Below are 97,644 nucleotides of genomic sequence, written 5' to 3'. Positions count from 1 at the left end.
TGCTTCTGATTCGCCAAACGCTGCGTGCGATACAGATTCACCGCACCGGCCTGCGGGTGAAACGCCGCCACCTCCAACGCATCACCAAACTGGGCGGAGAGAAACTCCGCACCCGTCATGGTGGTGCCATCAGTCATGGCCAACAGCACATCATCACCATTGCCGTCCAGGATGCGTACGTAATCCGGCAGCGGCACCAACACCGTCGGACGAGGCGCTGCAGTAGCCACCTTGCCCTCGCCGAAGAAGATCCCAATCAAATTCTCGGCAATCTGGGGTGCAGCCGGACGGTCCTGATCAATACCTAACCGCCCGGCGTGTTCCATGTCGGAGATCTCGCGCTCGTCGTAGGTTAAGTGCAGGGTGCGTTTGCCGTTTCGCGACGGGCCAAATTTCGCCGCATCCACCGCCGGTGTCTTATCCGCCGGCACCAACGTACGGGCTGCAGCCTCAATCGCCCGGTAGCCACCTTCGACCTCAAGCAAGGCCAGGCGCAGCGCCCACCGCTGGGAGGCATCCTTGACCGGTGCGATGCGACGCTCGATCAGCGCCAGCTCGTCGAGGGAGAAACCTCGCGCTAAAGAACTTGCTGTCTTCTGTTTGCGCGTGAATTTGGTGCGCCCGAAGTACACATCGCGCAGCCGCGCCCAGGCTCGCGCACGATCGGGTGCAAAGCCCGAGGCGAGTGCAACCTCAAGGTTGAAGTCAGCCAGCGTCTCTAACGCTGCGGCCGACATCGCCTGCACTAACACCTCGAACGAATTCATACCCAAAACGCTAAACGCCCGGCGCAGAAATTGCACCTGGCCTGTGGATAACTGGGCGTGGGGTCGTCGAAAAGCAGTCGAAAAGCAATGGCTTATCCACAGGCAATTTGACCTCGCGGCGAAACCCGCTAAGATACCCACCGAAGTTTGAGCGATCCGTAAGGGTCGCGCTCAAGTTTCACCGAAGACCGTCGGTCACTTCCGTAAGGGAGTCGAAGGTATCCCATTCCAGGGATCGACCCACGCAGGAGAAACGAGGCTGGACTTGCGTCTGCCCCGTGCCTTCTGCACGGGGCATTTTTCATTGGTGCTCCGGGCGGATTGAAGGACATGAAGTATCGGAAGGAGGCGTGTGTCATGGCAAACCCGAAGAATGTTGCGGAACTTGCAGCTCTGAAGGAGAAGTTCGCTGAGGCGGACTCCATCGTGCTGACTGAGTACCGTGGCCTGACCGTCGGCCAGCTCCAGCAGCTGCGCGGCGATATGGGCTTTGATGTCGAGTACCACGTCGCCAAGAACACTCTCATCAAGATCGCTGCTAATGAGCAGGGCATTGAGGGTCTCGACGATCTTCTCACCGGCCCGACCGCTGTTGCGTTCATCAAGGGCGACGCGGCTGTTGATGCTGCGAAGGTGATGAAGAAGTTCAACAAGGACCACGACGCGTTCGTGATCAAGGGCGGCTTCATGGACGGTAACGTCCTGGACGCTTCCCAGATCGACGCTCTGGCTGAGATGGACAACCGCGAGACCACCCTTGCGAAGCTCGCTGGTGCGTTCGAGGGTTCTCTGGCAAAGGCTGCCGGCCTGTTCCAGGCTCCGGCCTCCAAGACGGCTCGTCTTGTCGCTGCGCTGCAGGACAAGCAGGAAGCCGCGTAAGCAAACTTTTACATCTGGGCTGCAGACGCCCACCTAAAGAAAGGAAGCCATCATGGCTAAGCTCACCAAGGACGAGCTCATTGAGCAGTTCAAGGAAATGACCCTCATCGAACTTTCCGAGTTCCTGAAGGAATTCGAGGAGGTCTTCGACGTGACCGCTGCTGCTCCGGTTGCAGTTGCTGCTGCTCCGGGCGCTGCTGGCGATGCTCCGGCTGCTGAGGAGAAGGACGAGTTCGACGTTGTTCTCGAGGACGCTGGCGACAAGAAGATCGGTGTCATTAAGGCTGTCCGCGAGCTCGTTCCGGGCCTGGGCCTGAAGGACGCTAAGGAAATGGTTGAGGGCACCCCGAAGGCCATCCTGGAAGGCGCTTCCAAGGACGACGCTGAGGCCGCTAAGGCTAAGCTCGAGGAGGCTGGCGCAAAGGTCACCCTCAAGTAAGAGCCTTTCGCTTTTCGACGACACCCCCGCCCACCGGTACGTTTACCGGCTGGCGGGGGTTTCGCTTGTCCTGCGCTAAGATTTCGGACCATGCTGCGTTTTTCCCGTTCCTTGGCCGCGTTGGTTGCTGGTGTGGGTATTGCGCTGGTGGTTGCTGGGATGTTGGCGCCGCGGGTGTTGTTGTCAGGGGAGCGGTTGCCGTTGGCGTTGGGGGATGCGACGTGGACGATTACGGATCCGGATGGCATGCGTGCGGGGGAGTCGGCGCCGGTGACGCGTCAGTTGCATTTGGAGGTGATGGAGCCTTCGGGGGATGAGCGGGCGGCTATTCGTGTGGGGGATTCGGTGCGAGCGGGTGAGGCTCCGGGGGATTTTGAGAATTTGGTGTCTGCGACGACGTGGTCGTATGAGTTGGATCGGGTGTCGGGTGAGGCGTTGTCGCCGGCGCAGGCGCAGGTAATTTTTGCGATGCCTGCTGCCGAAGTGCCGGTCGACGGCGCTTGGCTGAAATTCCCGTCGCCCGCGCCTGCGTCGGACGTGGACGTGTTTGATCCGGTGTTGCGTGGTTCGGCGGTGGCGCGGTTCGTCGATACGCAAGAGATCGGCGGACGCACCGTCAACCGCTACCAGCAGACGGTCGCGCCGACGAATATCGCGCAGCGCTACGCCGATCCGCGTAACACGCTCACGATCGACGGTGAACGTACGTTCTTTACTCATGCGGCGGAGCGCGAGTTGCTTGTCGACGAGCAAACGGGCGTTGTTGTGGGCATCAACGAGCGTGTCGACGACTACTATGCCGACGCCGAGGGTAACGGCGTGCAGAACGTGCTGACCTATGACGGACGTATGGACGAGGCGCAGGTCACGGAACTTGTGCAGCGGGTTGGTCAGGCGCAGCCGAAGGCGGCCAATCCGTTGTTGTGGTGGATTGTCACCGGTGTCGGTGCGGTGTTGGCCCTGGTGGGGCTGATTGGTTCGGTTGTTTCGGCGCGTCGCAATTGACGAGTCGCGCGGGTGGGGTGGTAGGCTGCCCTCCAGCAACTTGGACAACGGCACCAGACGGCACGGGTGCGTGAGGGTTGTAACGCGGGGGGTTGAGTGCCCGATAGGGCCCTTTACAATTTGTTAGCTTTTGTATAAGCTTGCTCGTTGCGCTGGAAGCCGTCTCCAGTACGTCATTGAAGCCTTGTGCATACGGATGAGAATTTCCTATTTGACAAGGTGATTTTGTTGTCTCTGGGGGCGGGTCTTCCGAAGCAGACCAAATGCTAACTTATCCTGCGGAAATGCCGCTGGACCGCGAAGCCAGACGCGGGCCGGTGAGCATCCGCCAGAGGTGCTGGAAGGACCCAACTTGGCAGTCTCAGACCAGACCATGAATATGGCTGAAATCCCGGGGGCTCCGGAACGTTATTCGTTCGCGAAGATTAACGAGCCCATTACCGTCCCGGGCTTGCTCGATGTGCAGCTCGAATCGTTCGCGTGGCTCGTCGGTACGTCGGAGTGGCGTGAGAATGAGCAGGCGAGCCGTGGCGACGATGCACGCGTCACCTCGGGCCTTGAGGACATTCTTGAGGAGATCTCCCCGATCGAGGACTACTCGGGCAACATGAGCCTGACGTTGTCCGAGCCGCGCTTCGAAGACGTGAAGTACACGATCGACGAGTGCAAGGACAAGGACATCAACTACTCCGCGCCGCTCTATGTGACCGCGGAGTTCATTAACAACGACACGCAGGAGATTAAGTCCCAGACCGTGTTCATTGGCGATTTTCCGCTGATGACCGACAAGGGCACCTTCATTGTCAACGGCACCGAGCGTGTCGTTGTCTCCCAGCTGGTGCGCTCCCCAGGCGTGTACTTCGACGAGTCGATTGATAAGTCCACGGAGCGCCCGCTGCACTCCGTGAAGGTTATCCCGTCTCGCGGCGCTTGGCTCGAGTTCGACGTGGACAAGCGTGACACCGTTGGTGTGCGTATTGACCGTAAGCGTCGCCAGCCGGTTACCGTCCTGCTGAAGGCTCTGGGTTGGACCACGGAACAGATCACGGAGCGCTTCGGCTTCTCCGAGATCATGATGTCCACCCTGGAAAACGACGGTGTGAACAACACCGACGAGGCTCTGCTGGAGATTTACCGCAAGCAGCGTCCGGGCGAGCAGCCGACGCGTGACCTTGCGCAGTCCCTGCTGGAGAACTCGTTCTTCAAGGCGAAGCGTTACGACCTGGCTCGCGTGGGCCGTTACAAGGTCAACCGCAAGCTTGGTCTCGGCGGCGATCACGACGGTTTGATGACGCTGACCGAAGAGGACATTGCTACCACCCTCGAGTACTTGGTGCGTCTGCACGCAGGTGAGTCGGAGATGACCTCCCCGTCCGGTGAGATCATCCCGATCAACACCGACGACATCGACCACTTCGGTAATCGTCGTCTGCGCACCGTGGGTGAGCTGATCCAGAACCAGGTACGCGTTGGCCTGTCCCGTATGGAGCGCGTCGTGCGTGAACGCATGACCACCCAGGATGCGGAGTCGATTACCCCGACGTCGCTGATTAACGTGCGTCCGGTCTCCGCTGCGATCCGCGAGTTCTTCGGTACCTCGCAGCTGTCGCAGTTCATGGACCAGAACAACTCTCTGTCTGGCCTGACCCACAAGCGTCGTCTGTCTGCGCTTGGTCCGGGTGGTCTGTCGCGTGAGCGCGCCGGCATCGAGGTGCGAGACGTGCACCCGTCGCACTACGGCCGTATGTGCCCGATTGAGACCCCGGAAGGCCCGAACATTGGTCTGATTGGTGCGCTGTCCTCGTACGCGCGCGTCAACCCGTTCGGTTTCATTGAGACGCCGTACCAGAAGGTCGAAGACGGCAAGCTGACCGATCAGATTGATTACCTCACCGCCGACGAGGAGGACCGCTACGCCATTGCGCAGGCGGCCACCCCGATGGATAAGGACGGCAACCTCACCGGTGAGCGTATTGAGGTCCGCCTGAAGGAAGGCGACATCGGCGTCGTCGGCCCGAAGGGCGTTGACTACCTGGATATTTCCCCGCGTCAGATGGTGTCCGTGGCTACGGCGATGATTCCGTTCCTCGAGCACGACGATGCGAACCGTGCCCTCATGGGTGCGAACATGCAGAAGCAGGCTGTGCCGCTGCTGCGCGCCGAGTCCGCATACGTGGCTACCGGTATGGAGCAGCGTGCTGCGTACGACGCTGGCGATACCGTCATTTCCAAGAAGGCCGGCGTGATTGAGAACGTCACGGGCGACTACATCACCGTCATGGATGATGAGGGTGGCCGCGACACCTACATGCTGCGCACCTTCGAGCGTACGAACCAGGGCACCTGCTACAACCAGACCCCGATCGTGAGCGCGGGCGACCGCGTTGAGGCCGGTCAGGTTATCGCTGACGGCCCGGGCACCAAGGACGGCGAGATGGCTCTCGGCCGTAACCTGCTGGTTGCGTTCATGCCGTGGGAAGGCCACAACTACGAGGACGCCATCATCCTCAACCAGCGCGTGGTGGAGGAGGACATCCTCACCTCCGTGCACATCGAGGAGCACGAGATTGATGCCCGCGACACCAAGCTCGGTGCCGAGGAGATCACTCGTGAGATCCCGAACGTGTCCGAGGATGTGCTGAAGGATCTGGACGAGCGCGGCATCATCCGTATCGGTGCGGACGTGCGTGACGGCGACATCCTTGTCGGTAAAGTCACCCCGAAGGGCGAGACCGAGCTGACCCCGGAGGAGCGCCTGCTGCGCGCCATCTTCGGCGAGAAGGCCCGCGAGGTCCGCGACACCTCCCTGAAGGTGCCCCACGGTGAGCAGGGCAAGGTCATTGCTGTGCGTCGCTTCTCCCGTGAGGACGACGACGATCTGTCCCCGGGCGTGAACGAGATGATCCGCGTGTACGTGGCTCAGAAGCGCAAGATCCAGGACGGCGACAAGATGGCTGGCCGCCACGGCAACAAGGGTGTCGTGGGCAAGATCCTGCCTCAGGAAGACATGCCGTTCATGGCTGACGGCACCCCGGTGGACATCATTCTGAACACCCACGGTGTGCCGCGTCGTATGAACATCGGCCAGGTGCTCGAGGTTCACTTGGGCTGGCTGGCGAAGGCCGGCTGGACGGTGAACCCGGACGATCCGGCGAACGCCAAGTTGCTGGAGACCCTGCCGGAGCACCTGTATGACGTCCCGCCGGAGTCGCTGACCGCAACCCCGGTGTTCGACGGTGCGACCAACGACGAGATCGCTGGCCTGCTTGCTAACTCCAAGCCGAACCGCGACGGTGACGTCATGGTGGACGGCGACGGCAAGACTGTCCTGTTCGACGGCCGTTCCGGTGAGCCGTACAAGTACCCGATTTCGGTCGGTTACATGTACATGCTGAAGCTGCACCACCTGGTGGACGAGAAGATTCACGCTCGTTCCACTGGTCCGTACTCGATGATTACGCAGCAGCCGCTGGGCGGTAAGGCTCAGTTCGGTGGCCAGCGTTTCGGCGAGATGGAGGTGTGGGCAATGCAGGCTTACGGCGCTGCCTACACGCTGCAGGAGCTGCTGACCATTAAGTCGGATGACGTGGTCGGCCGTGTGAAGGTTTACGAGGCGATTGTCAAGGGCGACAACATCCCGGATCCGGGTATTCCGGAGTCTTTCAAGGTGTTGCTCAAGGAGTTGCAGTCCCTGTGCTTGAACGTGGAGGTTCTCTCTACTGATGGCACGCCGATGGAGCTCGACGGCGATGACGACGAGTTTGATCAGGCTGGCTCCTCGCTCGGCATTAACCTGTCCCGCGATGAGGGTGCAGCGGCGGATACCGCTTAGGCGCCAGGTGGTCGTCGTAAAGCAATTGCTTGTCGACGACCAAACGAACGCAATAGCCAACCACTTAAAAGAAAAGGAATTTTTACGTGTTTGACGTAAACCTCTTCGATGAGCTTCGCATCGGCCTGGCCACCGCCGACGACATTCGCCGTTGGTCCCACGGCGAGGTGAAGAAGCCTGAAACCATTAACTACCGCACGCTCAAGCCGGAAAAGGACGGCCTGTTCTGCGAGCGCATCTTCGGTCCGACCCGCGACTGGGAGTGTGCCTGCGGTAAGTACAAGCGTGTCCGCTACAAGGGCATCATCTGCGAGCGCTGCGGCGTCGAGGTGACCAAGTCCAAGGTGCGCCGTGAGCGGATGGGCCACATTGAGCTGGCTGCTCCGGTGACGCACATCTGGTACTTCAAGGGTGTGCCGTCGCGTCTGGGCTACCTGCTCGACCTGGCGCCGAAGGATCTTGAGCGCATCATTTACTTCGCGGCGAACATCATCACCTCTGTTGATGACGAGGCTCGACACAACGACATGTCCACCCTCGAGGCGGAGATGTTGATGGAGAAGAAGGATGTCGAGGACGACACCAACTCCGAGATCGCCGACCGTGCGCAGAAGTTGGAGGAGGACCTCGCTGAGCTCGAGGCTTCCGGCGCAACTGCTGCTGCCCGCAAGAAGGTGCAGAACGCTGCCGATAAGGAGATGCAGCACCTGCGCGAGGCTGGCGAGCGCGAGGTTGAGCGCCTCGACGAGATCTGGACCACCTTCCAGAAGCTCGCTCCGAAGCAGATGATTATCGACGAAAACCTCTACGAGGAACTCGTCGACCGTTACGAGGATTACTTCACCGGCGGTATGGGCGCCGAGGCAATCCAGACGCTGATCCGCAACTTCGACCTCGATGCTGAGGCCGAGGAGCTGCGCGGCATCATCGCCGAGGGCAAGGGCCAGAAGAAGGTCCGCGCTCTGAAGCGTCTGCGCGTTGTCGCTGCGTTCCAGCGCTCGGGCAACGACCCGGCAGGCATGATCCTCGACGCCATCCCGGTGATCCCGCCGGAGCTGCGTCCGATGGTCCAGCTCGACGGTGGCCGTTTTGCCACCTCCGACCTGAACGACCTGTACCGCCGCGTGATCAACCGCAACAACCGTTTGAAGCGCATGATCGACCTGGGCGCACCAGAGATCATCGTGAACAACGAGAAGCGCATGCTGCAGGAGTCCGTTGACGCCCTGTTCGACAACGGTCGTCGTGGCCGTCCGGTCACCGGCCCGGGCACCCGTCCGCTGAAGTCCCTGTCTGACCTGCTCAAGGGCAAGCAGGGTCGCTTCCGCCAGAACCTGCTGGGTAAGCGTGTGGACTACTCCGGCCGTTCCGTGATTATCGTCGGCCCGCAGCTGAAGCTGCACGAGTGTGGTCTGCCGAAGCGTATGGCGCTCGAGCTGTTTAAGCCGTTCGTGATGAAGCGCCTCGTCGATAATGACTACGCGCAGAACATCAAGTCCGCCAAGCGCATGGTGGAGCGTCAGCGCCCTGAGGTGTGGGACGTGCTCGAAGAGGCGATTTCCGAGCACCCAGTGCTGCTGAACCGTGCACCGACCCTGCACCGTCTGGGTATTCAGGCGTTCGAGCCGAAGCTGGTTGAGGGTAAGGCAATTCAGCTGCACCCGCTGGCCTGTGAAGCATTCAACGCCGACTTCGACGGTGACCAGATGGCAGTCCACCTGCCGCTGTCCGCAGAGGCGCAGGCTGAGGCCCGCATCCTGATGCTGTCCTCCAACAACATCCTGTCCCCGGCGTCCGGCAAGCCGCTGGCAATGCCGCGCCTGGACATGGTGACTGGCCTGTACTTCCTGACCATGCTCAAGGGCCCGCAGGAGATCGGCGGCGAGGGCGCATATGCACCTGCCGACGAAAACGGCCCGGAGCGCGGCGTCTACTCGTCCTACCGTGAGGCCATCATGGCTTACGACCTGGGCGTGCTTGGCCTGCAGGCACCGATCAAGGTGCGCATCGATCACCTGCGTCCGACGGAGGAGATCGAGGCAGAGCAGTTCCCGGATGGTTGGACGAAGGGTCAGCCGTGGATGATGGAGACCACCCTTGGTCGCATCATGTTCAACGAGCTCATGCCGTTTAACTTCCCGTACCAGGAAGGCGCCATGGTCCGTAAGGGCGGTGGCGGCGGCAAGGTGCTGCTCGGCGACATCATCCAGTCCATGGTTGAGCAGTACCCGATGATCACCGTCGCTCAGGTGCTGGACAAGATGAAGGACGCTGGCTTCTACTGGTCCACCCGTTCCGGCGTCACCATCTCCATGTCCGACGTGCTGATTCTCCCGAACAAGAACGAAGTTCTCGAGCAGTACGAGAAGGAAGCCGAGGCCATCGAGCGCAAGTTCTGGGAGAAGGGTGCGCTTACCGAGGAGAACCGTTACGACCGTCTGGTCGAGCTGTGGCAGGATGCCACCAACAAGGTTGGTCAGGCCGTCGAGGACCTGTACCCGGACGACAACCCGATTCCGATGATCGTGAAGTCCGGTGCTGCAGGTAACATGCGTCAGATCTGGACCCTGGCCGGCATGAAGGGCATGGTCGTGAACTCGCGTGGTGAGTACATCACGCGCCCGATCAAGACCTCTTTCCGCGAAGGCCTGTCCGTGATGGAGTACTTCAACAACTCCCACGGTTCCCGTAAGGGTCTTGCCGATACCGCTCTGCGTACCGCTGACTCGGGCTACCTCACCCGTCGTCTGGTGGACGTGGCGCAGGACGTCATCGTCCGCGAGGAGGACTGTGGCACCCGTCAGGGCGTCAAGGTTCCTGTTGCCGTTGCCCTCGCAGGCTCGGACAACGAGAAGAAGTACGCCCGCCACGACCTGGTCGAGACCTCTGTCTCCGGCCGTGTTCTGGCTGCGGATGCCACCGACGCTGATGGCAAGGTCATCGCCGAGGCTGGTACCGAGTTGAGCGAGCAGCGTATCGACGACCTCGTGGCCGCCGGCATCACCGAGGTCAAGGTTCGCTCCGTGCTGACCTGCCAGACCCCGACCGGTGTCTGCGCGAAGTGCTACGGCAAGTCCATGGCCTCCGGTCACCTCGTCGACATCGGCGAAGCCGTCGGCATCGTGGCTGCACAGTCCATTGGTGAGCCGGGTACCCAGCTGACCATGCGTACCTTCCACCAGGGTGGTGTCGGTGGCGACATTACCGGTGGTCTGCCGCGTGTCCAGGAGCTCTTCGAGGCCCGCGTTCCGAAGAACCGTGCCCCGATCGCTTCCGTGGCCGGCACGATCACTCTCGAGGACGAGGGCAACTTCTGGACCCTGACCATCCACCCGGATGACGGTTCCGACGTGGTGGTCTACGAGAAGCTGTCCAAGCGCCAGGGCCTGGCCCAGGTTCGCCGCCCGATGGAGTCCAACCCGGACGCCATGATCGAGCGTGGCCTGCGCGAGGGTGACCACGTCGAGGTGGGCGAGCGCCTGCTTCGCGGTGCTGCTGACCCGCACGACGTGCTCGAGGTTCTCGGCCGTCGCGGTGTGGAGAAGCACCTTATCGACGAGGTCCAGGCCGTGTACCGCACCCAGGGTGTGTCCATCCACGACAAGCACATCGAGATCATCATCCGCCAGATGCTGCGTCGCGGCACCGTGATCGACTCGGGTACCACCGAGTTCCTCCCGGGCACGCTCGTGGACCTGTCGGAGGCACGCCAGGTCAACGCCGCTGCTGTGGCAGACGGTGGCGAGCCGGCCGAGATGCGCTCCGAGATCATGGGCATCACCAAGGCATCGCTGGCTACCGAGTCCTGGCTGTCGGCCGCGTCCTTCCAGGAGACCACCCGTGTGCTCACGGACGCTGCGATTAACAAGCGTTCCGACAAGCTCATCGGCCTGAAGGAGAACGTGATCATCGGTAAGTTGATCCCGGCTGGTACCGGTATCTCCCGCTACCGCAACATCCAGGTCAAGCCGACCGAGGCGGCACGCTCCGCGGCGTACGCCATCCCGACCTTCGGCGATTCCATCTACGGCGACGAAGGCTACGGCGAATTCACCGGCGCTTCGGTGCCGATGGAAGAGTTCGGCTACGAGGAGCTCTAAAGGCAGCCCCAGCATTCTGGCTTAGCTAGGTCTGCTTCAAAGCCCGGCATCCCCGCTGAGGGGAGGCCGGGCTTTTTGTTGTGCTGATACTAAATGTGAGCACCACGGGCTGCGCGCACGATTCCTACGCCACCCATGAGTGCGAGCCCGCGAACATGGATGACCGGAGCATCGGCGGGAATCTCAGCGAGAGAAAACCTGCACGACGAGTGGGTTTCCACCCCGAAACCACCCATGATTCCAATTCCTGCATCGACGACTCGGACATCGTCTGGCACGATGATCTCGATGCCACCCATGATGGCGAATGCGTTGATCTCGGTCTCGTGAGAACTCAACCTCGCCTCGCGCAGATCGATTGAGCTTCCGCCCATCACGGTGAAGGAGGTGTGCGTCGGAGCTACCAACCAGTCGCCGCCTCGCTCGCTGCCTCCCATGACTGCAAGGCTGAAGCCGGAGCCGCCGGATTCGCCGGTGACGTAGTTCCTCACTCCTGAAGGGCGCTGGGCCGGAGGATGGGGTTGGGCGGTGACGGGGGAGAGATCGTCGATAAGCGCAGGAAGCTCATCGACAAAGGTTGCCTCGTAGAGCATGCGAGAGCGCTCGTCGAACTCGTTGACGGAGAGCTGTCCATCGACGAATGCATCGTGAAGGAAGGCGGCGGCACGGTCGCGTTCCGCGCTGCTCAGTCGCTTACGGGGGAGGTTCGCATCGCTCATGCCACGAAAGCTAGCACGGATTTGCCGTCATGCCTTGGCGTGTTGTAAATTATCTGAGGTTTCGCCCGTGTGAATCGGTGCGAAGTTAAACGAACTCCATGCGACTCGTTCACTAGGTAGTTCATGCAAACGGCAGGGCCCCGGAAGAAGAGCCCCTATTTTTGCATGTATGGCCATGTGTGAGCGGGACGCGCGAACAGAAAGGGCTTGAATGCCTACTATTCAGCAGCTGGTCCGCAAGGGCCGCCACTCCAAGAGCGCGAAGGTGGCTACTGCTGCGCTGAAGGGCTCTCCGCAGCGCCGCGGCGTGTGCACCCGCGTGTACACCACCACCCCGAAGAAGCCGAACTCTGCACTTCGTAAGGTCGCCCGTGTGCGCCTGACCTCCGGTGTTGAGGTTTCCGCTTACATTCCGGGCGAGGGCCACAACCTGCAGGAGCACTCCATGGTGCTCGTGCGCGGCGGCCGTGTGAAGGACCTCCCGGGTGTGCGCTACAAGATCGTTCGTGGCGCCCTCGATACCCAGGCAGTGAAGGACCGTAAGCAGGCACGTTCCCGCTACGGCGCGAAGAAGGGACAGTAATCAATGCGTAAGCAGCAAGCACCGAAGCGTCCCATCGTTAAGGATCCGGTATACGAGTCCGAGCTGGTCACCCAGCTTGTGAACAAGATCCTGCAGGACGGCAAGAAGTCCACCGCCGAGCGCATCGTCTACGGCGCACTCGAGATCTGCCGCGAGAAGACCGGCACCGATCCGGTGGGCACCCTGGAAAAGGCTATCGGCAACGTTCGCCCGGACCTCGAGGTTCGCTCCCGCCGTGTTGGTGGCGCAACCTACCAGGTCCCGGTTGACGTCAAGCCGGAGCGCTCCACCACTCTCGCCCTGCGTTGGCTGGTCCCCTTTACCCGCCAGCGTCGTGAGAACTCGATGATCGAGCGTCTCGCCAACGAGATCCTGGATGCTTCCAACGGTCTCGGCGCATCCGTGAAGCGTCGCGAGGATGTCCACAAGATGGCAGAGGCCAACCGCGCCTTCGCCCACTACCGCTGGTAAGAGCTGGAAGCGAGATGATCGTCGGCAAACCCCGAAACTGCATATGTGTCCCCTCGTGGGGCCCGCGTTTTCGGGGTTTTCGTCGATAAGCACAAGCTCGCGCTGCCATTTGAGCAACAAAGTGGCAGAATTGACTAACGACAACTAACCGACAAAGACGCTTCACCGCGTCGACGACATTAAGTTGGGGTAACAAACGTGGCACAAGAAGTGCTTAAGGACCTGCACAAGGTCCGCAACATCGGCATCATGGCCCACATTGACGCCGGTAAGACCACCACCACCGAGCGCATCCTGTTCTACACGGGCATCAACCGCAAGGTCGGCGAAACCCACGACGGTGGCGCAACCACCGACTGGATGGATCAGGAGAAAGAGCGCGGCATCACCATTACGTCCGCAGCTGTGACCTGTTTCTGGAACAACAACCAGATCAACATCATTGACACCCCGGGTCACGTGGACTTCACCGTTGAGGTGGAGCGCTCCCTGCGCGTGCTCGATGGTGCTGTCGCCGTGTTCGACGGCAAGGAAGGCGTTGAGCCGCAGTCCGAGCAGGTGTGGCGTCAGGCTGCGAAGTACGACGTCCCGCGTATCTGCTTCGTCAACAAGATGGACAAGCTGGGTGCAGACTTCTTCTACACCGTCGGCACCATTGTCGACCGCCTCGGCGCTAAGCCGTTGGTAATGCAGATTCCGATCGGCGCTGAGGACGACTTCGACGGCGTCGTCGATCTGCTCGAGATGAAGGCTCTGCAGTGGCCGGGCAAGGTCGAGACCGGCACGCCGCCTCAGATCACCGAGATCCCGGAGGACCTCAAGGAGCTCGCAGAAGAGTACCGCGAGAAGCTTCTCGAGACCGTTGCCGAGTCCGACGAAGAGCTCATGGAGAAGTACTTCGGTGGCGAAGAACTCACCATCGAGGAAATCAAGGGCGCCATCCGCAAGCTCACCGTGAACTCCGAGATCTACCCGGTGTTCTGCGGTACCGCATACCGCAACAAGGGCATCGAGCCGATCCTCGACGCTGTTGTTGACTACCTGCCGAGCCCGCTGGACATCGGCGAGGTGCGTGGCACCTCCGTCGACGGCTCCGAGGAACTCTTCCGTAAGCCGTCCGTCGAAGAGCCGTTCTCCGCACTGGCCTTCAAGATCGCCGTGCACCCGTTCTTCGGCAAGCTCACCTACGTGCGCGTCTACTCCGGCCAGGCTATTCCGGGCGAGCAGATGCTCAACTCCACGAAGTCCAAGAAGGAGCGCGTGGGCAAGCTCTTCCAGATGCACGCGAACAAGGAGAACCCGGTCGAGCACGCAGACGCCGGCAACATCTACGCGTTCATCGGCCTGAAGGAAACTACGACCGGCGACACCCTGTGCAACCCGGATCACCCGATCATCCTCGAGTCCATGGACTTCCCGGACCCGGTTATCCAGGTGGCCATCGAGCCGAAGACCAAAGCTGACCAGGAGAAGCTCGGTACCGCTATTCAGAAGCTTGCTGAAGAGGACCCGACCTTCACCGTCCAGCTCGACGAAGAGACCGGCCAGACCGTCATCGGCGGCATGGGCGAGCTCCACCTCGACGTGCTGGTGGACCGCATGAAGCGCGAGTTCAAGGTTGAGGCAAACATCGGTTCCCCGCAGGTTGCTTACCGCGAGACCATTCGCAAGAAGGTCGAGTCCCTCGACTTCACCCACAAGAAGCAGACCGGTGGTTCGGGCCAGTTCGCAAAGGTCATCGTCACCATCGAGCCGTACAACCCGGATCCGGAGACCCTGGAAGAGGGCGAGTCCGCAACCTACAAGTTCGAGAACGCCGTCACCGGTGGTCGCGTGCCGAAGGAATACATCCCGTCCGTCGACGCTGGTATCCAGGACGCAATGCAGTACGGCTACCTCGCTGGCTACCCGCTGGTGAACATCAAGGCCACCCTCGAGGACGGCGCTTACCACGACGTCGACTCTTCGGAAATGGCGTTTAAGATCGCTGGCTCCCAGGTCCTCAAGGAAGCTGTTGCTAAGGCGAAGCCGGTTCTGCTTGAGCCGGTCATGGCTGTTGAGGTCGTGACCCCGGAGGAGTACATGGGCACCGTTAACGGTGACATCAGCTCCCGCCGTGGCCAGGTCTACGCCATGGAAGATCGCTCCGGCGCAAAGGTCGTCCGTGCGAAGGTGCCGCTGTCCGAGATGTTCGGCTACATCGGCGACCTGCGTTCCTCGACCGCTGGCCGTGCGAACTTCACCATGGTGTTCGACTCCTACGCTGAGGTTCCGCAGAGCGTCGCGCAGGAGATCATCGAGAAGCGCAACGGCAACTAAGCCGCCCTCTCCCGCCAGCTGCGTGCCAGCAGCTGGCGTATAAGGGAGAACCCCTAGCGGGGTAGCGGTCGCGCTGAGGCAACGCAACAACGGGCGTTGTCTGAGCCGGCCGTTACCCTCTAGGTTGGTCCGGGGAATCGGATCGGCCAGTTTGAAAAACGGCCTTTTTGAACCTAGGATCTTGTAACTGGCACATTGTGAAATGGCTCCCGTCGCTATATCCGTTTTGGGCTGTAGCGGTTGGGCGTAAGCAAACCACGTGGCTGCGAAGGTCGTAGCCACCATGAAGTCCAGGAGGACAATCAGTGGCAAAGGAAAAGTTCGAGCGCACTAAGCCGCACGTGAACATCGGCACCATTGGTCACGTCGACCACGGCAAGACCACCACCACCGCTGCGATCACCAAGGTACTGGCAGACCAGTACCCGGAGGAGAACAAGGCCTTCGACTACGCGATGATCGATAAGGCTCCGGAGGAGCGCGAGCGCGGCATTACCATCAACATCTCCCACGTGGAGTACAACACCCCGAAGCGTCACTACGCACACGTCGACGCCCCGGGCCACGCCGACTACATCAAGAACATGATTACCGGCGCTGCTCAGATGGACGGCGCAATCCTCGTGGTTGCTGCTACCGACGGCCCGATGCCGCAGACCCGTGAGCACGTTCTGCTCGCTCGCCAGGTTGGCGTTCCGTACATCCTCGTTGCACTGAACAAGTGCGACATGGTCGACGACGAAGAGATCATCGAGCTCGTCGAGATGGAGGTCCGCGAGCTGCTGGCTGAGCAGGACTACGACGAGGAAGCACCGATCGTCCACATCTCCGCTCTCAAGGCTCTCGAGGGCGATGAGAAGTGGGTTCAGTCCATCGTCGACCTCATGCAGGCTTGCGATGACTCCATCCCGGATCCGGAGCGCGAGACCGACAAGCCGTTCCTGATGCCGATCGAGGACATCTTCACCATTTCCGGCCGCGGCACCGTGGTTACCGGTCGTGTGGAGCGTGGCGTCCTCAACCTCAACGACGAGGTCGAGATCATCGGTATCCGCGAGAAGTCCCAGAAGACCACCGTCACCTCCATCGAGATGTTCAACAAGCTTCTCGACACCGCTGAGGCTGGCGACAACGCTGCACTGCTGCTGCGTGGTCTGAAGCGCGAGGACGTCGAGCGCGGCCAGGTCATCATCAAGCCGGGCGCTTACACCCCGCACACCAAGTTCGAGGGCTCCGTCTACGTGCTGTCCAAGGACGAGGGCGGCCGTCACACCCCGTTCTTCGACAACTACCGTCCGCAGTTCTACTTCCGCACCACCGACGTGACCGGTGTTGTGAAGCTGCCGGAGGGCACCGAGATGGTTATGCCGGGCGACAACGTCGACATGACCGTCGAGCTCATCCAGCCGGTCGCTATGGACGAGGGTCTGCGCTTCGCTATCCGCGAGGGCTCCCGCACCGTCGGCGCTGGCCGCGTTACCAAGATCCTCGACTAATTCGAGTCGATCTGACGTAACCGTCGGATAAACGCCAAGGCCGCCTCTCCCGTTTGGGAGAGGCGGCCTTTTGCATGCCCTGAGGGTGGTTTATGGTCTGAGGCGTGCAGGACCCAACACGTATCCCGAAGATTCTGGCCGCGCTTCAAGAGGTTTGGGAGGGGCAACCAGATTTGAGCCTCGGCCAATTATTTGGGGTACTGGGCAATCGTGGGCTGGGGTGGGACTCAACTGACGCAGAGGCGCTCGCAGTTCTTCAGCAGCTCTCTCAGGAGCATCCTTCGCTTGTCGACAACACCTCCGCCCCCATTACCTTCACCACCGTCGAACCGCACCTGCAGGTTACCTTGGTGGACGGAAATGTGGTGGTGCGAAGCGCGGCGCACCCAGGGCGAATGCCGTCGGTGTGGCGGTATGCGTCGATGCGACGTACCGGTCCGGGGTTACCGCTCGTGTTAACTGATGTGGAGGGGGTGGAACATCGGCTGGGGATTGTCCGTCATTTGAAGCTTTTTACGCCGGGGGAGAGTCGCTCGTTGGCGGGATTGCTGCAAGATAGCGTAGGAGCGAACCGGTGGTTGGTGGCGCTGGAAGATGGAGCAAGGGCTGTGGTCGGCAGCCGGATCCGTCGTTGGGTACAGGCGCGTCGTGATGTTGACGTGGATACCTTCGCCTGGGCACGCATTCTTCAATGCGAGGCGGGGGCGGACATGACAATCGCCCCAGCCTGCGGCGGGGAGCCGGTGGTGCTGGGGCGAGTTACCGCGGTGTTGCCGCTGGAAGTTCAGGAGGAAGCCTAGACAGCCGCGAAGCCGCGTTTAGGCGGAGATCCTATCGAATTGCAGCTTCCATACGGTATCGATGTCCATGGTGTGGCTTGCGAGCCGGAAATCGTCGTCTGCGGCCTCGATAGCGCGGATGGCGCTTTCCAACGGGTAGTTCGGGTTCGCGGTGACGGTGAACGTGACGGTCGGGCGTTGGCCGACCATAGCGACGCGGCTGTCGGCGCGTTGGACTTCGTCGAGACGCTGGATGGTGTTGCAGGCTGCCTCGGCGACGCGCTGAACGTTGATTACCGTGTCACCGTGCGCGGCATCGGCTGGCACGATGTTGCCGTTGGAGAACGCGCGGGAGCGTAGATTTGCAAGCAAGATCCACAATCCCAACACGGCCAGGACAATAGCGGCGGCGATAAGCGCCTTGGTATACCAGTCCTCGTAGGCGAGGTACGTCACGCGGCTGCGGTCGATGTCGCGGAGGAAATCGCTCAGGTACGGGATTTCCCAGTACTCCGCAATGGGGAATAGGGCCACAACGACCATCAACAGGCCGAGCAGGAACGTGACCAGACGGTTGAAGAAGCTCAATGTTTTGGTCATCGGTGCACCTCCGGGGGACGGACGTCGGACACTTCGGGCGTCGACTGCGCCGTGGTGGTGACTTGTGCCTGAGGCGTTTCCTTAGGCAACACCTTCACGGACACCGCAGGAGGCGCGGCGAGGCTCTTGAGCTCGCTGTTGAGCGATTGCGTGATGCGTTCTTGCATTGCGGGGCCGGAGCCGTCGTCGACAACCTGTACCTTGACCGACTTGCGGGTCGCCTTGGAGCGTACTTGCTCGCCACCGAGGTCGCTGTGAACCGTGTTGGTGGACTTTCGTGCCACATCGACGGGACGGGTCCAGATAGACACTGGGGAGTTCACTCGGACAAACCGGTGCGGGCGGGGTTTGAGCGCAACCACGATGAGCACAAGGCCGACCAAGGCCAGCAGGCACGCAATGATGACGGCGGGGATCTCTGTGGTGAACGAGCCGAGGAACTCAAACGCGCGACCAAACCAGGACTGCTCGGGTGATTCCGACTCGTAGGTGTAGTACCAGAGGTCACGCGCGCCGACACCCGCTAAAGCGATGAGGAGCAGGCTGATGAGGACTGCGATCCAGCGCGATGCAGGGGTGCCTAGCGGTTCGTCGCCGGGGTGTGGCCCGACTGGGCGGGCGCTAGTTGGTTCGGTCATAGTACTTCACCACCGGTTCTATCGTGATCTGCTGAAGTGGCTTCGGCTGTGGGGCCTGTGGGATGACCACGGGCTTCGGAGCCGGGCCGCGCGGGCTTGTTGGGCGCGCACTGGGCTGGATTGTCACCGGCTTGAGCGGCTGCCTATCTACGGTGATATCGCGCAACGGTCGCTGCCACGGCACCTCAACCGGCCGCATGTGCCCGAACGCCTTGACAGCGATCGGGGCGAGGGGCTGCAACGCTGGCAGCGACGGGGCGCGCAGAGCCACGGGCATGGGCGTCTCTGGGGCGAACGGCTCGAGTGGCTCGGGCACGTCAACGCCAGAAACGGTGACCGGTTTGGGCGGTTTCGGGGTTCGCACGCTTGGGGGAGTTGGTGTGGTGACGGCACGCATGTCGTCGACAAGCGATCGCGCTTCGATCGGCGCCAGTTCCTCGCGCTCGTTGGTCACGGGGTGCGTGATCTCGGTGGGAGAAACCTGGATGGGCTCTGGGATGATGAAAGCATCGTGGGTCGCAACATCGTCCCAGGTCACGCGGGAACCATCGTCGAGCGATTCGACGTTGGCAACGGTGACGTTGACGCGGGAGACATCCATCCCTGCGAGGGTGCGGATGTGGGCGATGATGGTGGCGCGCACAGCGTCCGTAATCGCCGCGACGGGCGCGGGGTAGGACGTGGCAATCTCGGCATCGATGGCGACAAGGCCCGTCGTGCGGTCGATGTGTGCCTCGATGCGCGGAAGGCTGCGGCCCGCCAGGCCCGCCAATTTCGCGTCGATGTTGCGGGATCCCGGCACTGTTGAGGCCGCCACTTCCGCCACGCGCTCGATGGTGCGTTCGCTGACGTGGTAGAAGGAAGTGTCCATCAGCTATTGCTCCGGCCGGTTCCGTTGCCGATGATGCTGGCTAGGTCGAGGCGGCCGTCGAGTTGGGCGCCTACTACGCCGCCGAGGATGGTAAACAGCAGCAGCCAGAGTAGGCCGGCCCAGCCACCGAATGTGACGAAGAAGGCAACGATGACGCCGATGATGACGCCGGTCAGTGCCTTGTTGGCAAAGAGATTCATTGTTAAACCACGTTTCGGGTTGTTGTGTGAGGTGCGGGGGCGTAGCCCGTGTTGCTGCTATTGCGCATCGCCGGCGATGACGTCCACGAACTCGGCGTCCGAAGCGCTCAGTGCTGCGGCGCGTACGTCTTCGGCGACCTCGTGGACGTTGCGTCCTGAGGCGACGTCGAAGGTGAAGTGGACTTCGAGGCCTGCTTTGCCGTTGCGTGAGACAGATCGGATGCCTTCGATGCGTTGGTGCGGCAAGTAGGTTGCGATTTCGCCGAGTCGGCCGCCGTAGAGTTTTGCTACTCCGTTGACGGCGAGTGTGGCGTCGCGGACGCCCTCCGCAACCTCTCGGGTAACGGGGGTGTTGGCCATGATTACTGGATCTGCTGGTTTACAGACTGGTTGACTGCCTGGTAGTTGCCGTCGTCGTAGTTCTCACCTGCGGTCTCCTGCTCCGGCAGGTTGACGTCGTGGACGGTGACATCGACGCGGTCGACGATCAGGCCGGTCATGCGGGTGATGGCGACGGTGATGTTTTCGCGAATGGCGTTTGCAAGCTCGTGGATGGCGACACCGTACTCGGCGATGATGGCAACTGCGACGGATGCGTGGCCGTCCTCGACTGCCACGTTGACGCCCTGCTGGACGTTGGTGGAGGAAGTCAGGGACTCGCGGACTGCGCCCCACATGCGGGCTGCGCCGCCGCCGAGGTTGTGGACGCCGGAGACTTCGCGTGCTGCGATGCCGGCGATCTTGCCAACAACGTTGTCGTCGATAACAGTGCTGCCGTGCTCGGTTTCGAGGTTTTCGTTGCGCGGGCGCTGCTTCTCGGTCTCGGTTGCGGTCGAGGTGGTTGCTGGGGTGTTCTTTGCAGTGTTGTTTGCGTTCTGGTCGGCCATGACGGTCCTTTCAACTGTGATGTTCATGTTCCGAGTGCGCCTATATAGATGACGCGCACGGTATGGGAACAAGGGTACACAGGTTGTCGTCGTCAAGCGGGCTTGCGTTGGTAGCGACCTTGTGTTTTAATACGCAGGTTGCCTTGACATGGGTTGACGGAAGTCGGCCGGTGGCTCGGCAAACATGACACCTTCCAGTCGGAAGACCGGTGAAGGGGCCATGGCAAATAAACAGCGGCAGTACGCGAGGGTCACGCACCCTTCCGTGTCTGATACCCGGGCATATTGCTTGTCGACGATGACGTGTCGGCCAACAACGTGCCTTGGCGGAAGCACTGAGCGTCGGCGCGTTTATTGCGCAGGTCTCAACTTCCGGATGTGTCATGACAGTCAGAAAAGACACTGGCGTTGAGCCAAGGGCCCAGCCCGGACAACGTTATAGAGAAACTAGAAGCTACAAACCCCACCGCTTCTCTCTCGTTTCACTTCGTTCAACTTCGAGCGAAGCGAGAGTTGAACGTGGGGATGCGAGGAAGAGGTAAGCGTGGCGGGACAGAAGATCCGCATCAGGCTGAAGGCCTACGATCACGAGGCGATCGACGCATCCGCGAAGAAGATCGTCGAGACGGTCACCCGTACGGGTGCCCGCGTCGTCGGCCCGGTGCCGTTGCCAACCCAGAAGAACGTGTACGCCGTGATTCGTTCTCCCCACAAGTACAAGGATTCTCGCGAGCACTTCGAGATGCGCACTCACAAGCGCCTCATCGACATTCTCGACCCGACGCCGAAGACGGTAGACGCGCTTATGCGCATTGATCTGCCGGCCAGCGTCGACGTGAACATCCAGTAGAGCAATCCCCAACGTAAGTAGTGGAGAACTAACACATGTCTGACAACCAGATCAAGGGCATTCTGGGCAAGAAGCTCGGCATGACCCAGATCTTCGACGAGGAGAACCGCGTTATCCCGGTTACCGTCGTCGAGGCTGGGCCGTGCGTTGTCACCCAGATCCGTACCCCTGAGACCGATGGCTACTCCGCCATCCAGATCGCTTACGGCGACATCGATCCCCGTAAGGCTAAGAAGCCGCAGGCTGGCCACTTCAAGAAGGCTGGCGTCAACCCGCGTCGCTACGTTGCTGAGATCCGCATGGACGACACCTCGGGCTACGAGCTCGGCCAGGAGTTCAATGCAACGATCTTCGAAGGCGACACCTTCGTCGACGTCGCAGGCACCACCAAGGGCCACGGCTACGCCGGTGCCATGAAGCGCCACGGCTTTGCCGGCCAGGGTGCTTCCCACGGTAACCAGGCTGCCCACCGTCGTGTGGGTTCCATCGGCGCCTGCGCGACCCCGGGTCGCGTGTTCAAGGGCACCCGTATGGCTGGCCGCATGGGCGGTAACCGCGTTACCACCCAGAACCTGAAGATTCAACGCATCGACGGCGACAACAACCTCATCCTGATCAAGGGCGCCATCCCTGGCGCAAAGGGTTCCGTTGTTACCGTCAAGACCGCAGTGAAGGGCGGTGCTCACGCATGACGAAGCTGACGCTTGACGTCCACACCGCAGACGGAGCTACCAAGGGTTCCGTCGACCTGCCGGCCGAGTACTTCGACCGCGAGGTATCCGTGGCACTCATGCACCAGGTTGTGAATGCACAGCTTGCTGCTAAGCGCCAGGGCACCCACGCAACGAAGACCCGCGGCATGGTTTCCGGCGGCGGCAAGAAGCCGTTCCGCCAGAAGGGCACCGGTCGCGCCCGTCAGGGTTCGATCCGTGCTCCGCACTACACCGGTGGTGGCATTGTGCATGGTCCGCAGCCGCGTTCCTACGCACAGCGCACCCCAAAGAAGATGATCAAGGCTGCCCTCGCTGGCGCTTTGACCAACCGTGCGCAGAACGAGCGCATCCACATCGTGGAGGATCTCGTCCCGGGCCAGACCCCGTCGACGAAGTCCGCTCGTGCATTCATCGAGCGCCTCACCGACCGCAAGTCGGTCCTGCTGGTGATCGGCCGTGATGATCAGAATTCCCGTCTCTCCGCAAGGAACCTGCCGGGCGTCCAGATCATTGAGCCGGCTCAGCTGAACACCTACGACGTCCTCAACGCTGATGACGTTGTGTTCTCGGTCGAGGCACTCCACACCTTCATCAACCGCGGCGCAGCTGTTGCCGCCGCTGCGGAGGAGGAGAAGTAAATGGCAAAGATCGCTAACCCGCGCGACATCATCATCGCCCCGGTGCTCTCTGAGAAGAGCTACGGCCTGATGGAGCAGAACACGTACACCTTCTACGTGTCCCCGTCCGCGAACAAGACCCAGATCAAGATTGCCGTGGAAGAGATTTTCGGCGTCGACGTCGCTTCGGTGAACACCGTCAACCGTGAGGGCAAGCGCAAGCGCTCCCGCACCGGTTTCGGTAAGCGTAAGGACACCAAGCGCGCCTACGTCACTCTCCGCGAGGGCAGCGACTCCATCGACATCTTCGGCGGTGCGACCGCGTAACCCGCGGCTCGCTGAAGAGACGATAGAAAAGGAACCACTATGGCTATTCGTAAGTACAAGCCGACAACTCCGGGTCGCCGTGCCAGCTCCGTGTCCGCGTTCGACGAGATCACTCGTTCGACCCCGGAAAAGACGCTGCTGCGCCCGCTCCCGAAGAAGGGTGGCCGTAACACCCACGGCCACATCACCACTCGTCACCGCGGCGGCGGCCACAAGCGTCGCTACCGTGTGATCGACTTCCGCCGCTCCGACAAGGACGGCGTGCTGGCAAAGGTTGCTCACATCGAGTACGACCCGAACCGCACCGCGAACATCGCACTGCTGCACTACTACGACGGTGAGAAGCGCTACATCATCGCCCCGAAGGGCCTGAAGCAGGGCACCATCGTCGAGGCTGGTCCGAACGCGGACATCAAGGTTGGCAACAACCTGCCGCTGCGCAACATCCCGACCGGTACGACCATCCACGCTGTGGAGCTCAAGCCGGGCGCAGGCGCAAAGCTGGCTCGTTCCGCTGGCGCGTCCATCCAGCTGCTGGGTAAGGAAGGCAACTACGCAGTTTTGCGTATGCCGTCTTCCGAAATCCGCCGCGTGGACATCCGCTGCCGTGCAACTGTTGGTGAGGTCGGCAACGCTGACCAGATCAACATCCGTTGGGGCAAGGCTGGTCGTATGCGCTGGAAGGGCTGGCGCCCGACCGTGCGTGGTGTGGTTATGAACCCGGTCGACCACCCGCACGGTGGTGGCGAGGGCAAGACCTCCGGTGGTCGTCACCCGGTCTCGCCGTGGGGCCAGAAGGAAGGCCGCACCCGCAACCCGAACCGCTATTCCAACAACATGATCGTGCGACGTCGTCGCTCGAAGAAGCGCTAAGAGGAGGTAAACAGACATGCCACGTAGCCTTAAGAAGGGCCCGTTCGTCGACGAGCACCTCCTCAACAAGGTGGATGCTCAGAACGAGGCAGGCACCAAGCAGGTCATCAAGACCTGGTCGCGCCGTTCGACCATTCTCCCCGATTTCATCGGTCACACTTTCGCCGTCCACGACGGTCGTAAGCACGTGCCGGTGTTCGTGGACGAGTCCATGGTTGGCCACAAGCTCGGCGAGTTTGCACCGACCAAGACCTTTAAGGGTCACGTCAAGGAACAGAAGGGACGTCGATAAGCAATGGCTGACACCATCACCACTGCATCCGCGACTGCCAAGTTCGTTCGCGTCTCTCCGATGAAGGCACGCCGCGTGCTTGCTCTCATCCGCAACAAGTCGGTTGCTGAGGCACTCGCCATCCTGAAGTACGCCCGCAGGGTGCGTCCAAGGACGTTGCAAAGGTTGTTGCTTCCGCAGCAGCCAACGCGGAGAACAACTTCGGCCTGGATCCGCGCACGCTCGTCATTGCCGAGTGCTACGCAAACGAGGGCCCGACCATGCGTCGTTTCCAGCCGCGTGCACAGGGTCGCGCATTCCAGATCCGGAAGCGCACCTCTCACATCACCGTTGTTGTCGAGTCCAAGGAAGGGGCCAAGTAATGGGCCAGAAGATTCACCCACACGGCCTGCGCCTGGGTATCACTTCCGACTGGAAGTCCCACTGGTACGCCGACAAGAACTACGCCGAGTACGTCGCTGAGGACATCAAGGTCCGCGAGTGGCTCGAGAAGAACCTCGAGCGCGCTGGCATCTCCGATGTTGTCATCGAGCGCACCCGCGACCGCGTCCGTGTGGACATCCACACCGCACGTCCGGGCATTGTCATCGGCCGTCGCGGCGCTGAGGCTGACCGTATTCGCCGTGAGCTGGAGAAGCTGACCGGCAAGATGGTTGCACTGAACATCCTCGAGGTGAAGAACGTCGATGCAGACGCCACCCTGGTTGCTCAGTCCATCGCCGAGCAGCTGGTCAACCGTGTCGCGTTCCGTCGCGCCATGCGTAAGGCCATCCAGTCCGCTATGCGTAACCCGCAGGTCAAGGGCATCAAGGTTATGACGTCCGGCCGTCTCGGCGGCGCGGAAATGTCCCGTGTCGAGCGCTACCACGAGGGTCGCGTTCCGCTGCACACGCTGCGCGCGGAGATCGACTACGGCACTGCAGAAGCACACACCACCTTCGGCGTCATTGGCGTCAAGGTGTGGATCTACAAGGGCGACGTCGTCGGTGGCGTCCGCGAGTCTGAGCTCAATGCACCGAGCAACGATCGTCGTGGACGTGGCGACCGTCGCCCGCGCCGCGGCGGCCAGCGTCGCCGGGCGGCAGAGCAGAAGAAGGAGGGCTAATTCATGCTCATCCCTAAGCGCGTGAAATACCGCCGCCAGCACCGCCCGACCCGTTCTGGCGTGTCCAAGGGTGGCAACCAGATCAACTTCGGCGACTACGGCCTGCAGGCCCTCGAGCCGGCGTACATCACGAACCGCCAGATCGAGTCTGCCCGTATTGCTATCAACCGCCACGTCAAGCGTGGTGGCAAGGTCTGGATCAACATCTTCCCGGATCGTCCGCTGACCCAGAAGCCGCTCGGCGTGCGTATGGGTTCCGGTAAGGGCCCGGTGGAGAAGTGGGTGGCCAACGTCAAGCCTGGCCGCATCCTGTTCGAAATGTCCTACCCCAACGAGGAAACTGCCATTGAGGCGCTGCGCCGTGCAGGCGCGAAGCTGCCGTGCAAGGTCCGCGTCATCAAGAAGGAGGACCAGTTCTAATGGCTAACGGTACCCCCGCATCTGAGTTCCGCGAGCTCAACGACGACGAGCTGAAGGGCCGCCTCAACGAGGCGAAGGAAGAGCTGTTCAACCTGCGCTTCCAGCTTGCAACCGGCCAGCTGACCAACAACCGCCGCATCTCCACCGTGAAGCGCGACATCGCTCGCATCTACACGGTGCTGCGCGAGCGTGAGCTTGGTCTGTCCGTCGTCCCGGAGTCCACGGGAGCTGAGGCATAACCATGAGTGAGGCAAACGTGACTGAGAACACCAAGGACAAGGCCGTGCAGAAGCGCCGCCGTGGCTACGTCGTGTCCGACAAGATGGACAAGACGATCGTCGTCGAGGTTGAGGACCGCAAGTCCCACGCCCTCTACGGCAAGATCGTGCGTACCACGAAGCGCGTCAAGGCTCACGACGAGAACAACACCGCTGGTGTTGGCGATCTCGTCCACATCGAGGAGACGCGTCCGCTGTCGAAGGACAAGCACTTCCGTCTCGTCGACATCATCGAGAAGGCTCGCTAAAAGCTAGTCGCTTCTCGACGACTCCACCGCCCCGGGTTGGCTACCAACCCGGGGCGGTTTTTGCGTTTTCAACTTTTTCTGCGCCCTTACACAAGGGTACGATTTCCCGCATGTGTGGAATCGTTGGATATGTAGGCGCAAACGCGACAACGCGTGACGCGAAAGACGTAATCATCGATGGTCTTCGCCGCCTCGAATACCGCGGGTACGACTCCGCAGGTGTTGCGGTGGTGAACGACCAGTCGATCGAATGCCGGAAGAAGGCCGGCAAGGTAGCGGATCTCGAAGCGGAGATTGCTAACAACCCCATCGCAGCATCGAACCTGGGCATCGGGCATACCCGGTGGGCGACCCACGGCGGTCCGACGGATGCGAATGCTCACCCGCATGTGGTGGGAGATGGCCGTATGGCAGTGGTGCACAACGGCATCATCGAAAACTTTTCGCATTTGAAGGCTGAGCTCGCAGAGAAGGGCTACACCTTCAAGTCTGAAACCGATACTGAGGTTGCTGGCACGCTGCTGCTGGATATCTACAACACGGAAGCGGACGGGGATCTGACCCGTGCGATGCAGTTGGCAGCGAACCGTCTGGAGGGCGCGTTCACCCTGCTCGCCATCCACCCGGACCATCCAGACCGCATTGTTGCGGCGCGTTGGAACTCCCCGCTGGTGATCGGTGTAGGCGAGGGCGAGAACTTCCTGAGCTCCGACGTCGCTGGCTTCATTGAGTTCACCCGTGACGCGGTGGAGATGGACAACGGCCAGATTGTGACGTTGACGGCTGATGGCTACGACGTGATTGACTTCGACGGCACCCCCGCCGAGGCGAAGCCGTTCAAGGTTGAGTGGGATGTCACCGCTGCGGAGAAGGGTGGCTACAACTCCTTCATGGAAAAGGAGATCCATGATCAGCCGGGTGCTGTCCGCGACACGCTTTACGGTCGCTTCGACGAAGACGGCAAGTTGATGTTGGACGAGTTGCGTATCGACGAATCCGTGCTGCGCTCCATCAACAAAATCATCATCGTCGCTTGCGGTACTGCGTCGTACGCGGGCCAGGTGGCGCGTTACGCCATCGAACACTGGTGCCGTATCCCGACGGAAGTGGAGCTCGCCCACGAGTTCCGCTACCGCGACCCGATTGTCAACGAGCAGACTCTCGTCGTTGCCGTTTCCCAGTCCGGAGAGACCATGGACACGCTGATGGCTGTCCGTCACGCACGTGAGCAGGGCGCGAAGGTCGTCGCTATCTGCAACACCGTGGGCTCCTCGATCCCGCGTGAGGCGGATGCGTCGCTGTACACCTACGCAGGCCCGGAGATCGCTGTGGCGTCGACGAAGGCGTTCATCTCCCAGATTGTCGCGGCGTACCTGCTGGCGCTGTACCTGGCGCAGGTGCGTGGCAACAAGTACGCCGATGAGATCCGTCAGATCATCGGCGAGCTGGAGCTGATGCCGGAGAAGATCCAGCGCGTGCTGGACAACGAAAACCAGGTCAAGCAGTTGGGCCAGGATATGGCGGATGCAAAGTCCGTGCTCTTCCTTGGCCGTCACGTCGGCTTCCCGGTCGCCCTCGAGGGCGCGCTGAAGCTCAAGGAGGTTGCTTATTTGCACTCCGAGGGCTTCGCTGCAGGCGAGTTGAAGCACGGCCCGATCGCGCTGGTCGAGGAAGGCCAGCCGGTGTTCGTCATCGTGCCGTCGAAGAAGTCGCGCCACAACCTGCACGCCAAGGTCGTCTCCAACATCCAAGAGGTGCGCGCCCGTGGTGCCGTGACCATCGTGATCGCGGAAGAAGGCGACACGGATGTGGAGCAGTTTGCCAACCACATCATCCGCATCCCGGAGTCCCCGGGCCTGCTGCAGCCACTCTTGGCGACGATCCCGTTGCAGATCTTCGCCTGCGCCGTCGCAGAAGCACGCGGCCTGAACGTGGACCAGCCGCGTAACCTGGCCAAGTCCGTCACGGTGGAGTAGAAGCTACCGACCGCGCCAGGGCGCCCCGGGATTGGCGCTGCGGTATTTCATCATCTGGTGGAAGATCTCCGCAGCACCAGCCCGCTGCCCCTGTGTCGCGCTGAGCGTACCCGTGTTGTCAGGCAATGCGTCAAGCGCGAATACTCCCGGGGTGAGAACCTCTGCTAGAAATGAGGGGCAGCCGTCGCTGCGCCGACGTAGCGGGCGGCGTGGGCTTCTGCGGCGTCGATGCGTGTCCAGTCGACTGCCCAACCGGAGGTGCGCAGCATCTGATCGAAGAAAAAGCGTTGGGTCCGCGAATTACCGTCCCGGAACGGATGCACGATTGTCAATTCGCTCCAGTGATCCGCGACGGTGTTTACCGCAGCAGACTTGTCATCGGAGGAGACCGGCAGTTTCGCGATCCGGCCCATCACTCGGTCGAGTTCAGCCTCAACGTATCGCGCTCGACACATCGCCATGCCCATCGCACCAACTTCCTCGGTGCGGATCTGGCCCGCCCAGGGGTAAATGTCCTACATGAGGTAATGGTGTGTGGACTGCAGAGATTCACGTGTGAATTCGGTCAGCAGTGGACCGTTTTCGAGCTCGCCGAGTCGTTGAGGCGCGAGGTTGCCAGCGATGCGGTCCAGCACAACCGGGTCTGTTAGCCCGAATAGGTTTTCCGGGGCCTCGTTGCTTCGTCGTGCCATGGTGTTTAGGCAGCTCCGGTGATACGTTGCCGCAGTTCACGTGCACGAGGCGTGTTTCCCAGGCCTTCCCTTTCGAGCACCTGTAGCACGGCCTCGTCGGCCGAGATATCTCCTCGCAGCTGTCGTCGCAGAAGCGCCTCGTCCTCTGCGGACATGGGTTGGCCCGCCATGATCATCGAGGCATTCACGGCGGCGACCTTCTGATCTTCGTTGCGCGGGTCAGTCATGCAGGTGATTCTAGCGGTTCGGCGAGGCGGTAGAGCTGGTGGAAGTGGTGCACCGGCCCGTGGCCCTGGCCCACCTCGAGGTCGTCGGCGTGGGCGATGGCTTCGTGGAGCCAGGCGGAAGCCCACTCGACGGCGGCGGGGGCGTCGTCGAGAACAAGCCGGGTTGCAAGGGCTGCGGAGAGAGAACAGCCGGTGCCGTGGGTGTTTTTTGTGCGCACGCGGGGCACGTCCGCGATGTGGGTGTCGCCGTCGGGGGTGATCAGCGCGTTGGAGGCGTGGTCGCCGGTGAGGTGCCCGCCTTTGACCAGGACGGACACGTTCGCATCTGCTGCGTATCGACGACCCTGGGAAACCGCTTCGTCGAATGTGGTGGCGGGGGTGTCGTCGCAAAGCACTGCGAGCTCGGGGATGTTCGGGGTGACCACGGTGGCGTGCTCACGAACGAGGGTGCGCAGGGCGTCTTCGGCATCCTCGGTGAGGAGGCGATCGCCGGAGGTGGCGACCATGACGGGATCGACAACAACGACGGGGACCGGGTGCTGAGCGAGGAATGCGGAGACAGTGCGGGTTGTGGCTGCGTCGCCGAGCATGCCGATCTTGACGGCGTCCACGGTGACGTCGTCGAACACCGAATCCAACTGCGCGCGCAAGAACGACTGGGGTGGGGTGTGGATCTCGCGCACACCTTGTGTGTTCTGGGCGACCAGCGCGGTGACCACGCACATGCCGTAGCCACCTGCGGCGGCGATGGACTTCAGATCAGCTTGAATGCCGGCACCGCCTGTGGGGTCGGTGCCGGCAATGGAGAGAACTCTTGGGATGCGTGCCATAGGCACTGACGCTACCCGGAACTACCCAGCGGCGAGGGCGATGCGCTCGGCAAAACGGGAATAGTCCTCGCGGATGGCCAACAGCGGCTGGGACACAGCAGTTTCGGAGGCTGCGGCCACCTCTTTTTGGATGGCGTTGCGGGTGCGTCGCTTCACCCCAGAGCCCAGCACGCCGCCGAAGGCCGCGGATATCAATCCGATGATTACACCGGTGAGTAAGCCAGCCATGATCAGCAGGGTAGGAATCGGCCAGCCTTCCACATCCGGCACCAGGTCGGTGCCCAGCAGCGGTGTGAGCACGCCCGGGACGAAGGCGACCAGCAGGTACCACAGCACACCAACCAGGGCGGCGAGCAGCGCAAACCACTGGAAGATGGTCAGCACTGCCCACCCCTTGGACGGCTCCGCGGGCAGTTTCGCACGGGCCACAGCGCGATCCAGTTCGGCGGGAAGGCCGGTGGAGATCTCCTCGGAACGATCCGCCACGGCAGCAGCCCACTCGTGGGGCAGGCCAGCGCCGACGGCGGTGGCGTAGTTGCGCAGGCCGGAGTTGGCCACGGCTTTCGAGGCGGCGTCGAGTTCCGGCATGGAGGTGCGGTGCACGCCCAGTTCGTCGGCATCCTCGCGCAGCCCTAAGCGACGAAGCGGGTCGGGTTTGAAGCGGGTGATCCAGGAAGTGAGCAGCCAGCCGGTGCGTTGGCGCAGGCGTTTGCGGTAGGCGGCAGCGGTGATGCCCGCGATGCGTTCTGCACCCGCGGCCTTGGTCAGTGCGGTGTCGAGGTCGCGTTTGGCGTGCTTGTCCACACCACCGGCACCCTTCGTTCCGGCGTATGGGGCGGCAACGGAGGCGATGTCGGCCTCGATGCGGGCAGTCTGCGCATTGTGGGCCTTTGCCACGCGCGCGATCGCGCCGCGCAGGTCTTCGATACCAGCGCCGGTCAGGGTGGAGGTGGGGATGACGTGGACGTTGGTCAGGCCGTCGTCGCGAAGCAAGCCCGCATAAGAGCCAGCTACGGTGTCCACGTCGCGCTCCGCCAAAAGGTCGGCTTTGTTCAGCACTGCCAGTGTGACCGCGGAGTGGTTCGCGTGCGGGCGGATGAACTGGTCATGGATGACACTGTCGGCGTACTTCTCGGGGTCGGACACCCACACGAGCACGTCGACCTGGCCGGCGAGGCGTTCGGCGATGACGCGGTTGGAGGCCTCTACCGAGTCGAAGTCGGGAAGATCCAGCAGGATCAGCGGGCCAGCATTTTTGGCAAACTCGCCTTGGCGCTCGCGGCGGTCTTCCACGCCGAGCCAGCCCAGGAGTTCCTCAGAGCCTTCCGGCTGCCAGATTGCGGCCAGGGGAGAGGACGTGGTTGGGCGGCGCGCCGCTGCTTTGCCCAGGTCCTCGCCGACAACGGCGTTGAACAGCGAGGTTTTACCGGAACCGGTCGCGCCGAAAAAGCCCACGACGGTGTGCTCGGCGGACAGGGCGCGACGCTCGGCGCCAGCCTTGGCCACGCGTTCTAGGCGTTCGCGTTGCTCGCCGGACAGGTACGGTGCACCAATTTCGGCAGCGTCCTCGAGCGCGCTCAGCCGTTTGCTCAGCCCAATCTTTTTGCTAAACAGCGCCATTGTCGGACCCCTTTCGGAAGTTGCCGCGAAGCTGGTCAAACAGGCCACGCAGGGCGCTGTTGTTCAGGTCGTCGTTGGGGGTGTCGTCGATACGCGCAGGCACTTGCTTGTCGACGACCCCCAGCAGCTTCGCATCCACCGCCCGGCGAGCCTGCTGGGAGGCATCGCGGATCTGCTCGGCCGTTGCGCCCTCGAGCAACGGGTCGGTGAACACGTGGTAGCGGTCGCGCTCGGCAGCAAAGAGTCCACCAAGGCGCTCGTTGAGGTCGTTGCGGGCCTGAGTGACCATGCGGCGCACCGTGTCTTCGCCGAAGATGGTCTCCAAAAGTTTCTGGCCAAGTACCGCAGAACCGCCCGCGATGGCCACCTCGCCGCCAGTCAAACCTGCGGTGGAGGCGAACACTGTAAGCATGAGTGCCACGGTGACCACGTTGAGCCCAAAGGACATGAGACGGGCGCGCTGACGCTTATCGCCAGCAGTGTCCTGGATGTGTCCGACGAGTTCTTGCTGCCAGTCTCGCACCAGTTTCGCCGCCTGTTCGGAAATGTCGGCGCTGGCGCGTGCGAGAGCCGGATCGGCGTCGGTGCGCAGCTCAGGAGCGACCGCGCCGGTATGCGCCCAGGCGCGCGATGCTGCGGATTCGGCAGCATCGACGATGACTGCGTGCAGACCGGACTCGATCTCGGTCTCCACCTCACGCAGGGGAGCGGGCTGACCGGTGAAGAAACTGCCCACCTTATCTATTGCGCTGCTGAACCAGCGCTCGAATCCACGGAACACGTCAGAGGTACCGATGACGTCCTGCCAGCGGTCCATGACCTCGGAGCGCAGCAACTGTCCGTCGGAAGTCGCGTCGATGACCTGACGGTTGGCGGTGGTGTAAAACTCGTGGATCGATGCGTCGAGCTGGTTGGCAAACGCCTCCTGACGCTCACGGCGGCCGACCAAGGTATCCACTCGATCAAGCGCAGTCTGAACCGCGCCGGCCACAGTCTTGCCAGCCACGTCGCGCCGGGCGACGGTGTCCTCGGCGAGTGTGGTCAGGTAATCGCGCAGTGAAGCGACAAGGTCTTCGGCGAGAAACTCCCCGGACTCTCCAGACTTCTCCGCGCCAAGGTCCGCGACGAACGGCACAGTAAAGACTGTTGCGTCGTGCAAGCCAGCCTCATTCATCATGCGGCGCAGATCGTCCGGCACGGTTTCGGCTGCCTTCTCGTCCAGACGGTTGAGTACCACCACAACTTCGATGCCGCGGCCAGCGGCGTCGTGGAGGAAGTTCCACACAAGTTGATCGGCGTAGCGCGCCGGGGTGGTGACGAACACCCACAGATCCGCAGCCGCAAGGAGCTGACTTGCCAGGGCGCGGTTTTTGTCGTCGATGGAGTCGAAATCGGGGGCGTCGAGAAGCGCAAGGCCCTCGGGCACGCTTTGCGTATCCACGACTCGAAGTGTCGTCGATTGCTCGTTGCCCGCGCCGTGCGAGCGCGTCAGGCCGGGGAGAACCTGTGGGGAGTTAAACCAATCAGCATCCGCGGGGTTTGCCACAAGCACAGGTTGCCGGGTGGTGGGGCGGATAACACCTGGGTTGGAAACCCGCTCGCGCAGCAATGCATTGACAAGCGTGGACTTACCAGAGCCGGTGGAGCCGCCGATCACGGCGAGCAGCGGCGCGTCCAGGTTGGCGAGGCGGGGCAGGACATAGTCGTCGAGCTGGTTGACAATTGCGCGGGCCTCTGGGGCTGCATCAATAGGTAAGGCAGTGTCCGCGAGGGCATCGCGAACACTGCGAACAGCTTCGAGGACGTCAGGTGTCTGGGTACTCACCCGTCTCATTTTGGCAGAGACACCCAGGGTGAGGGGAGTTAGTCCTTGTTGGTTAGTCCTTGTAACCGGTCTTGGTCAGGTTCAGCCATCCGTAGAGGCCGCCCATGATGAACCCGCCGCCGACGAAGTTGCCCAGCCAGACGACCACCCAGTTGCGGATGACGTTCCAGTTGGTGAAGCCCTCGATCGTCTCCGGGCCGAGCGTAAACCCGCCCAGGCTGGTGAGGATGAAGTTCGCGATGGAGTGCTCGTAGCTCATGGTGGCAAACGACGGGATGATCAGGATGACCCCCCACAGCTTCGCGCTGAAGTCCTTGCCGGCCTGGGTGGCCAGCATGAAGGCGATGTTGACCACGACGTTTGCCAGGATCGCTTCAACGAACAGGGTGGAACTGGATTTTTGCAGCTTGGCGACGAGCAAATCGTGGAGGAATCCGTCCACCTCGACCATCTGGCCCATGGTGGTCCGGGAAATCAGCCATGAAATCGCCACTGCACCAATGAGGTTGAACACGGTGACAAAGAAGACGAGGAGGAACCCGCGGGTGATGGTGTTGAGCCTATGGATGGCGCCATAGGTCATGAACATCATGTCACCTGTGGCGAGTTCGCCTTGCAAGACGATGATGATGTACAGCGTTGACGCGAAGATGGCACCGAAGGCGTATTTGCCCCAGCCGGGGGCGTAGCCGTCGAGTAGTTGTGCCGTGGATGCGGCGAATGCCGTCATGATGCCCAGGTACACGCCCGCGAGTACGGAACGCGTGGCAAATCGGGCAGGTTCTGTCGAGAACAGATCGACCTTATTCTTGATTGCCTCGGGGGCGGCTTCGTAGAAACTCACGCCCTCCAATGTACAAGAGGTACTACCTTAAACGGAAATGTGGTAATACCTATTCGGCGATTGGAAAGCTTTGGAAAATCGTGAAAGAAAATGAGAATTCTGCCAAAAACTGTAAAACGTCACGGTAATGTTCGGTGGGCAAGGTCGTTCAAGCTGCGGCCGATGCCTACCGTTTATTAAGAAAATTGGAGATTCACATGAAGCTTCGTCGTCTTGTTGCTGCGGCGGCCGTTGCAACCACCGTTGCTGTTGCTGCTCCGGCTGCTACCGCTCAGCCTGCTCCGGAACCGCTGAACCGTGTTCTGTACGAGATTTACAAGGTCGGTGGCTGGGAAGCCCAGAACATCATTCTGCTGCCGGCAGCGCTTTCTTCGCTGAACGTTGTCATCTCGATCATTCAGTCCATCGTCACTGCTGCTAAGTAAGCCGCGACACGTACACACCTCTCCTGAAAGGAAACGAACATGAAGTTCCGTCGTCTCGCCGCTGTTGCTCTTGCGGCATCTGTTGCAATCGGTGCTGGTGCTCCTGTCGCTGAGGCTGCTACCTACCCGGAGCCGCTCAACCAGGTCATCAATGAGATGCGCGCTCTCGGTGGCCCGCTGGCCCCGAACCTGCTGCTGGTTCCAGCTGCCCTGTCCTCCGTGGGCTGGATCATCACCATCCTGTCGCTCACTGGTGTGCTCGGCCTCGGCGCTGTTGCTGCCAGCGCCGCTTAACATTGCGCTAACGCTGCGGCACACTCATCGTCTCACCCCTAACTTTCGGGGTGGGGCGATTTTTGTTTCTTCAGACGACACGATTTAGCGGCAATTTGGGGGATCGGCGCTGCTCATGGTTAAATACTCCAGTTGTCTACTGCTGGTCGGGCGTGACACGCGTTTCCGAGTGAAGCGTCCGAGACCCTTCGACCAGACTGCGCTCTCCTCGTGTGCGAGGGACGAGCGCACGAGGTTCGTCGATAAGCAATAGGCCGCAAGAACATTGACCACGTGCGTTCAGGACGGAAATCTGGCGCACATTGACCCAGGTCAGGAGACCAACTGTGATTCAGAAGGAATCGCGTCTGAAGGTCGCCGACAACACGGGTGCACGCGAACTGCTGTGCATCCGCGTTCTCGGCGGTTCCGTTCGACGCTTCGCCGGCATCGGCGACACGATCGTCGCCACCGTGAAGGAAGCTGCCCCGGGCGGCAACGTCAAGGAAGGCGAGGTCGTTAAGGCTGTCATCGTCCGTGCGAAGAAGGAGACCCGTCGTCCGGACGGCTCCTACATCTCGTTCGACGAGAACGCTGCTGTCGTCATCAAGAACGACACCGAGCCGCGCGGTACCCGCATCTTCGGCCCGGTTGCTCGTGAGCTCCGCGACAAGCGCTTCATGAAGATTGTGTCTCTCGCACCGGAGGTGATCTAAGTATGAAGATCAAGAAGGGCGATATGGTGCAGGTCATCGCCGGCAAGGATAAGGGTGCTCAGGGTCGCGTCATTGAGGCGTACCCGCAGCGCGACAAGGTCCTCGTCGAGGGTGTTAACCGCATCAAGAAGCACGTCGCAAACTCCTACAACGAGCGCGGCGCCGAGTCCGGCGGCATCGTCAGCCAGGAAGCTCCGATCCACGTGTCCAATGTGATGATCCTGGACTCCGACGGCAAGCCGACCCGCGTGGGCTACCGCTTCGACGAGAACGGCAAGAAGGTCCGCGTGGCTAAGTCGAACGGGAAGGACATCTAATGGCTGAGAACATTCAGAACTACACCCCGCGCCTGAAGTCCCGCTACCAGGACGAGATCCGCACCAAGCTGAACGAGCAGTTCAACTACGACAACGTCATGCAGATCCCGGGCCTGACCAAGATTGTTGTGAACATGGGTGTGGGCGACGCTGCCCGCGACTCCAAGGTGATCAACGGCGCACTCGAGGACCTCACCGCGATCACCGGCCAGAAGCCGCAGCTGCGTCGCGCGAAGAAGTCCATCGCTAACTTCAAGCTCCGTGAGGGCATGCCGATCGGCGCAAAGGTCACCCTGCGCGGCGACCGTATGTGGGAGTTCCTCGACCGTATGCTGACGGTTGCTCTCCCGCGTATTCGCGACTTCCGTGGCCTGAACGACAAGCAGTTCGACGGCAACGGTAACTACACCTTCGGCCTGTCCGAGCAGACCATGTTCTACGAAATCGACATCGACAAGATCGATCGCGTTCGCGGCATGGACATCACGCTCGTGACCACCGCTGGTAGCGACGACGAGGGTCGCGCACTGCTGACGCACCTCGGCTTCCCGTTCGCTGACAAGGACGGCAAGATGAAGCGCGCATAAGCGTTCACTTGACGACGATACCCCTGCACCCGGTTTTTATACCGCGGTCGCAGGGGTTTTGTCGTATTGGAAAAGCATGAAAGAAAGCTTGCGTGAAGCTGGCTATGGGTGGTTATGATGTCCGCTGTATTAAATACATTGTTTGGCATCCATAATAGGGGAACCCCCATGAGTTACTTCTCCCGAAGCGCAATTATCGCGCCTAAGGAATTCAATCGCTGGCTAATTGTCCCTGCGGCACTCGCCATCCACCTCTCTATCGGCCAGGTCTACGGGTTCTCCGTGTTCAAGAAGCCAATGATGGAGCACTTCGGTGTCGGCGAAGTTGCTGTGGGCTGGATCTTCTCGTTGGCAATCGGCATGCTCGGCATCTCGTCCGCGCTGTTCGGTTCCTGGGTCGAGCGAGTCGGCCCACGCGCGTCCATGGCAGTTTCCGGCGTGCTGTGGGTGACAGGCTTCCTCGTTGCCACCCTGGGTGTCACCACCGGAAACTTGTGGCTGGTGTACTTCGGCTACGGCTTTATCGGCGGCATCGGTTTGGGCATCGGATACATCTCGCCGGTGTCCACGCTGATGAAGTGGTTCCCGGATCGCCCCGGTCTGGCTACGGGCCTTGCGATCATGGGCTTCGGCGGCGGCGCACTGATTGCCTCGCCGGCGTCGAACCGCCTCATGGAGTTCTACGGCGGCGGTGCGGACATCGCCAACCGCGCCGCGGGCATCCAACCCACCTTTGTCACCCTTGGCGTCGTGTACCTCGTCGTCATCGCTATGGGCGCGTACTGCATCCGCATGCCGCACCCGGATTGGACCCCGTCGGGCGAAGCGAAGCAGGGGCGCAAACCTTCCAAGGTTGCCATCGTCGGTGCAAATGTTAGCGCCAACAACGCGATTCGAACCCCGCAGTTCTGGTGCCTGTGGGTGATCCTGTTCTGCAACATCACCGCGGGTATCGGCGTGCTGGAGAATGCGGCACCGATGATTCAGGACTACTTCCCGGCACTGACTGCGGCGGCCGCCGCAGGCTTTGTTGGCTTGCTGTCGCTGGCGAACATGGCTGGCCGTTTCGTCTGGTCGTCGGTTTCTGACGTCATTGGCCGCAAGAACATCTACATGGTGTACCTGGGTATCGGGTTGGCTTTCTACTTCATCTTCGCCAGGTTCGGCCACGCCAACATCGCGCTGTTTGTGATCTGCGCGCTGGTGTTGCTGTCCTTCTACGGGGGTGGCTTTGCCAGTATCCCGGCCTACCTGCGCGACCTATTCGGTGTTTACCAGGTCGGCGCTATTCACGGCCGTCTGCTTACCGCATGGTCGGCTGCAGGTGTAGCTGGCCCGCTGATCATCAACATGGTCGTGGAGCGCCAGGCAGCCAACGGCGGCGAAGGCCCGGACCTTTACCGCCTGTCGCTGTACGTCATGTGCTGCCTGCTTGCTGTTGGCCTGATCGCCAACATCCTTGTACGCCCGGTGGCGTCGAAGTGGTTCGAAGACCAAGACACCGTTCAGGCGAAGATCGAGGCAGATCGCGCCTCCGCGCTTGAAGGTGCTGGTGCCGGTCAGGCGCGTGGGGCTTCCGCGGGCCAGGCCCACAAGATTGTCGCGATCATTCTGGCGGCAATCATCGCTGGACTGCTTATCTACGGTCTGTGGGCCACTGCCGCGAAGGCTGCTGGCATGTTCATTGGCTAAGCGCCCGAGTACACGCTGAAGCGCTCGTCGGTAATTGCGGCGACGAGCGCTGTATTTGTTTCGCGGGCCAATTCCACCGCCATCGACGTGACGTCGCGTGTGGTGGCGACAATGCTGAAGCCGGCCGCTGCTGCAGCACGCATCATTTCAAACGTCACGCGCGTATCCACTGCGAGGGTGAGGTTGTGGGCGGGCAGGGTGTCGTCGAGAAGCAAACGCCCAGCGATCTTCTGTACCGCGTTGACGGCGTCGATATCTTGACGCGCGGTCTCGCCAGCGAGCGCGGTGGGTAGGTCGCGACGACGCGCCTGGTTGAGACGTTCTGGCAAGGCGAAGATCGCATCCTGATCAATAGGGGCGAACTCGCTGCGCACGTTCAGGCGGACCGCCAACTCCCGTACGCGCTGCTCGGCGGAAATACCACAGGACTGGGATGGGATTGGGTCGATGAACTGCGGTGCAGCAGGGTAGGAAAGCTCGATATCGAGCAGGTTGTAGGTGTTTTCGCCGCCGATGGCACCTTCGCAGTAGCGGGCGGTAATGACGTCTTTAGGGGTGGTAATGAGGCCCTGCGTCAGGAGCACACCGTGGGCGAGTTCGATGTCGTGGCCCGGGGTGCGAAACAACTGAGCGACCTCTCGGCCACCGGCGCGCACCTCGAGTGGTTCTTCCACTTCCACTTGGCCCGCGCGCGTGTCGCGGGTGCCGCTAGCGGAAATCTTTGTGACGGCGAAACTGCGCTTGGTCCTGCTCATTGCAACGATGCTAGCGCTTAGGGTGCAAGCGGGACGGAGGGGTGTCGTCGCAGCGCTACAACCTGCGCAAAGAGAAGTTATCCACAGGGCGGAAATTGCAAATTCCACAAGCTGAAACGGACATGTCGTGCGAGTTCGTTATAACTACAGGCACACATCCAAACAGCAATGGGGAAGGGGTGGGTGCGTCAGATGCGTACCGAGGAAAAGATCAAACAACGAGTACAAAAACTACTCAATCAAGCCAACGACAGGGAAGGGACACCGGAGGGTGACGCGTTCTATGCCCGAGCATTCGAGCTGATGGCACAGTACGGCTACGACGAGCGCGATCTTGCAAGTCCCGATGCTGGCGACAACGTAGGCCACCGCGCCTACACGTTCCGCGGCGCCTACACCGATATGCAGGCAACGCTGCTGCACTCCATCGCGAGGTCGTTGCACTGCACGGGCTTTACGCAGCGGGTGTATAACTCCACGCGCGTCAAGGACGCAGACATTTTTGGCCTTCAGCGACACCTCGACCGGGTGGACATGCTCTACGCGCTGTTGTTGCCGGTGATGCTTGCAGAATCACAAAAGATCCGCGCCACCAACTTCGGGGAATCGGTCGTGGTGATGCGTCGGTCGTTTATGCAAGGGTTCGCGACAAGCATCGGCAAACGTCTGATGAAAGCAGAAGAGGGCGCAGCAAAGGGAGATAGCGAATATGCGCTTGTGCTTGTCGACGACGCCGCAAAGGCCGAGCAAGCCCGCTCCAAATTCGCCGAAGAGCAGGGCTTTGTGCTCTCCGCGCACCAAACCAACCGCTCGTTCGACCCAGGTGCGTACCTCAGCGGACACGCCGCGGGAGAGAATTCAGACCTCGGCCAAACACGGGTGAAGTCCAGGGCGGCGCTGCCGTTCTGATGCATTCGGTGTCGGGAGATGCTGACGGGGGCAAGGTGTCGTCGTTAAGCAATTTGGTTCTGAGCGAACAAGTAGGTAACTTGGTCGATCGGACTTGTGCGCCGAGATTTCGGCGTGCCAAGCCGAGAGAAACATTTGAACATCCAACTTTGTTGCAGGCCCCTCGCCAAGATGCGGACCGCGTGCAAGGGAGGCGGCGAGCGGCCCACGCTACTGAGTGTGGGCAGCGTTGAGTAGCCCCCGATAGACCATGCGGAAAACGCGACCTTGAAAAGGGTCAGGTGGGTTTAGGGAACCGCAACGAGAAAGGAAACGGTCACCACAATGACCATGACAGATCCGATTGCGGACATGCTGTCGCGCGTGCGCAACGCAACAACTGCGCAGCACGACACCGTGTCTATGCCGTCCTCCAAGCTCAAGGCAGCTATTGCTGAGATCTTGAAGCAGGAAGGCTACATCGAAGATTACAAAGTTGAGGACGAGAAGGTTGGCAAATCGCTGACGCTCAACCTCAAGTACGGCCCGACCCGCGAGGCTTCCATCGCTGGTCTGCGCCGCGTGTCCAAGCCGGGCCTGCGCGTGTACGCCAAGTCCAACGACCTGCCTCAGGTGCTCGGTGGCCTGGGCGTGGCAATCATCTCCACGTCCCACGGCCTGCTGACCGACCGCCAGGCTCAAGAGAAGGGTGTAGGCGGGGAAGTCCTCGCTTACGTCTGGTAAGGGGAGGTTGAAAAGACTATGTCGCGTGTAGGTAATGCACCCATCGCAATCCCGAACAACGTCGAGGTGAAGATCGACGGCCAGCGTGTTGAGGTCAAGGGCCCGAAGGCCACCATGGACCTCGAGATGCCGGAGCCGATCACCGCTTCCGTCGAAGACAACGAAGTCGTGGTGTCCCGTCCGGACGATCACCGTGACAGCCGTTCGCTGCACGGCCTGACCCGCTCGCTGATCAACAACCTGATCATCGGCGTGACTGAGGGCTACAAGATCAACATGGAGATCTTCGGCGTCGGTTACCGCGTGCAGCAGAAGGGCAAGGACCTTGAGTTCTCCCTCGGCTACTCGCACCCGATCCTGATTGAGGCGCCGGAAGGCGTCACGTTCTCCGTCGATGGCAACACCAAGTTCGCCATCGAAGGCACTGACAAGCAGCAGGTTGGCCAGATTGCGGCAAACATCCGCCGTCTGCGTAAGGATGACCCGTACAAGGGTAAGGGCATCCGCTACGCCGGCGAGCAGGTCCGCCGCAAGGTCGGAAAGACGGGTAAGTAATCATGAGCAATACTGCAGAGAACACCAAGCGCACCCCGGTGGGCAAGGACATCTCGTCCCGCCGCCGCGAGGCCCGCGCACGTCGCCACTACCGCATCCGCAAGACCCTGCGTGGCACCCCGGAGACCCCGCGTCTCGTTGTGCACCGCTCGTCTCGCCACATCCACGTCCAGGTCATCGACGACCTCGCAGGCCACACCCTGGTTTCTGCGTCGTCCATCGAGGCAGACGTGCGCAACCTGGAGGGCGACAAGAAGGAGAAGGCCGCAAAGGTTGGCCAGCTCGTCGCTGAGCGTGCCAAGGCAGCAGGCATCGAGCAGATCGTCTTCGACCGTGGTGGCTACAAGTACCACGGCCGCGTTGCGGCCCTGGCTGAAGCTGCTCGTGAAGGTGGTCTGAAGTTCTAATGATCACGGCAAACATCACCATCAACGGAAGGATCGCGTAATGGCCGAACGTGAACGGCGTGACGGCGGGCGCTCCGCCGACAACCAGAACAACAACGACCGCGGTAACCGCGGCGGCCGTGGCCGTCGCGACGACCGTCGCAACCAGAACGACGAGCGCGATAAGTACATCGAGCGCGTCATCACCATCAACCGTGTTGCCAAGACCGTTAAGGGTGGCCGCAACATGTCCTTCACCGCTCTCGTCGTCGTCGGCGACGGTGAAGGCATGGTCGGCGTTGGCTACGGCAAGGCGAAGGAAGTTCCCGCCGCAATTCAGAAGGGTGCAGAAGAGGCTCGCAAGAACTTCTTCCGCGTCCCGATGATCGGTGGCACCATTCCTCACCCGGTTCAGGCTGAAGAAGCCGCCGGTATCGTCATGCTCCGCCCGGCTGCTCCGGGTACCGGTGTGATCGCCGGTGGCGCAGTCCGTCCGGTGCTCGAGGCCGCTGGTGTCCAGGACATCCTGGCTAAGTCCCTCGGTTCCGACAACGCCCTCAACGTGGTTCAGGCCACCGTTGCCGGCCTGAAGCAGCTCGTGCGTCCGGAAGAGGTCGCAGCGAAGCGCGGTAAGGCTGTCGAGGACGTTGCCCCGGCACGTATGCTGCGCGCTCGCGCAGGACAGGAGGCCTAAGAACAATGGCACTGAAGATTACGTTGCACCACGGCAAGATCGGTGAGAAGCCGGTGACCCGCAAGAACCTCGAGGCTCTCGGTCTGCGCAAGATCGGTCAGTCCGTGGTGAAGAAGGACAACGCTGCTACCCGCGGCCAGATCCTCAAGGTGCGTCACCTCGTCACCGTCGAAGAAGTTGCAGGGGAGTAGATAAAACATGGCTGACATCATCAAGCTCCATGATCTGCGCCCGGCAGAGGGCGCAAACAAGGCCAAGACCCGCGTTGGTCGCGGTGAGGCCTCCAAGGGCAAGACCGCTGGCCGCGGTACCAAGGGCACCAAGGCTCGTAAGCAGGTTTCCGCTGCTTTCGAGGGTGGCCAGATGCCGCTGCACATGCGTCTGCCGAAGCTCAAGGGCTTCAAGAACCCGAACCGCGTCGAGTACCAGGTGGTCAACGTCGCGGATCTCGCGGAAGCATTCCCGCAGGGTGGCGACATTGCAGTTGCCGACATCGTCGCTAAGGGCCTCGTTCGCCCGAAGCAGCCGGTGAAGGTGCTGGCAGAGGGCGACATCAACGTCGCACTCAACGTCACCGCAAACAAGTTCTCCAAGTCCGCTGAGGAGAAGCTCAAGGCTGCTGGCGGCTCCGCCACCGTCGTCGAGTTCTCCAAGCGCGCTCCGAAGGACGCGTAAAGAGCCGAAAGCGTAACGCTTTCCGCGCTTGAGATAACCCCCATACTGGACAATCACTGTCCGGTGTGGGGGTTTTCGCTGTGCTGTAGCGGTAAAGTCGACCGTGAGTATCAACTTTTTAAGCACAGCTGCTAGGGTAGTGGGGTCAAACACGGCGACGGCCCGTTTTGTGTGCCTTCATGCACGAGTCGGCGCTGCACTATCCACTACCTTCCGCCGCGGTTCAGGTGGAAGCCAGGAGGCTATGTGTCCGCAATTGCTCAGGCGTTTAAGGATCCTGACCTTCGCAAGAAGATCTTGATCACCCTTGCGCTGATGATTCTGTACCGCGTAGGTGCCCAGATCCCGTCCCCGGGCGTTGATTACGCGTTGATCAACCAGCGACTCGAAGAGGTTGCCCAGGGTGACCGTGCCACGATGTTCTCCATCATTGGCCTGTTCTCCGGTGGTGCACTGCTGCAGTTGTCGATCTTCGCGATCGGCATCATGCCGTACATTACGGCGTCGATTATCGTGCAGCTGCTCACTGTCGTGATCCCGAAGTTCGAGGAGCTGAAGAAGGAAGGCCAGTCCGGCCAGGCGAAGATGACGCAGTACACGCGCTACCTCACGGTCGCGCTGGCGTTGCTGCAGTCCGCAGGTATCGTCGCGCTGGCAGACCGCGAGCAGCTGCTCGGCCAGGGAATGCCGGTGCTGGTGGAAGACCGCAATGTCTGGACCTTGATCATGATGATCCTTGTGATGACCTCCGGTGCGGTGCTCATCATGTGGCTCGGCGAGATCATCACTGAAAAGGGCGTGGGCAACGGTATGTCCCTGCTCATCTTTGCGGGTATCGCAACCCAGATCCCGTCCGAGGGTGCGTTCATCCTCCAGAACTCCGGTGCCTTGACGCTGATCCTCGTCATCCTCGCGCTTGTTGCGCTGGTCGTCGGCATTGTCTTCATTGAGCAGGGCCAGCGTCGCATCCCGGTGCAGTACGCCAAGCGCATGGTGGGTCGTCGCCAGTACGGTGGCTCTTCCACCTACTTGCCGCTGAAGGTCAACCAGGCTGGCGTTATCCCGGTCATCTTCGCCTCGTCGCTGATGTACGTGCCGGTTCTGATCACACAGATCGTGACCATGAATAACCCGACTCCGCCGGACAACTGGTGGATGAACCACGTGATGGCATGGCTGCAGAACCCGGGTTCGTGGCAGTACATCCTCACCTACGTCGTGATGATCATCTTCTTCTCCTACTTCTATGTGTCGATCCAGTATGACCCGGTCGATCAGGCAGAGAACATGAAGAAGTACGGTGGCTTTATCCCGGGTATCCGTCCGGGCCGTCCGACTGCTGAATACCTCGCGTTCGTCATGAACCGCCTGCTGTTCGTCGGCGCGATTTACCTCGCGCTGATCGCAGTGCTGCCGAACCTGGCAATGGACGCCGGTATCACCGGCTCCGGCCGGATGGGTATGAGCGCGTTTGGCGGTACGGCCATCCTGATTATGGTTTCCGTGGCCCTGACCACGGTTAAGCAAATTGAATCCCAGCTTCTGCAATCCAACTACGAAGGACTTCTGCGATAATGCGTCTCGTTCTCCTTGGCCCTCCCGGTGCCGGCAAGGGCACCCAAGCCGCTATCCTTTCCGAAAAGCTCGGTGTTCCGCACATCTCCACCGGTGATCTGTTCCGCGCCAACATTGGCGAGGGCACCCCGCTCGGTGTTGAGGCAAAGAGCTACATCGACGCCGGCAAGCTTGTGCCGACCGATGTCACCGCACGCATGGTTGAGGATCGCCTGAACCAGGACGACGCGAAGGACGGCTTCCTGCTGGACGGCTTCCCGCGCACGGTGGAGCAGGCTGAGATCCTGACCGACCTACTGGCGAAGAAGGGCGAGAAGCTCGACGGCGTGCTCAACTTCGTTGTTGATGAGGACGTTGTCGTGGAGCGCATGCTCGCCCGTGGTCGTGCAGACGACAACGAGGAGACCATCCGCACCCGTCTCGCCGTGTACCGCGATGAGACCGCACCGCTGATCGACCACTACGGTGAGGAGATCATTTCTATCGACGCTGTGGGCGACGTCGACGAGATCAACCAGCGCGCCATGGCGCAGCTGGGCAAGTAGCCCGAATACGCTCAAGGCCGGTGTTCGCACCGGCCTTTCGCTTTTGCTTATCGACGACCACCACAAAGGAGCACCCCGCTATGGCATTCCGCAAACGCAAGATTGCCGCCAAAACCCCCGACGAACTCGACGCGATGGAGGCAGCCGGCCGCATTGTCGGTGTCGCGCTGCAGGAGGTCCGTGCTGCGGCAAAGCCGGGTGTGAGCACGCTTGACCTGGATACGGTGGCGGAAACCGTCATTCGCGACCATGGCGCTGTGCCGACCTTCCTCGGATACCACGGTTTTACTGGCTCGATTTGTGCGTCGGTCAACGATGTGGTGGTCCATGGCATTCCATCCGCTGACGTGGTGCTCAATGAAGGGGACCTGGTTTCCATCGACTGCGGCGCGACGTTCAACGGTTGGGTAGGGGACAGTGCCTGGTCGTTCGGTATCGGTGAACTTGCGCCGGATGTGGACGCGCTCAACCGCGCAACCGAGTGGGTGCTCGCAGAAGGTCTGAAAGCCATGGTTCCGGGCAACAAGCTCACTGACGTGTCTCACGCGTTGGAGTTGGCAACCTACGCCGCCGAGGAGCGTTTCGGCGTTGAGCTCGGCATTGTGGATGGCTACGGCGGGCACGGCATTGGCCGCACGATGCACGAAGACCCGTACCTGGCTAATGAGGGCAAGCCGAATCGGGGTCCTGTGATTCAGGAAGGTTCGGTGTTGGCGATCGAGCCGATGTTGATCCTGGGTGGTGGCTACGACACACGCGTACTTGACGACGAATGGACGGTTACCACCCTCGATGGTTCACCGGCAGCACACTGGGAACACACCGTGGCAGCGACCGCTCAGGGACCACGAATTCTTACTCCGCGCGTATAAACGGCTGGCGCGTCGATGCGTGATTCATAGCTATACGGTTATACTTCCGGCATGTCTTACCGTCCTCGCCATGCAAAGCAGTCGCCGTTGAAGCGACGCGCAATTACGTTCGCTGCCGGTCTCGGTGTCGTCGCTACGCTTGCTGCACCTGTGACTGCGCAGGCAGCGCCTGCTCCGGCCCCGAATCCGGTTGCAACCTCCAGCCTTGATGCGCTGTCCTCGTCGGCAAACACCGCGTTTGCAAACCTGGATAAGTCTGCACGGGATGCAGCTTGGGATCTTCGCAACAACCTGCGCTTGCAGGCAGATGGGTTGGCGAATATCAGTCCGGATCTGCCGGCGAAGGCGAAGCAGCGTATCGACGAGATCGTGGAGGTTTTCTTCCCCGGACTCATCGCCGAGAAGACTCCGAAGCCGAAGCCTGCACCGAAGCCGGCTCCCGCTCCGGCACCAGCTCCTGCTCCGGCGCCGGCTCCGAACCCGCGTGCTGGCTTTGACTACGGTCCGTGCCCGGCCGATGCCAAGGCCTGCATTGACATTGATGGTCGCCGTTCCTGGCTGCAGAACAACGGTGTCATGTACTACCAGTCGGGCCTGATTGGTCCGGGCCGACCGGGCTACGAGACGCCGCGCGGCACCTTCTACGTCAACCGTAAGGTCAAGGACGAGATCTCCTGGGAGTTCGGCAACGCACCGATGCCGTACGCCACGTACTTCACCTACAACGGTATTGCGTTCCATGAGGGGGACCCGAGCATTCTGTCTCACGGCTGCATCCGCATGTACCGCGGTGATGCACAGCGCTACTTCAGTGATCTGCAGATCGGTGACAAGGTCTACGTCTACTAGGCATCTTTGTTGCATATTGGCCCCGGCGAAATGCTGGGGCCTTTTGCGTTTTCGCAGGTGAGCGGATAAAGTAGTCCAACGGTGCTGCCACGAAGTGTTGGCAGGTACCGACTGTCACGGTAAGAAAACGTTTCTGCCTGCACATTTGCGGGCAGTGTAGGAAGTGGAGTGTATGGCAAAAGAAGGCGCAATCGAGGTTGAGGGCCGCATCGTCGAGCCCCTGAAGAACGCCATGTTCCGTGTCGAACTCGACAATGGGCACGAGGTTCTCGCCCACATCAGTGGCAAGATGCGCCAGCACTACATCCGCATCCTCCCTGAGGACCGTGTCGTGGTGGAGCTCTCTCCCTACGACCTGGAACGCGGGCGTATCACTTACCGCTACAAGTAAGCATTTCAGCCTCCTCACCCAGACCTGCTCATAGTGGGTCGTTTACCTCCGGCCACGGTGGCTGGAGCCGCGTGTAATCCCAACCCATCCTCCGGCACGGTCCGGATAAAGCGTTGGTTGACGTGGACGGGTGGGGAGAAAACCACCGTAACAACCCGAAAGGTACGTACCTCATGGCACGTCTAGCTGGTGTTGATCTCCCGCGCAATAAGCGCATGGAGATCGCTCTCACCTACATCTATGGCATCGGTGCAACCCGATCCAAGGAACTGCTCGAGAAGACGGGCATTTCTCCGGACCTGCGCACGGACGATCTGAGCGATGACCAGCTCTCCGCTCTGCGTGACGCGATTGAGTCCTCCTACACCGTCGAGGGCGACCTGCGCCGCGAGGTTCAGGCAGACATCCGCCGCAAGATCGAAATCGGCTCCTACCAGGGCATGCGCCACCGTCGTGGCCTGCCTGTCCGCGGCCAGCGCACCAAGACCAATGCGCGTACCCGCAAGGGCCCGAAGAAGACCATCGCAGGAAAGAAGAAGTAACCTATGGCTACTCAGACTCGTTCCGGTGCACGTCGCGGACGTCGCATCGTCAAGAAGAACGTGGCCGCAGGCCACGCATACATCAAGTCCACCTTCAACAACACCATCGTGTCCATCACGGACCCGCAGGGCAACGTCATCTCCTGGGCGTCCTCCGGCCACGTTGGCTTCAAGGGTTCCCGTAAGTCCACGCCGTTCGCTGCGCAGATGGCTGCAGAGAACGCTGCCCGCAAGGCAATGGACCATGGCATGAAGAAGGTCGACGTTTTCGTCAAGGGTCCGGGCTCCGGCCGCGAGACCGCTATCCGTTCGCTCCAGGCTGCCGGCCTGGAGGTGTCTTCGATCTCCGACGTGACGCCTCAGCCGTTCAACGGCTGCCGTCCGCCGAAGCGTCGTCGCGTTTAAGGCTGAAAGGAAAAGAGGTAAAGAGACATGGCTCGTTACACCGGCCCTGCTACCCGTAAGTCCCGTCGCCTCCGCGTCGACCTCGTCGGCGGCGACATGTCCTTCGAGCGTCGCCCGTACCCTCCGGGGCAGGCTGGTCGCGCTCGCATCAAGGAATCCGAGTACCTGCTCCAGCTGCAGGAGAAGCAGAAGGCTCGCTTCACCTACGGCGTGATGGAGAAGCAGTTCCGTCGCTACTACGAAGAAGCGAACCGTCGTCCGGGCAAGACCGGCGACAACCTGCTCATCCTGCTGGAGTCCCGTCTGGACAACGTTGTCTACCGTGCTGGTCTGGCTAAGACCCGCCGTCAGGCACGTCAGCTCGTGTCCCACGGCCACTTCACGGTCAACGGCAAGAGCATCGACGTTCCGTCGTTCGCGGTAACGCAGTACGACATCATCGACGTCCGTGAGAAGTCCCGCAACATGCTGTGGTTCGAAGAGGCTCAGGACAACCTCCTGGACGCTGTCGTTCCGGCTTGGCTGCAGGTCGTTCCGGACACCCTGCGCATCCTCGTGCACCAGTTGCCCGAGCGCGCTCAGATCGAGGTGCCGCTGCAGGAGCAGCTCATCGTCGAGCTTTACTCGAAGTAAACTTTCACACGTTTGCTTCACCCCGCGCGCCGTCCACGGTGCACGGAATCTTCCATATCAGTCCCTACCGGCTTCATATAGCGGGAGCCAAAGGAGAAGTTCATGCTCATCTCTCAGCGTCCTGAATTGACCGAGGAGTACATCGATACCAACCGCTCGAAGTTCGTCATCGAGCCGCTCGAGCCTGGTTTCGGTTACACCCTGGGCAACTCCCTGCGTCGCACGCTGCTGTCGTCCATCCCGGGCGCAGCCGTGACGTCCATCAAGATCGACGGTGTGCTCCACGAGTTCACCACGATCAACGGTGTCAAGGAGAATGTCTCCGAGATCATCCTCAACATCAAAGACCTCGTGCTGTCTTCCGACTTTGACGAGCCGGTAGTCATGCAGCTTGCAGTCGAGGGGCCGGGCGACGTCACCGCAGGTGACATCGAGCCACCGGCAGGCGTGGAGATTCACAACCCGGATCTGCACATCGCCTCCCTTAACGAGCAGGCACGCCTGGAGATGGAGCTTGTTGTCGAGCGCGGCCGTGGCTACGTCCCGGCTATGCCGAACTCCGGTGGAGAGGCCGGCCGTATCCCGGTCGACCAGATTTACTCGCCGGTGACCCGTGTTGCTTACAAGGTTGAGGCAACTCGTGTTGAGCAGCGCACCGACTTTGACAAGCTCATCATCGACGTTGAGACGAAGAACTCGATGACCGCACGTGACGCGCTCGCGTCGGCTGGTTCCACCCTGGTGGAGCTCTTCGGCCTGGCTCGTGAGCTCAACACCGCTGCAGAGGGTATCGAGATCGGCCCGTCGGCTCAGGAGTCCGAGTACATCGCTGCGTACTCCACGCCGATCGAGGACCTGAACTTCTCTGTTCGTTCCTACAACTGCCTGAAGCGTCAGGAGATCCACACCGTGGGCGAGCTTGCTGAGTACAGCGAGACCGACCTGCTGGACATCCGCAACTTCGGCCAGAAGTCGATCAACGAGGTCAAGATCAAGCTCGCTAACCTGGGCCTGACCTTGAAGGACGCTCCGGAAGATTTCGACCCGACCCAGCTCGAAGGCTACGACGCCGAAACTGGCGATTTCGTGGACGACGGCGCGGACGAGACCGAGTAACACAACAGAGCACGCGCTCAACTAACCGCATACGAGGAGTTCGAATATGCCTACCCCCAAGAAGGGTGCCCGCCTCGGAGGGTCCGCCTCGCACCAGAAGCACATTCTGGCCAACCTGGCGCAGTCCCTCTTCGAGAACGGCGCTATCAAGACGACGGACGCTAAGGCACGCGCCGTGCGTCCGTACGCTGAGAAGCTGATCACCAAGGCGAAGAAGGGCACTGTGGCTGACCGCCGCGCAGTCCTCGCTGAGCTGCCGAACAAGCAGGTTGTTAACTACCTGTTCAACGAGCTCGCGCCGAAGTTCGAGAACCGTGAGGGCGGCTACACCCGCTCCATCAAGCTCCCGAACCGCTCCGGTGACAACGCTCCGATGACCCAGATTTCCCTGGTGCTCGAGGAGACCGTTACCACCGAGGCAACCCGCGCTGCACGCGCAGCTGCATCCCGCCAGGCTGAGGAGGCCAAGGCTGAGGAGGCTCCGGCAGAGGAGACCACCGAGGCTCCGGCAGAGGAGACCGCTGCTGAGGAAGAGAAGTAAACTCACTTCCTTCCTCGCGTAACGCCCAGCTACCCCGTGTAGCTGGGCGTTTTGTATTGCCCAGATAAGATTGATCGCCATGGATGAGACGATGCGGCTGCGTTTGGATATCGCCTACGATGGCACCGATTTTCACGGTTGGGCGCGCCAGAAAAGCGGCATCCGCACAGTCCAACAGACCATCGAAGAGGCGTTGAGCCTCGTGCTGCGTAGTAGCGTCTCCCTTACCGTCGCTGGACGCACCGACGCAGGAGTCCATGCCTCGGGACAGACCGCCCATGTGGATATTCCTCGCAGCAGCCTTGATCAGCGTTCGATTGAGGGGGACCCGGGACGGTTGGTTCGTCGATTAGCAAAACTGCTCCCGGAAGACGTCCGCGTATTTAATGTCGAGGAAGCGCCAGAGGGGTTTGACGCGCGTTTCTCGGCGTTGGCCCGCACCTACGTATATCGGGTGACTACGCATCCGGCAGGTGCGTTGCCAACACGGGCGCGCGATACGGCGGTGTGGCCAAAACCTATCGACCTTGAGACGACACAGGCGTGTGCCGATGCGCTTGTGGGCTTGAACAACTTCGCGGCGTTTTGCCGCCCGAAGGAGCATGCCACCACGATCCGCGACGTGCATTCTTTCGAGTGGTCGCAGGTCGAGGACACCGTGTACGAAGCGCGCATTGTTGCGGATGCGTTTTGCTGGAATATGGTTCGCGCGCTGACCGCGACGTGTTTAACCGTCGGGGAGGGCCGCCGGGGGAGTGACTGGCCAAAGGAGCTCTTGCTTCGCGACGAACGCGCGCCCGAAGTCCCACTCGCTCCCGCTCGTGGCCTGACGTTGGTCGGCGTCGAGTATCCCGCTGATTCTGAGTTAGCTGCCCGCGCCGAAGCTACCCGCGCGCGTCGCGAGATGTAGCATGCTTGGGTTACTGACAATCTGGGAGGTGCGATGACCACAGCAGCCGCAGCATGGTTTGCAGTTGTGTTTTTCCTGCTTCCCGGATTCCTGGTGGCGTGGGTTGCAGGCCTCCGAGTTCCTGCAGCGGTGACCACGGCGCTGCCGGTGACCTTCGGTGTTATCGGAGTGTCGTCGTGGATGTGGGGCGTGACTAGTGCGCCGTTTAACCTGTGGACGTTCGGGGTGAGCATGGTGCTTGCCCTCGCGGTGGCTGGCGGGTGGCGCTATGCGTTTGCACGCAAGGCCCGCCGCGGTGGTGATGTGCCGTGGCACCGTGCGCTTTTTCCCGGCAAGGTGGAGTGGACGCACTGGGGCATTCCGTTTGTCGGGGTAGCGGTCGCGGCGTGGATGGCAGTTACGGACCGGCTGTCGTGGTTGGCTCAGATGCCCAACGGTGCGGACAACATCGTCCAGGGGTGGGATTCGCAGTGGCATGCGAATGCGGTGCGGTTTGTGATGGAGACGGGCGTGGCGTCGTCGACACGCATGGGCGAGCTGCAGAACTTCGAAACGCACGCGCGGCTGTTCTACCCATCGGGATTCCACGCGGGTGTTGCTCTCTTTGCGGAGGCTGCTGGACTTGAGCCGATTCGGGCGGTCAACATCGCGTCGACGGTGCTGCCAGCGGTGGCACTGCCGCTGACCATGGTGAGTCTGGTGTTCGCGTTTATGCGCTCGACTGGGCTCACCGCGCAGATTGCCGCCGCGTTTGCCGCGATCATGGCGTACGCGGCCCCGCAGCTGCTGTGGGTGCCCGACTACGTGGGGATGTGGCCGTACCTGTTTGCGATGACCCTGACCGGCATCGTGGTTTGGCAGTTCCTTGAAGTTCCGGCACGGCATGCGGGTGCGCTGCCTGCTGCGATCGGGTTCCTTGGCGTGTTGTGCACACACCCGGCTGCGGTGACCGTGGTGGTACTCGGCGTCATCTTTGCGTGGGCGACGTCGCTGCTGGTTCGCCCGGTGCGCTCGCGTCGCAGCGATACGGTGTGGATGGCACTCCCGGCAGCCGCGGCAACGCTCGTGTTTTTGCCCCAAGTGCTGGCGGGGTCGGACCAGGCGAGTGAGGTTGCCTCGTGGGCGCCGCAGGAGAAACTAGGCCGCGGCGGCGCGTGGGGGAGTGCGTTTCGGATGGACACCCGGCACGTCTCTCAGTTTTTCCCGGACTTCGACCCGACGGTGATGCTGTGGCTCGCCGGTGCAGGCGCGCTGGCGTTGGTGCTGTGGCGCGGCCAGGTGTGGCCTGTGCTGTTGTATGTGGTTTCGCTTGCGGTGACCGCAAATGCGCTCACACCATTCGATAACGCGTGGGGCGATGTACTGGCCATGGTGGGCAACCTGCACTACAGCACGGGGCACCGGCTGATCATGCCGGTGGTGATGTGCGTGTGGGCAGCGGCCGCCATCGGCATTGCTGTGATTATCCGCCTTGTCACCTTCGCTCCACTCGCAGCACGAACCGGTACGGGGCAGCGAGCCACGGTGCTGGCGTCGATCGCGGTGGCGGTGATCGCCGGGTCGGCGGCGGTGCCACAGGTACGCAACCACACTGAGGCTGGTGCACAGGACGCGTTTGCTACCCCGCGCCAAAGCGGACGGATGGTAAGCGCGGATGACCTCCAGGTGTTTGACTGGTTGGCGACCCAGGACGCAGCGTGGGAAGGCACGATCATGGGTGATCCTGCGGATGGATATTCGTGGATGTATGCCTACAACGGGTTGCCGTCGGTTTCCCGGCACTACCTATGGCCGACCGGCGGGATTGGCTCAGCGCACGACACAATTTTCCAGCACGCGGACTTCATCGGAGAAGACAACGGCGAAGTGGTGGAGCAGGCGCTGAAGGACTTGAACGTACGGTTCTTTGTGCTCAGCCCGGGGTCGTTTTGGGCGGACCAGAAACCGCAGTATCCGATGCTGCGGGCGTTCTGGGCGTCAAACGGGGTGACGCCGGTGTATCGCAAGGGCACGACGTCGGTGTTTGCGGTCAACAGCGAGTTCTCCACCGCCCAGTTGCGGGCGATGCGCAAAGACGGACAGGACCACGGCTCGGATGAGCTATTCGAGCTTGAAGATGCCGGTGTAGCCGCCTGGTAGATGCGCGCGGGGTGCTAAGGCTGTAGCCTGTTGAGTACTTACTCGGGGGAGGGGGAATTATGGCGAAACTTTTGCCTACTACACGTGCCCAGGTTTCGGGCCACCAGTTCATGCGCCGTCGTATGGAGCATGGGTTGTTGTTCGGGGATATCCGGATGATTCATGACCCGTTGTCGGCGCGCCATCGCGCCACGGTGTTTGGTGTTGCTGCGGTGGTGATGATCGCCGGGGTGATGGGGTTGTTTGCGTGGATGCGTCCGAATGCAGATCCGGGGGATGCCCCGATTCTGCGGGCGTCGGACGGCACGCTGTATGTGCGTGTTGATGACACTGTTCATCCGGTGACCAATCTTTCTTCTGCACGCTTGATTGCTGGTGCGGCGGCTGATCCGTCGCGGGTGGGTGATGAGCATTTGGCGGCGATGCCACGTGGCGTTCAGGTGGGTATTGTGGCTGCGCCGGCGATGTTTGCGCCGGAGGGTGCGGTTGATGCTGCATGGTCGGTGTGTGCGGTGCCGGGCCGTGTGACGGTGGTTGCGGGGCAGCGTCCGGAGCCTTTGCTTGGCGACGATACCGTGCTGGCCACCGACGGCACCCGCCAATGGTTGGTGACTGGTGAGGGCAGACAGTTGCTGCCTGATGCGGCGTCCCCGCAGGGGCGTATCGTGCGCCGTGCGTTGGGGGTCGGGCACACCACTCCGATGTGGGAGCCACCGTTGCAGGTGATGACGGCGCTGAAGGAATTGCCACCGGTATCAGTACCTGCGCCCGACCGGCTGCCAGAAGTATTGGTCGCTGAGAGCGGTGCGTGGGCGCTGTTCAACGGGAGAATCGAGCCGCTCAGTGAGGTGCAGCAGGCAGTGCTGTTGGATGCTGGCGCGAAGCAACGCAGCATCGGCCGCGAACAGTTAGCCACGTATCAGGACGGGGACTTAGGGCTGACGATTCCAGAGCGTCGCCCGCAGTGGGTTGACCCGGTGCAGCAGACGGTATGCGTGGACCAGGACCGTGGTGGCGCGGTGCAGTCCGGTACAGAACACGACGGTACAAAACACGACGGTACAGAACACGCTGGTGCAGCACGGTACGGTGCAGTGCGATCCGGTGATACTTCGGCGATTGCGTTGTCTGGGACGTCGGTGGCGACACACTTTGTGGGGCTTGCGGATGGCTCGATCGGTGTGGATTCCGGACATGGCTTCCACGTCGTGGCGAGCAACGGGTTGCGCCACCGTGCACCCGATGCGGAAACACTTGCCACGGTGGGTGCGGTGCATGTCGAGCGCGTGCCTTGGGAGATTGTCAGCCTCTTGCCGGAGGGTGAGGAGCTGACCCGGGCTGCGGCTTTGACCGCCACGTACTAACAGCACACAGTACAAGGACACCCAGCAGAGCGAACACAACTGCGCCGAGGCCGACACTGCTGAACCGTTTCGCGGCCAAGGAGGCGGTGCGCTCTGTTGGGGCCACGGTGACGGTGTCTCGGGGCGCGATGTCGTCCGGCGTGAGTTGGCTGATCACGTTGTGCGGGGTGATTGCGCCGCCGCCGTGTTGTGCTGCGGCGGTGATGAGCGTGCGCACGTGGTCCGGCGTGATGCCGGGGTAGCGCTGCATGAGTAACGCGGCCGCACCACTGACTACCGGTGCGGCGAAGCTGGTTCCAACGTAGGGGCGTGACCCGTCGCGGGTGAGCGTGCCGTCGGCCCAGCCGTTGCCGCTGGATGCGAGCGCGTGTGGGACAAGACCGGCTGCGGAGATTTCCGCTGGCATGGAGTATGACGCGAGCGTGTGGGTGTCCTCGCGAGCCCCCACAGCAAGTACCGTGGGAAACAGAGCTGGGATCACGCTAAAGCCTGGTTCACAATCGGCGCTGGTGTTGCCGGATGCGGCGACGACGACTGCGCCGTCGGCCTCGGCACGGTGCAACGCGCCGCGCAGCCCATTGAGGTCGATGCGCGAGGCAAGCCCCGGGTCCACACAGGACACGACAGAGACGTTGAGCACGCGCGCCCCCTCGTCGAGCGCGTTGTTGATTGCAGAGGCGAGCGTCTCAAGGTCCCCCGCGACAGATTGGCCGCGGCCACCGCGGTAATGGGCTGACGTTTGGCGCACCGCGAGGATCTCCGCATCTGGTGCGATGCCGAGCGTGCGCCCAGCGATGACGCCGGCGACGACGGTGCCGTGGCTGTCGCAGTCCGCAAGCGCGTTGTCGCCGACAAAGTCGGCTCCGGGGCGCAGGTGATTAAGTTCCGGGTGTGGAGCGACGCCAGTGTCGATGACGGCGACGCGCACGCCGGCTCCGGTGGCGAAGCGACGGAGCTCGTGGAGCTCCGCAGGTGTCTCACCTGGTGGTTGTGCTGCCGAAGGCACGGCGCAGGCGATGTCTTGGGCGGAGGCGTAGGTAAGCGAGCCCGGCGCGAGTGCTGCAGGTGCGCAGAGTACAGGCATGGCGAGCATCAGTGGCAACAGTGCGGAAGCGGGCAGGGAACGTGTGCGCATTGTTACAGCCCTCGAATCAGGTCGAAGACCCCGGTGAGGTGTACCGCGAGTGGGATGACGGCGATGAGGGCGGCGATTTCGGCACGTTCGAACCAGACAACGGTTGTCGGTTCTAGGTCGGGTACGCGCCGGGCCCACAGCACGGTGGTTGTAGCTGCCAGTGCGGTGAGGACGGCGATGGTGATGAGGGCGGGATGCGGGTCGTCGATACGCACAACGCTGATGGCGGAAGCAATGACTGCCGCGAGTGCTATCGCCATCAGCGCAAGGCGGGTTGCAGCCCAGTGGTGGCGCGATGCGTAGACGACGAGTGCGCCGGCGATGCAGGTGCAGAACACGAAGTTCCATGCACCGCCGCTGCTGCCGATCTGGAGGAGCGCAGGGATGCTCACTGTGGCAATTCCGGCGGTGACTGCGCTGGCGATGGTGGTGGCGACTCGGCTGCGTGCGTCGACGTCTGGTTGGTATTCGTCGGCGCGATCGAATTCTTCGCCGGCGGTGGGCACGTGCGCCACGGCAAGGCCTGCAGCACGGGTGGCGATGCCGGGTGTGGCGGCAACCGTAAACAGGCCGGTGAGGACGGATAACGCAGCAGGCGAGTTTGCGGCGGGCAGCCAGGTGCCTAACGTGCCAATGCCGCTGAGCACCCCAACCGTGACAGCAAACGCCACCAATGCAGGGCCCGCAAGGCGCAGAGCCACTCCAATGCCGACGGTGATGAAGGCTGTGACGACGCCTGCGAGGGCGCCAAGAGCAACGTCTGTGCTGTGTAGGTTCGGTTCTGTGCCACCGATGACCCATGTGGCGGCGGCCCAGCCGAGGCACAACGGCGCTGCAGCAAACACGGCGGGCGATTTCGCAACAGCAGCGAGGGTGAGCGCGCATAACCCGGTGACGGCGAAGGTCGCGGGAGATGGGGCAAACATGCTGAGCAGCAACGCAATGCACGCTAACCCTACGAGGGTTGCGGCGGTGTCGAGGCCGCGCACGCTGCGGGCATTGCGGCCTGCGTGCGCGAGGGCGTCGGCGGCGTCGCGTACCACGGGAGGTGCGATGGGTTCTTTGGGGCGCAGGGCGATCACGGCGCCGTCGTGAAGCTTGAGCGCGTACAACGGCGTATGCATATCGAGTGGGCGCCCGCCTGCCGTGGAGATTTCCCACGGGCGGTGGATCTGCGGCAGTTCCACAAGACGCGCCAATTCGGGCAGCACCTCTGCAAACGTTGAGGATGTCGGCAGTGTGACATCGATATCGCGGTGAAACGCCGCAACAGAAACACGTACGGTTACGCGCACAATGTGGTGCGCCGAAGTAGCAACCAAAACTCTTCCCCCGGAAGTCTCAACGCGTGGCCCCCATTTGCCACGCAACTTGGGCCAGTATGGCGCACCGTTACGCTGCAGTCCAGCTTTTCGTACCCCTTTGGCGGGCAAATGGTCTACACTGCGCTCAACACTATGCCCAACACAGTTCGGGGGAACTGTGGCCACATGGGGTGAAAAGGGGGGATCCACGAATGCTCGGGTTAGACTACGATGCTGTGCTCGCACCAACTGCGGGCACACCTGACGTGCCGGCACTGCCAACAGGACAACTGCGTGCAGAGCCAGTCCCAACAGCGCAAAAGCCACAGACGCAGCCGGTGATCAAGATTTTGCTGCCAATTGTGATGGTGGTTGCCGTTGGTGCGGTGATGGCGCTGATGATGACATCTGGACGCACTGTGAGCCCAATGATGTTGATCTTCCCGCTGATGATGCTTTTCGGACTGTTGGGCATGATCAATCCGCAAGATCGGCAGGGAGATATCAACGAAACGCGCCGGGTGTACCTGCGCCACCTGGATGCGTTGACCCGGAAGGCGCGCGCGAACGCAGCGCAACAGCGCGCGCACGCGACAGGGTTGCACCCGGCTCCGGCAGATCTTGTTGCTGCGACACCGGTGGAGCGGGTTTGGGAGCGCACTGCGGCGTCACCGCTGGCGTTGACCGTCCGGTTGGGGACCGGCAGCGGTGCGCTGTGCACGCCTGTCGATGTAGAGGATCCGGGAAGCCCAGAGGACCTTGACCCGGTGTGCGCGGTGAGTCTTCGTCGCACTGTCGCTGCTGTAAGCACCGTGCCCGGCATGCCGATTGTTGTGCAGCTCGATGCATTTCCCGCGGTCACCCTGGCTGGTCCCGGTGCGCATGAGGTGGCGCGTTCCATCGTGTGCCAACTCGCGTTCTTTCATGGGCCCGAGTTGATCAGCATCGACGCGCCATTCGCGTGGGCGAAGTGGCTGCCGCACGCTCGCGCGGAACATGCACGTTTTCGCGTGGTGCTTATCGACGCCACCGTGGAGCACCCCCACGCCCCCGACGCCGACTGTGTGATTGTCGTCCACCCGGACGAGCACTACTTTGTGGATCCGGATGCCTTCCACCTCGTGTGCACCGATACGCTCGCTGCGGTCACCGAACAGGGCATGGAGCAACTCGGCCTTCCGGACTCGTTCACTGACGCGCAGGCGGAGTTCATCGCTCGCCACCTCGGGTTCTACCGACGCCCAGAAGGTGCGAGTGAAGACACGGGCGATCTGCTTGCCATGCTGGGGATTACGGACCTGGATGCACTCGATGCCACCACGATGTGGCCGGGGATGCGCAACAAGCTTGTTGTGCCCATCGGCGCGACCCCCGATGGGCAGCCGGTGTACCTGGACTTCAAAGAATCAGCGCTCGGTGGCATGGGCCCACACGGGCTCTGCATCGGAGCTACCGGTAGTGGTAAGTCCGAACTGCTTAAGGAAGTCGTTGTTGCGCTTGCCGCAACGCACTCGCCGGACGAGCTCAACTTGGTGCTTGTGGACTTCAAGGGCGGCGCAACCTTCCTCGGCTGCGAGGACCTGCCCCACACCAGTGCTGTGATTACCAACCTTGAAGACGAGGCCGTGCTGGTCGAGCGCATGTTTGATGCCATCTCCGGCGAGTTGAACCGCCGCCAGGAACTGCTGCGTGCCGCAGGCAACTTTGCCAACATCACCGACTACACCCGCGCTGGGCACACACTGCCGTCGCTGGTGATCATCGTCGATGAGTTTTCAGAATTGCTCTCGCAACACCCGCACTTCGCGGACCTTTTCGTCGCGGTGGGGCGCCTGGGCCGCTCACTTGGTGCGCACTTGTTGCTCGCCTCGCAGCGGCTCGAGGAAGGAAAGCTGCGCGGGCTCGATTCCCACTTGTCGTATCGCATCGGGTTGAAGACGTTTTCCGCAGGGGAGTCGCGCCAAGTCCTCGGCGTGCCGGATGCCTATGAACTGCCCAGTGAGCCGGGCTCGGGTTACCTCAAGTCAGGTATGGAACTCACTCGCTTTAGGGGTTCTTACGTCTCCGGCCCGCTGACCCGCCAGGTGCTGTCGCACTCCGACGACACCCCGACAGTGCGGGTGTTTACCGGCGATGAGATAGAAATCGCTCCGCAAACCGTGACCGATACCGACTATTCGACAACCCTGTTCGACGCCGTTGTGGAGAAAGCCCGCGACGTCGCCGCCACCCGGAGCATGCGCGCCCACCAGGTCTGGCTGCCACCGTTGCCGGATACTCTCGCGCTTTCTTCGCTTGTCGACGACACCATCGCCCTCGTCGACGAGCCCTATCGCCAACTCCAAGTCCCCTTCGCCGTGGACTTTTCCCGTGCCGGTGGGCATGCCGCCATTGCTGGTGCGCCGCAGACGGGGAAGTCGATGGCGGTGCGGTCGATCGTCGCCAAGCAAGCGCTGTGTCGCACAACCGATGAGGTGGCGATTTACATCATCAACGCTGGCGGCGGCGACTACAGCGACATCGAATCCCTGCCTCACGTGGCGGGTGTGGCGAACGTGAAGGATGAAGAACGCACGCGTCGTGTTATCGACGAGGTCACCGGACTCCTGGATGCGCCTGCCTCGCGCGCGACACTGCTCGTTGTCGATGGTTGGCATGCGTTGCTGGCCAACGATTCCAAACTCGAAGACCTGCGTGATCCTTTGGCGCGAATCGCCTCCGAAGGCCCTGCGGCACGCGTGCACCTGCTGATTACCACACAGCGGTGGAACGCGGTGCGCGCGAATGTGCGCGACCTCATCGGCACCCGCATCGAGATGCGCCTGACCGAGCCGATGGATTCGCTGATCGACCGCAAGGCCCAAGAACGTCTCGCCGCCGTGCCGGGACGTGCGCTCACCCCGGACGGCAAAGTCATGCATGTCGCGCTGACCAGCGCCGAAGACATCGCACACATCGCAGCCCAGGCGGCGAGCCAGACGCCGGTGCCACGCCTGCGCGTGCTGCCAGCAAGAGTCGACGCGCAACCGCTTATCGACGGCACCCGCATCCCACTCGGCATTGGCGGAGCGGACCTTGCACCGCTGTACTCCACCGGCCACATCCTGGCCATCGGTGCAGGCGGCGCGGGCAAATCCGCCTTCATCGCCAGCACGATTGCGGCTATTTCAGCGATGCCACGCGAACAAGCCCGCATGGTGATCTGCGACCCGCGCCGGGCACACCTGGCTCATGCGGACAGCGACATGGTCGCGGCGTACGCAGCTTCCTCGAGTGCGATCACCGATGCGGTGCGCTCGCTGGCCACCACGCTGACCTCGCGACTGCCGGGCAGCGACGTCACACCCGCCCAACTGGCAGACAGGTCCTGGTGGGCAGGCCCAGAGCTCTACTTGCTCATCGACGATCTCGACCTGGTCGGCGACGAACCACTGCGCCCAATCATCGACTTGTTACCCCACGCACGTGACATCGGCTTGCACATCGTGGTGGCGCGCAAGTTCGGCGGTGTTGGGCGTGCCATGTTTGGCCCGTTCCTCGCCGCTGTGAAAGACCTTCACCCAGACGTGCTGATTATGGACGGCACCAAGGACGAAGGTGCACTCTTCGGCGTCCGACCGGCACCGCAGCCACCAGGGCGCGCAACGCTCGTACAGGGCGAGCCGAAGGGCATGATCCAACTGCCGATGCTGAATATGGGGGACTAAATGACAGACCTGCGCATTACCGCGACCGATGCGTCGACCGTGTTCACCGGTGCGGCCGACGTCCACCGCTTCGACGCGCCAAGCAGCCGTGAAATCGCGAACACGATCCGCACTGTGCTGGGGCCGAACCCAGACGGGGCACACGTGCACATCACCGCAGACGACACGCGCCTACGCGAGCTCGAGTACGCCCTGGCGGACTACGACATTGACTTAACCACCGAACTCCTTGGTCCCGATCCGGCAGACGTGCCACGTTCGCTCAACGCACCCTCCGCGCCACCTGCGCCGTGGGATCCGCCACGGGACCCGCCGACAGACACGTTCGCGGCAATTGCGGACAACCGCTCGTCAAACATCGGCGTCTGGATCATCGCCGCAGTCGTCGCGGTAGTCGCAGTCGTGTGTGCGGTGGTCATCTTCAACGTTGTCTGGAAAGGCAGCGTTGGCAGTGCCGGCAGCGCCAGCAGTGCAGCGAACACGGACAGTTCAATTGCGACACCGACGGCTACTGAAGCTGCGGCGGGGGCAACGCCGTCTGTGGCGGTGGAGTCGTCGATACGCGAAGAAGCACCGCAGACCGTCCTGCTTGAACAAGACGGCCTTCAAGTGGAACTGCCTGCCGGGTTCGCGCTTGAGGCCGACGATGGCACGTGGCGCGCAACCGGCGATGATCCGAATTTCCGCCTCCACATCGCCGTCGAGAGGCTGTACCAATTACCGGCCAAGACTATGGCCGAGCAACTCCTCGCCGATGTTGAGGCGGACCCGCAAACAGAACTTGTGGACACGGACGGCACCTCGGTGACCTACCTGGAGCGCGCCGCGGATGGATCGCAGGCGCTCTGGAAGACCTGGCCGCACGGCACCACCCAGCTTTTCGTGGGCTGCCACACGCGCCATGAACCCACCACAGTGCAACGCGCGACGTGTCGAATGGCCATGGAAACCGCTGAATTTAAGGGGGCTGACATGCGGACATGAAAAACTTTTGAATTCGATGGAACCGAAAGCACCAAATGTCAGTCAGATATATGAACGGCAAACACACACCGTTCATCCAACCTAAACACACAAGGGGGAAACCATGGAGCTGTTCGCCACTGAAGCGGAGGTCATGCGCGCCGCCGCAGACCGTACCGACGACACCAACGCAAACGTCAACCGTGAAATCGATCGCATCCAACAGGTAGTCGAATCCACTCGCAACTACTGGGTGGGCAACGCGCAGCGCAGTTTCGACGACCTGATGATGCGCTACGACGACGCTCAAAAGCGTTTGTCGGAGGCGTTGACCGCGATCTCCGCGAACATTCGCGACAACGCGAAGCACTACGAGTCCACCGACGCAACCAACACCGACAGCCTCCGTCAGCTCGCTGGCGGACTCGCACTCTAACCACAAGGGGGAACCACCATGCAGATCAAATACGACTTCGCTCAGATCGCCGGCGCATCCGAAGATATGCGCGCATCCGCATCCCGCATCAACGGCGACCTGGCCGAACTGAAGCAGATGCTCCAGCCCATGGTCCAGACCTGGGAAGGTACCGCCGCCACCGCCTACCAGGCACACCAAGCCAAGTGGGACCAGGCAGCAGAGGACCTCAACCAGATCCTCACCCAGATCGCGCAGACCGTTGAAGATGGCAACTCCACCATGTTGGCCGTCAACAACGCTGCAGCGAACAGCTGGGGCTAACCAACAGACTTGCGTCGGGGCGACAACGCCGACCATCGGGGGATAGGGCGCGGCAGACCCGTCCCCGGCGCATCCACAAAAGAAAAAGGGGGACTCGGGGGAAACGCCGCCGCAGGTGACTATGGGGAACACCTGCGGCGGCGTTTTTGTTTTGCGGCCAGATTGCCGTAGTGTTTAACCCCTGTGTGTCCCGCCTGACGCGCGTTTCGGGTCTCCACCGGCCGCCGGAACCGTCGAGGAACATGCGAAGTATGGCCGGCAGCAATCTAGACAGACTTTAAGGAGTCATGCATGTCTACTTACCACCCGAAGAGCGGTGACGTGACCCGTAACTGGTACGTCATCGACGCAACCGACGTGGTGCTGGGCAAGCTTGCTTCCACCGCAGCAGACCTGCTGCGCGGTAAGCACAAGCCGCAGTTCGCACCGAACGTTGACACCGGCGATCACGTCATCGTGATCAACGCCGACAAGATCCACATCTCCTCCAACAAGCGCGATCGCGAGATGCGTTACCGCCACTCCGGCTACCCGGGTGGTCTGAAGTCCATGACCCTGGGCCGCGCACTGGACGAGCGTCCGGACCGCGTGATCGAGGAAGCTGTGAAGGGCATGATGCCGCACAACAAGCTCTCCCGCCAGTCCATCAAGAAGCTGCACGTCTTCGTCGGCTCCGAGCACCCGTACGCTGCTCAGAAGCCGGAAACCTACGAGTTTAAGCAGGTGGCACAGTAATGACCGAGCCGAACAACTACGACAACCTCGCTGCCGACACCGACATCGATGCCGCAACCGCAGCAACCGAGGAGTTCAACTACACCATCGGTGACGCAATTGCGCCGGAGGCTGACGCTGCTGAGGAGACCGTTGAGGTCGCACCGCTGCACGAGGGCCCGATCCAGACTGTTGGTCGTCGTAAGCGCGCAATCGCTCGCGTGACCGTCGTCGAGGGCGAAGGCAAGATCACAGTCAACGGCCGTGAGTTCGAGGAGTACTTCCCGAACAAGCTGCACCAGCAGGACATCCTGACCCCGCTGACGCTGCTCGAGCGCGAGGGCCAGTTCGACATCAAGGCCAACATCTCCGGTGGTGGCCCGACCGGCCAGTCCGGTGCTCTGCGTCTGGCTATTGCCCGCGCACTGAACATCTACAACCCGGCTGAGCGCCCGACCCTGAAGAAGGCCGGCCTGCTCACCCGTGACGCTCGTGCCGTGGAGCGCAAGAAGGCTGGTCTGCACAAGGCCCGTCGCGCACCGCAGTACTCCAAGCGTTAATCGCTGGCTTACTCCACACGCCGTCGCCCGGTTTCGGGTGGCGGCGTTTGCCGTTTCTTCTGTCGTTGTTGGTGAGCGGACCGGTTGCGAGGGTTCGTCGATAAGCAATTGCAGCAAGCATGCATAATTGTGGGCATGACTCGATTGTTTGGAACTGATGGTGTTCGCGGCTTGGCCAATGAGGCGTTGACGGCGCCGTTGGCGTTGAAGCTCGGCGCGGCTGCGGCAACGGTGCTGACGAAGGATCGTCGCTCCGGGAAGCGTCGCCCAGTGGCGCTCATTGGGCGCGACCCGCGCGTCTCCGGCGAGATGCTGGCGGCAGCGATGGCAGCCGGCATGGCGTCGAAGGGCGTGGACGTGCTGCGTGTCGGTGTGATTCCGACGCCTGGCCTGGCGTTTCTTACGGACGACTACGGCGCAGACATCGGTGTAATGATTTCCGCCTCCCACAACCCGATGCCGGATAACGGGATCAAGTTCTTCTCCGCTGGTGGTCACAAGCTGCCGGACGATATTGAAGACGAGATTGAGCGCGCCATGGACGAGCTGGAGGAAGCCGGCCCGACCGGCACCAGCATCGGCCGTGTGATTGAGGAGGCCCCAGATGCGCAGAGCCGCTACCTGGCGCATCTGGCTGATGCGGTAAGCACCGACCTGTCGGGCATCAAGGTTGTGGTGGACTGCGCGAACGGTGCAGCGTTCGAGGTAGCCCCGAAGGCGTATGCGGCAGCGGGGGCTGACGTGACCGCGATCTTTAACAAGCCCGACGCCTACAACATCAACGACGGCGCAGGCTCCACGCATATGGAGCAGATTCAGCGCGCAGTGGTTGAGCACGGCGCGGACCTTGGTTTGGCGCACGATGGTGACGCGGATCGTTGCTTGGCTGTGGACGCCGAGGGCAATGTTGTCGACGGCGACCAGATCATGGCTGTACTGGCAACCGCGATGCGCGACAACAACTCGTTGCGCTCCAACACGCTGGTGGCCACGGTGATGAGCAACCTGGGGCTGAAGCAGGCAATGAAGCGCGAGGGCATCGAGATGCGGGAGACCAAAGTGGGCGACCGTTATGTCCTCGAAGAGCTCAACCGTGGCGACTTCTCCTTGGGTGGCGAGCAGTCCGGCCACATTGTGGTTCCGGAGCATGCGACCACCGGCGATGGCGTGCTGTCCGGTCTGATGCTCATGGCACGCATGGCTGAAACCGGGAAGTCGCTCGCTGAGTTGGCGAGTGTGATGACCGTGCTGCCGCAGACGCTGATCAACGTTCCGGTCTCAGACAAGTCGCGCATTCTTGACGACGAATCCGTTACCGCCGCGATCCGCGAAGCTGAAGCGGAGCTGGGCGATACCGGTCGTGTCTTGCTGCGTCCGTCGGGTACCGAGGAGCTGTTCCGCGTGATGGTGGAAGCAGCTGAGGAAGAACAGGCACGAAAGGTTGCCGGACAGCTCGCGGCGGTCGTCGCAGCCGTGTAACTTCTGAGTAAGAAGTTTTTTGCCCCGGCAGGGAACCGCCGGGGCGTTGGGGGAGTCTAACTAAGTAGAAATAGTTGGACTGGAATCTTTTCAGGGGTGGGAAATGACACGACATGTCAGTGCTGTCGACGTTGACGTTGACAATGTTCGAACGCAGTACGGTGCCGCGATTAACGCGTACCGTGCTGCGGCGCACGACCTCGACACGAGGCGCATCACGGTGGACCCGTCTGCTTTCGGCGATGGCTTCGCGGAGCAAGGCCGGCGTGTTGCTGAGGCACTTGAGGCGCTTCACAGTACGTCGAAGCGGTTTTTAGAGGTCCGTAGCGAGAACTGGGAGCAGGTGCTCGCGCTTACCGACGACATCGTGGCCGCCGATGCACTCGCAGCCGAGGTACTTGAGGGGGTGGAGCAGCCATGATGCCGACAGTGCAAGATGATGTCCGCACCCTCGTCGAAGCGGTCGAGGTTGCACCTGAGGTGCCAGAACACCAGCGCAATGCCGTGCGAGGCCTTGCCGGTGAGTTGATGTCCGAGTCCTCCTGTATCAACGGGCTCGACCTTTCGGTGTTCGCACAGATCGGCTTGCAATTGGCGTTGAGTTGTGAGCGTCCGGATACGCCAGCGCGCACGTGCACGGCAGATAACAGCGGATGGTTTGAAGAGGTGGGCATCCGGGATCGGGAGTGCCGAAATGAAGCCCGCGAGACCGACCACTTTGAACACGTCAAGCAGGTAGGCCAGCGTATTGGAGAGTGCTCTTCGGCGATAGAAGCGATCGTGCGCTCAGCTGATATGGCGATTCGTGCGATCTTGGAACCTGCGCGCCGTGTGTTCGAAATCGCGCAGCGTTGCGGGATCACTCAGATTGTGGAGATCGCCGTAGAGGTGATCATCGAAGCGCTGCGGTGTGCAACGGCAACGACCACGGACCGAAATGGGGTGATCCGGGAGTGCCTCGACAGCATTGCCGAGTGCACTGGTGAGGCGGCGCAAACCCAGCCAGAGCCTGCGGTGGAGAAACCATGCGACACGGTTGCAAGCTCCTCGGTCGGCACTGTGGCCGCCGGCGTGAATATCTCGGTCGATGTGGGGCTGAAGCTGGGCGTTGAGCTCGACCTCGCACAAGGAGAGGTGGAATGCCCGCCGGAGGAAGCACCGAAGCCGGAGCCTGAACCGCCGGCGAAACCAGCACCGAAACCTGCTCCAGCACCGGCGCCAACGCCACCGCCACCGCCTGCACCTGCACCGACACCGACTAAGGATGGGGTTATCGCCCCACCGCCAGAACTGTCGCAGGTGCAAGAGCCGCCACCACCGCCGAAGAAGGCACAGCACGTCGATACAACGGCTGCTTCCGTAGGTGGCGCAGACGGGGCACAATCAGGCGCTCAGGGCGGGCAGGATCCGTGGGCAATGAAGAAAACGGGGGAGTGGTAACCAATGGATTACGAGTTGTTTGTGCTCCAGTTCCAACGTAGGACGCAAAAACGCATGGCTGATTTTGAGGCCATGATGCGCGAGCACCAGAACAAGATGGAACAAACTGCGAAGCACTACGCCAGAGCGCGCGAGACGATGGAACGGCCGAAGCCGGTCGCGCCGCGTGGGGATTACACCTTGGAACGCTCGCGTGTGTCTGCGGCGCGTCGCGCAAGAAGGGCGCAGGTGCATGCGGTGCTGCAAAGCCAGGCCCGGGGGACTCCGCCGGAGCAGCCCGGCGTGGGCGAAGAGGCCTAACCCGCGAGTGAGAACCCCGCGGAAGCGCGCCGCCCTAGAACAGGGAGAAACCGGCGTTGTCGCGGGCCAGCCCCGCGGCCTTGGCGAGCTTCTCGCCAGAAAGGGAGACCACGCCAGAGCCTTCGGCGTCGGCTTCCGCGTAGCCGGCGTAGGCCTTCTCGTCGTTTAGCACGTGCAGCAAGTAGCCCACGAGCAAGCCGCGCACGGTTTCCTGCAGTGCGCGGTCGGACTTGCCCAAGCCGAGGATGCGCTTGATCATGCCGTCTTCGGAGAAGGACTGCTGATCGCCCTTCTTCGGCGCGCGGTAGACCACATCGCCTGCCCAGTTGTAGGCAAGCTTTGCGGGGTTGCCCGGGTCGAACAAGGAATCGCCGTCCTCGCCGGGGCCGATGACCATGCCGGGGGCGAAGAGCGCACGGGCTGCTTCCACCGCGGACGGTGCGACGTTTGCCGGGTACACCGTCGCCACAGCCTTCACCTTCGGGTTGTCTACCGCCGCAAGCACTGCGGCGCCACCACCCATGCCGTGGCCGACGATGCCGAGTTTGCCTGGGGAGACAGAGATGTTGCCGTTGCCTAGTCGCACGCCGGCGAGGATCTGCAGGCTCGTCTCCAGGTCTGCAGCAAAGCCACGGTGATCTGGCCTAAACCCGGTTTCGGTGTTGGGTGCTGCGACTGCGATGCCCCAGCTGGCCAGGTGGCGCAGTGTGCCGTGGTAGTCGTCGATGTCTTTCGTCCAGTCGTGGCCGAACGCGACAGCGGGCAGGTTCTTGCCCTCGGCAGGGGTGTACACCTTGCCGGGCAGGCCCGTGTAGCCCAAGTCGCCTTCAAGGACGCGGTGGGGGCCACGCTTGGACAGGTCAGAGAGTTTCTTTAGCTTCGCAGACACGCCGACGATCCTACTGCATCCTTGTCTGGACTAGGGTGAGTCCATCGTTGCAGGCGGGGTTACTCAGGAGGCAGGATGCTCGGCGCGTTACAGCTCGCATTCGTCGATTCGGTGAACCTTCTGCTCATCGGGGTCATCGTTGCAGTAGGAATTGCGGTGCCACGGGGAAACGGCCGCTACGCCAAGACGACATCGTTGCTGATTGCCGGTGACTGGCTGGGGGTGGCGGGGCTTGCGCTGCTGATGCTTGTCATTTTCGACGGGTTGGGCTCCGCCGTTGAACGTTTTGTCAACGGCCCTGTCTTCGGTGTGCTGCTGATCGCAACGGGTTTGCTGACGGCGGTGCTTGCCATGCGTGGCGGTGACAACCAGGCGCTGACGCAGAAGATCATGCAGCACCTGAACACGCCCGGTCCGCTGACGGTGCTGACGGGTTTTGTCTTGGGGCTGGTGCAGTCCGCAACCTCGGGACCGTTTTTCGGCGGGCTTGCGTTGCTGTCCGCCTCGGGTATTGACGCGCAGGTGCGTTACGCGGCGATTCCGCTGTACGCCTCGGTGGCGTTGTCGCTGCCAACGCTGTGTGCGCTGCTGGTCGGGTTGGTGCGCGCTCGTTCTGAAAGTCTCGCAGGCAGGGGGTTTGCGTGGGCGCGCAGCCACCCGCAGCAGGTGACGGCAGCCGCGACGTGGGCTGTGGCAGTAATGCTGACTGTGCTGGGTGTCGTGCACCTGCTGTAGGTGGTGCACAATGGGGCGTATGTTTCCGCTCCGTACAACGATTGATTTAGGTGCGATTGCGCACAACACTCGCCGTCTGAAAGAGCAGGCAGGCGAGGCGAAACTCATGTGTGTGGTGAAGGCGGACGCCTATAACCATGGCGTCGAAAAGTGTGTTCCGGTGATGGATCGCAATGGCGCAGATGCGTTCGGCGTGGCCACGTTGGCTGAGGCTCGTCGTGTCCGTGAGGTCACACAGAAGCCTGTGCTCGCCTGGTTGTGGAGTATCCACGAGGAGTTACCGGAGGGCATCGATCTTGGCGCGCCGAGTGTTGCCCATTTGCAGTTGCTTATCGACGAACCCACGCACCGCACCGTCTACCTCATGGTGGATACGGGCATGCACCGCTCCGGTATCGACGAACCGGAGTGGGAAGCGGCGTTCAAGATGGCATTTGAGGCGGAGCAGGCCGGCAAGATTGAGGTTGCTGGTTTGATGACGCACCTGGCGTGCGCCGACAACCCGGTCGACCCCTACACGGATTTCCAGGCGGAGAACTTCCGCAAGGCGATCGAGGCGGCGCGTGCGGCCGGATTGCGTGTGGAGCGAAACCACATGGCGAACTCGCCAGCGACTTGGACGCGCAAAGATTTGCACTTTGACATGGTGCGCCCGGGCGTGAGCCTGTACGGGCTCGAACCAGTGGCGGGGCTTGACCACGACCTGAAACCGGCGATGACGTGGGTGGGCCAGGTCATCGCGGTTAAGCCGATGAAGCAGGGCGAAGCAACCAGTTACGCACGCACCTGGGAAGCGCCCGAGGACGGCTACACCGCAGTGATTCCGGCCGGTTACGCAGACGGCGTGCACCGTAGCTGGCAGGGTGCGTTGGAGATCGCCATCAATGGCCAGACCTACACCCAGGTTGGGCGTGTGAGCATGGACCAGATTGTGGTGTGGCTCGGCGCGAACGAACACAACGTCCAGGCAGGCGACGAGGCGGTCATCTTCGGCGCCGACGGTCGCAGCGCGACGGATCTGGCAAAGGCTGCCGGCACGATTAACTACGAGGTCGTCTGCGCGCCGGAGGGCCGAACGCTTCGCACCTATGTAGGGGAGGAGTAAGTGAAGGACACGTTTGCGTGTGAAGGAAAGCGGGTGTGTGAGGGGGTCGTCGATACGCAGCAGCTTGGTGAGGAGCTCGGCGCAGCACTTGAGGCGGGGGATCTAGTGATCCTGGATGGCCCGCTCGGCGCCGGCAAGACCACGTTCACACAAGGTATTGCGCGTGGCATGCAGGTGAAGGGGCGCGTGACCAGCCCGACGTTTGTCATCGCGCGCCAACACGCTTCCACTGTGGGTGGGCCTGCGTTGGTGCATGTGGATGCCTACCGTCTCGGCGACGATCCGCTGGGTGAGCTCGATGCGCTCGACCTGGATACCGAGTTGGAAGATGCCGTGGTGGTCGCAGAATGGGGCGGCGGTTTGATGGAGCAGTTGGGGGCGCGCCACATCTTGGTGCAGTTGGATCGGGAGACTCTCGCGGAGACTGAGGGCAGGATAGTTTCCTGGCGTGTCGTGGAGGGGATGTAGGCTTACACCCATGCTGAAAACGAGTAGCAAAGCCCGTGGTTGGATCATTCTCGCGGCGGTGCTGTGGTTGGTGATCCTGATCGGGATCATCTTCATCCCGCAGTCCCGCGGCTCGAACGCAGTGGATGAGGTGAAGCCGACGAACTCGCTGACGCGTGCGCTGGCGCAGACTCGTCCGGGCGGCGACATGGTTGCCGCGCAGCTCGTTGACCCGTCCAGGGTGTACGACGCAAACGAGTACATGGGGTACACCACGCTGTGCCCAGGCGAGCCGGAGGAGCTGGTGAAGGCGAAGAAGGAAGCCTTCGCGCTGACGGATGAGGATGTGGACCTCAACGGCGAGATGGGTTACGTGCTGCTGATCCCAGCGGAGGGTGAGACTGCCCTGATCGACCCGGTTGAGTTGAAGAAGGTCGACATCTGCACTGTTCCGCAGTCGGAGACTTTCCCGCTGAACACCGCAATGCCGTTCTACAACACGAAGGGCCAGTGGGCTCTGGGGATGGGCCAGTAATGCTGGTGCTCGCCCTCGACACGGCGACTACGGATTTGGTCGCAGGTGTCGTGGATACCGAGGCGGCGAAAACGCTTGCTGAGGCAACCGTTGCTACGCGTGCGCACAACGAGCAGCTTGTGCCGACAGTGCAGGTGCTTCTCGACGAAGCCTCGCTCACCTTCGCCGACCTCGACGCCATCGTTGTCGGTTGCGGGCCGGGCCCGTTTACCGGTTTGCGTGTCGGGATGGCCACCGCCTCTGCGCTTGGCCAGGCGCTTGGCATTCCGGTGCATGGGGTATGCACCCACGATGCGGTAGCGGTAGACCGCCAAGGCGATGTGCTTGTGGTGACCGACGCCCGCCGCCGCGAGGTGTACTGGGCCCGGTACAACGACGGTGCCCGTGTTGCAGGCCCCGAGGTATGTAAGCCGGCGGATCTGCCAGTGGAGCAGGTGGACGTGCTGAGCGTGCCCGACAACCTTGCAGAGCAGGTCACGGTCGTAGCAGGCACTATTGCGTACCATGCGCCGGCCCCGGCTGGGTTGGTTGCTGTGGCGGATCTGAGCGCCACCCCGGAGCCTCTCGTCCCGCTGTATTTGCGTCGGCCGGATGCGGTGCCACCGAAGCAAGCTCCGAAGTCGCCCGCGCTGCCGTGATGGAGTTCCGTGAACTGACAGTCGGCGATGCGGCCGCGGCGGCAGCGATAGAGGCTGTCCTGTTCGCCGGGGATAACCCGTGGTCGGAGGCAGCATTTCGTTCAGAGATTGCTGCGCCCCACACGTTTTACCTCGGTGCGTTTGAAGCAGACCGGATGCTTGGTTACGCGGGGCTTGCAATGCTGGGCCCGCGCGACGACCCAGAGTTTGAAATCCACACCATCGGGGTGGACCCCGAACAGCAGGGCCGCGGCCTGGGCCGGGCGTTGATGGACCAGATGATGCACACCGCTGACCTCATGGATGGTCCGGTCTATCTTGAGGTGCGGGTGGATAACGAGCCCGCGATCGCGCTGTATAAACGTTTCGAGTTTTTCACCGCCGGCGTGCGGAAGAACTACTATCAGGCCTCCGGCATGGACGCGTACACCATGACGCGCCCGCGCAAGAGCGAAAGGGTGTAAGCAATGATTGTCCTCGGTATCGAGTCCTCCTGCGACGAGACTGGCGTAGGCATCATCAACCTTCATGACGACGGCACGATGGAAATCCTTGCCGACGTCGTCGCGTCCTCGATGGAACAGCACGCCCGCTTTGGTGGTGTGGTGCCGGAGATCGCCTCCCGTGCACACTTGGAGGCGATGCCGCAGGTGATGGAAAAGGCGCTGGCGGACGCTGGTATTGAGAAGCCAGATGCCGTAGCAGCCACGATCGGGCCCGGTCTTGCAGGCGCACTGCTGGTTGGCGCTTCCGCCGCGAAGGCATACGCCGCCGCCTGGGGCGTGCCCTTTTACGGCGTGAACCACCTTGGCGGCCACGTCGCTGTGGCCAACCTCGAGGGGGAGAGTCTGCCGCACTCGATTGCGCTGCTGGTCTCCGGTGGGCACACGCAGCTGCTTGAAGTCGACGCGGTAGGCAAGCCGATGAAGGAACTCGGCACCACACTCGACGACGCTGCTGGTGAGGCCTACGACAAGGTGGCCCGGCTTCTGGGGTTGGGCTATCCGGGTGGTCCGGTCGTCGACAAGTTAGCTGCGCAGGGGGATCCGAATGCGGTGCGTTTCCCTCGTGCGCTGTCGCGTGCGGAGGATCTGCGCGGCGAACACCGTTACAACTTCTCGTTCTCTGGGCTGAAGACCGCGGTCGCGCGCCACGTTGAGGCCGCCGAGCGTGAGGGCCGCGTGATCTCGCTGGAGGACGTGTGCGCGTCCTTCCAGGAGGCAGTCTGCGACGTGCTTACCGCCAAGGCGATCATGGCCTGCGAGGACACCGGCGCGAACACCCTGCTGCTCGGCGGGGGTGTGGCGGCCAACAGTCGTCTTCGTGAACTCGCGCAGCAGCGTTGCGACGACCGCGGCATCGAACTGCGTGTGCCACGGTTCAAACTCTGCACCGACAACGGTGTGATGATCGCAGCGCTTGCGGGTCAGCTCATCCACGAAGGGGCCACGCCGTCTGATTTGGGTGTAGGCACGGACACGTCGCTCGAGGTAGAGGTTCCGCTCGTGTAATCGCTCGCCGAGCGAGGTCACCAGGGAGGGGCTACATTGAGCACCTGAACTGTATCCCGTGAAAGGAAATCCTCCGTGACCACCGAGCAATTTAGCCAAGAGCAGGCCGAACGCGAACGCTTCGGGCTGCTCGTCAACCCAGATCTGACGTACCGTCGCATCGTGTTCGATGAGGACTCTGCGCGCGAGATGCTCGGTGGCGGAACCGATGGAGTTGTGGAAGTGGCGTTTGACCGCGACGGCAACCGGTTCCACGCGATTTACCGGGTTGACGCTGGAATTGTCGGAGCGGAGCCGAACCCTGTTGCGTCCCTTGCGCGTAACACTGCAGAGACGGACACCCCGGAGTTTCTTACGGATCCCACCCGGTCGATCTGCGGGCCGGTGATCTTCGCGGCGCGCGGGGGCGGCAGCATCAGCGAAGGCACGGTCGAAGAGGTTGTCAACGCGATCCGTGCGGTGGAAAACTTCCGCAACGACAATCCCGAAGAGTTCGAGCTGTGGCGTAACGCGGTGAAAAACCGCTAAACGCCACCAGTGTTGTTGGCTGGCACTCTCATAGGTAGAGTGCTAAGGCAGGTTGTGTGAAGCACAGTTGTTCACCCGCGACGACGGCTGCGCCTCGTGAGACCTGAACTATTGAATCATTCACCAATGAAAGGTTTTTGATCATGGCAAACGTCAACATCAAGCCGCTGGAGGACAAGGTCCTCGTCCAGATCGCTGAGGCTGAAACCACCACCGCCTCCGGCCTGGTTATTCCGGATTCCGCGGCGGAAAAGCCGCAGGAAGCCGTCGTCATCGCTGTTGGCCCGGGTCGTCTCGACGACAACGGCAACCGCATCGCCGTGGATGTGAAGGAAGGCGACACGGTTATCTTCTCCAAGTACGGCGGCACCGAGCTGAAGTACGGCGGCGAGGAGTTCCTCCTGCTGTCCGCTCGTGACCTGCTGGCCGTCGTCGAGAAGTAAGTAAAACGCTATGGCAAAACTCATCGCATTTGATCAGGAAGCTCGCGAGGGCATCCAGCGCGGCGTGAACACGCTCGCCGACGCGGTGAAGGTCACCCTCGGTCCCCGTGGCCGCAACGTTGTGCTTGCAAAGTCCTGGGGCGGCCCGACCGTCACCAACGACGGCGTGACCATCGCCCGCGACATTGACCTTGAGGATCCGTTTGAGAACCTCGGTGCGCAGCTGGTGAAGTCCGTCGCAGTCAAGACCAACGACATTGCAGGTGACGGCACCACCACCGCAACGCTGCTCGCCCAGGCGCTCGTCGCCGAAGGGCTGCGCAACGTGGCTGCTGGTGCGAACCCGATCGAGCTGAATAAGGGCATCAAGGCGGCAGCCGACAAGGTCGTCGAGGAGCTCAAGGCTCGCGCGACCGACGTGAAGTCGTCCGCTGAGATCGCCAACGTGGCCACCGTGTCCTCTCGCGACCCTGAGGTTGGTGAGATGGTCGCAGGTGCCATGGAGAAGGTGGGCAAAGACGGTGTGCTTACCGTCGAGGAGTCTCAGTCCATTGATTCCTACGTGGATCTGACTGAGGGTATTTCCTTTGATAAGGGCTTCCTCTCCCCGTACTTCATGACCGATCCGGATGCCGGCCAGGCCGTGCTTGAGGACGCCCGCGTGCTGCTCGTACGCGGCAAGATCTCCTCTCTGCCGGATTTCCTCCCGCTGCTTGAGCAGGTTGCATCGGAGTCGGTGCCGCTGTTCGTCGTGGCCGAGGACATCGAAGGCGAGGCGCTGCAGGCTCTCGTTGTCAACGCGATCCGCAAGGTGATCAAGGTCGTTGCTGTGAAGTCGCCGTACTTCGGCGAGCGCCGCAAGGCGTTCATGGATGACCTTGCTGTTGTCACCGACGCGACCGTCATCGACCCAGAGGTTGGCATCAACCTCAAGGACGCCACCCTGGACCACCTTGGCTCCGCACGCCGCGTAACCACGACGAAGGACGACACGGTCATCGTCGACGGTGCCGGCACCGCAGAGGCAGTCGAGGAGCGCCGCGAGCAGATCCGCCGCGAGATCGAAACCACGGATTCCACCTGGGACAAGGAAAAGGCCGAGGAGCGCTTGGCCAAGCTTTCCGGTGGTGTCGCGGTGCTGCGCGTCGGTGCAGCGACCGAGACCGAACAAAACGAGCGCAAGCTCCGCGTCGAGGACGCCATCAACGCTGCCCGCGCGGCAGCAGAGGAAGGCATCATCGCCGGCGGCGGCTCCGCACTGGTGCAGATTGCCAAGCAGCTCGAGGAGTTTGCTGAAGGCTTCGAAGGCGAGCAGAAGACCGGTGTGCTGGCAGTGGCACGTGCACTGTCCAAGCCGGCATTCTGGATCGCTGACAACGCGGGCCTCGACGGCGCTGTCGTCGTGTCCAAGGTTGCCGAGATGAACAACGGCGAGGGCTTCAACGCCGCCACGCTCGAGTACGGCAACCTCATCGACCAGGGCATCATCGACCCGGTGAAGGTGACCCACAACGCTGTGGTCAACGCCGCATCCGTGGCTCGCATGGTGCTGACCACGGAGGTATCCGTGGTGACCAAGCCGGCCGAAGAAGGCGAGGAAGGTCACGCACACGCCCACTAGGGTGTCGTCGATACGCTAAAACAGTGCCCCACTTCGGTAGGGCACTGTTTTTCTTTTGGCGTGATTCTTCGGTCGTGCGCTTACTTGACGGCGGCGACGTACTTCACGCTGCCAAGGCCGCGGCGCAGGGCAGTGGAGCGCTCAGATTCACTCATGCCGCCCCAGATGCCATAGGGCTCGGCCACACGCAGGGCATGCTCGCGGCACTGGGTAAGCACCGGGCAGTTGAAGCAAATAGCCTTCGCTCGATTCTCACGCTGCGTGCGGGCGCGGCCCCGCTCACCCTCGGGGTGGTAGAAGATTTCCGAGGCTTCGCCTCGGCAGGCGCCGTGAAGCTGCCAATCCCAAAAGTCTGCATTGGGGCCGGGGAGTTGCTGTGGCAACGTCATGGTGTGAGATCTCCTTTGCCGTGGAAAACGCGATGTACACAACCAGCAGTGCAGTGTTCCGGCGGTGGGTGAACAGAGGGTTGCCGCGCGGTTACGGCACGGGTGTTTCTCGGACGTTCTTGTGAATAAAAGCGCAATTAGTAGGGAAAATGGCAAGAGTTAAAGGTTGGTGAATTCTTGAATACGCGTCGGTAACTCATATGGCGGGGGAATGGGTGTTTATAGTGTTTGCTTGTGATTGGCAATACCGGCGCGACAGCGGGTGACGAGGAAGATGAACTTGTCACCCTCGTTCCACGTGCCGCCGAAGGGGATGCGCGTGCTCTCCAGCGTGTGATTGCCATCGTCCATCCACGGGTGCTGCGCTACGCCAGGGCGCGCATTGGAGGCGGGCGCATGCCGACTGCGGAGGACGTCGCTCAGGAGATCTGCTTGGCGGTAGCGACGTCCATTGACCGCTACGTGGATACCGGGCGGCCGTTCATGGCGTTTGTGTACGGCATTGCGTTTAACAAGGTCGCCGATGCGCACCGCAGCCTGGTGCGTGACAAGACAACGCCTACTGAAGATGTCCCTGACCAGGAGGTTGTTGCGTTCACGCCGGAGGATGCAGCCGTTGTTGCAGACGGAAGTAACGAAGTTCGCGCATTACTCGATTCATTAAGTGATAAGGCTCGCGACATTGTGATTCTGAGAGTGTTTGTGGGCCTCTCGGCGGAAGAAACGGCAGAGGTAGTGGGCAGTACTCCAGGTGCGGTGCGTGTCGCGCAGCATAGGGCGCTGTCCAAGTTGCGTGAGCAGTTGGAAGGAGACCATTCAGGCCATGACGCGTGATTTTGGTGGCGGCGACTTTGGAGAAGAGTACGTTCGCGACGATGCGTTTCTTGATGCGCTTTCGAGTGGTGTAGACCCCAGTGACGGCAGTGACCCACTGGCTGCGGCGCTGCTTGGACTAAAGCAGGACGTCGATCGCCCGATGCCAGCGGCTCCCACGGTGATCCCGGTTGCGCCGGTTGCATCGCTTGACGACGTCCGCGCGCGCCGCCGGACCGCCAACCCATGGGTCGCAGGTGTGGTTGGTGCTGCAGCTGCGTCTGTGGCTATCGTCGGCACTGGCGCTGCGGTGTATGGCACGCAGAGCTCCGCGAACGAAACCACGATGGTGGAGTTGGCAACCACGCTCGACGAGCTGGAGGCAGCGAACCAAAGCGGGGATATGGAGGCCGCCCGAAGCCTGCTTGAGCAGGCTAGGGGGCTTATGGCAGGTATCAAGATGCGTGAGGCGCGTAACGGTGAAGACGTAGTGCAACCAGCGCCACGCACGGTTACTGAAACCACGACTGTGGTGGAGGTCCATGAAGTTGAAGTTCCGCCGAGCGTGCAGCAGCCTGCGCCGGCGCCGGAGCAGAACCCTGCGCCTGCTCCGGAGAATGCGCAGCCGCCGGCTGGGGCACCGGCGCCGGGGTCGGATGCCGTGGCGCCTTCGAACGGGAGCTTGCCGCCGCGCCAGCCGCAGGAGCAACCGCGACCGACGGTGGTGGAGCCGTCCGATTCGCGCGAGCAAACTCCGATCCCAGGAGATCAGCCGCCAGCACGGCCGACGGTCCGCGATAATGTCCCGTCGAACCCAGTTGATTCTGCATCGCGGTACGCAGCAACGCCCGCGCCGGTAGTGCCGGGCGGGGCGGGCTCGTCGGAAAATTTCTAGCTAGCGTGCCTCGAGACCATCGAGGTAGCCCATCGCGTAATCCCACGGAACGTACGCAGTGACGTTCGGTTGCGCGCTGGGCTCATGCACCGGGGGAAGTTCCCCGTTGAGGGTGGCGATCATGTTTTGCTCCATGATCTCCCAGTCGTAGTAGTGCATTTGGTCGCAGTCCTCGCACAGGAAATGGATGCCCAAAATTCCGCGCGGCTTTAACATGCGTTGTGCGTCGCGTACGTGTGCAAGGTCCTGGATGACGGCGACGCGCTCCTCAGGGGAGAGGGGCTCCACGATCTCATCGTCTTCGATGAACGACGCCGGATCGTTTGGGTCGTCCGCGAACGGGTCCAGCGGCATCATGTCGTCGTAATTCACGGTGCCCAGCCTATTAAGTGGCCGCTTGCTAGGCCAATCAGGGCGTCATCCCCGCATAGCCCCAGAGCTTGTGCGACGTTATATCATTGCTGAAAACAATCGCGCGGGAGAGGAGAACATGTCGATGTCTGAGACACGAGTATGGACGGGTGGCGACGATCCGAACAAGGTGGCGCTGAGGGGGCTGACGTTTGATGACGTGCTGCTGCTTCCGGCGGAGTCCCACATTGTTCCATCTGAGGTGAGCACCGAAGCCCAGTTCACCCGCAATATCCGTCTCGGCATGCCGATTATTTCGGCGGCGATGGACACAGTGACCGAATCCCGTATGGCGATCGCGATGGCGCGCCAGGGCGGTATCGGTGTGCTGCACCGTAACTTGAGCGCTCAGGACCAGGCGGAGCACGTCGATGTGGTCAAGCGCTCGGAATCCGGCATGGTGACTAACCCGGTTACCGCCGCCCCCGATATGACCATCGCCGACGTCGATGCGCTGTGCGCCCGTTTCCGCATCTCGGGCCTTCCTGTAGTTGACGGTTCTGACCGTCTTGTTGGCATCATTACCAACCGCGACATGCGCTTCGAGCCGGATGCTCAGCGCAAGGTTGCAGAGGTCATGACCCCGATGCCGCTGGTTGTAGCGCAGGAGGGTGTGGACAAGAAGGAAGCGCTCGATCTGCTATCCGCCAACAAGGTGGAGAAACTTCCGATTGTGACCTCCGAAGGCAAGCTTGCCGGTCTGATCACGGTGAAGGACTTTGTCAAGAGTGAGCAGTACCCGAACGCCTCGAAGGATGAGAACGGCCGTCTACTTGTCGCTGCTGGCGTCGGTACCGGTGAGGACGCATTTGAGCGCGCTGGTCTGCTCGTTGAGGCGGGCGTAGACGCGCTCGTTGTTGACTCCGCGCACGCACACAACAACCGTGTACTTGAGATGGTCTCTCGTGTGAAGAAGGAATTCGGCGACCGCGTCGACGTTGTCGGTGGCAACTTGGCTACCCGTAGCGCTGCGAAGGCCATGATCGACGCTGGCGCAGACGCCATCAAGGTCGGTATCGGTCCGGGCTCTATCTGCACCACCCGCGTGGTTGCAGGTGTTGGTGCACCGCAGATTACCTCCATCCTCGAGGCGGCCGTGCCGGCGAAGGCTGCAGGTGTGCCGATCATTGCCGACGGTGGCATGCAGTTCTCTGGCGACGTGGCTAAGGCATTGGCTGCCGGCGCATCCACCGTCATGCTCGGCTCCATGTTGGCGGGCACGGCGGAAGCGCCAGGCGACATTGTTGTTGTCGGCGGCAAGCAGTACAAGCGTTACCGCGGCATGGGCTCCATGGGTGCAATGCAGGGCCGTGGACTGACTGGTGAGAAGCGTTCCTTCTCCAAGGACCGTTACTTCCAGGCGGATGTGGCAAGCGAGGACAAGCTCGTGCCGGAAGGCATTGAGGGGCGCGTGCCGTTCCGCGGTGACCTGGATTCCATCACCCACCAGATCGTTGGCGGTCTGCGCGCCGCGATGGGCTACACAGGCGCATCCACTATCGAGGAGCTGCAGACCAAGCAGTTCGTCCAGATCACCACCGCGGGCCTGCGTGAGTCCCACCCGCACGACATCACGCAGACCGTCGAGGCACCGAACTACCGCCAGTAGGAGAACCAGCACAACATGCGTGACTACGTGGAAATCGGCATTGGGCGCGAAGCCCGCAAGGCTTACGGCTTGAGTGATTTGTCGATCGTTCCGAAACGACGCACCCGCTCCTCGCAGGATGTGGACACCTCCTGGCATATTGATGCCTACACGTTCGATATCCCGCTTGCGTCCCATCCGACGGACGCGTTGGCAAGCCCTGAGTTTGTTATCGAGATGGGCAAGCAGGGTGGCCTCGGTGTGATTGACGCGGAAGGCCTGTGGGGCCGACACGCTGATCTGGAGGCTGCGGTGAAGAAGGTGGTGGACTCATGCGAGGACCCCTTTAACGTCGATACGGCTGAGAAGTACCAGGAGTTTGTCGAGGCAGGTGAGCGTGCCGTGCGCACCTTGCAGGAGTTGCACGCCGCAGAACTTGATCACGACTTGCTTTCGGAACGTATCGCCCAGGTGCGTGACTCTGGCGTGACTGTTGCGGTGCGCGTGAGCCCGCAGAACGTGCGCGAATTGGCGCCTGTAGTTATCGCCGCAGGTGCAGAAATCCTCTTCATTCAGGGGTCGATCGTGTCTGCAGAGCACGTGCAAAAAGGTGGGGAACCGTTGAACTTGAAAGAGTTCGTCGGTTCGCTCGACGTGCCGGTCATTGCCGGTGGTGTGTATGACTACACGACCGCGACCCACCTGATGCGCGCTGGCGTTGCTGGTGTCATTGTCGGTTCGGGCGATGCCGACACGGTGGTGAATGTCCCGATGGCTACCGCTATCGCAGATGTCGCGGCAGCACGTCGGGATTACCTCGATGAGACTGGTGGACGTTATGTCCACATTCTTGCGGATACCACTATTTGGGGGGCAGGCGAGATTGCTGCAGCCATCGCTTGTGGTGCAGATGCCGTTATGCTTGGCAACCCATTAACGAAGGCAACTGAGGCCGCTGCCGGTGGCGTGTATTGGGAAGCTCAGACTGCTCACCCACGTTTTCCGCGAGGTAGCGTGCGGAAGGAACCTGACTTCACTTCTTCGACGCCACTGGAGGTCGTGCTCTTCGGTCCATCGAGCGATCCGTGGGGTGCGAAGAATCTCATTGGTGGACTGAAAAGAATTATGGCGAAATGTGGCTATACTGGGATCAAAGCTTTCCAGAAAGCCGATTTGGCAATCCGTAACTAAGAACTGGATGAAATCGACCTATGTCTAGCCGTGTAACGATTCTTCGCGACGCCCCTGAGGGCCCATTCCACGAAGTTGATGTGAACGACATCTTCTTTTCGGTGACTGACGCCAAAGGTGTGATGACGCATGTGAACGATGTGTTCATCAAGTACGCGCAGTACTCCGCCGAAGAGATGATCGGTAAGCCGCACAACCTCATCCGTCATGAGGAGATGCCTGGTGCGGCGTTCAAACTCATGTGGGACACCATCGAGGAGGGCCGTCCTTTCGCCGCGTATGTGCGTAATAAGGCGAAGAGCGGCTCCGCGTACGACGTGTTTGCCACTGTTACGCCGCTGCCAAACGGCGGTTACCTCTCGGTGCGTACCCGTCCGATGACGGAGAACTTCGAAGCAGCCGCTGGTATTTACCAAGAAGCAAACATCGTTGAGCACGAGGCGAAGGCCAACGGTGTTGGCCGCCGCGAGCGTGCAGTGATGGGCGCGGAGAAGGTTACGGAGCTGCTGCCGGACTACGACGCATTCCTGCGCGAAGTCCTTCCTGCTGAGGTCCAGGCACGTGAGGATGCAGGCTTTACGCTTCCGGAAGGCTCCGGCGACATCTACGATGCTGCTGTGACGCTCTACCGTGAACTCGACGAGTTCATGACGGTGCAGACCGCCATTAAGGACGCTGCTGAGGAGCTGCGCAAGGCCAGTGCGACGCTGGTCGAGGAAAACGCAGTGACCAACAACGTGAAGGCCGAGATGGAAAACGTGGTCACCGAGGGTGCATCGCGTACGCTGCTGCTCGCACCGCTGCAGGTGTGGGCGACGATGCGTGGCATTATCGACGAGAACGCGAGGACCCTCGAGGAGACCGCTCAGGAGCTCTACGCCAAGACGTCCAACGCACGTATGGCGATTGCTCTGGCTCGTCTGCACACCGCACAGACCGCACAGTTCTCCACGGAGGCTAACGTGCAGGAGTCGATGCAGCTTCTCGTCGACGCACTCGAGGCTGACGTCAAGCACATGGATGACGCCGTGTTCTTGCACTCGTCGTTCCGTCGCCGCGTGGAGCTGAAGGTTAACTCCATCACGGAGCTGACCAAGATTCCGCTCGAGATGATTCGTCGTTGGTCTGAGAACACCAACGACATGGGCGAAGAGGTCGCACCGCTGGTGGAGCAGGTGAACAAGGCAATGGCTGCTGCTGATGCCTCGATTAACCAGCTGCACCGCTCAGCTGAGCGCCTCGCACAGGCACCTTCGACGGAGAAGGTGCGCGAGGCTCTGGACAGTCTCAGCGCTGCGGTCCGTTAAACCTGACGTCGGAGTCGCTTGCCGGCGAGTGTCTGGTTGACGGAAGCACCGATAACCAAGGCAATCGCCGCAAGCTTCAGCGGGGAGGGGCCCTGGCTGAGCACAAGCCATCCGACGAGTGCTGCAAATGCAGGCTCGAACGAGATGAGGATGGAAAATACCTGGGGGCGGAGTCGTCGCATAGCAATCAGTTCCAGTGATGTTGGGAGCAGCGACGCCAAGATTGCGGTACCAATTGCGAGGAGCAGCAGATTGGTATCGGAAACGATAACGAGTGCGCCTTCGAAACCGAAGGGCAACGTCACCAAGCCACCAACTGCAAGGGCAACCGCGAGCCCACCTTGGCCGGCGATGAGGCGGCCAGTGCGCTTGTTGGCAAGGATGTACACCGCCCAGGCAGCGCCTGCGATCAGGATGTAGAACACGCCGAGGCGGTCGAGCGGCTCACCGGAGAGCGAATCAACGCCAAGCAGCGCCATACCTGTAAGCGCAAGCCCGACGGAGATGCCGTCGCGTACCGAACGGGACAACACCGCGGCGAGCAGCAGCGGGCCGAGGAATTGGATGGTTACCGCGGATGCGAGTGGCACAGTTGCAATACCGGCGTAGTAGAAGCCGTTCATGCAGCCTAACGACACTCCGAGCACGATCGCTGCACCCCATTGTTCGGGGGTCCAGCGCCAAAACGCTGGCCGTGAGATTGCAAGCAGGATGACGGAGGCGATGAGTAGTCGGAATGAACTCGTCGCCCAGGTTCCGGCATGGGGGAAAAGCTGCGTGGCAAGAGCTGCGCCAAGCTGCAGAAACAGGCAGGACCCAAGGATGCACAACACGGCGGTGCGGTCGGCATTGGGTTCAACCGGGGAGGGGGCACGCAATGTCATGCAGATCATTCTGGGGCGAAACGTCGAAGAATGGACAATATATTCGGATTTATATGCCATCAGCTAGTATTTGGGCCGTGACTACCGCTCAGAAACGCCCTGTTCTTGTCGTTGATTTTGGTGCGCAATACGCGCAGTTGATCGCCCGCCGTGTGCGCGAGGCGCATGTGTTCTCGGAGGTTGTGCCGTCGACTATTACGGCTGCGGAGGTTCGTGAGAAGAACCCGCAGGCTTTGGTGCTCTCCGGTGGGCCGTCGTCGGTGTACGCGGAGGGTGCCCCGCAGCTCGATCCGGAGATCTTTGAGCTGGGGCTGCCGATCTTTGGTATTTGCTATGGCTTCCAGGTGATGACGCAGGCGCTCGGCGGCAAGGTCGAGGAGACCGGTGCCCGCGAGTACGGCCGCACGGCGATGGCTGTCAAGGGTGGCGTGCTGCACGCTGGCCTGGATGAGCACCCGGTGTGGATGTCCCACGGCGATTCTGTGACGCAGGCGCCGGAGGGCTTTGAGGTCACTGCCTCGACCCCGGGTGCGCCGGTTGCTGCGTTTGAGAACGCGGAGCGCAAGTTTGCTGGTGTGCAGTACCACCCGGAGGTGATGCACTCGCCGCACGGCCAGGAGGTGCTGACCCGCTTCCTCACGGAGATTGCTGGTCTGGAGCAGAACTGGACGGCGTCGAATATTGCGCAGCAGCTTATCGACGATGTCCGTAACCAAGTCGGCGACGGCTACGCCATTTGTGCTCTGTCTGGCGGCGTGGATTCTGCCGTGGCGGCAGCGCTTGTGCAGCGCGCTATTGGTGACCGTTTGACTTGTGTGTTCGTGGATCACGGTCTGCTGCGCCAGGGTGAGCGCGAGCAGGTGGAGAAGGACTTCGTGGCGGCCACCGGCGCGAAGCTGGTCACTGTGGATGAGCGCAAGGCCTTCCTGGACAAGCTCGCCGGTGTGACCGAGCCGGAGGCCAAGCGTAAGGCGATCGGTGCGGAGTTCATCCGTTCCTTCGAGCGCGCCGTGGCTGATGTGCTGTCGGATCACAAGGTGGACTACCTGGTGCAGGGCACCTTGTACCCGGATGTTGTGGAGTCGGGCGGCGGCACCGGTACTGCGAACATCAAGAGCCACCACAACGTGGGCGGCCTGCCGGACGACGTGGAGTTCGAACTCGTCGAGCCACTGCGTCTGCTGTTTAAGGACGAGGTGCGCGCGGTTGGCCGCGAGCTTGGCCTGCCTGAGGTGATTGTGAACCGCCAGCCGTTCCCGGGTCCGGGCCTGGGTATCCGCATCATCGGTGAGGTCACCGAGGAGCGCCTGGAAACTCTGCGCGCTGCTGATGCGATTGCTCGCGAGGAGCTGACCAAGGCTGGCCTGGATGACCAGATCTGGCAGTGCCCGGTCGTGCTGTTGGCCGATGTGCGCTCGGTTGGTGTGCAGGGCGACGGCCGCACCTACGGCCACCCGATCGTGCTTCGCCCAGTCGCATCCGAGGACGCGATGACCGCGGACTGGGTGCGCATCCCGTACGAGACGCTTGAGGTAATTTCTACCCGCATCACCAACGAGGTGGCCGACGTCAACCGCGTGGTGCTGGACGTAACATCCAAGCCGCCGGCCACCATCGAGTGGGAGTAAGTCAGTTTCCTTCGCCCGCATCCTCGCGGGCGTAGTACGCGGACACGGATCCGACGCGCTGCGACACGTTAATGGTGAGTAGCGCGCTGTCTGTGTCCGCGTTTTGCCGTTCTTCGGGGCATGCGGCTTCGCCGATGTTCACCTTGCAGTTGATGTCGACGGGGACGTTTTCCGGCAGGATGATATCGGTGCTGCCGGTGTTGTTCGCAATGTTGACCGTTTTCGGCTCGCTCAGTGGCTCGAGCTCGGTGAAGTCGATGTAGGACTCGCCGATGAAGCCGCTGGTACCCATTTGGTCTGGTAGCTCGTCAACGTCATACACGGTGATGTGCGCGCTGCCGAAGCGGCTGTAATTGCCAAGCCGCACTTCGCTGGTGATCCCCAGCGCAAACACCGTTGCCGTTGTCAGCACCAGTGTGACGGGGATCCACAGCCAGTAGCGCTTCTTTGGTTGCGCACGCTCCGGAGCCGGCTCGACAGGGTCCGGCAAGTGCCACAGCTCAGGTGCCGCGCCGAGCGGGTCCCATGCCGGTGGTTTCTGCCCGGGGTGTTCGTAGCCGTCCGGCACGGTCAGGTGGGAGGTGTCCACAACAGGGCCTTTGCTTGTCTGCGACTCTACGCCCACCACGAGTCCCTCCGGGGCCTCTGGCTGGCGCTGGTAGGCGAGGTACCAACCAAGTGCGAACAGCGCGAAGGTGACCAAAACCCCGCGCAGGTCGCTGGCAACGGCGACTGAGGGGAAGAAGATGACAAGGCCGAGGAGCAGCAGCCAGCCGGTGTCGCGCTCTTTCTTTTCTACCTTGGTCAGCTGCTCTTTCGGGGTGGCGATCGAACTTGCTGGGGTGCGGGTCAGCCCGAAGCGGGGCATGTTGATCCAGCACAACAGGTAAAGGAACAGGCCACCGCCGAAGGCGATTGACAATACGACGAACAGGACGCGGATGAGCGTTGGGTCAATTTGGTAGCGGGCACCGATGCCTTCGCAGACACCACCGACGACGGCCTTGCCGCCCTGGTCTTGCGGGATGCGGGGCGGGCGGGTCTCCCACATGCGCTTCAGCGTGTTGGTTTCCATGGCTTCTATTGTTGCGAGGCAACGCCAAGCGCGGTATCGGGAACGACCCTGATTTTTCATCTCAGGGTTTACCCCGATGCGCCTGAGGGGGTTGCCGTGCAACGATGGGGGACATGTCTGCGTTGTATCCCCGGCTGACCCGTGACCGTTCCCGCCGCGTCATTGCCGGCGTGGCGTCCGGGGCGGCTGACCTGCTCGGGGTGGACGTGAAGTGGGTGCGTCTGTTTTTGGTTGCGGCGAGTTTCGCTGGTGGCTTCGGCGTGCTGCTGTACGCAGGTCTGTGGGTGTTTACCCCGGTTGCTGAAAGTGCTGCGCCGCGGCAGCGCCCGAGTGCGCTCGACATCTTCCTGGTGCTTGCAGGTTTCGCTGGTGCGTTGACGTCGCTGCAGATTTCCTCCGGCGCGGGGGCCACGGTGGTGTTCATCATCGGCGTGCTCATCGTCGGTGCGGTCATTGCGTTGCAGGCGTACGACCGCGGTACGGATTCGTGGGGCAACATCGCCGCGTTGACCTTAGGCGCGCTGTTGATTATGAGCGGGGTGCTCGCTGTGGCACTCCTCGGGGAGAGCGCCGGGGTCGCCGGTGTGGTTGTTTCCGTGCTGGTGACGGTGCTTGGTGTCGGGGTGCTTGTGGTGCCGCTGATTGCCAAGTTGGCCAACTCGCTTGTCGCGGAGCGTGAGGCGAAAGCGGTGGCGGATCAGCGCGCGGAGATCGCCTCGCGCCTGCACGATTCGGTGCTGCAGACCCTGGCGTTGATCCAGCGCCAGGCGGATGATCCGGACGAGGTGGTGCGCCTTGCCCGTGGTCAGGAGCGCGAACTTCGGGCATGGCTTTTCGACGACACCGTGTCCAACCACACCACCACCTTCGCCGCGTTGCAGAAAGCCGCGGGCGAGGTGGAGGACGCCTATGGGGTCGTGATTCAACCGGTCACGGTGGGAGACGACTTTCCTTTCGACGAGCGCACCGAAGCGGTCGTGCTCGCCGCCCGGGAGGCGATGGTCAACGCCGCCAAGCATGCGGGGGTGGACACGATCGACGTCTACGCCGAGCACCTCGCGGGCAGGCTCGAGGTGTTCGTGCGCGACCGGGGTGCCGGCTTCGACCCGGATGCGGTGCCGGCGGATCGGCACGGGCTGCGCGATTCCATCGTGGGCCGGGTGGAGCGAGTTGGGGGAGAGGTTAACGTGGTGTCGTCGATAGGCAATGGCTCCGAGATCGAACTAGCGTTGGACCTATGACGCGCGTGTTTCTCGTAGATGATCACTCGGTGTTTCGGGCCGGAGTGAAGGCCGAACTGGCTGCCGCAGGCGATGGCCAGCTAGACGTCGTCGGGGAGGCAGGCACGGTTGCGGAGGCGGTGCGCGGGATCGAAAAGGAGCGCCCGGATGTGGTGTTGCTGGACGTGCACATGCCCGACGGCGGCGGGTTGGCTGTGCTCAAGCGCGCGCCGGGACCTTCGTATTTGGCGCTGAGCGTCTCCGACGCTGCCGAGGATGTCATCGCGCTGATCCGTGCAGGGGCACGCGGATACGTGACCAAGAACATCGCAGGTGAGGAGCTTGCGGAGGCGATTGAGCGGGTGCGCGGCGGAGACGCATACTTCTCGCCGCGGCTTGCCGGGTTTGTGCTCGACGCGTTTGCCTCTGGTCCGGTTGTGGAGGAGGACGACCCGGCGGTGGATTCGCTGACCCGGCGTGAACTTGAGGTGTTGCGGCTGCTTGCGCGCGGTTACACCTACAAGGAGATCGCCGAGCGGCTGTTCATTTCGGTGAAGACGGTGGAGACGCACGCCTCCAACATTTTGCGCAAGACGCAGACGTCGAACCGCCACCAGTTGACCCGGTGGGCGGTTGCGCGCGACTTAGGGTAGCGCTCCAGGAAATTTGGCAATCAACTAATTGTGGCTGCCTTTTCTTCATCCGGCCACACCGTCACTGCTTTGTATGTGTAGTAGACACACGCTACGAAGACAACAATATTTCCAAAGATGAGCCACTGCGGTGCATCGTTCGGCAGAACTATCTGGAGAACAGCACTCACTAAACAAAGCATGGCAATGTTCGTACTCAACGCAATGATCAGCATTCTGCGTCCAAGGCTCATTTCGTTCCTTACTGTTCGTGGTACTTATATTTATCCGCACTGATCAGCAGCGGTTACGATAGAACCAGATGCGGTTGCCATGGTAGCTGCAGCCATCATAGGGCCAATAGGACCTGTGAGCGGCGCAGTGGCGACTCCGACTGCAGATGCTGTAGTCCCTCCGATCCCTACGAGGATGGCCCCCACACACCCAGCAGTAGACCGAGGTTGAATGAGGGCGGCATCGACTAACTCTGGATCAACGTTCGTTGAATACTTTGCAGTGATCTGGTCACCTTCAACCGAGTATTCGATGTTTACTTTCTCTCCAGTAGTGAGAGTCTTTGAAGTGGGCAGAGCTTCTTCTTCGCCCTTCGGGCTTTCTACAAATACTGTGTCCGCTTCTTTGCGAACGTTACCGTTTACTACTTCAGCGGAATATCCGCTCTCATCAGCGTCATTGATTACGAGAAGCGCTTGTCGCTCCTCTTGTGCCTTAGCAATCCTTTCCTCAAGGACATCATTTCCCGCCCCGGTGCTAGTTGGCTGCTGAACCTCGTTCTGAGAAATCTCTGCGGACGTAGCGACTGGCATTGGTACGAGCACAGAAGCTAGAGCGATAGAAGTAGCAAGCTTAGTTCCAAACTTCAAGGAAAAACCTCTTTCTGAATTCTCGAAAACGAATGAATGTAGGTAGACGATAACACGTTCGCTTAATCTAGTGCCGGCCTAGAACAGGCCTAGAGCACGCCCGCCTGGGTGAGCAGCGACAGGGCGGTCTTGTCGGTTTCTTGCAGCATGAGCGGGTTCGTGCCCGGCATCGGCGAGATCGTCGTGTCCGCCCACTGCTTACCGGTGGGGATGCCCACGATGTGCAGGCGGGGATCCAGGGCGCCGCCGGGGTGGACGGCGCGGCGGGTGTCCGCGTCGGTTTCGGGTGAGGCGGTATGGGCGAAGGGGCGGACGCGGTTGGCGTCGACAAGCGAGCGCACCAGCGGGTCCTTGGTGTTGCGGATGTCCGGGCCAGGCAGGAACGCGTCGGCGAGTGCCGTCGCGGTGGTGGTGCGCCCGTGGCTTGCGGCGGTGAATGCGCCTTCTTGCGTATCGACGACCGGCTGCGGGCCCAGGAACGTCACCAGGCCGGCGTCGGCAAGTGCAAGCAGTTCGCGGGTGCGGAACAGCGGCGGGCCGGAGCCGACCATCTGACCGAACGCCATGTACTGCGAGCGGGCCACCTCCTGGGCACCCTTGCCGTTTTCGGTGGCGATGGCGCTGGGTTTGCGGCCGGCTGAAATCGCCCACAGCCCGGCCTTGAGTGGGGAGTCCCAGGCGGCGACAGCCTCGGCGATGTCGCCCGCCATGGAGTCGGTAACGACCTGCTGGAGTTCGTCCAGGCTGAGGTCTTCGGTGCCGGCGAGTGGGTCGACCCAGGCGGCCATGTCGAACGGCTCGGTGCTCGTGCCCTCGAGTGCCTGAGTCAGCGCGCGGGCGACCGGCAGGATGTCCTCGGGGGAGGCGTGGACGGCCAGGTCGGTGTCGTCGATACGCGTGATGATCTCCTCGAGCGGCACCTTCAGCGCCTCGGGGTGCACGCGCGCGAGGGTGCGGTAGTACTCGGCGAAGGCATCGCGGGCGAGCGCTGGCCACAGGGTGCGGCCGAACGACAAAGTGCCGCTGCCGGGCTCGGCAGGGTTGGCATCGATAGCGGCGCGCAGGCGTGACAGATCGGCCTTTGGCGGCAGCGAGTTGTACTCGGACTTGGGCAGGTAGGGGTAGCCGCGGCCAGAGGTAACGATGAAGTGGGGTTCCTCGCCGGTGGCGTCGTAACGCAAACCGGAGCGGGCCGTGTCGTCTTCGAAGAAGCGGCCGCCGCGGTTGATGGTGGTCAGCGCCATGAGGTCGAAAAAGCCCATGCCCATGCCACGCACGAGCAGGCGCTCGCCCTCGCCGATGCGGTCCACGTCCTGCTCAACCGGGTTGCCGGGCGGGATGTAGGTCAGGCCAGATTTGGCAAAGGCCTGCTGTGCCGGGGTCGGGGCGGGCAACACCCAGCCGGAGGCGACCACGGTGGCGTCGGCGTGGATCAACGTGCCATCTGCAAGCAAGATCGCGTCGCGGCCTCCGTCGCTGTACAGCGACATCGCGCGGAACTGGTGCTCAACCACGGTGACGGAGTCCGGCAGCTCGGCCAGCGCAACCTGCCACACCCAGCGCAAGTACTCGCCATACAACGCGCGCGACGGATTAGATTCAGGCCGCGTCACACGGATTTCAGCGTCGAAGGTGCTGGGGACGGCCGGCGGGTGGTCGCTGATAAGCGGATGCGCGAATTCGCCGCGAAGCGCCTGGATCCACTCAAACATGGTGGGGCCTTCGAGCACAGGTGCGGTGACGGTCGCGCCGGGCTCGGTGAACAGGGTCACCGCGCCAGCCAGGGTGTTCATGCACAGTGTGCGGGTTTGTTCGGTGTCCCAGATGCGGCCGGCGCCGAGCTGGGCGTCGTCGATGATGTGCAACGTCAGTGGTGTGGCGCCACGGTCGTTGAGGAAGGCTGCGATGCGCTCGGTGATGGAGATGCCTCGCGGTCCTGCTCCGACGATGGCGATGTCTGCTCCCACAGCGATGTACCTCCACGATTTCGATGAATCTTTATAACGTGTATAGACTGCGCAGTCTATTAAGAAAGAACCGAATTGTCTAAAAGTGGTATGGTGCCGAAAACCACAAGGGAAAAGAGGACGATAACGTGCCGAAGAAAACGGTTGCGGCCCCAGTTGTACTTGTAGGTGCAGTTGCCCTGCTGAGCGGCTGCACCGCAGGGGGTGGCGCTGAATCTCACGCAGAGGGTGACAATGTGCTCACCTATCTGGAATCCAACTGGTTTAACAGCCTCTACCCGCCGGCTGCCGGGTTTTACCCCAACGGCGGTGTGGTCAATCAGTTAACAGACAGGTTGCTCTACCAAGACCCTGAAACGCTCGAACTCCAGCCGTGGATTGCCACCGACCTGCCGGAGATCAACGAGGACGCCACCGTGTTCACCTTCGATATCCGCACGGATGTGACCTACTCCGACGGCACACCGATGACCGCGCAGAACATCGTGGACAACTTCGACCTCTACGGCCAGGGCGACAAGGATCGCCTGCTCAACGTCTCGGAGCAGATCTCCAACTACGACTACGGCGAAGTTGTCGACGAGGACACGGTTCGCTTCCACTTCACCGCACCTTCTCCGGGCTTCGCGCAGGCTACGTCCTCGTACAACGCGGGCCTGCTGGCGGATTCCTCCCTGCAGCTGCGCAACGAGGACTTCGGCCCAGGCGGGGCGGCGAATGTGATCGGTTCGGGCCCCTTTGTCGTCGATAGTGAAACGCTGGGTACTGACCTTGTGCTGAAAACGCGCGAGGATTACGACTGGGCGCCACCGTCGCTCGAGCACCAAGGACCTGCGCGTATCGACGGCATCCACTACACCCTGGCCGCCGAAGAAGCCGTCCGCTCCGGCGCACTGCTGTCCGGCCAGGCGGATATCGCACGCACGATCTCCCCGCCGGTGGAGCGGCACCTGAAAGACCAGGGCGTGCAGATTGTCGCTGCCGCAGCCAACGGTATGAACAATCAGTTTGCCTTCCGCTTCAACCACCCGTTGCTGCAGGACATCCGCGTACGGCAGGCGATTATCCACGGCATCAACCGTGAAGAGATCGTCCGCATTCTGCTGTCGGATTCCTACCCGCTGGCCACCGCGCCGATGACCTCGAGTGCCCTTGGCTACGCGGAGCAGCCCGGCGCGTACACGTTCGATCCGGATCGTGCGCGTGCGCTTCTCGACGACGCCGGCTGGACCCCCGGCCCCGACGGCATCCGCGTGAAAGACGGGCAGCGGTTGAGCCTGTCGGTCAACCACGCGCTGCCGCAGCCGCGCTCGAAGGAGATTGTCACGATGGTGCAGTCGGACCTGCGTGACCTGGGCATTGAGTTGAACATGGTGGCCGGTGATCGTGCCACGCAAAACGCAGCGCAGAAGGACATCAATCGTGTGCAGTTGATGCACACGATGGTGGGGCGTGCGGATTATGACGTGATTGAGTCGCACTTGTCGGTGAACCGCCGCGACTCGCTGCTGAACAACGCAGGAGATGGCACCCCAGTGGATGCCAAGCTCGAGGAGTTGCTGCAAAAGGTGGTTTCCACACCGGACGATGCGGGCCGTGCGGCCGCGTCGAAGGCGGTGCAGGACTACCTCACAGAACAGGCCTACGTGCTGCCGTTGTTTGAGGAGCCGCAGGTGTACGCACTCGCACCGCACGTGAAGGGCTTTATTACCGAATCGGTGGCTCGCCCGAGCTTCTACTCGGTGTACTTCGACCGCGATGGGGAGGACAACTAAATGGGAAACACTGTGCTGAAACGGATCGGGCAGGCGCTGCTGGTGCTGCTGCTTGCCTACACACTTGCGTTCTTCCTGCTGTCCGCGCTGCCTTCGGACGGCGTGGCTGCGCGCTATGCAGACCCCGCGCTTGGACTGTCCCAGGCAGAGATCGAAGAGATTCGCGAGCAGATGGGCGTGGATAAACCGCTCGTCGAGCAGTACCTGGCCACCCTTGCAGGCTTGTTTACCGGCAACCTTGGGTTCTCGGTTGCCTCGGGCACGCCGGTGTTCGACCTGATCGCGGACGCCGCGCCGCACACGTTCGTGCTTGCTGCGACCTCGATCGGCCTTGCCATCATCGTCGCGCTGCTCACCGCATATGTAGCCACCCTGCCCGGCGGTGGCGCGCTGCGAAGCTTCTTCCGCGCACTGCCGTCATTCATGGTGTCGCTGCCAGGTTTCTGGATCGCGATCCTGCTACTGCAGTTCTTCTCCTTCCAACTCGGCTGGGTCAACGTGGTCGACCCGACCCCGCTCGAGGGGCTCATCCTGCCGTCGCTGACCCTGGCCGTGCCCATGGCGGCGCCGCTGATGCAGGTGCTCATCCGGTCTATCGACGAAGTCCGCGCCCAACCATTCGTCCAAGTCATCCGTGCCCGCGGTGCCAGCGAAGCCCGTATCTTCTGGCGCGACGTGTTGCGCAACTCGCTGCTGCCCGCCATCACCATGGCCGGCCTGCTGTTCGGCGAACTCGTCGGCGGGGCAGTGGTCACCGAAACCGTCTTCGGCCGCGCAGGCTTGGGTTCGCTCACCGTCAACGCGGTATCCAGCCGTGACATGCCGGTACTGCTGGGCGTGGTGCTTATCGCTGCAACCGCGTACGTGCTGATCAACCTCATCGTCGACTTGCTCTACCCGGTGCTTGATGTGCGCCTGCGCGATGCGGCACAACAGCGCAACAAGGCTAAGAAGAGCACCGCTCAGGCTGCCGTGAAGGAGGGCGCCCGATGACCACACAAACAACGAATCCTGTTGCGCGCGCGAGCGTGCGTGCGGGTGCGCGGGCGAAGTCGCGCAAGAACCGCCGGTGGCGCTCACCGGCGACGATCCTGTCGCTGATCGTCCTGGTCATCGCTGCCCTGTGGGCGTTGCTGCCGGGTGTGTTTGCCACCTACGACCCATACAAGGGCGTGGATGTGGCGCTGCTCGCGCCGAATGGCGAGCACATCTTCGGCACTGATGCCGTGGGCCGCGACGTGTACTCGCGCGTGATCTACGGCGCACGCCAGTCGTTGCTCGGCGCGCTGATCGCCGTGGTGGTCGGCCTTGTCCTGGGTACGCTGATCGGCCTGGTTGCAGGTACGCAGCGTGGTTGGGTCGAGACCGTGCTGATGCGGTTCGTGGACGTGCTGCTGGCCATCCCAGGTATTTTGCTGTCGCTGTCCATCATCATCGTCACCGGTTTCGGTTCGCTGCAGGCAGCGTTCGCCGTCGGTATGACATCGGTGGCCACGTTCGCTCGTCTGGCCCGTTCGCAGGTGATCCAGATTGCTGGTGCGGACTTTGTCGAAGCCGCCTACGGTTCCGGCGCGACCCAGACCCAGGTGTTGTTCCGCCACGTGCTGCCCAACTCGCTGACCCCGGTGCTCGCACTTGCTGCGCTGCAGTTCGGCACCGCAATTCTGCAGTTGTCCATCCTTGGCTTCCTGGGCTACGGCGCACCACCACCAGTGCCGGAGTGGGGTCTGCTGATCGCGGAAGGCCGCGACTTCATGTCCACCGCCTGGTGGCTGATCCTGTTGCCGGGCCTGGCCATCGTGGCCACCGTGATGTCCACCAACCACATCTCCCAGGTCATCCAGACAGAAGGTGATGCGAAGTGAGTCCCCCTTTGCTTGAAGTTGACGGCCTCACCGTCGCGTATGGCGACGCCGAGCCGACCGTGGAAAACATCGCGTTTGCCGTCGAGGCCGGCAAGATGACCGCGATTGTCGGCGAGTCCGGCTCCGGCAAGACCACTTCCGCCATGGCGGCGCTCGACCTGCTCGGGCCCACCGGCAACGTGCGCGCGGGCTCCATCCGGTTCAAGGGCCAGGATCTTGCCAGCCTGAGCGCTGCCGAGTGGCGCGAGCTACGCGGCGCAAAGATTGGTTTGGTCCCGCAGGATCCGAACAACTCGCTCAACCCGTTGAAAACCATCGGCGCATCCGTGGAGGATGGGTTGGAGATTCATGGGGTGGGGGACGCGGCGTCGCGTCGTCGTCAAGCAATTGCCCTGCTTGAGCGCGTCGGCATCGATGATCCTGAAAAGCGCTATAACCAGTACCCGCACGAGTTGTCCGGCGGCATGAAGCAGCGCGTGCTCATCGCTGCTGCGGTAGCACTCGAGCCCGAGGTGCTCATTGCGGACGAGCCCACGTCCGCACTTGACGTGACCGTGCAGAAGACCATCCTTGACCTGCTCGATGAGATGCGTACCGAGTTGGGCCTGGGCGTCATTTTCATCACCCACGACCTTGCCGTGGCGGGCGATCGCGCCGATGACGTGGTGATCATGGAGCGCGGCCGCGTCGTCGAGCACGGCCCTGTGAGTACGGTGCTGACCAACCCCACGCAGGACTACTCCAAGCGCCTGCTGGCAAACGTGCCGTCGCTGTCCGTGGCAAATGCGTATCGACGACCCCCTGTCACCACCGACACCCTCCTGCGCGTGAACAACCTTGCCGTGCGCTACGGCGATTTCACCGCCGTATCCGATATCTCCTTCGAGGTCGCGCGCGGCTCCACCCATGCACTGGTGGGCGGGTCCGGCTCCGGCAAAACCACCACAGGCCGCACGATCGCCATGTTTAACCAGCCCGCTGAGGGCAGCATCACCCTCGACGGCGAGGAACTGACCACGCTGAACCCGAAGCAGAAGCGCAACTTCCGCAACCGCATCCAGATGGTGTACCAAAACCCGTTTTCCTCCCTAGACCCGAAGATGCGGGTCGGCGAGATTGTGGCGGAGCCGCTGCGAAACCTCGCCGGCGCCTCCAAGCGTGAGGCGCTCGCGCGCGCCAACGAGTACTTGGAGCGCGTGGCGCTGGACCCGGCGCGGTTCGCCATGCGTACACCCGCGCAACTGTCCGGCGGGCAGCGCCAACGCGTCGCCATCGCACGCGCGCTCATCGTCGAGCCGGAACTTGTGGTGCTCGACGAGGCTGTTTCCGCACTCGACGTGACCGTGCAGGCACAGATCCTGAAACTGCTGGAAAACCTCCAGCGCGAACTGGGACTGACCTACGTGTTCATCTCCCACGACCTGGCGGTGGTGCGACAGATTTCGGATACGGTGAGCGTGTTCAGCCGCGGCCAACAAGTGGAATATGGCCCCACCGACGAAGTGTTTTCACATCCGCACCACGACGTCACCCGTGAACTTATCGACGCCATCCCCGGCACCGTCTTCCGTGCCCGACAGTTAGGAGAGTTTGTTGTCTAACGACATTATCGACCTGCTCGCAGAAACCCCGGCCGACCTTGCCGACCTGCGCCGCCGCCGACCCGAAGCGGTTGAAAACGCCCAGCGCAGCTTCGCAGCCCTGTTTGAGCCCGCCAACCCGGCGCTGATCGAGGCCCTGCCGGTATCCACCCGCTACGCCGTCGCCGCTTTCGTCGCCGGCATTTCCGGTGCGCAGCGCGCCGCGGAGTTTTACGCGGATTTGCTTGTCGACGAAGACGAGGCGCTCGTTGCCGTGGTCGAAGACGCGGTGCGCGCAGGTGTATCCGCCGGCCCCTACGCGGGCGGGGACTTTGTCACCTTCGGCGAGGGGCAGCTCGCCGCCGCCTTTGACTTCGCCCACCTGCTCACCTTCCACCCGAAGGACGCCTCGCCCGCGGCGATCGGGCACCTGCAGACCACTGGCTACACCGAGGACGCGATCGTCTCACTCGGCCAACTCATCTCCTTTGTGGCGTTCCAGCTGCGCGTCGTGCACGGTGTGCAGGTGCTGGCTGGGACCGGTGAGGTGCGGGAGGTCGTCGATAAGCGAGCTGGCTCCCCGGATCCCGGCTGGACTCCCGCAGCGGCGACCCTGCAGCCGGAGGTCGTCGCACCCGAGAAGTTTGTCAACCACTCCCTGGGCTGGAAGCCGTGGGTAGCACCGCTTGAAGAGTCTGAATTCACCGACGAGCAGCGCGACGCCCTGATCAAGCCGGAGCGCATCGGCATGGAGTACTTCCGTCTGCTCGCCCGCGATCCGCAGGCGCTGAAAGCCCGCACCCTGACCGACCTGGACATCTTCTACAACACCGAAGGTGGCCTGGGCCGCGCTGAGCGCGAACTTGCCGCCACGGTGGCCTCCCGTCTCAACGGCTGCGAGTACTGCGCATCCGTGCACCAGGCACGTTCGAAGGCGGAAGGCGGCGACGCGGAGGCGATCGACCGTCTCCTCGACGAAGGCGTGGAGGCGGACCTCGGCTCTGACGAATGGGACGCGATCCGCCAGGCTGCGGTTGCGCTGACCCGCACCCCGTTTGCTTTCGGTGCCGAGCACGTCGAGGCGCTGCGCGAGGTCGGGTTGGATGACCTGGCGATCATCGACGTGATCAACTCGTCGGCCTTCTTCAACTGGGCCAACCGCCTCATGCTCACGCTCGGCGCGCCGGATGTGCCGAAGCGCTACCGCTAGCGCTTAAACCTGCGGCGGCGTTTCTGATCGCGCCACACGAGGTCGTCGGCACGCCATTGCTCGGGTGGCGTCGGGTTTTCGGCGTAGGCGAACAACCAAATGAACAGCAACACCACGAACACGCCAAAGGTCACACGGTTATCGCCTGCGTCAGCCGCCGCCGGGATGAAAATGATCAGTCCGAGCAGAAGCAGCCAGCCGGTGCGGCACTCCTTCTGTTCGATGGGGCTGCGCTGATCCTTGCGGGTAAAGATCGCCCGGCCAGGGCTGATGTCCTCCCCGAGGCGCGGCATGAGCAGCCAACACAACAGGTAAGCGAAAATACCGCCGCCGAAGAAGAACCCGGTGAGCACAAACGCGATACGCACCGCCACCGGGTCGTAGCCGTAGCGGGCGCCGAAACCGGTGCACACACCGCCGAATACGGCCCGACCACCTTGGTCTTTCGTGATGCGCCGCGGGCGGGTTTCCCACATGTGCTTCAGCGATGTCGATGAGGTTTGAGCCATGCGTGCCATTATCCGTATCTCCGGCGGACTTCGCAGCAGGGGTTTCGAGGGTGGCGGGGCCTGCGCGAGGGCCTTTGTAGTAACTCGAAAGCTACTAGAAAGCTACTCGAAAGGGAA

At 61.9% G+C, this 97,644-nt stretch carries 106 protein-coding genes and 2 pseudogenes; 81 read left to right on the top strand and 27 right to left on the bottom strand.

Translation table 11 applies throughout. From position 1 onward, the window contains the following. Positions 1–767 (bottom strand): hypothetical protein (locus tag HMPREF2690_RS09475; RefSeq protein WP_083320362.1); only part of this gene is annotated, 767 nt, incomplete at its 3' end. A 357-nt stretch (positions 768–1,124) separates the two neighbouring features. Between HMPREF2690_RS09475 and rplJ the strand changes: the two genes are divergently transcribed. The 5 genes from rplJ to HMPREF2690_RS09450 all read left to right on the top strand — a co-directional run bounded on the left by rplJ (position 1,125) and on the right by HMPREF2690_RS09450 (position 11,022). Next, a complete protein-coding gene (gene rplJ / locus HMPREF2690_RS09470; protein ID WP_070422696.1) occupies positions 1,125–1,646 on the top strand; it encodes a 50S ribosomal protein L10 in 522 nt (173 codons plus the stop codon). A gap of 52 nt (positions 1,647–1,698) precedes the next feature. Further along, positions 1,699–2,085, top strand: a complete 387-nt coding sequence (gene rplL, locus HMPREF2690_RS09465; RefSeq protein WP_070422697.1) for a 50S ribosomal protein L7/L12 — start codon at positions 1,699–1,701, stop codon at positions 2,083–2,085. 90 nt (positions 2,086–2,175) lie between these two features. Continuing rightward, entirely contained in the window at positions 2,176–3,090 is a 915-nt protein-coding gene (locus tag HMPREF2690_RS09460) for a cell envelope lipid trafficking protein PgfA (protein ID WP_070820734.1), read from the top strand. 334 nt (positions 3,091–3,424) lie between these two features. Beyond that, a complete protein-coding gene (locus HMPREF2690_RS09455) occupies positions 3,425–6,922 on the top strand; it encodes a DNA-directed RNA polymerase subunit beta (protein ID WP_070482529.1) in 3,498 nt (1,165 codons plus the stop codon). A gap of 86 nt (positions 6,923–7,008) precedes the next feature. Next, positions 7,009–11,022: a DNA-directed RNA polymerase subunit beta' gene (locus HMPREF2690_RS09450; RefSeq protein ID WP_070820733.1), complete on the top strand. Its 4,014-nt coding sequence runs from the start codon at positions 7,009–7,011 to the stop codon at positions 11,020–11,022. Between the two features lie 89 nt (positions 11,023–11,111). Here the strand turns inward: HMPREF2690_RS09450 and HMPREF2690_RS09445 are convergent, their stop codons facing one another. Then, positions 11,112–11,741, bottom strand: a complete 630-nt coding sequence (locus tag HMPREF2690_RS09445; protein ID WP_070820732.1) for a DUF1707 SHOCT-like domain-containing protein — start codon at positions 11,739–11,741, stop codon at positions 11,112–11,114. A gap of 211 nt (positions 11,742–11,952) precedes the next feature. Between HMPREF2690_RS09445 and rpsL the strand changes: the two genes are divergently transcribed. The 5 genes from rpsL (at position 11,953) to HMPREF2690_RS09420 (ending at position 17,410) form a co-directional block, all read left to right on the top strand. After that, complete coding sequence (gene rpsL, locus HMPREF2690_RS09440) at positions 11,953–12,324, top strand: 30S ribosomal protein S12 (protein WP_070422702.1); 372 nt, start codon at positions 11,953–11,955, stop codon at positions 12,322–12,324. A gap of 3 nt (positions 12,325–12,327) precedes the next feature. Further along, positions 12,328–12,795, top strand: a complete 468-nt coding sequence (gene rpsG, locus HMPREF2690_RS09435) for a 30S ribosomal protein S7 (protein ID WP_070820731.1) — start codon at positions 12,328–12,330, stop codon at positions 12,793–12,795. A 198-nt stretch (positions 12,796–12,993) separates the two neighbouring features. Continuing rightward, entirely contained in the window at positions 12,994–15,114 is a 2,121-nt protein-coding gene (gene fusA, locus HMPREF2690_RS09430) for an elongation factor G (protein WP_070422704.1), read from the top strand. 305 nt (positions 15,115–15,419) lie between these two features. Further along, complete coding sequence (gene tuf / locus HMPREF2690_RS09425) at positions 15,420–16,610, top strand: elongation factor Tu (protein WP_070422705.1); 1,191 nt, start codon at positions 15,420–15,422, stop codon at positions 16,608–16,610. Positions 16,611–16,714: 104 nt separating this feature from the next. Further along, positions 16,715–17,410 (top strand): hypothetical protein, encoded by a 696-nt coding sequence (locus HMPREF2690_RS09420; RefSeq protein ID WP_070815610.1) that lies wholly within the window; start codon positions 16,715–16,717, stop codon positions 17,408–17,410. 18 nt (positions 17,411–17,428) lie between these two features. Here HMPREF2690_RS09420 and HMPREF2690_RS09415 read toward each other — a convergent pair whose 3' ends face one another. The 6 genes from HMPREF2690_RS09415 to HMPREF2690_RS09390 are packed head-to-tail and all read right to left on the bottom strand — an operon-like array spanning position 17,429 to position 20,612. After that, on the bottom strand, positions 17,429–17,989 hold the full coding sequence (locus HMPREF2690_RS09415; RefSeq protein ID WP_070422707.1) for a hypothetical protein: 561 nt from the start codon (positions 17,987–17,989) through the stop codon (positions 17,429–17,431). After that, entirely contained in the window at positions 17,986–18,627 is a 642-nt protein-coding gene (locus HMPREF2690_RS09410; RefSeq protein ID WP_070820730.1) for an Asp23/Gls24 family envelope stress response protein, read from the bottom strand. The genes HMPREF2690_RS09415 and HMPREF2690_RS09410 overlap by 4 nt, the downstream gene beginning before the upstream one ends. Next, entirely contained in the window at positions 18,611–19,498 is an 888-nt protein-coding gene (locus HMPREF2690_RS09405) for an Asp23/Gls24 family envelope stress response protein (RefSeq protein WP_070450619.1), read from the bottom strand. Before HMPREF2690_RS09405 ends, HMPREF2690_RS09410 begins: the two co-directional genes overlap by 17 nt. Continuing rightward, positions 19,498–19,698 (bottom strand): hypothetical protein, encoded by a 201-nt coding sequence (locus HMPREF2690_RS09400; protein ID WP_070422710.1) that lies wholly within the window; start codon positions 19,696–19,698, stop codon positions 19,498–19,500. Before HMPREF2690_RS09400 ends, HMPREF2690_RS09405 begins: the two co-directional genes overlap by 1 nt. 57 nt (positions 19,699–19,755) lie before the next feature. Next, entirely contained in the window at positions 19,756–20,058 is a 303-nt protein-coding gene (locus HMPREF2690_RS09395; protein ID WP_070820729.1) for a hypothetical protein, read from the bottom strand. A gap of 2 nt (positions 20,059–20,060) precedes the next feature. After that, on the bottom strand, positions 20,061–20,612 hold the full coding sequence (locus HMPREF2690_RS09390) for an Asp23/Gls24 family envelope stress response protein (protein WP_246819540.1): 552 nt from the start codon (positions 20,610–20,612) through the stop codon (positions 20,061–20,063). A 517-nt stretch (positions 20,613–21,129) separates the two neighbouring features. Here HMPREF2690_RS09390 and rpsJ point away from each other — a divergent pair. From rpsJ to glmS, 12 genes and pseudogenes are all read left to right on the top strand, one after another. Next, positions 21,130–21,435 (top strand): 30S ribosomal protein S10, encoded by a 306-nt coding sequence (gene rpsJ, locus HMPREF2690_RS09385; protein ID WP_034997227.1) that lies wholly within the window; start codon positions 21,130–21,132, stop codon positions 21,433–21,435. A gap of 35 nt (positions 21,436–21,470) precedes the next feature. Continuing rightward, positions 21,471–22,127 (top strand): 50S ribosomal protein L3, encoded by a 657-nt coding sequence (rplC, locus tag HMPREF2690_RS09380; protein WP_070422712.1) that lies wholly within the window; start codon positions 21,471–21,473, stop codon positions 22,125–22,127. Then, complete coding sequence (gene rplD / locus HMPREF2690_RS09375) at positions 22,124–22,786, top strand: 50S ribosomal protein L4 (RefSeq protein ID WP_070450615.1); 663 nt, start codon at positions 22,124–22,126, stop codon at positions 22,784–22,786. The genes rplC and rplD overlap by 4 nt, the downstream gene beginning before the upstream one ends. Then, the gene (rplW, locus tag HMPREF2690_RS09370; RefSeq protein WP_070422714.1) at positions 22,787–23,092 is read left to right on the top strand and encodes a 50S ribosomal protein L23; all 306 of its coding nucleotides are present in this window, start codon (positions 22,787–22,789) and stop codon (positions 23,090–23,092) included. It begins immediately after the preceding gene. A 39-nt stretch (positions 23,093–23,131) separates the two neighbouring features. Beyond that, positions 23,132–23,965, top strand: coding sequence for a 50S ribosomal protein L2 (gene rplB, locus HMPREF2690_RS09365; RefSeq protein WP_070422715.1), 834 nt, complete (start codon positions 23,132–23,134; stop codon positions 23,963–23,965). 16 nt (positions 23,966–23,981) lie between these two features. Continuing rightward, positions 23,982–24,257 (top strand): 30S ribosomal protein S19, encoded by a 276-nt coding sequence (gene rpsS, locus HMPREF2690_RS09360; protein ID WP_018017481.1) that lies wholly within the window; start codon positions 23,982–23,984, stop codon positions 24,255–24,257. A gap of 3 nt (positions 24,258–24,260) precedes the next feature. After that, positions 24,261–24,619 (top strand): annotated as a pseudogene (rplV, locus tag HMPREF2690_RS09355) (50S ribosomal protein L22). Then, the gene (gene rpsC, locus HMPREF2690_RS09350; protein ID WP_070422717.1) at positions 24,619–25,362 is read left to right on the top strand and encodes a 30S ribosomal protein S3; all 744 of its coding nucleotides are present in this window, start codon (positions 24,619–24,621) and stop codon (positions 25,360–25,362) included. Before rplV ends, rpsC begins: the two are co-directional and overlap by 1 nt. Before the next feature lie 3 nt (positions 25,363–25,365). After that, the gene (gene rplP, locus HMPREF2690_RS09345; protein ID WP_070422718.1) at positions 25,366–25,782 is read left to right on the top strand and encodes a 50S ribosomal protein L16; all 417 of its coding nucleotides are present in this window, start codon (positions 25,366–25,368) and stop codon (positions 25,780–25,782) included. Continuing rightward, the gene (rpmC, locus tag HMPREF2690_RS09340; protein WP_070422719.1) at positions 25,782–26,021 is read left to right on the top strand and encodes a 50S ribosomal protein L29; all 240 of its coding nucleotides are present in this window, start codon (positions 25,782–25,784) and stop codon (positions 26,019–26,021) included. Before rplP ends, rpmC begins: the two co-directional genes overlap by 1 nt. A 2-nt stretch (positions 26,022–26,023) precedes the next feature. After that, the gene (rpsQ, locus tag HMPREF2690_RS09335) at positions 26,024–26,308 is read left to right on the top strand and encodes a 30S ribosomal protein S17 (RefSeq protein ID WP_070422720.1); all 285 of its coding nucleotides are present in this window, start codon (positions 26,024–26,026) and stop codon (positions 26,306–26,308) included. Positions 26,309–26,418: 110 nt separating this feature from the next. Next, a complete protein-coding gene (gene glmS / locus HMPREF2690_RS09330; protein WP_070570620.1) occupies positions 26,419–28,284 on the top strand; it encodes a glutamine--fructose-6-phosphate transaminase (isomerizing) in 1,866 nt (621 codons plus the stop codon). Between the two features lie 164 nt (positions 28,285–28,448). Here the strand turns inward: glmS and HMPREF2690_RS12415 are convergent, their stop codons facing one another. The 7 genes and pseudogenes from HMPREF2690_RS12415 to HMPREF2690_RS09300 all read right to left on the bottom strand — a co-directional run bounded on the left by HMPREF2690_RS12415 (position 28,449) and on the right by HMPREF2690_RS09300 (position 34,322). After that, positions 28,449–28,796, bottom strand: coding sequence for a Fic family protein (locus HMPREF2690_RS12415; RefSeq protein ID WP_371326026.1), 348 nt, complete (start codon positions 28,794–28,796; stop codon positions 28,449–28,451). A 3-nt stretch (positions 28,797–28,799) separates the two neighbouring features. Next, positions 28,800–28,976: a hypothetical protein gene (locus HMPREF2690_RS12410; protein WP_244268673.1), complete on the bottom strand. Its 177-nt coding sequence runs from the start codon at positions 28,974–28,976 to the stop codon at positions 28,800–28,802. A 5-nt stretch (positions 28,977–28,981) separates the two neighbouring features. Further along, entirely contained in the window at positions 28,982–29,203 is a 222-nt protein-coding gene (locus tag HMPREF2690_RS09320; protein ID WP_070422723.1) for an antitoxin VbhA family protein, read from the bottom strand. Positions 29,204–29,223: 20 nt separating this feature from the next. Next, positions 29,224–30,033 (bottom strand): annotated as a pseudogene (thiD, locus tag HMPREF2690_RS09315) (bifunctional hydroxymethylpyrimidine kinase/phosphomethylpyrimidine kinase); the annotation flags it as partial. Between the two features lie 21 nt (positions 30,034–30,054). Further along, positions 30,055–31,653, bottom strand: a complete 1,599-nt coding sequence (locus tag HMPREF2690_RS09310) for a GTPase (protein WP_210384755.1) — start codon at positions 31,651–31,653, stop codon at positions 30,055–30,057. Beyond that, the gene (locus tag HMPREF2690_RS09305; protein WP_224213076.1) at positions 31,640–33,478 is read right to left on the bottom strand and encodes a GTPase; all 1,839 of its coding nucleotides are present in this window, start codon (positions 33,476–33,478) and stop codon (positions 31,640–31,642) included. The genes HMPREF2690_RS09310 and HMPREF2690_RS09305 overlap by 14 nt, the downstream gene beginning before the upstream one ends. Positions 33,479–33,530: 52 nt before the next feature. Then, positions 33,531–34,322 carry a formate/nitrite transporter family protein gene (locus HMPREF2690_RS09300; RefSeq protein WP_070422867.1) on the bottom strand — a complete coding sequence of 264 codons (792 nt, stop codon included), beginning with the start codon at positions 34,320–34,322 and terminating at the stop codon, positions 33,531–33,533. A gap of 197 nt (positions 34,323–34,519) precedes the next feature. Between HMPREF2690_RS09300 and HMPREF2690_RS09295 the strand changes: the two genes are divergently transcribed. The 6 genes from HMPREF2690_RS09295 to HMPREF2690_RS09270 all read left to right on the top strand — a co-directional run bounded on the left by HMPREF2690_RS09295 (position 34,520) and on the right by HMPREF2690_RS09270 (position 38,332). Continuing rightward, positions 34,520–34,747 carry a hypothetical protein gene (locus HMPREF2690_RS09295; protein ID WP_070482515.1) on the top strand — a complete coding sequence of 76 codons (228 nt, stop codon included), beginning with the start codon at positions 34,520–34,522 and terminating at the stop codon, positions 34,745–34,747. 39 nt (positions 34,748–34,786) lie between these two features. Next, on the top strand, positions 34,787–35,041 hold the full coding sequence (locus HMPREF2690_RS09290) for a hypothetical protein (RefSeq protein WP_070820725.1): 255 nt from the start codon (positions 34,787–34,789) through the stop codon (positions 35,039–35,041). A gap of 326 nt (positions 35,042–35,367) precedes the next feature. Further along, positions 35,368–35,736 carry a 50S ribosomal protein L14 gene (gene rplN, locus HMPREF2690_RS09285; protein WP_070422727.1) on the top strand — a complete coding sequence of 123 codons (369 nt, stop codon included), beginning with the start codon at positions 35,368–35,370 and terminating at the stop codon, positions 35,734–35,736. A gap of 2 nt (positions 35,737–35,738) precedes the next feature. Beyond that, positions 35,739–36,053: a 50S ribosomal protein L24 gene (rplX, locus tag HMPREF2690_RS09280; RefSeq protein WP_070422728.1), complete on the top strand. Its 315-nt coding sequence runs from the start codon at positions 35,739–35,741 to the stop codon at positions 36,051–36,053. Continuing rightward, positions 36,053–36,640: a 50S ribosomal protein L5 gene (gene rplE / locus HMPREF2690_RS09275; RefSeq protein ID WP_070422729.1), complete on the top strand. Its 588-nt coding sequence runs from the start codon at positions 36,053–36,055 to the stop codon at positions 36,638–36,640. Before rplX ends, rplE begins: the two co-directional genes overlap by 1 nt. Positions 36,641–36,808: 168 nt before the next feature. Then, positions 36,809–38,332 carry an L-lactate MFS transporter gene (locus tag HMPREF2690_RS09270; protein WP_070482511.1) on the top strand — a complete coding sequence of 508 codons (1,524 nt, stop codon included), beginning with the start codon at positions 36,809–36,811 and terminating at the stop codon, positions 38,330–38,332. Here HMPREF2690_RS09270 and HMPREF2690_RS09265 read toward each other — a convergent pair. Continuing rightward, complete coding sequence (locus HMPREF2690_RS09265) at positions 38,329–39,087, bottom strand: formate dehydrogenase accessory sulfurtransferase FdhD (protein ID WP_070820724.1); 759 nt, start codon at positions 39,085–39,087, stop codon at positions 38,329–38,331. The genes HMPREF2690_RS09270 and HMPREF2690_RS09265 overlap by 4 nt on opposite strands. A gap of 192 nt (positions 39,088–39,279) precedes the next feature. Between HMPREF2690_RS09265 and HMPREF2690_RS09260 the strand changes: the two genes are divergently transcribed. The 20 genes from HMPREF2690_RS09260 to eccB all read left to right on the top strand — a co-directional run bounded on the left by HMPREF2690_RS09260 (position 39,280) and on the right by eccB (position 54,911). Then, a complete protein-coding gene (locus HMPREF2690_RS09260) occupies positions 39,280–39,996 on the top strand; it encodes a DUF2786 domain-containing protein (protein WP_141740849.1) in 717 nt (238 codons plus the stop codon). A gap of 324 nt (positions 39,997–40,320) precedes the next feature. Further along, positions 40,321–40,719, top strand: a complete 399-nt coding sequence (gene rpsH, locus HMPREF2690_RS09255) for a 30S ribosomal protein S8 (protein ID WP_070422733.1) — start codon at positions 40,321–40,323, stop codon at positions 40,717–40,719. An 18-nt stretch (positions 40,720–40,737) separates the two neighbouring features. After that, positions 40,738–41,274: a 50S ribosomal protein L6 gene (gene rplF, locus HMPREF2690_RS09250; RefSeq protein WP_070422734.1), complete on the top strand. Its 537-nt coding sequence runs from the start codon at positions 40,738–40,740 to the stop codon at positions 41,272–41,274. Between the two features lie 2 nt (positions 41,275–41,276). Further along, positions 41,277–41,681, top strand: a complete 405-nt coding sequence (gene rplR, locus HMPREF2690_RS09245) for a 50S ribosomal protein L18 (RefSeq protein WP_070422735.1) — start codon at positions 41,277–41,279, stop codon at positions 41,679–41,681. A gap of 40 nt (positions 41,682–41,721) precedes the next feature. Continuing rightward, a complete protein-coding gene (gene rpsE / locus HMPREF2690_RS09240) occupies positions 41,722–42,354 on the top strand; it encodes a 30S ribosomal protein S5 (protein WP_070422736.1) in 633 nt (210 codons plus the stop codon). Positions 42,355–42,359: 5 nt separating this feature from the next. Further along, entirely contained in the window at positions 42,360–42,545 is a 186-nt protein-coding gene (gene rpmD, locus HMPREF2690_RS09235) for a 50S ribosomal protein L30 (RefSeq protein WP_034997282.1), read from the top strand. 7 nt (positions 42,546–42,552) lie between these two features. Beyond that, positions 42,553–43,029, top strand: coding sequence for a 50S ribosomal protein L15 (gene rplO / locus HMPREF2690_RS09230; protein ID WP_070422737.1), 477 nt, complete (start codon positions 42,553–42,555; stop codon positions 43,027–43,029). A 246-nt stretch (positions 43,030–43,275) separates the two neighbouring features. Then, entirely contained in the window at positions 43,276–44,604 is a 1,329-nt protein-coding gene (secY, locus tag HMPREF2690_RS09225; RefSeq protein WP_070422738.1) for a preprotein translocase subunit SecY, read from the top strand. Continuing rightward, entirely contained in the window at positions 44,604–45,149 is a 546-nt protein-coding gene (locus HMPREF2690_RS09220) for an adenylate kinase (RefSeq protein ID WP_070422739.1), read from the top strand. Before secY ends, HMPREF2690_RS09220 begins: the two co-directional genes overlap by 1 nt. Positions 45,150–45,229: 80 nt before the next feature. Further along, positions 45,230–46,021 (top strand): type I methionyl aminopeptidase, encoded by a 792-nt coding sequence (map, locus tag HMPREF2690_RS09215; protein WP_070820723.1) that lies wholly within the window; start codon positions 45,230–45,232, stop codon positions 46,019–46,021. A gap of 51 nt (positions 46,022–46,072) precedes the next feature. Beyond that, the gene (locus tag HMPREF2690_RS09210; RefSeq protein WP_070482496.1) at positions 46,073–46,870 is read left to right on the top strand and encodes a L,D-transpeptidase; all 798 of its coding nucleotides are present in this window, start codon (positions 46,073–46,075) and stop codon (positions 46,868–46,870) included. A gap of 172 nt (positions 46,871–47,042) precedes the next feature. Next, the gene (gene infA, locus HMPREF2690_RS09205; RefSeq protein WP_070422742.1) at positions 47,043–47,261 is read left to right on the top strand and encodes a translation initiation factor IF-1; all 219 of its coding nucleotides are present in this window, start codon (positions 47,043–47,045) and stop codon (positions 47,259–47,261) included. Positions 47,262–47,434: 173 nt separating this feature from the next. Continuing rightward, a complete protein-coding gene (gene rpsM / locus HMPREF2690_RS09200; protein WP_070422743.1) occupies positions 47,435–47,803 on the top strand; it encodes a 30S ribosomal protein S13 in 369 nt (122 codons plus the stop codon). Between the two features lie 3 nt (positions 47,804–47,806). Next, on the top strand, positions 47,807–48,208 hold the full coding sequence (gene rpsK / locus HMPREF2690_RS09195; RefSeq protein ID WP_070422744.1) for a 30S ribosomal protein S11: 402 nt from the start codon (positions 47,807–47,809) through the stop codon (positions 48,206–48,208). A 27-nt stretch (positions 48,209–48,235) separates the two neighbouring features. Beyond that, positions 48,236–48,841, top strand: coding sequence for a 30S ribosomal protein S4 (rpsD, locus tag HMPREF2690_RS09190; protein WP_070422745.1), 606 nt, complete (start codon positions 48,236–48,238; stop codon positions 48,839–48,841). A 102-nt stretch (positions 48,842–48,943) separates the two neighbouring features. Beyond that, positions 48,944–49,957: a DNA-directed RNA polymerase subunit alpha gene (locus HMPREF2690_RS09185; RefSeq protein WP_070422746.1), complete on the top strand. Its 1,014-nt coding sequence runs from the start codon at positions 48,944–48,946 to the stop codon at positions 49,955–49,957. Between the two features lie 46 nt (positions 49,958–50,003). Further along, positions 50,004–50,498, top strand: a complete 495-nt coding sequence (gene rplQ, locus HMPREF2690_RS09180; RefSeq protein WP_070422747.1) for a 50S ribosomal protein L17 — start codon at positions 50,004–50,006, stop codon at positions 50,496–50,498. A 79-nt stretch (positions 50,499–50,577) separates the two neighbouring features. Next, positions 50,578–51,408 (top strand): tRNA pseudouridine(38-40) synthase TruA, encoded by an 831-nt coding sequence (truA, locus tag HMPREF2690_RS09175; RefSeq protein WP_070820722.1) that lies wholly within the window; start codon positions 50,578–50,580, stop codon positions 51,406–51,408. A 33-nt stretch (positions 51,409–51,441) separates the two neighbouring features. Further along, the gene (locus HMPREF2690_RS09170; RefSeq protein WP_070820721.1) at positions 51,442–53,547 is read left to right on the top strand and encodes a DUF6541 family protein; all 2,106 of its coding nucleotides are present in this window, start codon (positions 51,442–51,444) and stop codon (positions 53,545–53,547) included. Positions 53,548–53,606: 59 nt separating this feature from the next. Further along, positions 53,607–54,911, top strand: coding sequence for a type VII secretion protein EccB (gene eccB, locus HMPREF2690_RS09165; RefSeq protein WP_070820720.1), 1,305 nt, complete (start codon positions 53,607–53,609; stop codon positions 54,909–54,911). Here eccB and HMPREF2690_RS09160 read toward each other — a convergent pair. Further along, positions 54,850–56,046 (bottom strand): S8 family serine peptidase, encoded by a 1,197-nt coding sequence (locus HMPREF2690_RS09160; protein ID WP_141761233.1) that lies wholly within the window; start codon positions 56,044–56,046, stop codon positions 54,850–54,852. The two genes, eccB and HMPREF2690_RS09160, sit on opposite strands and share 62 nt — an antisense overlap. 2 nt (positions 56,047–56,048) lie before the next feature. Then, positions 56,049–57,368, bottom strand: coding sequence for a type VII secretion integral membrane protein EccD (gene eccD, locus HMPREF2690_RS09155; RefSeq protein ID WP_070820719.1), 1,320 nt, complete (start codon positions 57,366–57,368; stop codon positions 56,049–56,051). Positions 57,369–57,586: 218 nt separating this feature from the next. On the opposite strand from eccD, the gene eccCb reads away from it, so the two are divergent. From eccCb to HMPREF2690_RS09105, 10 genes are all read left to right on the top strand, one after another. Beyond that, on the top strand, positions 57,587–61,057 hold the full coding sequence (eccCb, locus tag HMPREF2690_RS09150; RefSeq protein ID WP_371326024.1) for a type VII secretion protein EccCb: 3,471 nt from the start codon (positions 57,587–57,589) through the stop codon (positions 61,055–61,057). Next, positions 61,058–62,041, top strand: a complete 984-nt coding sequence (locus HMPREF2690_RS09145; RefSeq protein WP_070482483.1) for a type VII secretion-associated protein — start codon at positions 61,058–61,060, stop codon at positions 62,039–62,041. Positions 62,042–62,144: 103 nt separating this feature from the next. Next, a complete protein-coding gene (locus tag HMPREF2690_RS09140; RefSeq protein ID WP_070422754.1) occupies positions 62,145–62,456 on the top strand; it encodes a WXG100 family type VII secretion target in 312 nt (103 codons plus the stop codon). Between the two features lie 18 nt (positions 62,457–62,474). Next, positions 62,475–62,759 (top strand): WXG100 family type VII secretion target, encoded by a 285-nt coding sequence (locus tag HMPREF2690_RS09135; protein WP_070422755.1) that lies wholly within the window; start codon positions 62,475–62,477, stop codon positions 62,757–62,759. Positions 62,760–63,050: 291 nt separating this feature from the next. After that, positions 63,051–63,494, top strand: a complete 444-nt coding sequence (rplM, locus tag HMPREF2690_RS09130; RefSeq protein WP_070422756.1) for a 50S ribosomal protein L13 — start codon at positions 63,051–63,053, stop codon at positions 63,492–63,494. Beyond that, positions 63,494–64,033 (top strand): 30S ribosomal protein S9, encoded by a 540-nt coding sequence (gene rpsI, locus HMPREF2690_RS09125; RefSeq protein WP_070422757.1) that lies wholly within the window; start codon positions 63,494–63,496, stop codon positions 64,031–64,033. The genes rplM and rpsI overlap by 1 nt, the downstream gene beginning before the upstream one ends. A 135-nt stretch (positions 64,034–64,168) precedes the next feature. Next, positions 64,169–65,512: a phosphoglucosamine mutase gene (gene glmM / locus HMPREF2690_RS09120; protein ID WP_070820717.1), complete on the top strand. Its 1,344-nt coding sequence runs from the start codon at positions 64,169–64,171 to the stop codon at positions 65,510–65,512. A 103-nt stretch (positions 65,513–65,615) separates the two neighbouring features. Further along, positions 65,616–65,933 carry a hypothetical protein gene (locus HMPREF2690_RS09115; protein ID WP_070450572.1) on the top strand — a complete coding sequence of 106 codons (318 nt, stop codon included), beginning with the start codon at positions 65,616–65,618 and terminating at the stop codon, positions 65,931–65,933. Continuing rightward, positions 65,930–66,952 (top strand): hypothetical protein, encoded by a 1,023-nt coding sequence (locus tag HMPREF2690_RS09110; RefSeq protein WP_070820716.1) that lies wholly within the window; start codon positions 65,930–65,932, stop codon positions 66,950–66,952. Before HMPREF2690_RS09115 ends, HMPREF2690_RS09110 begins: the two co-directional genes overlap by 4 nt. Positions 66,953–67,006: 54 nt before the next feature. Continuing rightward, complete coding sequence (locus HMPREF2690_RS09105; protein WP_141739346.1) at positions 67,007–67,252, top strand: hypothetical protein; 246 nt, start codon at positions 67,007–67,009, stop codon at positions 67,250–67,252. Between the two features lie 34 nt (positions 67,253–67,286). Here HMPREF2690_RS09105 and HMPREF2690_RS09100 read toward each other — a convergent pair whose 3' ends face one another. Further along, on the bottom strand, positions 67,287–68,141 hold the full coding sequence (locus tag HMPREF2690_RS09100) for a dienelactone hydrolase family protein (RefSeq protein ID WP_070450566.1): 855 nt from the start codon (positions 68,139–68,141) through the stop codon (positions 67,287–67,289). A gap of 75 nt (positions 68,142–68,216) precedes the next feature. Here HMPREF2690_RS09100 and HMPREF2690_RS09095 point away from each other — a divergent pair, with 75 nt between their 5' ends. The 10 genes from HMPREF2690_RS09095 to groL all read left to right on the top strand — a co-directional run bounded on the left by HMPREF2690_RS09095 (position 68,217) and on the right by groL (position 75,704). Continuing rightward, positions 68,217–68,876, top strand: coding sequence for a GAP family protein (locus HMPREF2690_RS09095; RefSeq protein WP_070422763.1), 660 nt, complete (start codon positions 68,217–68,219; stop codon positions 68,874–68,876). A gap of 19 nt (positions 68,877–68,895) precedes the next feature. Further along, positions 68,896–69,981, top strand: coding sequence for an alanine racemase (alr, locus tag HMPREF2690_RS09090; protein WP_070820772.1), 1,086 nt, complete (start codon positions 68,896–68,898; stop codon positions 69,979–69,981). Further along, on the top strand, positions 69,982–70,449 hold the full coding sequence (gene tsaE, locus HMPREF2690_RS09085) for a tRNA (adenosine(37)-N6)-threonylcarbamoyltransferase complex ATPase subunit type 1 TsaE (protein WP_083284743.1): 468 nt from the start codon (positions 69,982–69,984) through the stop codon (positions 70,447–70,449). A 10-nt stretch (positions 70,450–70,459) separates the two neighbouring features. Then, positions 70,460–70,963, top strand: a complete 504-nt coding sequence (locus HMPREF2690_RS09080; RefSeq protein ID WP_070482475.1) for a hypothetical protein — start codon at positions 70,460–70,462, stop codon at positions 70,961–70,963. Then, entirely contained in the window at positions 70,963–71,601 is a 639-nt protein-coding gene (gene tsaB / locus HMPREF2690_RS09075) for a tRNA (adenosine(37)-N6)-threonylcarbamoyltransferase complex dimerization subunit type 1 TsaB (RefSeq protein WP_070422766.1), read from the top strand. The genes HMPREF2690_RS09080 and tsaB overlap by 1 nt, the downstream gene beginning before the upstream one ends. Further along, complete coding sequence (gene rimI / locus HMPREF2690_RS09070) at positions 71,601–72,065, top strand: ribosomal protein S18-alanine N-acetyltransferase (RefSeq protein WP_070482471.1); 465 nt, start codon at positions 71,601–71,603, stop codon at positions 72,063–72,065. Before tsaB ends, rimI begins: the two co-directional genes overlap by 1 nt. Positions 72,066–72,068: 3 nt before the next feature. After that, the gene (tsaD, locus tag HMPREF2690_RS09065; RefSeq protein WP_070422768.1) at positions 72,069–73,112 is read left to right on the top strand and encodes a tRNA (adenosine(37)-N6)-threonylcarbamoyltransferase complex transferase subunit TsaD; all 1,044 of its coding nucleotides are present in this window, start codon (positions 72,069–72,071) and stop codon (positions 73,110–73,112) included. Between the two features lie 75 nt (positions 73,113–73,187). After that, positions 73,188–73,640, top strand: a complete 453-nt coding sequence (locus HMPREF2690_RS09060; RefSeq protein ID WP_070422769.1) for a hypothetical protein — start codon at positions 73,188–73,190, stop codon at positions 73,638–73,640. 143 nt (positions 73,641–73,783) lie between these two features. Further along, positions 73,784–74,083, top strand: a complete 300-nt coding sequence (groES, locus tag HMPREF2690_RS09055) for a co-chaperone GroES (RefSeq protein WP_070422770.1) — start codon at positions 73,784–73,786, stop codon at positions 74,081–74,083. 10 nt (positions 74,084–74,093) lie between these two features. After that, complete coding sequence (gene groL, locus HMPREF2690_RS09050; protein WP_070422771.1) at positions 74,094–75,704, top strand: chaperonin GroEL; 1,611 nt, start codon at positions 74,094–74,096, stop codon at positions 75,702–75,704. An 80-nt stretch (positions 75,705–75,784) separates the two neighbouring features. Here the strand turns inward: groL and HMPREF2690_RS09045 are convergent, their stop codons facing one another. Beyond that, positions 75,785–76,093 (bottom strand): WhiB family transcriptional regulator, encoded by a 309-nt coding sequence (locus HMPREF2690_RS09045; protein ID WP_070422772.1) that lies wholly within the window; start codon positions 76,091–76,093, stop codon positions 75,785–75,787. A gap of 234 nt (positions 76,094–76,327) precedes the next feature. On the opposite strand from HMPREF2690_RS09045, the gene HMPREF2690_RS09040 reads away from it, so the two are divergent. Both HMPREF2690_RS09040 and HMPREF2690_RS09035 read left to right on the top strand, forming a co-directional pair. After that, positions 76,328–76,927, top strand: coding sequence for a sigma-70 family RNA polymerase sigma factor (locus HMPREF2690_RS09040; protein WP_224213064.1), 600 nt, complete (start codon positions 76,328–76,330; stop codon positions 76,925–76,927). Then, on the top strand, positions 76,917–77,801 hold the full coding sequence (locus tag HMPREF2690_RS09035; RefSeq protein WP_070820715.1) for a hypothetical protein: 885 nt from the start codon (positions 76,917–76,919) through the stop codon (positions 77,799–77,801). The genes HMPREF2690_RS09040 and HMPREF2690_RS09035 overlap by 11 nt, the downstream gene beginning before the upstream one ends. Here HMPREF2690_RS09035 and HMPREF2690_RS09030 read toward each other — a convergent pair whose 3' ends face one another. Then, positions 77,802–78,173 (bottom strand): DUF5319 domain-containing protein, encoded by a 372-nt coding sequence (locus HMPREF2690_RS09030; protein ID WP_070422774.1) that lies wholly within the window; start codon positions 78,171–78,173, stop codon positions 77,802–77,804. A 124-nt stretch (positions 78,174–78,297) separates the two neighbouring features. Here HMPREF2690_RS09030 and guaB point away from each other — a divergent pair, with 124 nt between their 5' ends. From guaB to HMPREF2690_RS09015, 3 genes are read left to right on the top strand one after another with little or no spacing between them, the layout of a single operon-like run. Beyond that, positions 78,298–79,821, top strand: a complete 1,524-nt coding sequence (guaB, locus tag HMPREF2690_RS12290; protein WP_070820714.1) for an IMP dehydrogenase — start codon at positions 78,298–78,300, stop codon at positions 79,819–79,821. A gap of 15 nt (positions 79,822–79,836) precedes the next feature. Further along, positions 79,837–80,991 carry a GuaB3 family IMP dehydrogenase-related protein gene (locus HMPREF2690_RS12285; protein WP_070422776.1) on the top strand — a complete coding sequence of 385 codons (1,155 nt, stop codon included), beginning with the start codon at positions 79,837–79,839 and terminating at the stop codon, positions 80,989–80,991. A 20-nt stretch (positions 80,992–81,011) separates the two neighbouring features. Then, positions 81,012–82,298, top strand: a complete 1,287-nt coding sequence (locus tag HMPREF2690_RS09015; RefSeq protein WP_070820713.1) for a PAS domain-containing protein — start codon at positions 81,012–81,014, stop codon at positions 82,296–82,298. Here the strand turns inward: HMPREF2690_RS09015 and HMPREF2690_RS09010 are convergent. Then, positions 82,295–83,182, bottom strand: coding sequence for an EamA family transporter (locus tag HMPREF2690_RS09010; protein WP_070482460.1), 888 nt, complete (start codon positions 83,180–83,182; stop codon positions 82,295–82,297). The two genes, HMPREF2690_RS09015 and HMPREF2690_RS09010, sit on opposite strands and share 4 nt — an antisense overlap. A gap of 53 nt (positions 83,183–83,235) precedes the next feature. Here HMPREF2690_RS09010 and guaA point away from each other — a divergent pair, with 53 nt between their 5' ends. Further along, the gene (gene guaA, locus HMPREF2690_RS09005; RefSeq protein WP_141761231.1) at positions 83,236–84,810 is read left to right on the top strand and encodes a glutamine-hydrolyzing GMP synthase; all 1,575 of its coding nucleotides are present in this window, start codon (positions 83,236–83,238) and stop codon (positions 84,808–84,810) included. Position 84,811: 1 nt separating this feature from the next. On the opposite strand, the gene HMPREF2690_RS09000 is transcribed toward guaA, so the two are convergent. Continuing rightward, the gene (locus tag HMPREF2690_RS09000) at positions 84,812–85,885 is read right to left on the bottom strand and encodes a PspC domain-containing protein (RefSeq protein WP_070820712.1); all 1,074 of its coding nucleotides are present in this window, start codon (positions 85,883–85,885) and stop codon (positions 84,812–84,814) included. 113 nt (positions 85,886–85,998) lie between these two features. Between HMPREF2690_RS09000 and HMPREF2690_RS08995 the strand changes: the two genes are divergently transcribed. Beyond that, positions 85,999–87,126 (top strand): ATP-binding protein, encoded by a 1,128-nt coding sequence (locus HMPREF2690_RS08995; RefSeq protein ID WP_246819539.1) that lies wholly within the window; start codon positions 85,999–86,001, stop codon positions 87,124–87,126. Next, positions 87,123–87,758 carry a LuxR C-terminal-related transcriptional regulator gene (locus HMPREF2690_RS08990; RefSeq protein WP_070820710.1) on the top strand — a complete coding sequence of 212 codons (636 nt, stop codon included), beginning with the start codon at positions 87,123–87,125 and terminating at the stop codon, positions 87,756–87,758. Before HMPREF2690_RS08995 ends, HMPREF2690_RS08990 begins: the two co-directional genes overlap by 4 nt. Before the next feature lie 20 nt (positions 87,759–87,778). On the opposite strand, the gene HMPREF2690_RS08985 is transcribed toward HMPREF2690_RS08990, so the two are convergent. The 3 genes from HMPREF2690_RS08985 to HMPREF2690_RS08980 form a co-directional block, all read right to left on the bottom strand. Continuing rightward, positions 87,779–87,991 carry a hypothetical protein gene (locus tag HMPREF2690_RS08985; RefSeq protein ID WP_224213060.1) on the bottom strand — a complete coding sequence of 71 codons (213 nt, stop codon included), beginning with the start codon at positions 87,989–87,991 and terminating at the stop codon, positions 87,779–87,781. 30 nt (positions 87,992–88,021) lie between these two features. Beyond that, on the bottom strand, positions 88,022–88,621 hold the full coding sequence (locus HMPREF2690_RS11735) for a hypothetical protein (RefSeq protein WP_224213059.1): 600 nt from the start codon (positions 88,619–88,621) through the stop codon (positions 88,022–88,024). 89 nt (positions 88,622–88,710) lie between these two features. Then, positions 88,711–90,588 carry an FAD/NAD(P)-binding protein gene (locus HMPREF2690_RS08980; protein WP_371326023.1) on the bottom strand — a complete coding sequence of 626 codons (1,878 nt, stop codon included), beginning with the start codon at positions 90,586–90,588 and terminating at the stop codon, positions 88,711–88,713. A 128-nt stretch (positions 90,589–90,716) separates the two neighbouring features. Between HMPREF2690_RS08980 and HMPREF2690_RS08975 the strand changes: the two genes are divergently transcribed. The 5 genes from HMPREF2690_RS08975 to HMPREF2690_RS08955 are packed head-to-tail and all read left to right on the top strand — an operon-like array spanning position 90,717 to position 97,018. Further along, positions 90,717–92,363 (top strand): TIGR04028 family ABC transporter substrate-binding protein, encoded by a 1,647-nt coding sequence (locus tag HMPREF2690_RS08975; protein WP_070820708.1) that lies wholly within the window; start codon positions 90,717–90,719, stop codon positions 92,361–92,363. Continuing rightward, positions 92,364–93,356, top strand: a complete 993-nt coding sequence (locus HMPREF2690_RS08970) for an ABC transporter permease (protein WP_070820707.1) — start codon at positions 92,364–92,366, stop codon at positions 93,354–93,356. It begins immediately after the preceding gene. Next, entirely contained in the window at positions 93,353–94,228 is an 876-nt protein-coding gene (locus HMPREF2690_RS08965) for an ABC transporter permease (protein ID WP_070820706.1), read from the top strand. The genes HMPREF2690_RS08970 and HMPREF2690_RS08965 overlap by 4 nt, the downstream gene beginning before the upstream one ends. Next, positions 94,225–95,829, top strand: coding sequence for a dipeptide ABC transporter ATP-binding protein (locus tag HMPREF2690_RS08960; protein ID WP_070820705.1), 1,605 nt, complete (start codon positions 94,225–94,227; stop codon positions 95,827–95,829). Before HMPREF2690_RS08965 ends, HMPREF2690_RS08960 begins: the two co-directional genes overlap by 4 nt. Continuing rightward, on the top strand, positions 95,822–97,018 hold the full coding sequence (locus HMPREF2690_RS08955) for an alkylhydroperoxidase domain protein (protein ID WP_070820704.1): 1,197 nt from the start codon (positions 95,822–95,824) through the stop codon (positions 97,016–97,018). The genes HMPREF2690_RS08960 and HMPREF2690_RS08955 overlap by 8 nt, the downstream gene beginning before the upstream one ends. Here HMPREF2690_RS08955 and HMPREF2690_RS08950 read toward each other — a convergent pair. After that, the gene (locus HMPREF2690_RS08950) at positions 97,015–97,527 is read right to left on the bottom strand and encodes a PspC domain-containing protein (RefSeq protein ID WP_070820703.1); all 513 of its coding nucleotides are present in this window, start codon (positions 97,525–97,527) and stop codon (positions 97,015–97,017) included. The two genes, HMPREF2690_RS08955 and HMPREF2690_RS08950, sit on opposite strands and share 4 nt — an antisense overlap. Positions 97,528–97,644: the final 117 nt, after the last annotated feature.

Origin of the sequence: Corynebacterium sp. HMSC034E11, assembly GCF_001835905.1 — a bacterium.
Lineage (GTDB): Bacteria > Actinomycetota > Actinomycetes > Mycobacteriales > Mycobacteriaceae > Corynebacterium > Corynebacterium coyleae.
This window is presented reverse-complemented; position numbering and strand designations above follow the sequence as displayed.

Excerpts from the sequence above, each read along its gene's own strand:
- rplJ (WP_070422696.1), top strand. The coding sequence starts at position 1,125 with ATGGCAAACCCGAAGAATGTTGCGGAACTTGCAGCTCTGAAGGAGAAG.
- rplL (WP_070422697.1), top strand. The coding sequence starts at position 1,699 with ATGGCTAAGCTCACCAAGGACGAGCTCATTGAGCAGTTCAAGGAAATG.
- HMPREF2690_RS09460 (WP_070820734.1), top strand. The coding sequence starts at position 2,176 with ATGCTGCGTTTTTCCCGTTCCTTGGCCGCGTTGGTTGCTGGTGTGGGT.
- HMPREF2690_RS09445 (WP_070820732.1), bottom strand. The coding sequence starts at position 11,741 with ATGAGCGATGCGAACCTCCCCCGTAAGCGACTGAGCAGCGCGGAACGC.
- rpsL (WP_070422702.1), top strand. The coding sequence starts at position 11,953 with ATGCCTACTATTCAGCAGCTGGTCCGCAAGGGCCGCCACTCCAAGAGC.
- rpsG (WP_070820731.1), top strand. The coding sequence starts at position 12,328 with ATGCGTAAGCAGCAAGCACCGAAGCGTCCCATCGTTAAGGATCCGGTA.
- HMPREF2690_RS09415 (WP_070422707.1), bottom strand. The coding sequence starts at position 17,989 with ATGACCAAAACATTGAGCTTCTTCAACCGTCTGGTCACGTTCCTGCTC.
- HMPREF2690_RS09410 (WP_070820730.1), bottom strand. The coding sequence starts at position 18,627 with ATGACCGAACCAACTAGCGCCCGCCCAGTCGGGCCACACCCCGGCGAC.
- HMPREF2690_RS09405 (WP_070450619.1), bottom strand. The coding sequence starts at position 19,498 with ATGGACACTTCCTTCTACCACGTCAGCGAACGCACCATCGAGCGCGTG.
- HMPREF2690_RS09400 (WP_070422710.1), bottom strand. The coding sequence starts at position 19,698 with ATGAATCTCTTTGCCAACAAGGCACTGACCGGCGTCATCATCGGCGTC.
- HMPREF2690_RS09395 (WP_070820729.1), bottom strand. The coding sequence starts at position 20,058 with ATGGCCAACACCCCCGTTACCCGAGAGGTTGCGGAGGGCGTCCGCGAC.
- HMPREF2690_RS09390 (WP_246819540.1), bottom strand. The coding sequence starts at position 20,612 with ATGAACATCACAGTTGAAAGGACCGTCATGGCCGACCAGAACGCAAAC.
- rplC (WP_070422712.1), top strand. The coding sequence starts at position 21,471 with ATGTCTGACAACCAGATCAAGGGCATTCTGGGCAAGAAGCTCGGCATG.
- rplD (WP_070450615.1), top strand. The coding sequence starts at position 22,124 with ATGACGAAGCTGACGCTTGACGTCCACACCGCAGACGGAGCTACCAAG.
- rplW (WP_070422714.1), top strand. The coding sequence starts at position 22,787 with ATGGCAAAGATCGCTAACCCGCGCGACATCATCATCGCCCCGGTGCTC.
- rplB (WP_070422715.1), top strand. The coding sequence starts at position 23,132 with ATGGCTATTCGTAAGTACAAGCCGACAACTCCGGGTCGCCGTGCCAGC.
- rpsS (WP_018017481.1), top strand. The coding sequence starts at position 23,982 with ATGCCACGTAGCCTTAAGAAGGGCCCGTTCGTCGACGAGCACCTCCTC.
- rpsC (WP_070422717.1), top strand. The coding sequence starts at position 24,619 with ATGGGCCAGAAGATTCACCCACACGGCCTGCGCCTGGGTATCACTTCC.
- rplP (WP_070422718.1), top strand. The coding sequence starts at position 25,366 with ATGCTCATCCCTAAGCGCGTGAAATACCGCCGCCAGCACCGCCCGACC.
- rpmC (WP_070422719.1), top strand. The coding sequence starts at position 25,782 with ATGGCTAACGGTACCCCCGCATCTGAGTTCCGCGAGCTCAACGACGAC.
- rpsQ (WP_070422720.1), top strand. The coding sequence starts at position 26,024 with ATGAGTGAGGCAAACGTGACTGAGAACACCAAGGACAAGGCCGTGCAG.
- glmS (WP_070570620.1), top strand. The coding sequence starts at position 26,419 with ATGTGTGGAATCGTTGGATATGTAGGCGCAAACGCGACAACGCGTGAC.
- HMPREF2690_RS12410 (WP_244268673.1), bottom strand. The coding sequence starts at position 28,976 with ATGGCACGACGAAGCAACGAGGCCCCGGAAAACCTATTCGGGCTAACA.
- HMPREF2690_RS09320 (WP_070422723.1), bottom strand. The coding sequence starts at position 29,203 with ATGACTGACCCGCGCAACGAAGATCAGAAGGTCGCCGCCGTGAATGCC.
- HMPREF2690_RS09310 (WP_210384755.1), bottom strand. The coding sequence starts at position 31,653 with ATGGCGCTGTTTAGCAAAAAGATTGGGCTGAGCAAACGGCTGAGCGCG.
- HMPREF2690_RS09295 (WP_070482515.1), top strand. The coding sequence starts at position 34,520 with ATGAAGCTTCGTCGTCTTGTTGCTGCGGCGGCCGTTGCAACCACCGTT.
- HMPREF2690_RS09290 (WP_070820725.1), top strand. The coding sequence starts at position 34,787 with ATGAAGTTCCGTCGTCTCGCCGCTGTTGCTCTTGCGGCATCTGTTGCA.
- rplX (WP_070422728.1), top strand. The coding sequence starts at position 35,739 with ATGAAGATCAAGAAGGGCGATATGGTGCAGGTCATCGCCGGCAAGGAT.
- rplE (WP_070422729.1), top strand. The coding sequence starts at position 36,053 with ATGGCTGAGAACATTCAGAACTACACCCCGCGCCTGAAGTCCCGCTAC.
- HMPREF2690_RS09270 (WP_070482511.1), top strand. The coding sequence starts at position 36,809 with ATGAGTTACTTCTCCCGAAGCGCAATTATCGCGCCTAAGGAATTCAAT.
- HMPREF2690_RS09265 (WP_070820724.1), bottom strand. The coding sequence starts at position 39,087 with ATGAGCAGGACCAAGCGCAGTTTCGCCGTCACAAAGATTTCCGCTAGC.
- HMPREF2690_RS09260 (WP_141740849.1), top strand. The coding sequence starts at position 39,280 with ATGCGTACCGAGGAAAAGATCAAACAACGAGTACAAAAACTACTCAAT.
- rpsH (WP_070422733.1), top strand. The coding sequence starts at position 40,321 with ATGACCATGACAGATCCGATTGCGGACATGCTGTCGCGCGTGCGCAAC.
- rplF (WP_070422734.1), top strand. The coding sequence starts at position 40,738 with ATGTCGCGTGTAGGTAATGCACCCATCGCAATCCCGAACAACGTCGAG.
- rplR (WP_070422735.1), top strand. The coding sequence starts at position 41,277 with ATGAGCAATACTGCAGAGAACACCAAGCGCACCCCGGTGGGCAAGGAC.
- rpsE (WP_070422736.1), top strand. The coding sequence starts at position 41,722 with ATGGCCGAACGTGAACGGCGTGACGGCGGGCGCTCCGCCGACAACCAG.
- rpmD (WP_034997282.1), top strand. The coding sequence starts at position 42,360 with ATGGCACTGAAGATTACGTTGCACCACGGCAAGATCGGTGAGAAGCCG.
- rplO (WP_070422737.1), top strand. The coding sequence starts at position 42,553 with ATGGCTGACATCATCAAGCTCCATGATCTGCGCCCGGCAGAGGGCGCA.
- HMPREF2690_RS09220 (WP_070422739.1), top strand. The coding sequence starts at position 44,604 with ATGCGTCTCGTTCTCCTTGGCCCTCCCGGTGCCGGCAAGGGCACCCAA.
- map (WP_070820723.1), top strand. The coding sequence starts at position 45,230 with ATGGCATTCCGCAAACGCAAGATTGCCGCCAAAACCCCCGACGAACTC.
- HMPREF2690_RS09210 (WP_070482496.1), top strand. The coding sequence starts at position 46,073 with ATGTCTTACCGTCCTCGCCATGCAAAGCAGTCGCCGTTGAAGCGACGC.
- infA (WP_070422742.1), top strand. The coding sequence starts at position 47,043 with ATGGCAAAAGAAGGCGCAATCGAGGTTGAGGGCCGCATCGTCGAGCCC.
- rpsM (WP_070422743.1), top strand. The coding sequence starts at position 47,435 with ATGGCACGTCTAGCTGGTGTTGATCTCCCGCGCAATAAGCGCATGGAG.
- rpsK (WP_070422744.1), top strand. The coding sequence starts at position 47,807 with ATGGCTACTCAGACTCGTTCCGGTGCACGTCGCGGACGTCGCATCGTC.
- rpsD (WP_070422745.1), top strand. The coding sequence starts at position 48,236 with ATGGCTCGTTACACCGGCCCTGCTACCCGTAAGTCCCGTCGCCTCCGC.
- HMPREF2690_RS09185 (WP_070422746.1), top strand. The coding sequence starts at position 48,944 with ATGCTCATCTCTCAGCGTCCTGAATTGACCGAGGAGTACATCGATACC.
- rplQ (WP_070422747.1), top strand. The coding sequence starts at position 50,004 with ATGCCTACCCCCAAGAAGGGTGCCCGCCTCGGAGGGTCCGCCTCGCAC.
- truA (WP_070820722.1), top strand. The coding sequence starts at position 50,578 with ATGGATGAGACGATGCGGCTGCGTTTGGATATCGCCTACGATGGCACC.
- HMPREF2690_RS09170 (WP_070820721.1), top strand. The coding sequence starts at position 51,442 with ATGACCACAGCAGCCGCAGCATGGTTTGCAGTTGTGTTTTTCCTGCTT.
- eccB (WP_070820720.1), top strand. The coding sequence starts at position 53,607 with ATGGCGAAACTTTTGCCTACTACACGTGCCCAGGTTTCGGGCCACCAG.
- HMPREF2690_RS09160 (WP_141761233.1), bottom strand. The coding sequence starts at position 56,046 with ATGCGCACACGTTCCCTGCCCGCTTCCGCACTGTTGCCACTGATGCTC.
- HMPREF2690_RS09145 (WP_070482483.1), top strand. The coding sequence starts at position 61,058 with ATGACAGACCTGCGCATTACCGCGACCGATGCGTCGACCGTGTTCACC.
- HMPREF2690_RS09140 (WP_070422754.1), top strand. The coding sequence starts at position 62,145 with ATGGAGCTGTTCGCCACTGAAGCGGAGGTCATGCGCGCCGCCGCAGAC.
- HMPREF2690_RS09135 (WP_070422755.1), top strand. The coding sequence starts at position 62,475 with ATGCAGATCAAATACGACTTCGCTCAGATCGCCGGCGCATCCGAAGAT.
- rplM (WP_070422756.1), top strand. The coding sequence starts at position 63,051 with ATGTCTACTTACCACCCGAAGAGCGGTGACGTGACCCGTAACTGGTAC.
- rpsI (WP_070422757.1), top strand. The coding sequence starts at position 63,494 with ATGACCGAGCCGAACAACTACGACAACCTCGCTGCCGACACCGACATC.
- glmM (WP_070820717.1), top strand. The coding sequence starts at position 64,169 with ATGACTCGATTGTTTGGAACTGATGGTGTTCGCGGCTTGGCCAATGAG.
- HMPREF2690_RS09115 (WP_070450572.1), top strand. The coding sequence starts at position 65,616 with ATGACACGACATGTCAGTGCTGTCGACGTTGACGTTGACAATGTTCGA.
- HMPREF2690_RS09110 (WP_070820716.1), top strand. The coding sequence starts at position 65,930 with ATGATGCCGACAGTGCAAGATGATGTCCGCACCCTCGTCGAAGCGGTC.
- HMPREF2690_RS09105 (WP_141739346.1), top strand. The coding sequence starts at position 67,007 with ATGGCTGATTTTGAGGCCATGATGCGCGAGCACCAGAACAAGATGGAA.
- HMPREF2690_RS09095 (WP_070422763.1), top strand. The coding sequence starts at position 68,217 with ATGCTCGGCGCGTTACAGCTCGCATTCGTCGATTCGGTGAACCTTCTG.
- alr (WP_070820772.1), top strand. The coding sequence starts at position 68,896 with ATGTTTCCGCTCCGTACAACGATTGATTTAGGTGCGATTGCGCACAAC.
- HMPREF2690_RS09080 (WP_070482475.1), top strand. The coding sequence starts at position 70,460 with ATGCTGAAAACGAGTAGCAAAGCCCGTGGTTGGATCATTCTCGCGGCG.
- tsaB (WP_070422766.1), top strand. The coding sequence starts at position 70,963 with ATGCTGGTGCTCGCCCTCGACACGGCGACTACGGATTTGGTCGCAGGT.
- rimI (WP_070482471.1), top strand. The coding sequence starts at position 71,601 with ATGGAGTTCCGTGAACTGACAGTCGGCGATGCGGCCGCGGCGGCAGCG.
- tsaD (WP_070422768.1), top strand. The coding sequence starts at position 72,069 with ATGATTGTCCTCGGTATCGAGTCCTCCTGCGACGAGACTGGCGTAGGC.
- groES (WP_070422770.1), top strand. The coding sequence starts at position 73,784 with ATGGCAAACGTCAACATCAAGCCGCTGGAGGACAAGGTCCTCGTCCAG.
- groL (WP_070422771.1), top strand. The coding sequence starts at position 74,094 with ATGGCAAAACTCATCGCATTTGATCAGGAAGCTCGCGAGGGCATCCAG.
- HMPREF2690_RS09045 (WP_070422772.1), bottom strand. The coding sequence starts at position 76,093 with ATGACGTTGCCACAGCAACTCCCCGGCCCCAATGCAGACTTTTGGGAT.
- HMPREF2690_RS09035 (WP_070820715.1), top strand. The coding sequence starts at position 76,917 with ATGACGCGTGATTTTGGTGGCGGCGACTTTGGAGAAGAGTACGTTCGC.
- guaB (WP_070820714.1), top strand. The coding sequence starts at position 78,298 with ATGTCTGAGACACGAGTATGGACGGGTGGCGACGATCCGAACAAGGTG.
- HMPREF2690_RS12285 (WP_070422776.1), top strand. The coding sequence starts at position 79,837 with ATGCGTGACTACGTGGAAATCGGCATTGGGCGCGAAGCCCGCAAGGCT.
- HMPREF2690_RS09015 (WP_070820713.1), top strand. The coding sequence starts at position 81,012 with ATGTCTAGCCGTGTAACGATTCTTCGCGACGCCCCTGAGGGCCCATTC.
- HMPREF2690_RS09010 (WP_070482460.1), bottom strand. The coding sequence starts at position 83,182 with ATGACATTGCGTGCCCCCTCCCCGGTTGAACCCAATGCCGACCGCACC.
- guaA (WP_141761231.1), top strand. The coding sequence starts at position 83,236 with ATGCCATCAGCTAGTATTTGGGCCGTGACTACCGCTCAGAAACGCCCT.
- HMPREF2690_RS09000 (WP_070820712.1), bottom strand. The coding sequence starts at position 85,885 with ATGGAAACCAACACGCTGAAGCGCATGTGGGAGACCCGCCCGCCCCGC.
- HMPREF2690_RS08995 (WP_246819539.1), top strand. The coding sequence starts at position 85,999 with ATGTCTGCGTTGTATCCCCGGCTGACCCGTGACCGTTCCCGCCGCGTC.
- HMPREF2690_RS08990 (WP_070820710.1), top strand. The coding sequence starts at position 87,123 with ATGACGCGCGTGTTTCTCGTAGATGATCACTCGGTGTTTCGGGCCGGA.
- HMPREF2690_RS08985 (WP_224213060.1), bottom strand. The coding sequence starts at position 87,991 with ATGAGCCTTGGACGCAGAATGCTGATCATTGCGTTGAGTACGAACATT.
- HMPREF2690_RS08970 (WP_070820707.1), top strand. The coding sequence starts at position 92,364 with ATGGGAAACACTGTGCTGAAACGGATCGGGCAGGCGCTGCTGGTGCTG.
- HMPREF2690_RS08965 (WP_070820706.1), top strand. The coding sequence starts at position 93,353 with ATGACCACACAAACAACGAATCCTGTTGCGCGCGCGAGCGTGCGTGCG.
- HMPREF2690_RS08950 (WP_070820703.1), bottom strand. The coding sequence starts at position 97,527 with ATGGCTCAAACCTCATCGACATCGCTGAAGCACATGTGGGAAACCCGC.